Below are 105,000 nucleotides of genomic sequence, written 5' to 3' on the forward strand. Positions count from 1 at the left end.
CGCTGCGGCAAGCTGATCCGGCACAGTCCGGAAGGCACGGCGATCGCATAAGCTACACCACCTCTCGGGACATCATCTAACGCGATCCGCCGCTTTGGAAACCACGCGGCGCACCATGAGCCTATCTTCGCATGCTGAAATCGTAGAAGCCATCGGGTGGATGTGCGCTGATACCGCCGCCTGGACTGTTGCAATGAGCCGTTTCCCGATCGTCTTTGGTGAAACTGATTTGGACCGGAATGCTACTGCCAAGACGTTAAGCTTGACCCGGAAAGGAAAAATCTCTATGGCAGGCGGCAATTTCCACGAGGCCGCCGAAACGCCCGCGCGCCCGTCCGGGTGCGGCGAGTGGGTGCGGCCCGAAAGATAAAGGTAATAAAAATGTCCCGCGCTTGCGAACTGACCGGCAAGGCCGTGATGAGCGGCAACAATGTGAGCCACGCCAACAACAAGACGAGGCGCCGCTTTCTGCCCAATCTGTGCGAAGTTACGCTGATGTCGGAGGTGCTCGGCCAGAGCTTCCGGCTGCGGATTTCGGCAAACGCCCTGCGCACGGTGGAACATCGCGGCGGGCTTGACGCCTTTCTGCTGAAGGCCAAATCGAACGATCTTTCCCAGCGCGCGCGGCTTCTGAAGAAGCAGATACAGAAGAAGCTGGCTGAGCAGCAGGCTGGGGACTGATTTGCTTTTCGGGGCGGGGCTTTCCCCGCCCACTGGTTCCATCACCCAGGATAAAAAAATGACCCATCCTCTTTCAGCGTGGCCGCACGTGGCCGCCATGGCGGCTACGGTCCTTGCGTCCAATTTTCTCGTCCAGTTTCCCTTCGAGCATTTCGGCCTGGGCGAGATTCTCACCTGGGGCGCTTTTACCTACCCTGTGGCTTTCCTCGTCACCGACCTGACCAACCGCCGCTTCGGCGCGCGGACTGCGCGGCTGGTGGTTCTGGTCGGCTTTGTTGTCGCCGTCGCTCTTTCCATATGGCTTGCGACCCCGCGCATCGCCATTGCGTCGGGCACGGCCTTTCTGGTGGCCCAGCTGCTGGACGTGGTGGTATTCGACCGTCTGCGCCGGCAGGCGTGGTGGCGGCCGCCGCTCTTTTCCACCCTCATCAGCTCGGCCCTGGACACCGTGCTGTTTTTCTCGATCGCTTTCTCGGCGGCCTTCTCTTATCTCGACACGGCGCTGGGGCTCGAGGACGGTTCGCTCGCCTTCCCGGTTCCCTTCTTCGGTTTCGGTGCCGAGATGCCGCTGTGGGTTTCGCTCGCCGTAGGCGATTTCTGCGTGAAGCTTGTCATGGGCTTTGCGATGCTGGCGCCCTATGGCGCGATAAATTCGCTGCTGCGGCCCGCCGAAGCGCGGCCATAGCCGTCGTAAAACGGCGCTACTCTTCGGCCAGCCGGAACTCCAGATAGAGATTCCGTTGCAGGAGCGAATGGTTGTCGTCCGACATGATGGAGACCATCGTTGCTCCATCGGCGCGCTCCCACACGTCCAGCGCCTCCATATTGTCGATCTGGTAGCCCATGTCCGCGTGAAGCAGCACGGGCCCGTCGGCAATCATGCCGGGCCGGATCGTGTCCGCGGGCAGCCGGCGCAGTCGCATGGCCACGCCCGTTGACATGGAGAAGCGGCGTTCGAGGAGGAAAAGGTCTCCATTCGGGAGGAAAGCGCCGTCCGTGATGTCGAAATCATCGCGGCGCGGAATGGTGAAAATGCCCCTGTGCGGCCCTTCGAGGATGACGGCAAAGATGTTTCCTTGTCCGTCCATGCTGCGCTCGGTCACGGCGACCAGCGCGCCCGCCAATGCGCTGTCTTGCGGCGCGCGGGTCAGCGTCTCGAAGCCGCGGTTGGAGCGCAGTTCGTAAGTCGGCACGATGAAATCCATGACGGCCGTCGCGGCCCCCATGCCCCCGGGTTCGATCCGGAAACGCGCAATACGGTGATTGCGCTCGAATCCCACCACCGCCTCGTCTCCGTCGAGCGCGATCGACTCTGCATCCGTGAACCATTTTTCGCGGATCGGGGTTCCGCTCGCATCCACCATCGGCATCATTGAGAAATCGGAGATCGAAGCGGGACGGCCCTTCTCGTCGTGCAGGAGCCTGCCGAAGAACCAGAAGCCGGTGTCTGCCACGCCCATGAACCGGCCATCGGAATCAAGAAAGCGAAAGGAGGAGATCGCGCCGAAATCGCGCTGGCGCGACGTCATTTCCAGACCACCGACAAATTCCAGCGGCCCGAAGCGCGTCTCCTTCGAGCCGATGCGGAAATAGGCGATCGGACGGGCATCGACGGCGAAGGATTGCTCCGACCCGCGCGCGTTTTGCTGGGAAAGGAAGCCAAAGGCCGCGAGAAGTAGAACGGGAAAGAGGCGGGCCGCCCCGCGCGTGCCCGTCACGGCCTCAGCCAGCACGCCGCAAGCGCCCGCCCGGGCGGTTGCGCCGTGCACCCGCTTCGTCGAAAAGGGCGGCAAGCTGCTCGGTCATGGCGCCGGCCAGCTCCTCCGCGTCCACGATGGTGACGGCGCGCCGGTAATAGCGCGTCACGTCGTGGCCGATGCCGATCGCCAGCAGCTCCACCGGCGAGCGGCCTTCGATGAGCTCGATAACGGCGCGAAGATGCCGCTCAAGATAGTTGCCCGGGTTGACCGAAAGGGTGGAGTCGTCCACCGGCGCGCCGTCGGAGATCATCATCAGGATCTTGCGCTGCTCGGGCCGAGCGATGAGGCGCTGATGCGCCCAAAGGAGCGCCTCGCCGTCGATATTCTCTTTCAGCAGGCCCTCGCGCATCATCAGGCCCAAATTGCGCCGCGCGCGCCGCCAGGGGGCGTCGGCCGATTTGTAGATGATATGGCGCAGATCGTTGAGGCGTCCGGGATTGGCGGGCTTGCCCTCCTTGAGCCACTTCTCGCGTGCCTGCCCGCCTTTCCAGGCCCGCGTTGTGAAGCCCAGGATCTCCACCCTGACGCCGCAGCGCTCCAGCGTGCGCGCGAGAATGTCGGCGCACGTCGCGGCCACGGAGATCGGCCTGCCGCGCATGGAGCCGGAATTGTCGATGAGCAGCGTGACCACCGTGTCCCGGAAATTGGTGTCGCGCTCTTGCTTGAAGGAGAGCGGCTGCATGGGATCGATGATAAGCCGGGGCAGTCGCGCCGTATCCAGCACGCCCTCTTCCAGATCGAATTCCCAGGAGCGGTTCTGCTGTGCCATCAGGCGGCGCTGGAGGCGGTTCGCAAGCCGGCCGACGACACCCTGAAGATTGACGAGCTGCTTGTCGAGGAAAGCGCGGAGCCGGTCGAGCTCCTCCTCATCGCACAGATCCTCGGCGTGCACCACCTCGTCGAACAGGGTCGTGAAGACGTGATAGTCGATCGCGTGTGCTGCCTGATCGAAGGGGTTCTCCGGCTGGCGCGCCTCGCCGGGCGTTTCGGCGTCCAGATCGTCCTGATCGGCGACTTCCTCTGCCGTGGCCGCTGCAGCCTCGCTCTCGCCCGTGTCGTTCTCCTCGCTTGTGGTGTCCGCCTCGTCGGCTTCGCTGCGCTCGCCCTCTGCTTGGTCCTCGCCGCCTTCCTCCGAGGAGTCCTCGCCCTGCGGCTGGTCGTCATCCTCCTCGCTCTCTTCCAGCTCCTCCTCCAGCTCCTCGCCCATGTCCATGGCGCCCAGGAGATTGCGCACCGCGCGGCCAAAAGCATCCTGATCGTGAATGTTGGGCAGCAGGGCATCGAGGTTGGGGCCTGCCTTTTCCTCGATCCAGTCACGCCATAGCTCGACCACGCGCTGCCCGCTCTTGGGCGCGGCGCGTCCGGTCAGCTTCTCGCGCACCATCAGCGCCACCGCGTCCTCCAGCGGCGCATCAGCGCGGTCGCTTATTTCGGCGAGATTGGCCCGGGCATATCTGTCCTCCAGCATCGCTGCGATGTTGTCGGACACGCCCCGCATGGAGCGCGAGCCGATGGCTTCGACGCGCGCCTGCTCCACGGCATCGAAGATCGCCCGAGCCTGGCGGCCCTGCGGCGCAAGCCTCCCATGCAGGCGGGAGTCGTGGCAGGCGCGCCGCAGTGCCATGGCGTCGCCAAGCCCGCGTGTCACCTGCAGCATCTCCAGCGTGGGCTTCTTGGGCAGATCCGGCAGGCGGACGTGTTCACCGGCAAGCGCCGGCCTGTCCTTCGAGAATGAAACGTCCAGATCGCGGTCCCCGGCGATGGCGCGCACGCACGCCGTCACCGCTCGCTTGAACGGGTCAAGCGGCGCTTCTGCTGGCTGTCCTGGCCTGCGGTTTGTAGATCTTGAGCTCACTCAAGCCTCGCTCAGCGGGAGCGGCCGTCCACTTTGGTGACCTGAAGGTTGTCCGGATCGACATCTTCTAGGCAGCGAACGTTGATCGCAGCCATACGTGCGCCGTCAGGTCGCTGTCCGAGGGCGAAGGACTCCATGCCGCAGGTCTTGCAGAAGAGATGCCGGATTTGCCGCGTGTTGAAACGGTATTCGGTAAGGTTCTCCTCACCCTGTTCCAGCTCGAAATTCTCGACCGGCGTGAAGGCCAGCATGCTGCCGCGCCGCTGGCAGTAGGAGCAGTTGCAGACGATGGGATTCGACAGATCGACGTCGGCCCGGAACCGCACCGCTCCGCAGTGACAACTGCCCTTGTATTGCATGGCCATATCTCAGCTCAGAACGACGTTGGCTGCTGATTCCGGCAGCTCCTCGCCAAATGCGCGCTGGTAGAACTCGGCCACGATGGGCCGCTCCAGCTCGTCACATTTGTTGAGGAAGGTAAGACGGAACGCAAAGCCCACATCGCGGAAGATCTCAGCGTTCTCCGCCCACATGATAACCGTGCGCGGGCTCATGACGGTGGAAAGATCTCCATTCATGAAGGCCGAGCGCGTCATGTCGGCCACCCGCACCATGCGGCTTACGATCTCGCGGCCTTCCTCGTTCTGGTAGTGCTTGGCCTTGGCCTGAACGATGGCGACCTCATCGTCATGCGGCAGATAGTTAAGCGTCGTCACGATGGACCAGCGGTCCATCTGTGCCTGGTTGATCTGCTGCGTGCCGTGATACAGCCCCGTCGTGTCGCCAAGACCCACGGTGTTTGCCGTGGCAAACAGGCGGAAGGCCGGATGCGGCCGGATGACCCGGCTCTGGTCGAGCAGTGTCAGCCGGCCCGAGGATTCCAGCACGCGCTGTATGACGAACATCACGTCCGGACGGCCGGCATCGTACTCGTCGAAGACGAGGGCGACATTGTGCTGGTAGGCCCAGGGAAGAATGCCGTCGCGAAATTCCGTGATCTGCTTGCCTTCCTTGACCACGATCGCGTCCTTGCCCACGAGGTCGATGCGGCTCACATGGCTGTCGAGGTTGATGCGCACGCAGGGCCAGTTGAGCCGTGCCGCCACCTGCTCGATATGGGTGGACTTGCCCGTGCCGTGATAGCCCGAGATCATGACGCGGCGGTTGTAGGTGAAGCCGGCGAGGATGGCGAGCGTGGTCGGCTTGTCGAACAGATAATCCGGATCGATGTCCGGCACGTGGGGATCCGGAGCGGAATAGGCAGGCACGACCATGTCGGCGTCAAAGCCGAAGGTCTCGCGGACCGACACTGTGGTGTCGGGCAGGTTGGCGATATCGCGGTCTATCTTGTTCATCACACCTCCAGCGCGCGCGGGACGAAGCCCTCGCCGCTTTTATACAACAACGGCCTCTTAGCAGAGACCGGGGTTAACAGAAACCCGCCTGCTTCAAGAGCCGGTAGGCCTGGAGTACGTCGCGCAGGCGCGCCTCGGATGCCCTGTCGCCGCCATTCGCGTCGGGATGGTGGCGTTTCACAAGCGCTTTATAGCGCGCCTTTATATCCGCGCCAGTCGCCTGTGCGGAAAGGCCGAGTGTTTCGAAGGCCTTGGCCTCGAGCGGCTTCAGCCGGCGCATCGCTTGTGGACGCACCTGAGCATCCCGTTCGCCAAAGAGATTGAACGGGTCGCCGAGGCGCCTGTAGTAGGCTGCGTGCCCGGAGCGGAAAGGCGCGAAGTCCGCTGCGGCCTGGCCAGTCGCGTTGGAGCCCATCCGCCATGTAGGGCGGTGGCCGGTCATTGCCTCTTTCTGGAAGCGGGCGATTTCGCTGTCCTTGAGCCCGGCGAAGTAATTGTAATTCTTATTGTACTGCCGCACATGCTCGAAACAGAAGCGGAAATATTCACCCTCCCGCTGGCGGCCCACAGGCGCCCGGTGCAGGCCGGCTTCCGTGCAGCCGTCCCATTGGCAGCGGGGCGCGTCGGTGTGCGCCTTAGGGTCCGGGCGGATACGGATCTTCTCGAAATATTTCGAGTTCAGTTTCATGCCTGACCTGAAGAAACCAAATCAGTCCTGATTATGGCGGCTGTCCGCCACGAAACAAGAATTGACATTCCGCGAGGGATCGACCTAGGCCACAGATTCATGCCGGGGGACAAGCCCCATATGGTGTCAGGAGACGACCTTGTCCATAAAATCCTCGATGGAAGCCAAACTGAGAGAGGCTTTTTCGCCCGAGCGCCTCGACGTGATCAATGAGAGCCATCTTCACGCCGGTCACCATCATACGGAAGGCGGGCGGGAAGAGGTTTTCGACGGCACGGGTGAAACGCATTTCCGCGTGCGCATTGTTTCGAAGGCGTTCACCGATATGAGCCGTCTGGAGCGTCACCGGGCCGTCAACGCCGTGCTGGCCGAGGAGCTGAAAGCCGGCATTCACGCGCTCGCCATTGAGCCGGCGGCGCCCGGCGAGCCGGTGAGGTGGTGAGCGTCTACCAGATCGTCCGCACGCCCCCGAAACGAGCGTATCTTTGTGTCCGGCTTGCCAGCCAGGCCAAAGCGGCCTTCGCGATCCCCGGCCTATTTGCCCTTCCCCTTCTGCGGCTTCTCTTCCACCGCCGGCCGGATTCTGAGCCGCGTGATGCGGTTTTTCTCCCGTTTCATGACGATGAAGCGCTTGCCGAAGAAGGTGAAGGCCTGCTTCTCCTCAGGGATGGTCTGGGTCTCGTGGATGACGAGGCCCGCTATGGTTGTGGCATTGTCGTCCGGCAGGTCCCAGTCGAGCGCACGGTTGAGGTCGCGGATCGGCACCGAACCCTCCACCACCACTGAGCCGTCCGCCTCCTGCTTGACGCCCTGTACGTCCACGTCGTGCTCGTCGGAAATATCTCCGACGATCTCTTCGATAATGTCCTCCAGCGTTACCAGCCCTTCCACCTCGCCATATTCGTCCACGACGATGGCGATATGCGCCTTGCGGCGAAGGAAGGCGTTGAGCTGATCCTGCAGGGAGGTGGTGTCGGGCACGAACCAGGGCTTTGCCGCGATCTTCATGATGTCGATGCGGCTGACATCGTTGTCCACTTCATGCAGCGCCCGCAGGAGGTCGCGGACATGGACGACACCGACGATGTTCTCGGTCTTGCCGCGCCAGACGGGAATACGGGTGTAAGGGCTGTTCAGGATCTCGCGCACGACCGTTTCAGGCGGATCGTCGGCATTGACCGACCACATGTTCGTGCGGTGGATCATGATGTCGGACACTTCCAGTTCGTGCAGGTCGAGCAGGCCGCCGACGCGGTCCCGGTCCTGCTTCACCACCGCACCTTCGCGGTGCAGCACCTCGACCGTGCCGCGCAGCTCGTCATGCGCGGAAAGCAGGGGCGCGTCGCCGGACAGATTGACGCCGAAAACGGAAAGGATGAAACGAACGATGGCGTTGGCCGCCGTCGAGAACGGGCCGAACAGGAGGATCGTGAGACGCGCGAAGGGCGAGGCGAACAGGGCAAACTGCTCCGGCCGGGCGAGCGCCCAGGATTTCGGCAGGATTTCCGAAAAGACGACGAGCAGGACGGTCATCACGATCGTGGCGTAGGCCACGCCCGCCTCGCCGAACAGCGTGAGAAAGAGGGTGGTGGCGAGGGCGGAAGCGAGAATGTTGACCAGATTGTTGCCGATGAGCAGGGCCCCTACCAGCCGGTCGCGCCGGGCGATAAGCCTGTTGACTAAGGCGGCGCGCTTGTTGCCGCCGCGCTCCAGCGTGTGGAGCCTTGCCCGCGACGCGGCGGTCATTCCGGTCTCGGTACCGGAGAACAGGAAGGAAAGAATGATCAGACACAGGATGACGCCGCCGGTAACCAGGATTTGCGCCGTCATGGCCGTTCAAACTCCTTCAGGAAGGCGTGGACTTCAGAGGCTGGAACGTCTTTGGCGATAAAGGCCTGGCCGATGCCGCGCGTCAGGATGAAGGTGAGCGCGCCACGCGAGACCTTCTTGTCCTGAGCGATGTAGGAAAGCAGTGCATCGGCTCCGGGAAGGTCGCCGGCAATGTCCTTTGGGCTCGTTGGCAGGCCAACGGCCCTGAGATGGGATTCGACGCGCGCCGCATCATCTGGGCTTGCAAGGTTCATGCGCGCGGAGAAGCGGTGCGCCAGCGCCATGCCGATTGCCACACCTTCCCCATGGACGAGGCGTGCGCCGTCATAGCCCGTGGCGGCCTCCAGCGCGTGGCCGAACGTATGGCCGAGATTGAGCAGCGCGCGCTCGCCGGTCTCGCGCTCGTCGCGCTCCACCGTCTCCGCCTTGGCGCGGCACGAACGCGCGATAGCCTCGATGCGGGCCGATCCGCCGGAGAAGACCTCGCGCCAGTTCTGTTCGAGCCAGGCGAAGAAGTCGGGTTGGTTGATGAGCCCGTATTTCACCACCTCCGCATAACCAGCGCGGAACTCGCGTTCCGGCAGCGTATCGAGGGCGGCCGTGTCGGCCAGCACCAGCCTCGGCTGATGGAAGGCACCGACGAGATTCTTGCCGTGGGCCGTGTTGATGCCCGTCTTGCCGCCTACGGACGAATCCACCTGGGCAAGCAGGGAGGTTGGCACCTGCACGAAATTCATGCCGCGGCGGACGATGCTCGCCACAAAGCCGGCCAGATCGCCGACCACGCCGCCGCCGAGCGCGATGATCGTATCCCGGCGCTCAAGCCGTGCGGCAAGGATGGCATCCACCGCCTCCTGCAGAGTCTCGAAGCTCTTGCTGCGCTCGCCGGGCCGAACCTGGACGGTGACGCTGTCGATTCCGACAGCACCCAAACTTTCCTGGAGTACGGGCAGGTGCGCGGACGCGACGTTATCATCCGTGATCACGGCAGCGCGCGTGCCCGGCAGGCGGGCCGCGATCTCCGCTCCTGCCCGCACAATCAGCCCCGGACCGATCAGAATATCATAGGCACGCGCACCAAGGCCGACGGATACGGTCGCCGTATCCGCCTTGCGGTTCATTGAGCGGCTTTCGTGCATTCCATGCCTTTCTTGAGGAAAAGTGCGAGGCTTTCGACCACTTCCGTCGCGATGACCTCCTTCGGTTCATCGCGTGTCTGCACTGTCACATCCGCCTGCTCGTATATGGGGTAGCGTATCTCCATGAGCCGCTGCATGACGGCGCGAGGGTCCTCGGTGTTCAGGAGCGGCCGGTTCTTGCGCTTCGTCACCCGGTGCATGAGCGTGTTGAGGTCGGCCTTCAGCCAGATGGAAACGCCATGTTGCGCGATGGCGCAGCGCGTTTCCTCGTTCATGAAAGCCCCGCCGCCGGTGGAAAGCACCTGCGGCCCATCTTCTAGCAGCCGGGCGATGACGCGGCGCTCCAGCGCCCGAAACTCGTCCTCGCCGTAGGTTGCGAAGAGTTCCGGGATCGTCATGCGTGAGACGCTTTCGATCTCCTGGTCGCTGTCGGCAAAAGGCAGTTCCAGCATGTCGGCCACCTTGCGGCCGATCACCGTCTTGCCCGCTCCCATTAGGCCGACGAAGACAAGATTGCGCCGGCCGAGCCGCTCCAGAAGAGCGGGAATGTCGGGCAGGGTTTCGGTTATGTCTGCTTTGTCGGATGACGTCATGCGACAGGTTTCGACACGAATCCGGCACCGCGTCAAGCCGGGGAGCCGGTCACCTGCACACAACAGCGCCTTGAGTTGAGGCTGCGCCTATTTCATAAGGGCTGCTCCCAAATGCGGACAGAAGGACATGCCGACCCTCTTCCGGCTTCTCACGACGATCGTCATTCTGGTCGCACTGGTTTATGCGGCCATGTTCGCGCTTGCCACTTTGGTCGAGCCGAAGCGGACGGAGATAATTGTCGAGATTCCGCCCGAGCGGTTGTTCCAGCGTTAATCGCTGCTTCACCACGACAGGTCATAGTGGCCTGACGAAAACGCGGGACAGGCATGGCAAGCGGCGCGAAGATCGAGGCCTTTCTGGAGATGATGGCTGCCGAGCGCGGAGCCGGCGACAACACGCTTTCCTCCTACCGGCGCGATCTGGAGGACGCGGATCATTATCTGGCCGGTGGGCTCGCGGCCGCCAAAGCCGACGATATCCGCAACTATCTTTCCGATCTCGCCGACCGCGGATTTGCCCCGACGACGCAGGCGCGCAAACTTTCCGCCCTGAGGCAGTTCTTCAAATTCCTCTATGCCGAGGGCCTGCGCGGCGATGATCCGACGGGCGTGCTCGACAGCCCGAAGAAGGGGCGGCCTCTGCCCAAGGTGCTGAGCGAGGCGGAGATGAACACGCTTCTGGATCGTGCCGCCCTGGAAGCCCGGGAGGCGCCGGAGGGGACGCCGCAGCGCCTCGCCGCGCAACGCCTCTCCACGCTACTTGAAGTTCTCTATGCCTCGGGCCTGCGCGTATCGGAGCTCGTCAGCCTGCCGCTGCGTGTGGCATTGCGCGACGAGCGCTTCTTCACCGTGCGGGGAAAGGGCGCGAAAGAGCGGATCGTCCCGCTTTCGCAGAAGGCGCGCGAGGCCGTGCGGCTCTGGCTCGCCGAGCGGGCAAGGCATCCGGCTTTTGCGGAAAGCCCGTGGCTTTTCCCGGCTGCCTCCGAGAGCGGGTATCTGCCGCGCCAGGTTTTCGCGCGTGAACTCAAGGGGCTTGCCGCGCGCGCGGGTCTTGCGGCGGCGAAGGTGTCCCCGCATGTCCTGCGGCATGCCTTCGCAAGCCATCTTCTGCAGAATGGCGCCGATCTGCGGGCCGTGCAGCAGCTTCTCGGCCATGCCGATATCTCCACCACACAGATCTACACCCATGTCCTGGAGAAGCGGCTGAAGGAGCTGGTAGAGAATCACCATCCGCTTGCCCGCTAGGCGCATGAAGGTTATGTGAGGCCACCACTCCGGGTATGGACACAATGTGCAGGCATACCCGATCCGCGTGAGTTCCGTGTCTGATTTTGGCGATTGAATGTACAACTATCTCGATTTCGAAAAGCCGGTCGCCGACCTTGAAGGTAAGATTCTCGAACTGAAAAAGCTGTCGGAAAGCGGCGAAGCCGTTGACGTTGCCGAGGAAGTCGCGCGGCTGGAGAAGCGCTCCAAGGAAGCGTTGCGGGATCTCTACAAGGCCCTCACGCCCTGGCAGAAGGCGCAAGTCGCGCGCCATCCGGATCGTCCGCACTGCCTGGATTACGTGCGCACGCTGTTTACGGACTTCACGCCGCTTGCCGGCGACCGGGCCTTTGGCGAGGACCAGGCGATCGTGGCCGGCTTCGCACGCTTCAAGGGCGAGCCGATCGCCATCATCGGCCAGGAAAAGGGCAACGACACGCAGACGCGGCTCAAGCACAATTTCGGCATGGCCCGGCCCGAAGGCTATCGCAAGGCCGTCCGCGTGATGGACCTGGCCGACCGTTTCGGCATCCCGGTCCTGAGCCTAGTCGATACTGCAGGCGCCTATCCGGGTATCGGCGCGGAGGAGCGCGGACAGGCCGAGGCCATTGCGCGCTCCACCTCGAAGTGCCTGAGTCTGCGCGTGCCCAACATCTCCGTCATCATCGGCGAGGGCGGTTCGGGCGGCGCGATCGCCATCGCCACGGCCAACCTCGTTTATATGCTGGAGCACTCCATCTATTCCGTGATCTCGCCGGAGGGTGCCGCCTCGATCCTCTGGCGCGATCCCTCCCGCGCCAAGGACGCGGCCACGAACATGAAGATCACGGCGCAGGACCTCCTGCAGCTCAAGATCATCGATGGCATTGTGCCGGAGCCGGTGGGCGGCGCGCACCGGGCGCCTGAAGCGGTGATTCAGGCCACGGGCGAGACCATCGAGAAGGGCTTTAGGGAGCTCGCCCAGATCAGCAATGACTACCGCGAACACCGACGTGAGAAGTTCCTGGCCATCGGCCGCAATCTCTGAAGCCGTCATTGGGCGGCTGCCGGTTGCGGCTGCCGGATTTGCACTGCCATAATCCGCCTCATTCTTGCCTTGGCTGCGGCGGCGGTGGTATCCGTCAGTCGACACCTCGCGCGGTAATGATTTGTCAAGCCTAACGTGTGTTAAGTTGCGAGGAGTACCTCCCGCGCGGAGGAGAGGGGAATGGCGAACCTTATAGAGACCGCTGCATGACGAGCCGCCTCGCACGCGCTTTGCTGCTGACCTCCGCACTTGCCCTTTCGGCGTGCGGGTCGCTGGACGATATTGCGCCCAAGGCGGAGAAGCCGCTGCCTGCCGAGGTCGTCAGCCTCATGGAGGCGAAGGGGATGAAAAAGGACGCCCCCATCCTCCTGCGCATCTTCAAGGAGGAGGGCGTTCTGGAAGTCTGGAAGCAGACGACCAGCGGGCGCTATGGCTTCCTCAAGAGCTACGAAATCTGCAAATGGTCGGGCAAGCTTGGGCCGAAATACACTGAGGGCGACAGGCAGGCCCCCGAGGGCTTCTACACGGTTCGCCCGCAGCAGATGAACCCGTACTCCAACTACCATCTGGCCTTCAACATCGGCTTCCCCAACGCCTACGACCGCGCCAACGGGCGCACGGGCTCGCATCTGATGGTGCATGGCGCTTGTTCTTCCGCCGGCTGTTATTCCATGACGGACGAGCAGGTGGAGGAAATCTACGCCTTCGCGCGCGATGCGTTTCGGGGCGGCCAGCAGGAGTTCCAGATCCAGGCATTCCCCTTCCGCATGACGCCTCAGAACATGGCGCGCTATCGCGACGATCCGAATTTCCCGTTCTGGCAAATGCTGAAGGAGGGCTACGACCACTTCGAGATCACCAGAATGCCGCCGAAAGTGGATGTGTGCGAGCGGCGCTATGTCTTCAACCGCATACCGGCCGAGGGCTACACCTTTGATCCGGCCGGACCTTGCCCGCCCTCGACCCAGCCGCAGTCGCTGATGCTAGCCTACCAGGCTCACAAGAAGAAAGAGGAACTGGCTTTCAAGCAGGCGGTGAGCCTGTGGAAGACGCCCGCGCCGAAGGCATCCATCCAGGGCATCGAGGAGGCGATGCTGGTGGCCGACTGGAGCCGCCGCCGCGCCAGAGGCGAGAAGGTCACGCCGGAACCGCCGACGCTGGTTGCCTCTGCGCCCGCAAAGCCTGAATCCGCACCCGTTTCCGCCTATGCGGCGCCCGTGCCCGACACCACCAATCCGGACATTGCGACCGGAGCGGTGCCGCCGGCGGCTCGGGAAGTCGGCGCGCCCGCCCTGACCTCCGGCGCGCTGCCTTCACCCGCTCCGCGCGCCGAACGGGCGGAAGGCGAGGCGCCGTCGGCCGCCGAATCCTCGACCTCTTCCCGTCTCCTCAGCCGGCTCGGCAAGCTTTTCGGTGACTGAAGGATCTTGGAACCGGCAGACGTCTACGACCTTAGGGGCCTCAACTGTCCGCTTCCGGTGCTGAGGACGCGCAAGCGCCTGCAGGGCATGAGGCCGGGGGAACGCCTCTGGATCGAAACCACCGACCCGCTCGCAGCAATCGACATACCCGCCTTCTGCAATCAGGAGGGCCATGCACTCATCGAGACGCAAACGGTGGCGGGCGGACACCGTTTCCTGATCGAGCGCGGGAAAGGCTGAAGCCCGTCATTTTCCAATCTGATTTTTCGGCTTGACCTCAACTTTACTTGAGGTCTTATCAACTCCGCTCCGTGCCGCGATGCCGGGAGCAGGGTGCGTGCCTCTTTCATGTCTGTCGAAGGCGGGCCGCCGGCTGGCTCCCGAACAGCAAAGGGCCCATGTTTTTGCGCAGAAGGAGCAGCAGCCGCGATGAGAACCCCTGTCGATGATTTTCAGCCCGGCTTTGCCGGCCGCCGTAGCAGCGTGGCCGGACGTAACGTCACCATCTTGTTCCTGAGCGCGCTCACCATCATGGCGGGTGCGACTATTTCGCCGGCTTTGCCGGCCATCGAAGCGTATTTTGCCGATACCCCGGAAGCGGCCATCCTCACGCGCCTGGTGCTCACCGTCCCGGCATTGTTCATCGCCTTCTGCGCGCCTTTTGCCGGGCTGCTTGCAGACCGTTATGGCCGGCGGAAGGTGGCGATCGTGGCCATCCTGCTTTACGGCGTTGCGGGCGTGTCCGGCGTCTTCGCCGATTCTCTGTTCACGCTGCTTGCAGGCCGGGCGCTTCTGGGAGTTGCCGTGGCCGGCGTGATGACGGTGGCCACAGCGCTGGTCGGCGACTACTTCTCGGGTCCCGCGCGAGACCGCTTCATGGGGCAACAGGCGGCTTTCATCGGCATCGGCGGCATTTTCTTCCTCACCGGAGGCGGCCTCCTCGCCGAGTTCAACTGGCGCGCGCCCTTTCTCGTCTATGCCGTGGCATTCGCCCTCGTGCCGGCGATCCTCGCTTTCATCACCGATGTGCACCGTCCGGAGGCCTTGCCCAAGCAGGAGGACAGGGGCCTGATCTCGGGCTTCTTCCTCACCATTCCCCTTGCCGCAGTCCTGCTGGCGTCGGTGTTGAACAGCTTGACCTTCTATCTCATGCCGACACAACTTCCGTTCCACCTGAAGGCGCTCGGCACGAATTCCCCGGTCCTGGTCGGAGTCGCGATAGGCGCATGCACGCTCGCCTCGGCGTTGTTCTCCTTCTTCTATGGGCATGTGCGCCGGCGGCTGGATGTGTCCGCGGTATTTGCCCTCGGCTTCGGCTTTCTGGCTGGCGGGCTGGCGCTTGTGGCGGCGGCGGGCAGCTTCGCGGCCATATTGCCGGCGTCCTTCCTGGTGGGTAGCGGGCTCGGCCTGATCATGCCCAATCTCGGCTCGGCCGCCATGGCCATCGCCGGCGAGGACAACCGTGGCCGGGTGGCCGGATTGTTGACGGCCAGCATCTTTCTCGGCCAGTTCGTCTCCCCGCTGGTGAGCCAGCCGATAGCGGAACGGACCGGCTACGCCGCTGTTTTCGGCCTTGGCGCCGCGACCCTTCTGATGGCTGCACTCGTTGCGCTTGGCCTTGCCGGGCTGCGCTCCCGGCGGCAGCCTGCTTAAGGCAGCGGGCGGAAAGCCGCGATCGCGAGCGGGTTTTCCTCCAGCGCCTTGCGGTCGGGCGTGTCGACCGCCGCCTGCCCGGCAAAGGCGGCGAAGATGCGCCTTATGTATTCCACGTCGAGATGCTGCCCGATGACCACGAGGCGGGTGCCCCTGGGGGCGTTGTCGGGCCAGCGGGAGAGCCGTTCCGGCGCGTGGAGCAGCCGCTGCGCCCCCTGAATGAGGACCGGGTGGTCAGGATCGTCATCCGTCTCCACAAGGCCCTTGATGCGCAGGATCTGCTCACCCTGCTGTGTCGTGACAAGGTCGAGAAAGTTTTCCACCGCCAGAAGCGGCAGCGCGCCGTCATGCACGAGACACACGCTGCTGAAATGACTGGCATGGTGATGATGGTGGGCCTCGCTGAAGGAAGGTGTCAGCGGGGTCCGTGAACCGGCGGCAAAACCGGGCCGCAGCAGCTTGGCCGCCGTAAGCGGTGCCGAATCGCGGCTGTCCAGAATTTCCGCCTCGCCGTTAAGCTCCGCAAGACGCGCGCGCAAGGGCTCCGGCCCGTCCGGCGCAAGCTCCGCCTTGGTGATCACGATGCGGTCGGCCAGAGCAGCCTGGCGGCGTGCCTCCTCATAGGTATCGAGCGTGGAGGCGCCGTTGACGGCATCGACCGCTGCGATGATCGCCTCCGGGCGGTAGAGGACTGACAGCACCGGATGCGCGGCCAGCGCCTGCAGGACGGGTGCCGGATCGGCAAGCCCTGTCGTCTCCAGCACCACGCGCCGCGGCCTTTGCGGCCGTTCCGTGACGGCCATCAGCGTGTCTGCAAGTTCGCCGCGCACCGTGCAGCACAGGCAGCCGCCGCCCAGCTCGATCACCCCGTCGCCCGCCGTCTCCACTAGGAAATGGTCTATGGCGATCTCGCCAAACTCGTTGACGATCACGGCGGTGTCGGTGAGCGCCGGGTCCTTCAGAAGCCGGTTGAGCAGGGTCGTTTTGCCGGCGCCGAGGAAACCGGTCACGATGGAAAGGGCGATGGATTCGCGCTCAGCCATGGGCTCAGCCGCCTTCGCCCGCGGAAACAGTCTGCGGCGGATATTCCGGCCGGGGCGTGGGGATCGGAATATTGGCATAGACGGGCTTGCCGGGTATCGGCCCGGAAGCGCCGCCGAGGCCAACTGCAACCAGGCGCGGCTCGCGCGTTCTCGGCCGCACATGGGGCGAATTGAGCACGAAGCGTCCCTCGTCGTCGCGCATTTCAGCCCTTTTGGCCACCGCCTCCTGGGAGCAGACCTGGCTGCGTATGTCGATAGCGGTTGGCGATACGGGCCGGGAGGGCCTGAGGCTGGTGAGCGTGGGCCCGCCAAGACCGAAGCCGAAGCCTTTGAAGCCGCGCGCCAGCAGGTCGGCCGCCAACTCCGCGCGCTCCACCTGTGAATGAGCGCCCAGAACAATGACGGCCAGCGTGCGCCGGCCCCGCGTGGCCGTAGCGATGAGATTGAATCCGCCCGCGCAGATATAGCCCGTCTTCATGCCGTCGGCGCCTTCGAAACGGCCGATCAGGAAATTGTGGTTCTCCACCACGGACTTGCCGTACCGGATGCCCTCCAGGGCAAAGTAGTTCGCGAATTGCGGGAACTCCGTACGCAGCGCCCGTACGAGCAGGGCGAGGTCGCGCGCGGTGCTGTAGTGGTCCGGGGAATGCAGCCCGTGGGCATTGACGAAATGCGTGTCCGTCATGCCGAGGCGGCGCGCTTCCGCATTCATGCGTGCGGCAAAACCCGCCTCCGATCCGCCGATGCTCTCCGCGATCGCGGTCGCCACGTCATTTGCCGATTTGACCAGGATGATCTTCAGCGCATTGTCGAGCGTGAGCACGGAACCGGGCGGAAACCCCATCTTGCTCGGCGGCTCCTTGGCCGCATTCTGGGTCATGAGAATGGGCGAGTCGAGCTGCATCTCACCCGATTCAACCGCGCGGAACGCCACATAGGCGGTCATCAGCTTCGTCAGCGAAGCGGGATACCAGCGCTGGAAAGCGTCGTCCTCGGCCAGCACCCGCCCGCTGCCGACATCGAACAGGAGATAAGGACCGGCAAGGGCCGGCGCGCCGAGGAGTGCCAGAAGAAGCGCTGCAACTAGCACGATAGGTTTGCGAGTTTGCCAGGGCTGCATCTGCCGCTCCGATTCCGTATTGCCTGCCCGCTGCCGATCTTCCTATGATGCCCGCGCGTTCGAGCCTCGGCGGGCGAGGGGTCTTGACCGCGGTCACCACTTGGCTGGCGCATATGTCGCCATTGTGGCGGGTTCCGGACGCGCATTGTTCCGGAACTTGTCTCCGATCGCAAGCAAGGAAAGGCTTTTTATGCCGATCATTAATCGCGCAGCGGAACTCCAGGGCGAGGTAACGGCTTGGCGCCGCCATCTCCATCGCAGACCCGAAATCCAGTTTGACGTGCATGAAACCGCAGCCTTCGTTCGCGCCAAGCTCGAGGAATTCGGCTGTGACGAGGTGGTGACTGGCATCGGGCGTACTGGCGTGGTGGGCGTCATTCGCGGCCGCCGCGGCTCCGGGCCGTCCGTTGGGCTGCGCGCGGACATGGACGCGCTGCCGCTGACCGAACAGACCGGCAAAGATTACGCGTCTGCCGTTCCGGGCCGCATGCACGCCTGTGGTCATGATGGCCATGTTGCCATGCTTCTGGGTGCGGCGAAATATCTGGCCGAGACGCGCAACTTTGCCGGAAGTGTGGTGCTCATCTTCCAGCCGGCGGAAGAGGGCGGCGGCGGTGGTCGGGAAATGGTACGCGACGGATTGATGGAGCGCTTCGGGATCGAGCGCGTGTTTGGCATGCACAACCTGCCCGGCCTGCCGGTCGGCCATTTCGCCACCCGGCCGGGGCCGATCATGGCCGCGACCGCCGAGTTCGTTATCACTGTCACCGGCAAGGGCGGGCACGCCGCCATGCCCCACAACACCACGGACCCGATCGTGATCGGCGCCCAGATCGTCACTGCGCTTCAAACCATCGCCTCGCGCGTGGCCGATCCTCTGGAAGCGGTCGTCGTGTCTGTGACCAAGTTCAATGGCGGCCACTCGCACAACATCATTCCCGACCGCGTCACCCTGGAAGGCACGGTGCGCACCTTAAGGAAGGAGATGAACGCGCTCGCCGAGGAGCGCCTGCGCGCTATTGCCGAAGGCGTGGCCCGGGCCCATGGGGCGCGCGCGACGGTGAGCTACCAGGCGAACTATCCCGTCACCGTCAACGACGCCGCTCAAGCGGAATTCGCGGCCGGCGTTGCGCGGGAGATCGTCGGCCCGTCGCAGGTGACCGCCGACGTCGCTCCCTTAATGGGCGGGGAGGATTTCTCCTATATGCTCGAGGCCCGACCCGGCGCCTTCGTCTTCATCGGCAACGGCGACAGCGCCTTCCTCCACAATCCCGCCTATGATTTCAATGACGAGGCGATTCCCTACGGCATCAGCTATTGGGTGCGGCTCGCCGAGGCGGCACTCGCGGCCTGATGGCCTCTTGCGGCGGCGCGCGTAAAGCGCCATTTCGGCTTGGCGATGCGGCCGTTCCGCGTTATGAGTGCCGGGCATCCATGGTCCCGTAGCTCAGTAGGATAGAGCATCAGATTCCTAATCTGAGGGTCGCAGGTTCGAATCCTGCCGGGATCACCATCTAACCCTCTGGAAATTGAAGCAAAAAATTTGAAGATGGGCCGCCTTGCCAGAGACGGTTTTCATTGAGATCGAAATTCTACCGACTTTCTACCGACTCTGATGCAAACTCTTTCGCCTTCCCGGTACGTCATCTCAATTTGAGTTTGACACCTTTCGGTGGCATCTGCCGTTTCCAGCCTGCGGCCTGCGAATTTGGCGCAGGGGACCGCTGCCGCTCCTGCGGGACCGCTTGACCGACAGTGAACGTTTCTGATTCGTCAGTTTTGGCCCGAAGCCGGATTCCGTTGCCGCCTTCCAGGCAACTGCGATCGCTGATGAAACCGGGACACTCCCGCCGCAACGGCGGTCAACGATTTTCACCCGCCTCGGGTTTTGTGCCCGCCGCGCTCAGATGGCTTTCCCACATGCCTCGCCGAAACCAGCGGAGCCTGCCGTTCGCAACGTGCTGCCTCCTTGCCATTTGCCTCCTTCCCGCCGCCTCCGCGCCGTTCCTCCTGCCTTCCTACGTCGGCTTGGCGCGTCCGCTTATGGACAAGCGCGCAGCGTTCCCTTCGGTCATCCAGCTAGACCCGCTCAAGCCCGCCGTCAGCGGCTTCCGGAACGGTCGCATGAGACGGCCGATACAGGAGGCCAAAATGGCAAAGAAGCAAACAGCACCCGCGAAAAACCATCCCTCGCACGGCATCTATGTCGTGGAGGGCGAAGGCGATCGGGCTTTCTGGACCCGCATCGGCTGCGCCTGGCTGCACCAGGACGGCGAGGGCTTCAATGTCAGCCTGTCCGCGCTGCCGCTCTCCGGCCGGCTCGTCATCCGCGCGAAGAAGGAGGGGCAGTGATGCTCCTCACCCCCGCAATACGCTCCCAGCTCCGGCGCAATGCAGACCTGTCCGTGCGTCGTGATCGAGACCACTGTCCCGTGGTGAAGCTCTTCACGCCCGATGCCCAGGCGACATGGCTCTTCACCGAGCTCGCTGCCGACGGGGATACCCTGTTCGGCCTCTGCGACCTTGGCCTCGGCTGCCCAGAGCTCGGGTATGCCAGCCTCGCTGAAATCCAGTCCCTGCGCGTCCCACTCGGGCTCTTGGTCGAGCGCGACCGCCATTTCCGGGCCGACAAGCGCCTGTCGGCCTACGCCGAGGAGGCGCGCCGTCACGGCAGGATCGTCGCCTAGTGCGGCGTTCCTGCGTCTGACGAGCCGCGCTAGATAGAGCCTGTCACCACTGGCGCAGCCACGGCAGCACGTTGTGAATAACACCTGCCGGAACGGAACATATGAAGAACATTTTAATTGTCCCTTAGGACACTTTCTGACATGGTGTCAAAAATTGACCCAGCAAGTGATTCGGGGGTAGAGGGCATGCGTATACGGAAACAGACAGAATTCTCCACGCTTCGGCAGCAGGCTGGCCTGACGATTGAGCAGGCGGCGGAGCTTCTGGCGGTTTCCTGTCGGACCGCATATCGATATGAGGAAGGAGGGCGCGTCCCGAGGCTGGCTCTCCGGACGCTTCGGGAACATGCGATCAGGACGGCTGCGTCGTCTCAGGTATCGGATTCATCCTGGTTTCGATTCATTGACCTCTTCGCTGGGATCGGTGGGCTTCGTCTTGGCTTTGAAGCGATCGGGGGGCGATGTGTGTTCACCTCCGAATGGGATCCAAGTGCCCGCAAGACCTACGCCCTGAATTTTAAGGAGGCTGAACACGACATCGGCGGCGACATACGGGAGTATTCTGAAAATCCCGACAAGGTGCCCGAACATGACGTGCTGCTGGCAGGCTTTCCATGCCAGGCATTTTCCATAGCTGGCGTTTCCAAGAAAAACTCCCTCAACAGACCGCATGGCTTCCTGTGCGACACCCAAGGCACGCTTTTCTTCGATGCGGCCAAGATCATCGCCCATCATCGGCCGGCCGTGTTCATGCTTGAGAACGTCAAGAACTTAGAGCGTCACAATGGCGGCCAGACGTTCGGAACAATCATGAACGTCCTCCGGAACGAACTCGGCTACCACGTGCAGCATCGCATCATCAGCTCCGAGCCGTGGGTGCCGCAGAAGCGTGAACGCATCTTCATCGTCGGCTTCCGCGAACCGACTAAATTCGATTTCAGGTCCCTTGAACTGCCTGATGCCGCGAGCGGACCGAAATTGAAGGACATCCTTCAGCCTCATGACGAGGTTGATCCGAAATACACGCTGACGCCGCGCCTGTGGCAGTACCTTCAGGATTACAAAGCCAAGCACCAGGCGAAGGGGAACGGTTTCGGCTACAGCGTATTCGGGCCGGATGACGTGGCGCGCACGCTGTCGGCCAGGTATTACAAGGACGGGTCGGAAGTCCTCATCGAGCAGCCGGGAAAGCGGCCGCGGCGCCTTACGCCGCTCGAATGCGCGCGCCTCATGGGATTTGACCGGGGAGAACGTCGCTGGCGGATCGAGGTCTCTGACACCCAGGCGTACCGCCAGTTTGGCAATGCCGTGGTGGTTCCCGTGGTTGAGTTCGTAGCCAAGGCCCTTGAGCCCCATATCCGTGCGGCGGTGGGGAATGGCAGCCGTGTGTCCGTGAAAGACCGGATCGTGCCGGTCATCACCAGGCCTGTTCCAGAATCGAAGACGGCGGCATATGCCTGATATCGTTTCCCCCGAGGTCCGCAGCCAGATCATGGCTCGGATTCGGGGAGCCAACACGAAACCTGAGATGATCCTGCGCAGGGGTCTTCATGCGCTCGGTTTCCGTTTCAGGCTCCATAGCCGTCATCTGCCGGGCAGGCCGGACATCGTCTTCCCCCGCTTCCGGGCCGTGCTTTTCGTGCACGGCTGTTTCTGGCACGGACACGACTGCCATCTCCACAGGCTGCCCACCACCCGACAGGATTTCTGGGCTGCTAAGATCGAGGCCAACCGATGCCGAGATGCGCGCGTTTCGGAAGCGATCGGGGCATTGGGTTGGCGGCAGGGCATCGTGTGGGAATGCAGCATGAGGGGCAGGAGTCGCCTTGACCTTGAGGATATCATCGTGCGGTGTGCCGCATGGCTGCGTTCCGACATCCCGCACTTGGAGATACGGGGGAGGGAATGACCATAAGGAGGGGGCTGCTTTCGAATCATTTCAGGGGCGTGGCCGTGAAGCGCCTCGCCGCTGTTGATGCCAATCCTGAATCCTCCAACCAGCACGAGGTTACGGGGTCCGAGCCTCTTGTCAGGATTCTCGGCAGGGACGATCGGAAGTTCCCTCGCGGCGGCGAGGACAACCGCTTCCCTGCTACGTACATCTGGATCGCCGGGGAGCAGGAAGCCCTGTCGGAAGAGGGGTGGCTGTCCTGGTACGACGCGCGTCGGAACGACCCCAAGCGGAGCGCGGAATGGCGTCTCTATTATCAGGGGAATGCGGTGACCTCCATGATGAAGGCGGGGGACGTGCTATTTCTCGCGCGAAAGCCCGACGATCATCTCCTGTTCATCGTCACCCCTGATGACGGAACGATCCGCAACCAGCTCATATGGCTCTTTGGACTGGACGGGCAGATCGGCTTCAGGTTCGAGTCGCAGGAGATCGGCAGTGACAACGACGCGGAACTCGACTTCGCGGCCAGGTACATCCTGGACGAACTCGGGATCGAGCCTGAGGAGCCGGAGGCCGATAGGCTCGACAGCCTCATCGAGAAATTCGGACTGACGTTTCCTTCGACAAGCGTACTGTCGGGTCTGGCCCGCATGTCCCTTCCGGACGTGAACGCGAGGGACGACCCGGACGAGGCCCTGGTGCTCTGGATGGAGCGCGAGGAGCAGCTTTTTCGCCGCCTGGAACGCCGCATCGTGGCGGAGAGGATCAGGGAAGGATTCGCCACTGCGGAAGAGGTGGATGTTGATGGTTTTCTCTCGTTCTCCCTCAGTGTGCAGAACCGCCGGAAATCGCGAGCGGGGGCGGCGCTGGAGAACCACCTGGCCGCCGTTTTTGACACCTTTGGAATCAGGTACGCGCGGGGTGCCGAGACGGAGAACCGCAACAGGCCGGATTTCCTGTTCCCCGGCCAGGCCGAATACCGCGATATCACGTTCCCCGCCGCCCGGCTGACCATGCTAGGGGCGAAATCGACCCTGAAGGACCGCTGGCGGCAGGTGCTGTCGGAGGCTGCACGGATCGAGCATAAGCACCTGCTTACCCTTGAGCCAGGCATCTCCGAGAACCAGACCGACGAGATGCGCGCGAAACTGCTACAGCTTGTCGTGCCGAGAAGGCTGCATCAGACCTACAGGCTGTCCCAGCAGGCATGGCTGATGGACGTCTCCGGATTTCTAGCTCTAGTTGCCGATCGACAGGCCTGACGAATCATTTCAAGCTTCCCTTTGGGAAAGGGGGAAGCCATGCACGAGTTCGATCGGCCATTCTTCAAGATGCTTTCACACAACGACACTGCCGCTGCCAAGGGGCATCAGGGCGGGATCGTGATTCCGAAGCGGCTCGGAGAGTTCTTCCCGTCGCTTCCGATACCGTCAGCGGCGAACCCCGCGCCTGACATCCGCCTGAAAGCCGTTCTGTTCTTGGAAAACGAGCAGGTCGGTCTCGTCAGCACACGTTACCAGTATCAGTCATGGGGAGGCACACGGCTTGAGCGGCGTCTCACCGACGGGCTCTCGGCGATCCGGAAGAACGCGAAAAAGGATGACTTCCTTGTGATGGAGCGCAGCCTGTCGGACCCGTTCCTTTACAGGCTGAGGCTGCACCGTGCCGGATCAGCCGATTTTGCCCGGTTGGTCGCCGCTGCGGGAACGCGAAGATGGGGGCCAGTAGATGAGAACGATCCGCCCGTGTCGGAAAAGACCGTTAATGCGTTTGCGGAAGCGCAGGAAGCCCGACAGAACGCTCCATTTCAGCTTTTTGAAGACGATCCCGAGTTCCACGAGGCTCGCATGAGGCGGATTGCACGTGCGAAAGCATTCAGCAGCAAGGTGCTGCCGCTGTATGGGTTCAGGTGCGCCATTTGCGGAAACGGACTCGTGGGGGATGGCACATGGGAAGTAGAAGCGGCCCACATCGTCCCTCGAGGGTATAAGGGCGTGGATGACGCGCGCAACGGGCTTGCCTTATGCCGGTCCCATCATTGGGCATTCGACCGAGGCCTGTTTGGCATTGGGGCAGATGGAAAGGTCGTCGTCAGTCCGGATGCCGCCGCCAAGAGTCAGAACGGGCATTTGGTTCCGTTCAGCGGCAAGCCCATTCGTGACCCCTCAAATCCAGCCATGCGGCCGCACCCGGACGCTCTTGCCTGGCATCTCAAGCATGTTGTGGGCTTGGATTAGCGTTGGGGCACAGCGAGGAAGAACAATTGCCCGCCTGCCGTTTTCAATGGTCCGCTCACCGGGCACGCACGGTACCGACCTCTGCCGTGCCGGCGGCGCTATGCTAGGTCTCCTGCGGGCGCGCGGACGGTCGGAACTGCCGCCTCCCTGTGGCCTTCGGCCAGCCGCCCTTGCGGGCCGTTAACCGGGTTCGCGGTTGCGAATTTGCTCCGCCGCCCGTCTGGCATTTTGTTCCTTCACGGACATCCGGGCGGCTCTGCCTTATGCGCTGCAATCTTCACTGTGGCGGCGGGCAGGCAGGGCTCTGCAGCGACGTGAATCCAGGGCAGGGGTTGACACTCCAGCGGGCCGCGTATGCTCGGGACAAGGCAGGCCAACAGGCCTGCCCGCAGCCGCGCAGCGGCGACCCGAGCGGCCCGGCTGGCTGTCACCGAGCCCCGGGGCCCCATGTCTATGCGGGAGGAGCGGTGCGCGCAGCGCGCGAGGGCGGGGCGCGTGACCCGCCCGAGAGCTCCGGAGCATCGACATGGGGAAGGGTGAGGGGAACCCCTGCCGGATCAGCCTTGCGGAATCTATGCCGCGAGTGTCGCGGCAGCCCCCGCCGGTGACTTCCCGCTCCGTCGCCCCTTCGGTTCATCCTTCCATTCCCGGTAAAGCCGCAGCGCGGCCCGCAGGTCGGAACGGGTCCCTGGCGGAAGGCTGGCGAATCCATCGGCGGCCTCCAGTGCGGCGAGCTCCGCCACCGGGTCGGCGAAGGTCCTGCCGCCGAGCAGACGTCTCGCGCGGTTCACCCGGCTCTTGGCATTCCGCGCTGCCGCGCTTGAGAAGCCTCGCCGCTGTCGCAGCCACTGTCCGAAGCGGCCCTGGATTTCCGGGATCGTCTCCCCGGCCTCGCGCGCGAGGATGACCCGGCCGATCGTCTCCGCCAGCGGTGCCGGAACGGCATTCGCTATCATCTGGTCGATGTCCCGGGATGTTGAGCCTTCCCACCGCCAGCCGACGGGAAACCCCTGAATTCTTGCAACCTGATCCTGCGTCAGCACTGCGGCCTGTTGTGCGGGCATGGGGTCTTCCGGATGCGGGCTCGCCAGATACTTCGGCCGTGGCCGCTCCCGCGTCGTGCGGATGACCGCAGGCGCGGGCTCGTCGAGCGTCCGGACACCGCGGCCCTCGTAATATGGCCGCGTGAAGAACGCGCCGGCCTCGATAAGCGCCGCATCTGCCGGGTGCGGCTGGTAGGCCGCGGGCATTGGCCGTCGCGAGCTTCCTCGCATCGTCGGGGCGGGTTCATCCGTGCTCCACACCCCGCGCTTTCCCGGGTGCCGAGGATGCACATAGAAGGCGTCACCGAGGGCATCGCCGAGCATGTCCCGCACCGTCATCGGCCTATCCGACCTTGCAGCGACGAGAACGGACTCAAGGAACCCGTCCTGCTCCCCGAGCCGGCCGATGACGAACAGCCGCTTGCGTGCCTGCGGAACGCCGTAGAAAGCGGCATTCAGCTTGCTCTCCGTCAGCCCGTAGCCTGCCTTCACAAGCATCGCGCGGGCATCCGCCCATGCCGTCGATTTCGCTGCCTGCGGCACGTTTTCCATAAGGAACCAGCGGGGGCGGGCGATGCAGACGAGCATGGCGAAAGCACGGGTCAGCGCCGCCCGCTCGCCTTCCACCCGCCGGCCGGCCGCGGAAAAGTCCTGGCATGGAGGGCCGCCGCAGATGATGTCTGGAGCAAGCGCGGCGATCATCGGGCCGACGCGGAAGATGTCCTTGAGGTCGTGCTGCCAGACGTGCGGACCGACATTGCGGCGGTAGATCTCCACCGCCGGCTCCCACGAATCATATGCCTGAACGATTTCGAATCCCGCCCGCTTCAGGCCGAGCGACATGCCGCCCGCACCCGCAAAAAGATCAACCGCCCGCACCCTGAAACCCCTAAATTAAATGCCCTTTCTTGAATCCGCCTGCGTAACTGAAGAGTCAGTTACGGAATCGTTCCTCCAGGAAGGGCAAAAAATCAAGTTCACGCCGGGAGCGGCGAGGGGTCGCAACGGAAGCGGCCAGGCGGGGAATGCCTCGATTTTCCCGCGGTCTTATACCCGCGGCGACCTGAGAATCGCGCTGTATGGCCGTTTATGTGCGAAATTTTATTACGCGAACCCCGAAATCGGCCCGATTCCACCCACTTGGTGGCAGGCAAGCCTTTCCCGTTCTCTCCTTCGGAGAGCGGCATTTCGGCTCGATCTTGAGGGTCAACGGGAGGTTCCCGTCGTCATCCCGGCGGCCCCTCATCCCCATGGAGCGGGCCGGCAGGCCCGTTCCTTGGGTCGGATGGACTATCTGAAAGGTAGTCCATCCGGTCGTTATCCATTGTCCTCGGAGTGCAGCGGGCATCATTCGCCTGCAGGCGCTTCTTCGCCCATTCCAGAGACTCGGACTCCTTCACCATCGCCTTGGCGGTTTCCGTGTCCACGATGAGCCATGAGTAGTCCGTCTTCGGGAGGATTCCCCCAGAGTAGTCGAATCCGGCTATCGTCCCGTCAGGGCGTTTCGAGAACCCGAACCCTGCCGCCTTCATTGCCTGTTTCACATGCCTCGCCCGCAGCCGCCCGGACTTCGGAGCCTCCACTGTCACACCCAGCTTTTCGGCGAGGGGCAGGAGGTCCCCAACCGTCTCGCGCCCGGTGAGCCTGAAACGCTCCACCGCGCCCACGGTGCCGATGAAGGCGCTGCGCGTTTCTCCGTAGACGGTCTCGCGCGGTTCCCGTAGCGGCATTGGGGGGAGCGGGTCTTTCACATCCCACTCCTGAATCTCTCCGTGCAGCCACTCCAACTCGACCGGGTCGAGGTCGGCATCTGGCCACATGCCGAGCGCGATCGCGGCATGCCAGGCCTCGCACGCAGCCGCTTCCGATGCCTCCCGCGCGGCATCCAGTTCGGCTTGCCTGTCGTCGTCGCCCTCCGGGGATCTCCCCGCCGCCTCGCGTGCCGCAACGGCTGCGTCGGCATACTCCCTGACGAGCCGCATGTGCCGCATCGCGAGGGCCATGCGCGCGTCGTCAGGCTCGTAGTCGCTACGCTGGGCATTCGCCCACAGCGTCCGCCATATCTCGACGGGGGACCGGTGCGTGTCCAGCCCGAGCCAGGTGTGCCCTCGGACGCGGCGCAGCCGCTTCCAGGCTTCGAAACGCTCCTGTTCGTTGCAGCTGGCCGCCGTGCGGCCGCTGTCCGACGCTCCGCTTTCGGTATCCGTTTCCTGCCGCGTGGAGTAGCGTGCCGCATAGCGCGCCACGGTTTCGGCTGTCTCCGCCTGTCCGTTTCTCCCATGGCGCGGCGCATATTCCGGGTTCTCGTCCCCGATCACATATGCCGCACAGCCCCGGTCAGGGCCATCTTCGTCGCCTTTCCTCGTTCCGAACTCCCGTCGGAAGGCGTCGCAGATCGCTCGCGCGTCCGCAATGTCCGGCACGGCGATGAGGATGTGCCTGTGCGGCGTGCCGCTCTGCTGCGGCTGCGCGTTCCAGAAGCCGGACGGCCGGATTCCGCGCTCGCGCAGCATGCACATCACGCGGTGGAAGTCCGCCTGTATCGCGGCCAGCGCTTCGAGCGGCCCGAGATCAGGGTCCCACTCTGTCGCCCGGCTTCCTTCGTTCGTGGAGTGGGGGACGTACTCGCCGGGCAGGGTGATCGTGATCCAGCACACGTGCCAGTTGAGCATACGCCAGCGGTAGAGCATCATGTCAATCAGCGTCCGGCGCTCCGCCGCCTTTGCCGCCCGCGCCCGCCTGTCCACTTCCAGCATTGGAATCCGGATGCCTGGATCATCCTCGCGGACCAGCCACAGGTCGCCCAGGATTTGCTCCGTCCGCTGCCTGTGCTGCCGATGCAGTAGCAGGCTGTAGTCCGACACGTACAGCGGCCGTCTTGGCGCCTTCCACCCGCCGACGGCACCAAGCGCGGCCTCGACATAGAGCAGCGCGTCCGACTGCGCCCGCCGCGCCCGCTTCCGCTGGATTTTCTCATCCCGGCCGCGCCTGTGCTCTGGCTCCTGATTAATGGGATTTCCGTCCATGTCTTTCGACGGGAACCGCTTAGCATACTCCCGGGCTCTCTCCTCCGCCCATGCCGCAAGCCCTTCGGGCGAAAGCCCCAGGATCGCCAGCCCCTCCCAGCCGGCCTTCTTCAGAATCCACTCCTCCCGCTCCCGCCGGCGGGGCGCGGGCATCCGCTCCAGGTACGGCCGCAATTCCGGCGGCAGGAAATCCGCGACCCGCGACGGATCGCGCTCTTCCTCTGGGATCGCCGGAGGAACGAACTCCTGCGGCCCGATCGCCAGGCCGCGCTTCGGTTTATGCCGCTCCCACTCCTGCCAGCCCTGTTCCTCTCGGTCGAGGTCCGCCATGTCGGCGGCAAGGATCGCCTCCGGGTCCAGCGTCTCGCCGCTCCTGCCCGGCGTCGAATCCCTCCCGCTGCCGATCCTGCCGGCGGCGACGCACTCCAGGAAGACCTCGCGCGCCAAGCCGTGGCCGAGGTAGCCGCCGCTTGTGAGGGCGGCCGGGGAGATGCGCAAGGTATCCGAAAGCCGTCGCGAATACCGGGCTCTGTCAACAAATTTGGTTCGAGGGGTGAGGCGGTGCTGCTGGTTGGCTGGGGCGTGTCCCAGCCGGGGGGTCACCCGCTACGGCCGGGCGTCTTTACAGATGCTGAAAGGTGGTCGATCATCATCTTGCCTCTGAAACGCCGCCGAGGGTGCCAGCCCGCTGACGCGGCGTTTTCTTCTGCTCACGCATCGATGCTGACGCCGCCGGCGGCTTCAGACAAGTGTCCCTTCCCGCCGGATTCGGCGCCGTGCGGCCGCGAGCGGGACCGGGGCCTTATCCCGGATGCCGCGCTGCGCGCGGTTCTCTCACCCCTCCTCACTTCGGGCCTCCGGCCCTTCGTCGGGGCTCGGCATCGCGGGACCCTTTGGCCCCTTTGACATGCCTCCTCCGCCTGTCGCGCTCCCGCGCTCCAAGGCCCGCGGGCTGCGCCCCCTGACCTTGGGCCAGGATCGCGGCGGATCGGCCTGTCAATCCGCGCTCCGCACCCCCCGCCCGGCGGCCCGGTCGCGTCCGGTCAACGCCACCGCTTCCTGCCGTTCCCGCTCCCTGTCATCACAATAGCATTCGCAATTTTTCAGATCACTAAGTAAAAATTTCTAAGAGGCCTTGTGATCATCACATTGTTGTCAGTTTAAGAGTAGGTTAATAAATCACTTGTCGCAGTAGTTATATCGTTTTTTCTTCCATTTTATGCTTGACACCAGCAACGCCGCGACTCAACATGATTATAGAAGGCTGCGGAATTGGCCGACGCCTTTGAAGGACAGGAGGTTTTCTATGAGTGAGGTCAGTCAGGTCGTCCTGATCAACGCGAACGATGCCCGCATTTGGGCTGTCGGCCACACCGTCGAGGAGGCGCAGGCCGATCTCGACGGAGCTGTGAACCAGGCTCATGCGTGGGAGGCCATCTCGAGATGGCTCTACGACGAGTGCGACGATCGCGGCGGCTGGACGCGCTTCAAAGCCGTCCTCGTGCCGGCGGGCGAGTGGGAGGCAGACGATGCCGAGCGCGCGCTCGGGATCGGCGAGATCGTCGGCTACTACCGCTGCCGCGAGTCGCTCGACATCAGGAACCTGCGTGTCGAGTGGCAGGACGGCAGTTATGCCATCCTCGCCGACGTGAGCGGCGAGACGGAGCTGGAGTGGCTCGATGCCGACGGCGATGTCGAGACCGGTCCAGACAGTCATCTTATCACGAACCGCCGCATCGACTACCGCGGCGACGAGATCGACGAGATTCACGCGGCGATGCAGGCCCACATCGACGCGCTGCCGGAGGCCGAGCGCGAGCGGCTGCGTGCCGATTGCGCCGAGGCCGCGGCCAGGTGGGAGGCAGAGAGCCGGGCGCTAGCCTGACACGGACGGCCGGGGCTACGGCCCCGGCTGGCCTCCTCCCGAGGACTCGCCGACGAGTCCTCCGGCGGCGGCAGCACCGCCGGGAACAGCAACGAGAACAAGGGGGAACGCGTCATGCTCACACTAGGCCAGATCATTGAGCGTGAGGGTCGCATCAGACAGGCCCGCAGGCTCATCGCGGAGGCGCAGCAGTCGCTGCGCCAGGCGCCGTTGGCGAGCCGCTACGACGGCATGCGTATCGGCAGCGTGCAGCGCCAGCTCGATGCGGCACTCGACACGCTTGAGGACATCACCGTGCTCGACGACGGCGACGACGAGATCGACGATATCCACGAGGTGATGCAGCGCTACATCGACGCGCTGCCGGAAGCGGAGTGCGAGCGACTCGAGAGAGCCGAGCGTGAGTGGCTCGAGCACGTCGAGAGCGGAGCCTACGAGAAATGGGTTCAGGCTGTGCTCCAAGAAGATGACGAGCTCGATGAAGCGGCATGAAGCAGCGCCGGCCCTCGCGCCCCGGCTGCCCCCGCCAGAGTCCTGGGCAGCCAGGGTTCCGGCGGCGGCAGCGCCGCCGGGAACGCGTCATCAAGAAGGGAGACACCGATGAGCGGACAGGAACAGGAAGACGACATCATCAGAGCAGGCGTGGACTACCCGGCCGAGCATCACTTCAGGATCAAGGGCCAGACCCTGGTCGCGGTCGGGCCCGGGGAGCACAGGGCGGGATATATGGGCGAGTGGTCTGTCTACCGGAAGCGCCGGGGCGGCAAGCGCGAGTATCTCGGCGATGCCGTGGTGGCCAGCGACGGCTTCGCTTCGACGGCGGCCGTGAGGGCATTCACCAAGGTCGACCTCTTCGGGGCGATGGACAATCCCTATCTCGCCTACTGACGGCCGGGGCCTCGCGCCCCGGCTGCCCCCTCCCGAGGGCTCGCCGACGAGTCCTCCGGTGGCGGCAGCACCGCCGGGAACAGCAACGAGAGCACAGGGGGACGCGTCATGACTAGCAGGATCATCATCCCAGCGCCGGAGGGCATCGTCGAGACCACGGTCGTCGAGACTGTCGAGCAGCGCGACGAGGCGACGATCTACATAGTCGAGTACGAGGGCGAGAGAGAATGCCGTTTTGCCGTCATCGTCTATGCCGACGGCGGCATCATTACTTCTAGCGACTGGCAGGGGGACTGCATTGATGCCGAGGCGGCTCGACGGTACCTCGCTCCGGAGTGGGCGCATAGGTGGATGACGATGCCGGACTGCGGACCGTGCGTCATCATCGGCGGCCTGCCGCGCGGCTTGCTGTATTAGCTCAGATCAGGGAGGCCGCCTGAGGCCAGCACCGGGGCGAGGCCCCGCCCTCCCCCGGAGACGCTTCCGCAGCGCCTCCGGGGAGGGCCGGAGAAGTCCGAGACCGAAACCTGAGGAGGGGCGGTGATGAAGAAAGTGTGCTGGTGGGAGGACATGCCAGAGTGGCGGCGTTTGGCTGAGGCCTGCAACGAACTTGAGGCTGCGGAGAAGGCGGAGCGCGAAGCGGGCAGTCGGCTGCTCGCCAGTGTGCAGATCGGTGGCGACACTCCCGAAAATCCGTCCTGGTGGGAGGCTAGGCAGTCATATCTCGAAGCTGTCGAAACCCGGGAAGCGGCATTTGCAGCGTGGGAGAGGGCCGACGGTGCCTTTCGCGCGTCTCCCGTAGGGCAGGCGCGATCCCGCTGGCTTGCCCGCCTCGCCGCTGATCCTGTCGCGCGGCAGTCCGCAGTCACTACCAAAGAGGAGATTGTGTCATGAACCCGCACCCCGAACCCCGCCGCCGCCCCGGTCGTCCGCCGCGTGGCGGCAGTCCAGAGGCCGCGGCTGCAGACCGCCAGCGCCGCCGGGAGGAGTATGCCCGCCTCCGGGCCTCGCTGGACCTCTCCCCGGCGGAGCTCGCCGCGCTTCTTGGGCTGTCCGTCAACACCATCCGCCGCCTCCCGGGGTGGAGCGACCCGGCCCTAGCGCCGACCGATAAGGCCCTCGCGACCATGCGCCGCGAACTTGCCCGCCGCACCCGCGAGCGGCTGGAGGAGACCCGCATCCGACGCGAGATCGAGCGGGATCTCTTGGAGGCCGAATGCCGTCTGCACATGCTGGAGTGCGGCGCGCTCTACGGCGAAGACGAGCAGAACGAACAGGAGGCAGCATGACTGGAGAGGATGACATCAGGGAAATCGCCGTCGTCGGTCTGTCGCGGGGGTGCGTCGGGTGTCCGGTCCCGCAGCGGGTGCTGGATGCCGCCGGTGACCTCGCCGCGCTCGGCATCCGGCACGAGGACCTGCCAGAGGAGATCGAGGACATGGCGGAGATCGCCTGCGGCCCCTGCGGCGACTCCGTTCTGTGCGAGCGCGTCGGCGACCGCCTTGAGATCAGTCTCGCGAAGCGGGAGCAGGTGGCATGATCACGGGAATCTCGGTCCTCGCAGGCATCTTGGCCGTCATCGTTGGCCGCTGCCTGTTGTCGCGCCCCGCGCTGTTTGACACGCCGCGCCTTCCGGTGGGGATGCGGTTCACCGAGACCGAGATGCAGGCGATCGGTGCCGTGCTGCGCTTCGGCGGGTATGCGGCGCTGATCGGGGTGATCGCGTCCGCCATCGTCCGCGCCGTGGCGTGATCTCCGCAAAGCATAACTGACTTTTCAGTTACGCTTTGCGGAGATCACAACGGGAAGTCCCACCACCGCTGAACTTTTCCTGGGCTCTTGCCCCCTCGCTGCGTAAAATCCTGCCGGAAGATGCCCGTCTGGCGCGTCTCCGCCGGCAAGGGGCCCGTGGTTCGGCCGATGGCCTGCACCCGCGCCAGCCCCTTGCGTACGGCTTGCCGGACAGGCTGGGAGTGGGCAGGTTTTAGCGCGTGAAGGAGGCGAAGATGACCGGATTTGCTCGCGCAGCTCTTTGGAGCGGAATTCTGAACGTCGTCGGCTGGGCGGCCGCGCTCGCATACGTTGGCGGCCGGGAGGCGATGCGGGCCCTCGGCTTCTAGCGGCCTGGCGATTTCGCAGGTCACGAAAAAGGGGGCTTTGGACCCCCCTTCTTCATTTCCTGCGGTCTGTCACGCCCCCGACAGGTGTCTTCCCTTTGCCGCCAGACTCGCCTCCCTTGTCCTTGCCTTTCGGCAGGCCGGGCAGGCCGTGAATGCCCCGGTTCATGACCGCCGCCAGCCCGCCGGCCGTCGCGATGAAAAGCGATTTGTCGCCGAACTGGTGCCCTGGCGCGCCGAACCACGTCATGATGCGGTCGGGGATGGCGAAGATCTGTCCGAAAAGATGCGTCACGAGGTAGAGCGTCAGGAAGGTGATCAGGATGTACCCGACGATGAGGGCTGAAGGTCCGATCAGATAGCCTCCCGTCTGGCCGAAGAAGGCGGTCGCCCACAGCACCTCCACCCCGCCGACGATGAGCGGCAGCAGAATGTAGGAGGCCTCGAAAGCCAGCAGGCCGAGCACGGGCATCAGGAAAACCTGAAACAGGAGCATCGCGCCGATCTTGCTTTGCTGCGCGAGCAGGTCCTCGCCGTCCATCCGGAGGAAGCCGAAAGCCCACACGATCAGCGAGATCGCGGCTTCGAGCACCGCCAGCAGCCACAGAGACATGAACACCCACACATAAATAAAAGGTAGGACGGGCAGCACGTATGCCCGCACCGCTCCGATGATCCAGAGGGTCCCGAGGGCGGGTGCCGCCCACGCGATCCCCCACAGCGCCGCGCCGTCCGTTCCGGCAGCATCGCCGGCGATCGTGTTCGCAAGCGTGATCGGAACGAACGCGGCAGCGATGCCCGCCTCTGCGATCGTCATGAACACGTGCCCGCTGGAAATCTGGTCGCCGATCGGATCGCTTTTCAGCATCTTCTCGACCGTTGAGTCGGCATCATCTCCCTTCGCCATCGCCCATTCGCCGAGGTCACGCCAGATCGGCGACAGGATGCGTGTCAGCATGCCCGCCTCCTCGTCGCCTCCGGCGGCGAAATCATTCGCCGCAAGCTGGATCTCCGCTTCCTCGCCTGCCACCAGATGCCGGAGGGTCGCGAGCGCGGCCCCCAGGTGCTTCTTGCCCGCGCTTCCGGATTCACCGAGCCGGATTTCTGTCCGCTCGTGCTTCGCTCCCGACAGCGCGGACACCGCCTGCGACCGCTGGCTTATGTGCATCCACCACATGCCTGCCGTCGCCACACCTTGCTGTCGCGCGGCATCCGCCAGCCGCTGTTGCCGCGCGGCGGCATCTTCATCCAGCGCCATCTCCTTCGCCACGGCGGAGGCGATATCCGCGTCATACTGGCGGCCGAGCGCACGGACCACCCTCGCGACCTGTGGCAGGCGGCGGTCGCGGACTGCCATCAGCGCTGCATCCGCTGACAGCGGCGCGTCCTGTGACCGGAAGAGCTCGCCGAACGGCTGCGCGAGCTCTTCCCGCACGGCCTTGACGACGTTCGCAACCGCCGCCTCCCGGTCGGCGGTGAACCCTGGTCTGTCTGGCACGACGGGCAGCGCGATCCGGCCGCAGTCTGGCCCATAGTCCCATTCCGTCCGGACATTCGCCGTGACGGGATTCCACCATCCCGTCGTGTCGCTCCTGCGTTCCCCCTTCACGGGCGGCACCCGTGCGGGGGGCAGTCCCCATGGCCCTGCCATCCTGTTGTGCACGGCCGCGCAGATTTCCGACTCCAGCACGTCCATGACCAGCCGGGAGCCGCCCGAGGACATCGGGGCGATCCGCACTTCCCTGCCCGCCGCATAGTCTACGTACGCTACCCACGCTGCGTCCGCCAGGTTGATCGCACCGCGCGCGATCACGTCGCGCAGCAGGTAATGCGCGCTGGAGAAATTCGCCGCGATCGGGACAAGGAGGCCGAACCCCAGCACGAGCCGCAGCGGCGCCCAGATTTGATGGTACCGGTCGCCGAGCACCTTGCCGGAATATGCCGACGAGATGATGGCCGTGACGACATGCCAGCCGATGAAGAGCGCGCCCGCATACGTCAGCGCGGATGAGAAAACGGCCATCGCGAAGCCCCATGGCGAGGACGTGTCATCGGGCAGCAGAGCATTGATCCATGCCCAGGCGACGTTATGCGGCGAGGGCTCCGCGAGCAGGTCGAGGGCCATGATTATCACTCCTGCATCGCTGTTTCCGGCGCATCAGGAGGTGCCGATTCCGTCGCCCCGTCGGCGACGGCGAACGGGGTTCCGACGAACAGCTTTTTGTCCCTTTCGGCGGCATGCTTCCGTACGAGCCGCCTGACGGAATCGGCGGGCACGTCGCCCGCCTCGACCGCCGCCAGGACGACCGCGCCGAGGACGATCTTCCGTCGCGTGTCGTCTTTCCGCGCCGCCGCTTTTTCGCGCGCCCGCAGCCGTGCCAGATCAGTTTCAAGTTTGGCCTTGCGCTGAAGCAGGCTGCGCTCCCGAGCCCGCAGCTTTCCCAAGTCCAGCATCCTGTTTCCTCCTTCTCGTATCCGCCGGCGGATGCCTCTGCGACCGCCCCCTCCTGCCGGAATCGCTCCCTCAAAAATGTTGAAGACGCGAGCCATTCCTTGCGAAACGCCGCCCATCGAAAAGCGACGCCGTTTCGATGATTTGGCGAGACCTTGCGCCCGTCAAACCGCCGACAAAACATGAGTGGGTAGGCCCCAGGGGTCAGGCCTCCCTGGCCTGAAGGGCGCGATTAAGCGTTGCAAGCAACGCAATCGCGCCTGTCGGCCTGAAGCCGCGACGGAGGAGGACGAGACGATGGAAGCAGGAGTCAGGCGGTTGAGCCGGGAGGATTCAGTGGCGACCGAAGCGCCGATTTTCGCCGTTCATCTACGCTGGCGCCGCTTCCGGGATTCGCCGCTTTTGGCTGTCCGCGCGGACGGACTGACTGAGGCTCGGATGGAGCATTACGGCCGTCGCGTCGGACTTCACCGCATCGCGATCGATGGCCGTGCCGCGATGATCGGCATGAACGAGCAACGCGATGCGCTTCTCTGCGAACTCGAATTGGCCGGGTACGTCGTCGAGGAGTCTTTCGCGTGACGACGTCGCTCCCGCCCGACAGCGCGATCTTCAATGTCCGCGTGAGCGTTTTCCAGCGGAGCGCGGGTCGCTCCGCCGTAGCCGCCGCTGCCTACCGCAGCGCCTCTCGCCTCACCGACGAGCGCATAGGCGAGAGGTTCGACTACCGTAAGAAGCCCTGCCGGGACGCGTTCATAATCGCGCCTCCGGGCGCGCCCACGTGGGCTTACGACCGCGAGGAATTGTGGAACCGCGTCGAGCGGGCCGAGCGTCGGAGGGATGCCGTTGTCGCGCGCGAGGTTTTAATCACCATTCCCCGCGACATTCCCGAGGAGGATCGCCGCGCTTTTATCGAGCAGGCCGTTGCACCGTACGTTGCCGCCGGTGCCATTGCTGACATTGCCTATCACTGCCCGCGCGCGGCGGACGGGGAGGAGCAGCCCCACTTTCATGTCATGCTGTCCACGCGCGCTCTGGACCCGTCACCCGAGTCTGGATTCGCGAGGACCCGCAATGCGGCATTGACTGCGATGTTCGAATCCGGCGGCCGCCATGGCGGTGGCGAACGCGGCGAAGCCCTGAAAGCTGAGCGCGAGCGCATCGCTGCCTTAATGAATGATTTTCTCGCCCGGGCAGGCAGCGTCCGCCGGGCAGACCACCGCAGCAACGCAGCGCGCGGCCTCCACGATCGTGAACCTGAACCCCGCATCGGCGAGGGCCGCAAGCGGGCCGTTCTCAGACGCAGGCGGCACGATCGCCGCACTGCCGCCGTGTCCGCCATGCGGCAGGCACGGATCGTGGCAAACGCACTCACAGCTACCGAGGAGGAGATCATGCAGACCAACCCCGCGCGCCAGGCGAAAGGAGGCATCCGCCCTCGCACGAAAATGGACTTCAAAGCGCGCCTGCTGCGCAAGCGGTTCCCCGACCTCCTGAGCGTCGAAGGCTGGGCTGGCAGCCTGCATTTCGTCGACACGAGCGACCCGAGTTTCACGCGCATCGCGACGAAGGACGGCGGGCATGTCGAAGTCCGCAACCGTATCGCAAGGGTCTACGGCCAGCGCGGGCAGGCCGACGCGCTCGCCGCCGCGATCGAGGCGGCTGGCGACGTGGATGCCGTCGAACGCCTGGAGCAGCTCCGCACCCTCCAGCGCAGGGGTTCTGGCATCCGCCAGCGCCGGAAGCCGGACGGGATTCCCGCGCTCCCGGCCGCCGAGGTCGAATCCCTCGCGGACCGCTGGCGCAGCCGCGGCTACCACCGCATTACCGAGGCCCCGGACGGCGTGTGGATCGAGATCGGCCGCTGCCGCCTGCAGGATCTCGGCGACGAGCTCCGCGTGCACGGCCCCGTGGCCAGCGATGCAGCCGTCAGGGCGATGGTCGAGAAAGCAGCCGCCGAGTGGGCTGGCGAGGTCGAGGTTTGGGGCGACCAGGCGTTCGCAGACCAAATCTGGCTTGAGGCGCAGCGGCAGGGGATCACTGTCTACGACCAGGCGACTGGCGAGCTCTATCACCCCTCCGAGGAGGTCCGCGCGCGCTATGATCGCGACCGCAGCCGTCTGAAGGCCGAAGGCGAGGAGATCGAGGAGATCAAGCGGCGCAAGGCCATAGCCTCGCTCCTCCTTGAGGCCGCCTCTGGCAATGCCGAGGCCCTAACCCGCCTCCGCACCAACGACAGGGACCTCGCCGATTTCGTGACACTCCACCTCGACGACGAGCAGCGCGGCAGGCTTGTCGGCAAGCCGGAAGCCGATGTCGTCGCGGCCCTCGCCGATTTCCGTTCCTATGGCCGGGCCGCCCGTGCCGCCGAGGACGAGCGCCGCAAGGCCGGGCCGCGGGTCGTCGGCTACGTGGTCAGCAACGAGCACGGGGCTGTGGAGCTCGAAACCGAGGACCTGTCGGAGGCTTACGAATACAAGGACGTGCTGGATGCCGAGGGGCGCAGCGCGGCCATCGGCACGGCGTACTCCGATGGCAGCACGTCCTTCGAGGCCGCTCCCCGCCGGCCGGTGCCGCATCCTGACGCGGAGACTCACGAGCGGAGGCCGACATGATGCCCGACGGCGAGGCCCACGCGCTCCGCCGATATGTCCATCGGCGGGCGCATGGCTTGGCATTCCCCGAATACTACCGCTATGACGGGGCGCTTGGGTGCTGGGTGGCGTCCGACGCGGCGGAGGCCATTGGCCGCTGCGATGGCAGGGCCTTCCGGCAGGCCCGCCGCCCCGGCCTGCCCTGGTGCCCGTGGCTGGGTCCGGACACCCGCATCGCCAGCGACCACGCGCTGCAGGTGTTTTTCGAGCTCCGCGCCGCCGAGCCTCAGGACTGGCACCGCCTCCTCCGGGAGGTCAGCCGCAGCCCCCGTCGCGCCCTCCGCGACTGGCGCCGGCAGGGCCGCGAAGCCATTGCCCGCGTCCGCATGCAGGGCGCGGCGGAATCCGGCATCCGCCTCCCCAGCGCGCTCGCCGAGGAGTTCCGGATTCCGGGGAGGGGCATGCGGAGCCTGAAGGAGGCGTAACTGGAAATTCCGTTACGCCTTCGCACGGTTCAGGGCGGGCAACGGCAGCAGGCCGCGTGCCTTCCTCCCCGCGTTGCGGCCGTTGCTTCGGAATTAAAGCCTGAGTTCTGGCCCGCGTGCGCGGCAGAGCATGACACTCGCACGCACGGCATCGCCAAACGGACGGACATGCCCTTCGGCGTGAAGAACTGTTCCCCTCGGGAGCACGACCTCTCGCTCGTAGCGCACGACCATCAGGGTGCGCTCGTCATCTCCCTCGCGCCACACGAAGGCGGGAACCGTAACGGGCATTCCTGCCGGGACAAGGATCGCAGCCACGCCGGCACCGCCCCGGCTCCTGAACTTTCGTGCCTGGCGTTCGACCAGGGAAGCGGAGACGAAGCATGGAGACGGTTCCCCGGGAACGAACGGTGTCGAGAATCCTCTCCAGAGGATCACATCCCTTGTGAATGTCCACGCGAAAGTCCTGTCCATGGCTTCTGCCCATTCCCCGTGGAGGCCGTTTCCCGCGGCGAGAGCGGCATTGAGAGCTTTGCCATCCTCCTGTCCTGGATATGCGCTCACGGAATAGCGGCGCAGGGCAGCAAGCGCCTCGTCATCCAGCGGCTTTTCCTGGCGAAGGAACCTTGCCGCACGGCTGCCGGAAGCAACGTGGTCTCCGAAGTGGCCGATGACGGCTGGAAGGTAGCTGGCGTTTGCCCGACCCATCAGTTTTCTCCTTTCGTCACCGCGACCATTCCTCGCCGATCCAATGCCATACGACCCGCAGGAGGGTTCCTGATGCCAGTGCAATGCATGGGATTGCAAGCCGCATTGCCTTGGAGGATCTGTCCCTACCGGAAGGCCTCAGGGTCAGGAGCCTGGCTGAAATCCTCGAAATTGTCTTTCAGGGCGGACAACGGCGGCAGCGGTTTCCGGGCCGCAGCCTGTTCCCGTTCCGCGATCACGTACCACGGGTACCAGGCCGAGAAGGGGATCCCTCTCGGCTTTGCGGTCTCCTGCGCCTCCCGTCGTACCGGTGGCGGGACACGAGCGAGCAGGGGGGGCATCGGCCGATGCTTCGCCCATTCCTTCTCGACCGCCTCAAAAACGGCATCGCACCACGTTTTCATGGCTTCCGCCTTCACGGCCAGCCGTTGACTGTAGTCATAGGCGAGCCGTGTCACGTCTGCGCTCCGGAGCGTCTTTTGCCCCGTCTCCAGCCCCGCATGATCGAGCACCGCAGATATGGCATCGGGTCTCACTTTGCGGTCGCTGCATATGGTTGCAAATGTCCTGCGCAGGTCGTGTGCCGAAAAGTGCGGCACATCCTCCAGATGGTTGCTGAGCCGCCCCTTGATTTCCTGCGCTTTTCGCTTGGGGTCCTTTCGCTGCCGCCCCTTCGGCGTCTTCGGCGGCATGCCGCGCAGCCGCGCGATGTAATCCCGCGTTGCTGTCGTGGATATCGGCTTGTCCGCCTCGCCTTCCTTCTGTGTCAGCCGGGGGAAGACAAACCTCGACTCCCTTGGCGAGGCAGAAATTGCCCGATCCACAAGCAGCACGAGACGGGGCGGAATCGGCAAGGCGTGGAACCGCTTGGATTTCATTTGCGATTCCTGCCATGCTGCCACCTTCCAGCCTTTCGGGCCTTCCGGCCATGGCAGTATGCAGGCGCGTTCCACCGCCATCGCGGCGCTGGACCGCTGGGCTGTCAGGAACAGCCACCACAGGGCACACACGACAACCTCGGATGTCTCCCGCGCTGCCTTGCGCCCCTCCACCTTCCGATGTTTTTCAGCGACATAGAGCACCTTCGCTATGTCACTCAAGGACGGCATCCGGGTGCGCGGCTGGACCGCTGTTTCATCGAGTGGCTGGACCTCCAGCCACCATCGCGGAATCCCGTGCAGGCCCGATTTGCCCGCGTGTTTGCGCTTTGCAAAGCTAAGCGCCGCCTTCGCGTTGGCGACAAAAGAGCGGGAAGGGGTCTTCCCCCGCATGGCTGCCGCGTCCCGGACTGCTTCGAGGTCAGGAATGTCCAGTTCCGCTAGCATCTTGCCCCTGAGGCCATCCGCTTCCGGGATCGTAAGGGCATAACGGGCAATCTTGACGCTCCGCTCGGACGGCGGGCGAAGTGTCCCCCTCACGACACGCGGCTTGCCGAGGTAGCTTTCCGTATATTCCTCAACCAGCTTTTCCCATGTCCACGTGCCGGCCGCGATCTTCGTTGCCTTCTCGGCCGCCGCTTTCGCCTCGCCTTCGTCTTTTCCGGCTGCGAGCCCCGTCAGGTACCGTTCAGGATCTACGCCGTCGCGCAGCAGGTCCCGCACCTTCCGCGCAGTTTCCCTGGCCGCCTTGGCATTTTTGATCTTGTCGAGACCGCCCAGCCTTTTCGTCTTGCTTCCCCAGTTTAGTTGCCATCGGACCGAATGCCCTTCCACGACGAGCCGGAGGCCTTTTTCAACCACGTCAGAAAAGATGAATGATTTGGCCTGACCCTGGGCCGCCAGCCGCTTCGCCTCCGCGATCTCTGAAGGTCCGATTTCCTTGCGGATCGTCGGCATTTTTCCGTCTCGTCCTGATTGTGTGGGGGCGGCTTCTACCGACTTTCTACCGACTTGTAAACGGATATGCGGGAGTTTCGAGATGCCAATCCAAGTGAAATCAATACTTTATAATGATGAAAATTGTTGACAATAGATTCCTAATCTGAGGGTCGCAGGTTCGAATCCTGCCGGGATCACCATCTGAATCTTTGAAAAATGAATTAAATGCCTCGTAGCGTCGCGGCCCCGGGAGGCAAGTCATTCATTCTTTGGATAAATTTGCGTTCCGATAATTTGCGCCATTCGCTCCATATGCGGCGGCACCTTCGCTTGCGAATACCCCTCCTGAAAGTCCGCGGCCATCCACAAAGAAACGACCAAAGCGCAAATAACCACTGCCTTTTCCCGCGCCTCGTAATAAAGGAATGGCGCCAGTTCGAGCTGATGCTGACCTCTTTGGAAAACTTGCGTCCGAACGTCGCATCCGCCGGGCCTGGCACTGTCCCCCTGAGACGCAACGTGCGCGAAATGCAGATGCGATTGAAAATTTCGCATGCCGTACAATATCTAAATTCGCGGCCCGGGCATCCGCCATGGCGGATATGCGGCATGCTCCATATCGCCCCGTTGCGAACGGCTCTGTACCTCTGCCGGCCAGCAGCTGTAAGCGCGAGGCACATAGGCGCGGAAGCCTTCCGGCCGCTTCAGATGGGCGGAGTCGCGGCATGGCTGATCGCATCATCTTCTGTAACGTTTCGTCGCGGAATTTGAGGGATCGCGCCTCAACCTTTTCCAACTCAGCGGATTGTTTGCCCGGGTTCTTCAAAAGGGGAACGGCGCAGCGTTCCGCGCATCTCCATATCTGAGCAGGAATCACATGCACCGACGTACTTTCCTTGTTTGCGGGGGCAAGGCGCTGTTGGGGGCTGCTGCCCTCATGAGCACCGCGGCCATCGCCCAGCAGCCAGGCGGCGACCCCGCCGCCGGCGCGGAAGAGGGCACACCTTTCTCGTTTGATCAGCTGACCGCAATGATGAAGGAGCGGGCCGGCCAGCCATTCGAGCCTTCGCAGGAGGAACTGCCGGAGGTGATCGCCCGCCTCACCTATGACGAGCACCGGGCGATCCGCTACAGGCCGGATCAGGCCGTCTGGAAGGGCGAGGCGCCGTTCGAGCTGCAGGCTTTTCACCCCGGCTGGCTGTTCAAGCAGCCGGTGCATCTGTACGTGGTGGAAAACGGCCGCGCATCACCCCTTGAGTTCAACAGCGGCGTGTTCGAATACCGCAAGCCGCTGGACGCGCAGGCTTTCTCGGGCGTGGAGCTGCCCGGCGTGGCGGGTTTCCGCCTGCATTATCCGCTCAACAGGCCGGACGTCATGGACGAGCTGGTCGCCTTCCTGGGCGCCAGCTATTTCCGCGCGCTCGGGCGCGGCAATCTCTACGGCCTGTCGGCTCGCGGGCTCGCGGTCAACACGGCCACATCCGTGGGCGAGGAGTTTCCGGTCTTCACCAACTTCTGGATCGAAAAGCCTGGCCCGCAGGACGAGTCCATCCGCCTTTACGCCGCGCTCGACAGCGCCAGCGTGGCGGGCGCCTATGCCTTTACCATCACCCCCGGCCAGAACACGGTAATGGAGGTGACCGCGCGGCTGTTCATCCGCCGCGATATCGAACGTCTTGGCATTGCGCCCATGACCTCCATGTTCCTGTTTGCCGAAAACAACAGAAGCGCCTTCGACGACTATCGCGGCCAGGTGCATGACAGCGACGGGCTGAAGATCATCCGCGCCAATGGCGAGGAGGTCTGGCGCAACCTCAACAATCCGAGCGAACTCGCCAACTCGTTCTACATCGAGACCAGCCCCAAGGCTTTCGGCCTCTTCCAGCGCGACCGCGACTTCGACCACTATCAGGATGCCGGTGCGGGCTATCAGCGTCGGCCGTCGCTCCTGGTCGAGCCGCTCGGAGATTGGGGCAAGGGGGCGATCAACCTTGTCGAACTGCCGACGGAGCTCGAGATCAACGACAACATCGTCGCCTTCTGGATTCCGGAAGGCGAGATCAAGGCCGGCCAGGAGCTGGAATACAGCTACCGCCTCACCTGGGGCTCGATCGAGGAGCCCACGGGTGAATATGCGCGCGTGACGGCGCTGCGCACCGGCATCGGCGGCACCTCCGGCGTGGAGGAGAAGGCCGAGCACCTGCGCAAGTTCGTCGTCGATTTCGAGGGCGACATCCTCAAGAACGTTTCCTCGGAACAGAAGATCGAAGCGGTCGTTTCGGCAAGTCGCGCCGAGATCGTGCACACCACCGTGTCGCCGATCCAGGCCAATGGCGCCTGGCGCCTCGTGATCGATCTTGTTCCCGAAAGCGATGCGCCGGTGGAACTGAGCGGCTACCTCAGTCTGAACGGACTGCGGCTCTCTGAAATCTGGACCTATCAGTGGAGAAGGACAGATGGACAATCCTGAGAACGTATCCGCGATGCGCCGCGTTCTTCGTGAGAGCGAGTTGCCTGCTGCACCCATGGCGATGCCGGAGCAGGTGCTGGCACGCCCGCGGGTGATACGGGTGTTGCTTCTCAGGCCTCTCCTTGACTGGCTGACACCAAGATAGGCCGGACCGCCCAAAGGGCGGTCCCTAACGGAGTCTGGTCCATGCTGAGTGTGCGGCGCGTTCTGTCGCTGTCCTTTGCCCTCGTGACCGCGGCAGCTGCCAGTCTGCTGGCTGTGGGCTATTTCCAGTCCGACGGGCTGCAATGGCTTGATCTCGTGCGCGTCGTGTTGCTGGCGATCAGCACCGCGTGGCTTGCCTGGGGGGCGGTTCTCGCCCTCAATGGGCTTGCGACTTTGCGCGGCCGCAGGGCGTACCGGCTCGATGAGCCGGTTACTGCAACAACGGCGGTGCTGGTGCCGATCTACAATGAAGATCCGGCGAAGACCTTCTCGCATGTGGCAGCCATGGCCCGGAGCCTGGAGCGCGCGGGTGCCGCGTCGCGTTTCGACTTCGCCATCCTGTCGGATACCAATGACGAGCGCATCGCGGCCAAGGAGGAATTCTGGCTCGTGCGGCTGAAGGAGGAGGTGGGCGATGCCTGCCGGATCTTCTATCGCCGCCGCACGGCCAATATCGGCAAGAAGGCCGGTAATATCGCCGATTTCATCAAAACTTCCGGCGCCCTCTACGATTATCTCATCATCCTCGATGCCGATAGCCTGATGGAAGGCGAGACGATGATGGAGATGGTACGGCGCATGGAGGCGGACCCGAAGCTCGGCCTACTGCAGAGCTTGCCCAAGGTGATCCGCGCGCGCTCCTTCTTCGGTCGCGCGATCCAGTTCTCCGCTTCCTATTACTCGCCGGTCTACGCGCGCGGCCTTGCCATGCTGCAGGGGCGGGAAGGTCCGTTCTGGGGGCACAACGCCATCGTGCGCACGCGCGCCTTTGCTGGAAGCTGCGGCCTGCCGCAGCTTTCCGGGAAACCGCCCTTCGGCGGCCACATCCTTTCCCACGACTATGTCGAGGCTGCTCTTCTCGCGCGCAACGGCTGGGAGGTGCGGATCGACCCTGATCTGGACGGCTCGTTCGAGGAAGGGCCCGACAATGTCATCGATTATGCCAAGCGCGACCGGCGCTGGTGTCAGGGCAATCTGCAGCATGCGCGCATTCTGTCCGCGCCTGGGCTGAAGGGCTGGAACCGATTTGTTTTCGTGCAGGGCATCATGGCCTATGTGGCCGCGCCTCTTTGGGCGCTGTTCCTTGCGGCCAGCATCGTCGCTCCGGCCATGAAGGTGATCCCGGACTATTTCCCGGTGCCGGGGCTGCCCGTGTTTCCGCGCGTCGAACAGGCGAATGCGCTTGCGCTGCTGACGGGCGTGCTCGGCCTTCTCATCGGGCCGAAGCTCCTCATCCTGATCGACGGCATGCTTACCGGCCGGAACCGCCGCTTTGGCGGAACGCTGCGCTGCCTCGTAAGTGTAGCGGCGGAGATTGCCTGCACGAGCATCCTCGCGCCGGTGATGATGCTGTTCCAGACGAAGGCCGTGGGCGAAGTGCTGGCCGGGCTGGATGCGGGCTGGCCGGCCGCCGATCGCGAGGCAGGGCGTGTCGGCATAGCGGAAGCCTGGGCGGCGAGCTGGTGGATCGTGGTGGCTGGACTCCTGACGGCCGGTGCAGCCTACCGGCTTGCGCCGGACTACCTGCCGTGGGTGATGCTCATCGCGGCACCCCAGTTGGCAGCGCCGCTCATCATCAGCTTGACCTCCTATGCCGCGACGGCGCTTGGAAGACGTACGGGGCTGTTCATGACGGCCGAGGAGCTTGCGCCTTCCACCGTTATGGATTTGCAGCAGGAGGTGCTAGCGCGCTGGCGCGCCGGTGTTGCGGACGCGGGAGCTGGTCTTGCCCGGGCCGGCGCGCCGGCCGAAACCGAGAGCAGCCGGTAAGCACCACCCTTCCTTTCCCCGCACGCCGCGACCATCGGCCGGATGATCTTCCGCGGTCCCGCCCGTTGGAAGGGCTCGCGCGCTTCTGATTATGGGCCTTACAGCCAATCGGGGAGGGAATCGAGGCCGATGAGGTCCTCGTAGCTGAGGCGCGGCCGCACGACGTGGAACCTGTCGTCCTTGACCAGCACCTCGGGAACGAGCAGACGGGAATTATAGGTGCTCGACAGCACCGCCCCGTAGGCGCCCGCCGTGGCGACGGCGATCAGGTCGCCCGACTTCATTGCAGGCAAGGTGCGGTCCTGCGCCAGAAAATCGCCGGTTTCGCAGACGGGCCCCACGACATCGACGGTGAGGCGTGGCGTCTCCGGTGCCGGTTCGCGAACGGGACGGATGGCGTGATAAGCGTCGTAAAGCGTGGGACGGATGAGGTCGTTCATCGCCGCGTCGACGATGAGGAAGTTCTTGGCCTCGCCCTCCTTCAGATAAAGGACCTCCGACACCAGAATGCCGGCATTGGCCGCAATCAGCCGCCCCGGCTCCAGGATGGCCTTTACGCCAAGCCGCTCCACATGCCTGCGGACGACCGCGGCATAGGCTTCCGGATGCGGCGGCTCCTCGGCGTCGTCGCGGTAGGGCACGCCGAGGCCGCCGCCAAGATCCACATGGTCGATCGCGTGGCCGTCGGTGCGAAGCGTCTCCGTCAGCTCCGTCAGAAGCGCGAAAGCCTGATCGAAGGGCGCCAGATCGGTGATCTGGCTGCCGATATGCATGTCGATTCCGGTGACGCGAAGCCCGGGCAGGACGGCCGCGCGGGCATAGGCCGCTCGCGCGTCCTTCCAGCTGATGCCAAACTTGTTCTCCGCCTTGCCGGTGGAGATCTTCCGGTGCGTCTTTGCGTCCACGTCAGGATTGATGCGTAGGGAAACCGGCGCTTCCAGCCCGAGGGCGGTGGCGCGGGCGGAAAGCAGCTCCAGTTCCGGAAGGGACTCCACGTTGAAGCAGAGGATTCCGGCTGAAAGCGCAAAGTCCATTTCGCGCGCCGTCTTGCCGACGCCGGAAAACAGGATTTTCCCGGCAGGAATACCGGCGGCGAGCGCGCGTCGCAACTCGCCTTCCGAAACCACATCGGCGCCCGCGCCCAGATTGGCCAGCGTCTTGATGACGGCCTGATTGGAGTTGGCCTTCATCGCGTAGCAGACGAGCGAATCGATGCCGGCTAGCGCTTCGGAGAAAACACGGTAGTGCCGTGTGAGCGTGGCTGTCGAATAGCAGTAGAAGGGCGTGCCGACCTTTGCCGCGATCTGCGGTATCGGCACGTCCTCGGCATGAAGTATGCCGTCGCGATACTTGAAATGGTTCACCGGCAGGACCTTCCCGAATGTCGCCTGATTGTTATGGCCTGGGCGAAGCGCTATTCCCTGGATTGACGATGAGGGGTGTGGCCAACAGGGTTTGGCCGCACAATCAGATTAGACGGTCGAGAATGAACGGGCGGTCGCGGACCGGCGGTTCGGGCGCGGGCGGCAGCGGCTCGTCATTCCGCTCGGCCTCCTCCCTCGCTTCAACCGCGGCCTGATAGGGCGTGTCAAGCGGGCCCTTGCGGCCGCAGGCGGCAAGCCCGACGGAAAGGCCGAGCAGGAGAAATGTGAGCGTTCTGCGGACCGTCATCGCGAAATCCATTCTCGAAGGTCTGTCGTCGCGTTCTAGCGGTTTTTGTGCGGGCGTGCATCCCGTTTCAGGCGCTTTCGCCACGCACGGATCTGTTTGCGCACCTCCGAGGGCGCGGTGCCCCCATAGGACGTGCGGCTCTTCACCGAATTGGCAACCGACAGAACGGAATAGACACCCTCGGTGATGGCGGGATGAATGGCCTGCAGGTCGGCCAGCGGAAGCTTTTCCAGCCCGCATTTTTTCTCTTCCGCAAGCGCTACGGCGCGACCCGTGACGTGGTGCGCCTCGCGGAAGGGCAGGCCAGCCTCGCGCACCAGCCAGTCGGCAAGGTCGGTCGCGGTGGAAAAGCCCGCGCCCGCCGCCTTGCGCATGGCGGCCGCGTTCACCTCCATGTCGCCTACCATGCCGGTCATGGCCGCCAGCATCAGGTCGAGCGTTTCGGCGGCATCGAATACCGCCTCCTTGTCCTCCTGCATGTCCTTGGAATAGGCGAGCGGCAGGCCCTTCATAACCGTCAGCAGCCCGATCAGGTGGCCGTTGACGCGCCCCGTCTTGGCGCGGATTAGCTCCGCTGCATCCGGGTTCTTCTTCTGCGGCATGATGGAGGAGCCGGTAGAGAACGCGTCGGAAAGGCGGATGAAGCCGAATTGCGGCGTCGACCAGATGACGATCTCCTCCGCGAGCCGCGACAGATGCGTGGCGCAGATGGCGGCAACAGCGAGAAATTCCAGCGCGAAGTCGCGGTCGGACACCGAATCGATGGAATTTCGAGTGGGCTCGCGGAAGCCCAGCGCTTCCGCCGTCATGTGCCGATCGATGGGAAAGCTTGTGCCGGCAAGCGCGGCAGCTCCCAGCGGGCATTCGTCGAGCCGCGCGATTGCGTCACGTACCCGCGAGCGGTCGCGGCCGAACATCTCCACGTAGGCCATCAGATGGTGCCCGAAGGTGACCGGCTGGGCCGCCTGCAGGTGCGTGAAGCCGGGCATGACGGTTGCCGCGTGCTCCTCCGCGCGGGAAAGGAGGGCCTCGATCAGCCGCCCAAGCGCGGCATCGATGCGCTGCAGTTCCTCCTTCACCCAAAGCCGGAAATCGACCGCCACCTGATCGTTGCGCGAGCGCGCCGTGTGCAGCCGTCCGGCCGCCGGCCCGATCAGCTCGGCAAGCCTCGCCTCCACATTCATGTGGATGTCCTCGAGCTTTGTCGAGAACGCGAACTTGCCTTCCTCGATCTCTGCCAGGATCGCGTTCAGACCCTCGGCGATCTTCTTTTCGTCTTCCGCCGAAATTATGCCGGTTTTCGCCAGCATGGCCGCGTGCGCCAGGCTGCCGCGGATATCCTGCGCGTAGAGCTTGCGGTCGAAGCCGATGGATGCGTTGATTGCCTCCATCACGGCGTCGGGGCCTGAGGCAAAACGTCCGCCCCACATACGGTTGCTGGCTTTCTCTTGGCTCATTTGTGATAACCGGGCGCTGGAAATGGTGTCAGAAATGCCGAAGTGGAATTTGCCAGCGTTTCGCCTGATCGCGCTCGCTGCGGTCGCAGGCGTTCTCGCCGGGGTAACCGCCCTATACGTGATGGGCGGGCCGGCTGGCAACCTGGGTGCGGAAATGGGCGGCGAGACCGCCTGTGCGGCCAAGGCTGAAAAGGTGACGGCTCTCGAGCCCGCCATTGGCGGAGAGGTGGCGGCTATGCTGCCGGCTGATCCGCCGCGCTCCATGAGCGGCCTGAGCTTTACCGGGCCGGATGGCAAGGCCATGACGCTTGCGGACTTTGCCGGCAAGACGCTGCTGCTTAATCTCTGGGCGACCTGGTGTGCGCCCTGCCGCCATGAAATGCCGGCGCTCGATGCGCTGCAGAGCGAGATGGGTCCGGACCGCTTTGAGGTCGTCGCCGTCAACATCGACCGTGGCGGCGATGAAAAACCCAAGGCCTTCCTGCAGGAGATCGGCATTCAATCGCTCGCCTACTATCGCGACGCGTCGACCGGTATCTTCAACGAGCTGAAGAAAGGCGGGCTTGCGCTCGGCCTGCCGGTCACGCTTCTGGTGGACGCGGATGGCTGTCTTCTTGCGCACATGAACGGCCCGGCCGAATGGGCGAGCGAGGATGCCAAGCGCCTGATTAAGGCTGCTCTGCCTGCCGGAGAGAGCTGACCCATTTGTGCTGGCCCGTCTTGCGTTTATGCTTGCCGGCAAAGGAGGTCTTTCATGCGCTCATTCGTTCTCGTCCTCATAGCCGGATCGGGCTTTACCGCCTTTGCCGGCAGCGCCGCTGCCAAAATCACGATCCAGCTTCCGGTGGATGCGCCCGCCGATCATTTCCAGGTCTCTTATGATTGCGGCGGACAGAGCATGACGGTGGAATACGTCAATGCGGGGCCGGTTTCGCTCGCGGTTTTCTCCCATGAAGGCGAACCGGTGGTGGCGGCCAATGTGATCGCCGCTTCCGGCGCGCGTTATGCGGGCGGGCGCTTCGTGTGGTGGACGAAGGGGCAGGCAGGCTCTCTCTACGACGTCACGCAAGGCGAGGACGCCGCGCCCATTGCCGAATGCCAGGAGAAATCCTGACCGTCAGAAGCTCAGCTTGAAGCGGGCGGACACTTTCTGCTGCGGGTGAAAATCGGCCATCACGGAGGAAAGCGAATATTCCGCGCGCATGTTGGCGCGGTCGCTGATCGCCCAGTCGAGGCCCGTGCGCGCGGCAACCTTGCCTGAGCGGCTGCGCGAGAAGGTCATGGCACGTTCCGCTGATCCTTCAGCCACAGCGGATGTCCGTTGCGTGGTGCGCGACACCTCTACCGTCACATGCTGCGTCATGGTGCCCTTCCGCATGCGCGCGGAGGTCTCGCCGCGAATGCCGAGGGCAAAATTGAGCTGCTCTGAGGAAGCCGAACCGCTGGTGGGTTCGCCGGTGCCGGCCCGCCGAGAGGTATCGAGCTTCATTTTCTGGAAGTCAGCCTGTCCATATGAGCGGAACCGGAAGCGGCCGCGTTCGAGCTTCCTGCTGTAGCGCGCCTGTCCGAAGAACTGGTTGGCGGAGCCGTTACCGGAAAATGGGGACGCTGCACCGGATTGGCCGTCCAGATATGAGCCGTGCGAAGCCCCGATGGCGAGGTCAAGATAGGTATCGCGCGAAGTCGTCAAACTGCCATAGAGCGTGTTGGAGAGACTTTGCGCCGATAGCGTGCCTTCCGCGCCGAAGCCCGTTCTGCCGAAGGCCGCGCCGGTGGCATTTCCGATGAGCAGGCGAGGATTCAGCCTCAGATCGCCGCCAAAAGCCACTCCATTGCTGTAAACGCCCGAGCGGCGCGGGTCCTCGGCTCTGGCGCTGTCCAGCGTGACGTCGCCCGCGAACCAGACACCGCCGCGCCGTGTGCGCCGTTCCTTCTCGGGCGCAAGCAGATGCTGTGTTTCGAAGGCCGCGCTCTTTTCCTTCGAGCGGCCGGTGAACCGAATCGTGAGCGAGCTTGAATGAATGTTGCGGCCTTCCGCGCGCAGCCCGCGTGTGCCGTCCAACCGGCCTTGGACCAGCCCGAGCTGCCGTGAGGCGGCACTGGCAGTCTTGTCCCGCTGTGCCGAAAGTGCAGCGAGATTGACGGCGGGATCGATCACCATCCCGTTATCGGCCGCGATGCTTTGCCCGCCAGCCGCGATTAAAAGGATTGCCGCCGCCATAGGTAACGAATGTCTGAAACCCCACAGAACCATGGCTCCGCCTCGCCACGAAATGATTCGATGACCGTCCCCACGCTCGGCTTTCGGTCGTGCTTTCCGGCTAACTCCCCTCGCGTTTTCTTACAATACGTAACATTGCGATATTGAAGCTTTGCGACTCCCGTGTGACCGATCCGCCATAGTGGCGGATGGAACCGGGCGCGAAGCGGTTCATTCGGGGTCTGGCAATTTCAGGAAAAGTGGCTACCGGCTTCCGCCCCGGAATTGCGGGAAATCAAAAACTTAGATCGTTCGTTGTTTCCATGAAACGCCGAAATGATCTAATCTCCCGCGGAGGGGACAGAGAGGAAAGAGCGCCATGGGATTTCGCCGCGACCATGTCACCCGACCGATCTTCCGATGGGCCAGAGGCGTCATGCCGCTGATTTCGGAGACGGAGCGCGAGGCGATCGATGCCGGCACGGTCTGGTGGGACGGGGCGCTGTTTACTGGGAATCCGGACTGGAACGAGCTTCTTTCCCTGCCGCCCGCGAAGCTCTCGCCGGAAGAGCAGGCCTTCATGGACGGCCCTGTGCGGACTTTGTGCTCGCTGGTCGATGACTGGACGCTCAACTGGCGCGACCGCGATCTGGCCCAGTCTGTCTGGGACTACATGCGGCGCGAGAAATTCTTCGGCATGATCATTCCGAAGAAATATGGCGGGCTCGGCTTTTCAAACTATGCCCATTCCGAGGTGGTGCGTACTGTTTCCTCCGCCAGCGTCGTGGCGGGCGTGACCGTCATGGTGCCCAACTCGCTCGGGCCCGGCGAACTCCTGATGCATTTCGGCACGGAGGGACAGCGCGAATACTGGCTGCCCCGGCTTGCCGACGGACGTGAAATCCCGTGCTTCGCGCTCACCTCGCCACATGCGGGCTCCGACGCCGCCGCCATGACCGATACCGGCGTGGTGGAATACGGCACCTGGGAGGGGAAGAAGACGCTAGGCGTCCGGCTCAACTTCCACAAGCGCTACATCACCTTGGCGCCTGTCGCCACGGTGATGGGCCTCGCCTTCAAGATGTACGATCCGAACAACCATCTGGGCCGCGGCAAGGAGCTGGGAATCACCGTCGCGCTGCTTCCCACCGACACGCCTGGCATCTCCCGTGGCGAGCGGCACGTTCCGCTCTTCACCTTCTTCCAGAACGGCCCGCTCCGTGGCAAGGACGTGTTCGTGCCGCTCGACCACATCCTGGGCGGGGAAGCGCAGATCGGCCAGGGCTGGACCATGCTCATGACCGCGCTTGCGGCGGGTCGCAGCATCTCGTTACCCTCCCAGTCGGCGGCGTCAGCCGCCATGGCCGCGCGCGTCAGCGGCGCCTATGCGCGGGTGCGTACCCAATTCAATCTTCCCATAGGGCTGTTCGAGGGGGTACAGGAGCCGCTCGCCGAGATCGCGGGGAACGCCTATCTGATCGATGCCGCGCGGCGGCTCACGCTGGCCGCCCTAGACCAGGGCCATCGGCCTTCGGTTCTTTCTGCGATCATGAAATATCACGCCACGGAACGCATGCGCCGCTCGCTCACGCATGCCATGGACATCCATGGTGGAAAAGGAATCATCGACGGACCGCGCAATTATCTGGCGAGCAGCTACCGAGCGCTTCCGATCGGAATCACGGTGGAAGGCGCCAATATTCTTACCCGCAATCTGATGATTTTCGGCCAGGGCGCCATCCGCTCGCATCCCTTCATGCTGAAGGAGATGCTGGCGCTTTCCGACGAGGACCCCGAGCGCGGGCTTTCAAGCTTCGACGAGGTTTTCTGGAAGCACGTCGCCCACGCTTTCAAGACGGCTGGACGGGCCTTCTTGCGCGGCTGGACGGGCGGTCTGCTCGGCACGGCTCCGGACGGAGCGGCCATGCCGCGCTACTGGAAAAAGCTGTCGCGGCACGCTGCGGCCTTCGCCCTGACGGCGGATCTTGCGCTTCTCACTCTGGGCGGCTCGCTCAAGCGCAAGGAACTTATATCGGCGCGGCTGGGCGATATTCTGGCGGAGCTCTATTTTCTGGGAGCGGTGCTGAAGCGCTTCGAGGATGAAGGCCGGCAGCCGGAGGATAGCGTTATCGTCGATTATCTGATGCAGCAGGGCGAAAGCCGCATCGGCGCGGCCTTCCGCGGCGTGTTCGACAATCTACCCGCGCGGTGGGCCGCATGGCTTGCCCGGATCATCGCCTATCCGCTGGGGGTACCCGAACCTGTCCCCTCCGACCGACAGATCGGTCGGCTTGCGGAAATCCTCATGCGGCCTTCCGCCCAGCGCGAACGCCTGACGCCGGGCCTCTATCTGGGCGAAGGTCACGCCGAGCACCCCCTGAAGGATCTGGAAGAAGCCTTCGAGCTGGCGAGCGGATGCGCGCATATCGAGAAGAAGATGCGCGCGGCCGGCGTGCGGGACGCGGACGAGGCGCTGCAGAACGGGATCATTTCACAGGCGGAGCGCGAATCGCTCAGGTGCGCGGCCGAAGCGGTGGAAAAGGTTCTGGCCGTGGATGCCTTCCCGATGGAGGAGATTTCTCCCATCGCCGCCCAGCACCGGAAAGAGAGAGCTGCACCGCCGCGCGGAACGCGGAAAAGCCAACTCGTCCAGCCCGAGACTTGACCGACAGCTTTGCCCTACAGGCAGAGAGGCAGAATGGCGCTGAATGCTGTGGCGGGGAGCCGGATATTTTGCTGCTTCGGGCAGCCGACAAACGCCATCAGCCCTGCGCAGGTCCCCTTTGTGCAAGCTCGGCAAGGCGGCGCCGGGCCGTCTCCGGCAGGGGAGGGGGATTGGGGCCCTTGGCCGCTTCCACCAGAAGGGCGTCGCACGCCGCCTCCGTCTCGCGGATGAGACGTTCCTGGAACTCCTGGCGAGACAGGCCGGGCTCGATCGGTGGCAGGAAGCGGGCGCGGATAGTGCCGGGATAACGCATGAACTTCCGGCGCGGCCAGTAAAGGCCGGCCACATGAGCGATCGGAACCACCGGAACCTGTAGTTGCGTGTAGAGCTCCACGATGCCGTATTTGTAGGCGGGCTCGGCGCCCGGCGGGCGGCGTGTGCCCTCGGGATAGATTATGAGCTGGCGCCCCTCCTTCATGCGCTCGCGCCCGATCGTCACGGCCTGCCGCAGCGCCTTGGACCGGCTTCCGCGATCGATGGGGATCATGCGCATCTTCGCCACATACCAGCCGAAGAGCGGGATCCACATCAGCTCGCGCTTGAGGATGTAAACCGCGTCAGGAATCCAGGGCAGGAATGCGATCGTATCCCAGAGCGACTGATGCTTCGGCGCGATGATGCACGGTCCGTCGGGCAGATTCTCCTGTCCGGTGATTTCCACACGCGTGCCGGCCAGCACCTTATGCAGCCACAGGCTGGAGGCGGCCCAAGCCTTTGGAATGAACCAGGCGCGCTTGCGCGGCAGCAGGAAATAGATCGGCATCCAGAAAATCATCTGGACGATCAGGTTCGCATAAAACGCGAGATTGAAGGCTAGAGAGCGCAGGAAGAGCATGCACGAACCCGGGACGAGAAGGCGAGCCCGTTCGTTACCTCAAAGCGTGGCGTTCGGCAAAGCCCGGAATTGAGGGCGGGCGCTAGTTGCTCACGACGGTTGCCTGAATCTTCCCGAAAGCAGGGGCGGTTTGGCTTGGCAGCAGGCCTCGCGCCAGCGCGGCCACATATTTGGTGTATTCGGTTATGAGGACGCGCAGCGCGTCCGGATCGGTCACCCAGCTGCCGTCGGTCAGCGGCGAATTCACCACGGGATAGGGCTGGAGGTCCGTGTCAGGCAGGATGCGCCGCATCTCCAGCAGGCTGCGCGGCATATGGTAGTTGTTGGTGACGACAATGATGCTGCCATAGGTGTTGGCGCTTGCCCACTTGGCGCTTTCCTCGGCATTGCCGACCGTGTTCAGGGCGACTCGGTCGATGTCCACGCAGCAGTTGAAAAGGGATCGTTCGCTGCCCGTCGCCAGCCGCAGATCGTCCACGCGGGCCGCCGGATTGACCCCGCTGATGAGCAGCCGCTTCCCCTTTCCCGCCTTGAGAAGATCAAGCCCCGTATCGATGCGCGACTGGCCGCCCGTCAGCACCACGATGCCATCGGCAGGGGCCAGCGCGGCTGGAGGCTGAAGCTGCGCCACATGGATGGCGAAGACGGCAAATCCCACAACAAAGGCGATGACGCAGAGACCGGAAAGGGCAAGCACCACGCGCGCCAGACGCTTTGCGACATGGTATCGGCTACGGGGTATACCCTCTCCTGTGCAGGTGGTTTCAGTCATCCGCCTAGCGATACTCCGCAAATACGGCGAGGGCCAGATGAGGCCGGGCACCCGTACGCACAAAAGATTGCGGCGGGTAGCCGTGCGTGAGCTCGGACCTCATGTCTCTATTCGCCTCAAATAGGCGATCACCGTGACGTGCGTCGTCGTCGCGGTCAAGGCTGCAATGAGCAGCACCACCAGACCCACCCCAAGATAGCCCGACAGGCCGATGGCGAAATTGCCGAACAGCGCGGCGGCCTGGTCGCCTTCCGGCGTGCCGATGTTGCGGGACGACCACCAGGAAAACACCACGAACACGATGATGGCCGCGATGCCGCCGACGGCCGCGCCGCGCGAGCCGGCAAGAAGGAAGTGCCGGCGGAACTGCCGGGCGATGAAGGACGCTTCCGCGCCCACGAAATGCAGCACCTCGATGACGTGGCCGTTGCCGGCCATGGCGCCGCGCGTGGCGAAGATGACTGTCAGCGCGGTTGCCGAGAGCATGAGCGCCAGCACCGCCATCCCGATGGTCACCGTTGTGCGGGCCATGGCCACCAGCCGGTCCACCCAGGTGCGGTGATCGTCGAGCACGGCATTCGGCACGGCCTGCGCCAGCTCTGCCCGCATGGCCTCGAAGTCGGGCCGGTTTACCGGGTCAATGGTGACAATGATGAGCCGGGGCACGGGCAGCTCATCCATGTTCAGTGCCGGTCCCAGCCACGGTTCGAGCAGGCGCTGGGTAGCCTCGCGGCCGACGATCTCCACGCTGCGCACCCCGCTATAGCCGGCGGCCACGGCGCGGGCCCTGGCCAGCGCCTCCTCCATGTCGAGACCCTCCGCGGGTTTGATCTGGATGGTCGCCTCACGCGCGATCTGTGTTTGCCATGTGGCGGCGGTGTCGCGTACCAGCGTCACGGCGCCGAGCGTCAGGCAGGAGAGGAAGGTCATGATGGCGATGACGAGCACCATCGCGCGCCCGGCGACATTGTCGGGGGGCACGATGGGCGTCTGTTTGCGGGCGAGCCTGTTGTTCGCCTGCCGTTTCACCCCGGCCTCGATCCTTTCCCTGAGGCGTGCCAGCTTGCTTCTGGCGATCGCTCCTGTGCCGGCCTTAATCATAGATTTCCAGCCTCCCGCCGGAAAGCACCATGCGCCGCGCCTCCACCTGGTCCATTAGCCCGATATCGTGGGTGGCTATGACGACGGCGGTTCCCATGCGGTTGAGCTCGATCAAAAGCCTGAGAAGCCGCCGCGCAAGCTGCGGGTCCACATTGCCCGTGGGCTCGTCCGCAAGCAGGATGCGCGGCTGCTCGATGAGGGCGCGGGCGATCGCGGCGCGCTGCTTCTCGCCGCCCGAAAGCACGGGCGGCAGCACATGCATGCGGTCGCCCAGCCCAACCCACTTCAAAAGCTCCACCACATCGCTGCGATAGGAAGCTTCCTCGCGCCCCCGCACCCGCAGCGGCAGAGCGACATTCTCATAGGTGGTGAGATGATCGAGCAGGCGAAAATCCTGGAACACGACGCCGATCTTCCGCCGGATCATCGGCAGTTCGTCGCGGGTGATCCGCGACCGGTCCTTGCCGAAGATGGTGATCAGCCCCCGCGTCGGTTTCAGCGACAGGAAGAGCAGGCGCAGGAGGGTTGTCTTTCCCGATCCAGAGGGGCCGCTCAGGAACTGGAACGAGCGTTCGGGAAGAAAGAAGGAGACGTCGCGGAGCACCTCCGGACCCATCCCGTATCTCAGGCCTACATTCTCGAAGCGGATCACCTGATCGACCTGCCTTGCCTTAGATGCCTGGGACTAACGCCGCCGCGGGGCGGCCCAATCGCGAAGCATTAACCATTTTCGTCTAGCCCGGAATACCCGGGATCGGAAGGACGGTTCGCCCGAAATGCGGAAATGAGAAGTGGACAGCCCGTTTCAGGCGAAATTCTGGCTGCGTCTCGCGCGGGCGGTGGATATGAGGTCAACGCCGCGCGCGAGGACGTGGTGGACGCTGAGTACGAAACACTGCGGGGGCCGGATGCGGCGGGCGCGAAGAGATATTCGGCGCTTAGCAGCGCGCCGTCCGCAATCACGGGCCTCGACATCCTGCGCGGGGACGGCTGCCATGCCGGTTCCCGTCTCTGGAGGCGTGGAGCCTTCGGTGCGCTCGGGCTTGCCGGAGTATTGGTAATCTGGATTGTCGGTGGTCAGACGATGTTTGGCCTGCCGGCCAAGAGCGGCACAGAAGCTGCGGCGCTCGACATTTCAACGGTAAGAAGCAGGCTGGAGACGATCGGCGGCCGCACGGTGCTGGTGGTGGACGGCGCGGCGGTCAACAGAAGCGGGCGGGAGACACCGCTTCCCGACCTTTTCATCAACATTGTGAACGGCAAAGGGGAGCCCATGCACTATTTATTGGGGACAAACGGTGTGCTGCTTTCTGCCGGCGAGCGCTTTGCCTTCTTCAGCCGCCTTGCTGCGCCTAAGGAAGGCGTGCATTCCGTTTCGGTAACATTCAGGCCTGGAAAGTGACAGACAATGCCCGTGGTCCGCGGCAAGCAAATAGAAGTCCTTTATTCCGCCTCCGCGATCGCGCGGCGCAACTTGGAACTGGCAAAGGAGGTCGCCGCGCGCGACTACCACGACCTGCTGGTGGTCTCGATCCTCAAAGGTTCGTTTATCTTCGCCGCCGATCTCATCCGGGCCATGTATGACGCGGGGATATCGCCCGAGGTGGAGTTCATGATGATCTCCAGCTATGGCGCCGGCACCACCAGCGGAGAGATCAAGGTGCTGCGCGACATCGAAGGCAATGTGAACGGCCGGGACGTCCTGCTCATCGATGACATTCTGGAATCGGGCAAGACGCTGAAATTCACCCGCGACCTGATGCTGTCGCGCGGTGCAAGGTCCGTCTCGATAGCCGTCCTTCTCGACAAGCGTTCCCGCCGGCAGGCAAGCGTTGAGGCGGATTTCGTGGGCTTTGAGTGCCCAGATTACTTCGTCGTGGGTTACGGCATGGATGTGGCGCATGCCTTCCGCGAATTGCCGTTCGTGGGTGTGGTGAGAGGCGATGCCTGAAACGCGTCGCGCGTTCAGCGAACCGTAAGATTTGGTCGCGATAGTTCCGCGCATGGCCAGACTCCTCATTGTTGAAGATGACGATTCCGTCCGTTCATTCACCGCCCGCGCGCTTGCGGCCGCGGGCTATGAGATTGAGACCGCCGAAGACGGGCTCGACGGGCTCGAGAAGATCAAGAAGGCTCAAGGGGCCTTCGATCTCGTGCTGTCCGATATCCGCATGCCGGCAATGGACGGCATCGAGATGGCGCGCACGGCGGCGAAGGTCTATCCTGGCCTTCGGCTCCTGCTGATGACCGGATTCGCCGATCAACGCGAACGGGCCGTGGAGCTCGACGGCACCGTGGCGGGCGTCGTCAACAAGCCTTTCAGCCTCGCGGAAATCCGCGAACGGGTGGGCAAGGTGCTGGCGGAGTAAAGCGGACCTGCTAAAGGCCTCTGCGTTTATGCCCAGAGCGACTTGAGGCCAGAACCGTTTCAATCCCTGTTCTCAGGCAACAAAAAGCGCGGCCGGGAAACCGGCCGCGCTGCTTTTGGATGGGATTGGGCTTTTTTAGAAGTCCATCCCGGCGCTCGAAGGCATGCCGGGCTGGGACTCCTTCTTCGGCTTCTCCGCCACCATGGCCTCCGTGGTGATCAGGAGGCCGGCAACGGACGCCGCGTCCTGAAGGGCCGTCCGCACCACCTTCAGCGGGTCGATCACGCCCATGGAGAAGAGATCGCCATACTCGCCGGTCTGCGCGTTCCAGCCATAGCCGAAATCGCTCTTCTCGCGGACCTTGCCCACGACGATGGAACCTTCCTCGCCCGCATTCTCGGCGATCTGGCGGATCGGGGCTTCGATGGCGCGGCGGACGATATTGACACCAACCCGCTGGTCATCGTTCTCAACCGAGATGTTGTCGAGCACCTTGCCGGCGCGCAGAAGCGCCACACCGCCACCCGGCAGCAGGCCTTCCTCGACCGCCGCCCGCGTCGCGTGCATGGCATCGTCCACGCGGTCCTTGCGCTCCTTCACTTCGACCTCGGTGGCGCCGCCGACGCGGATCACCGCAACGCCGCCGGCGAGCTTGGCCAGCCGCTCCTGCAGCTTCTCGCGGTCATAGTCGGAGGTGGTCTCCTCGATCTGGGCCTTGATCTGGTTGATGCGGCCCTTGATCTCGTCCTTGGAGCCGGCACCGTCCACGATGGTGGTGTTCTCCTTGTCGATCACCACCTTTTTGGCGCGGCCGAGCATCTCAAGCGTGACATTCTCGAGCTTGATGCCGAGATCCTCGGAGATGGCCGTGCCGCCGGTCAGGATCGCGATGTCCTGCAGCATGGCCTTGCGGCGGTCGCCGAAGCCCGGCGCCTTCACGGCAGCAACCTTGAGGCCGCCGCGCAGCTTGTTGACCACGAGGGTGGCCAGCGCCTCGCCCTCGACATCCTCGGCGATGATGAGCAGCGGCTTGCCGGACTGCACCACCGCCTCGAGGACAGGCAGCATGGACTGCAGGTTGGAGAGCTTCTTCTCGTGGATCAGCACGTAGGGCTCTTCGAGCTCGACGCGCATCTTCTCCTGATCGGTGATGAAGTAGGGCGAGAGATAGCCGCGGTCGAACTGCATGCCCTCGACCACCTCGAGCTCCGTCTCGGCGGTCTTGGCCTCCTCGACCGTGATCACGCCCTCATTGCCGACCTTTTCCATCGCCTGGGCGAGAAAGCGGCCGATCTCCTGGTCGCCGTTGGCCGAGATGGTGCCGACCTGGGCGATCTCGTCATTCTTGGTGACCTTGCGGGCGTTCTTCTTCAGCTCCTCCACCACGGCGTCGACCGCCTTGTCGATGCCGCGCTTCAGGTCCATCGGGTTCATGCCCGAGGCGACAGCCTTGGCGCCTTCCTTGACGATGGCCTGGGCAAGAACGGTCGCAGTGGTGGTGCCGTCACCGGCGAGGTCATTGGTCTTGGAAGCGACCTCGCGCACCATCTGGGCGCCCATGTTCTCGAACTTGTCCTCAAGCTCGATTTCCTTGGCGACCGTCACGCCGTCCTTGGTGATGCGCGGTGCGCCGAAGCTCTTGTCGAGCACGACATTGCGGCCCTTGGGGCCAAGCGTGACCTTCACCGCATTGGCGAGAATGTCCACGCCACGCAACATTCGCTCACGCGCGTCTGTGTTGAATTTTACGTCCTTGGCAGCCATTTCAGTACTCCACGAAAAGCAAAATCAACGTCCATCAAGCCCGTATTACGCGGCCTTCTTGGCGTCGTCCGACTCCCTGGCAAGGATGCCGAGCACGTCGCTTTCCTTCATAATCAGGAGGTCTTCGCCGTTGATCCGCACCTCGGTGCCGGACCACTTGCCGAAAAGGATCCGGTCGCCGACCTTGACTTCGAGAGGTACGAGGGCGCCTTTTTCATCGCGGCTGCCGGGGCCGACGGCCAACACCTCACCTTCCTGCGGCTTTTCCTTCGCTGTGTCGGGAATGATCACCCCTCCCGCCGTTTTCTCCTCCGCTTCGATGCGGCGGACGACCAGGCGGTCGTGCAAAGGTCGGAACTTCATGTCTTCCTCCTGGGACAAACAATCTTGAACCACCTTGCCGGCCGGTTTTCGGCACGGCGCGCGGCCCGTTGCGGCACCGCGCGCAGAAAATTTGGGCGCGCAGATTCTGGTGTTCAAGAGGTCCGAGAAGAAAATTTAGCACTCTCCTCTATAGAGTGCTAACAGCGGGCCGGTTGGCCGCTAAACCGCGATGCGCTTAGGGTTTGGGCGTCGGGGACTCGTGCCACGATACGCCGAATTTGCCCCTTTCAGGAAGGATGAAGAAGAACCGTCCCGCAGTGTCTCAGCGGACATGCGCATACGATCTTCAGCGAGCGAGGCAAGGCAGGGACGGACCTAACCCCGCCGGCCGTTAGCGCATATCGAGTAGGCGCTCCAGATACTCCCGCTCAAGCTGCGGGCTCAGGGCGTCTCCGAGACGGCGGCGGATCGCCTCAAGGATCTGCCGCGCCCGTTGGGAGTCGATCTCGTCGGGCACCTCGACCGAATCGCCGAAATCCGGCCCTGTGGTCGCCCTCGGCCTGCCGAGCGGATCGCGGCCGAACGTATTCTGCCGCGCGCCGGACATGCCTTCGCCCTGATCGCCCTGCATGGCCTGCTGCATCTGGTTCATCATGTCCTGGGCGCCGCGGCGCAGCGCCTCCAGCGCGCGTCCCTGTTCGCCTACGGCCCGCTCGCCCTGGCCCTCGCCCAGCGCGCCCTCGGCCTCGCCCATGGCCTCGCCAGCCTCGCCAAAGCCTTCGCCGGGGCGGATGCCCATCCCTTCAAGCCCCTGCATCAGGCTTTCAAGCTCACCGCGCAGCTCGCCCTGGCCCTGCTGCAGCCCGCGGAGCGCCTCCGCCAGTTCCTCGGGCGACATGCCCTGGCCCTGGCCTTGCTGACCCTGTTGGCCTTGGCCTTGTTGACCTTGGCCCTGTTGCCCTTGCTGTCCCCGTTGCTGCTGGTCGAGGCGAAACGTCTCGTTCATCAGTTCCTGCTGCCGGCGCATGATTTCACCAAGCCGGTCCATCTGCTGCCGCATTTCGGACTGCTGCCCGCTCTGGCCCGGCTGCCGGCGCATCGCCTGAAGGTTGTTCATCATGTTCTCAAGCTGGGAAAGCAGCTCTTGGGCTTGATCGCGCGCGCCCGATCTGGCCAGGTCCTCGATCTGATCGAGCATGCGCTCCAGATCGTTCTGGCTCATCATTTGCCCGTTCTGGCCTTCGGCGAAGTCCTGGTTCTGCATGGCGCGTTCGGCAAATTCGCGGAGGAATTCCTGCATTGCCGCGCGCAACTCGTCCATCAGCCGGGCGATCTCCTCCTCGCTCGCGCCATCTTCGAGCGCGTTTCTGAGCGCCTCCTGGGCTTGCCTCAGGCGCCGCTCCGCAGCGGTAAGATCGCCGTCCTCAATGAGAAGGGCGACCTCCCACATTTCGTCGACCACCCCGCGCAGGGCGTCGTCGGTCCGGGCCAGAGCCAGGCGGGAGCGCAATGCGGAAAGAAGCAGGAAGTGCGAAGCCTGCTCGAACGTCTCCTCGGGCCAGAGCATCACTGCATCCAGCAGCGCCAGCACGCGGCGCTGCTGTTCGGCATCGAGCGCAAGGAGGCGCCGCTGCTCGATCAGCGCCTTGGCGAGCGGATTGGTGAAAGGCCGTTCCGGCAGGACGAATGTGCGGGCCTCGCTTTTGCCGGTCTGATCCGCGGCATCTGTGGCCGAAAGCACAAGCTCGACCGGCAGGCCGGCCCAGGGATGCTTGGTAAGGTCCTGCGAGGTCTTGGCGGCTTTGTTTCGGCCGCGCGGCACGCTGAGCGGCAGCTCCGGCGGCCCGTAGAGCGGGCGGGCATCGGCGTTTTCCTCCGCCAGCGTGAATTGCGCTTCCGCGCTCACCGCGCCGTAGTCGTCCTCGATCTCGTAGGCAAGCTCAAGCGTGCCGTTCACCGCGCGCTTCGGCTCCTCGGTCAAGCGTATTTCGGGTGGCCGGTCCGGAATGATAACGAAGCGCCAGTCATGGGTGGTGCCGCCGCTTTTGAGGGAGATGGTACCGTCCGCTTCAAGCAGGTGCGAGAAGCGTACGGCCCCCGTAGAATCGGAGGTGTTTCCCGTGGGCGCCTGATCGGGTTCGATGGTCTGCTGCCCGCCGCCATCCTCAAGGAATGCGAGGGTCTCCTCGCCCGAGCCGCCGCTTACTTGGACCATCACCGCGCTGCCCTGCGGCACGGTAAACGCCTGGGTATCGCGATTGACGTCTGCGGTAAGGAAAATCGGCGCGCGAGCCGTATAGGGCGGCGGCGTCACCCAGGCATCGATTCGGGCTGGCGTCGTCTGTGCCATGGCCGGCGGCCGGAAGGCATCCGTCACCCGCCCGCCGTAAGGGCCGGTAGAAAAGGCGAGTGCGGTTATGAAAAGGAGCGCGGCCAGCGCGCGCAGGCCCAGCGGGTCGCGTTCGGGAATCGTCGTGCGCGGCAGGTCGCCCGTCAGCCGGTTCAGCCGTTCGGCCATACGCCGCTGATGCTCCCGCCAGAGCGCAGCGGCGAAGGGATCGTCTTCCTGCCGTGCCAGCCGGTCCGTCTGCGCGCCTAAGGGCGCATGCTCCAGGCGATTCGCCCGCTCGATGCGTCGGTCGATCTCGGCTGCGCTCGGCAGGCGGAAGGTCCTCACCGGCCAGAGCGAGGCGAGGACCACCAGGGCAAATAGGGCAACGAGGCCAATCCGTGCCCAGTCGGGCAGGATGCGAAAGACGCCGAACCACGCAAGACTGAGAAACAGGCTCAGAAGAACAAGGAGCGGCAGGACGAGAGGCCAGAGCCGCTCGACAATAAGGGCAGCCCGCACGACGGCGCGCGTGCGCTTCAGGCGTGCGAGAGGCCGGAAATTCATTGCGCCTTGGGTGCTATGTTCGGCCATGGCCTTTCCAGACTGCGCAACCGGGCGCGAGTAGCCGCGCGGTTGCATCAATCAAGATAACAGTAAACGCGGCAAAGGCGAGGCAGGTTTCGCAGAAGATGCCGCGGATAGCTTCACAAATGCGTTTGCGCACCACCCGGATGGGCGGCGAAGAAGGTCCGTGCCGCCTCGATTTCGCTCGGCCGCATTTCGTGGCCTCCATCGTGCCATGCGATCGTGACAGCCGCGCCCGCGGCTTCCAGATGCGCCTTCAGCCGTTCTGTAAGCGCCGAAGGGCAGATCGGATCGCGCCGTCCGGCTGTCAGCAGCAGCCGCGTCCTGAATGGCCTGGCGGCGATCTCGGGTGCGAAAGGGATGAGCGGATGCATGAGCACCGCCGCGTCGAACAGGCCGGGAACGGCAAAAATCGTGGAAGCCAGGATGTTGGCGCCGTTGGAATAGCCAAGCCCGAAAACGGCGCCCGGTTGTTGCGCCTTCACATGGGCGCGCACGAAGCCCGTCATCTTTTCGGTCGCCCGGGCAAGATCGTCCATGTCGTAGACGCCTTCTCCCGTACGGCGGAAAAAGCGCGCCGCGCCTGCCTCGCTGACGTCGCCGCGCGGGGCGACAATGCCAGCGTGCGGCAGGATTTCTTCGGCCACCGAAAGAAGCTGCCGCTCATCGCCACCCGTTCCGTGAAAAAGGAAGAGAAGGGGCAGGCCGGCTTGTGCCGCTGGTGCCGAATAGTGCAGGTAGGCGTCGATGCTCATGAGCTCAATCCAGCGAAGGCAGATGCGTTTCCAGATAAGGCCTCAGATGCGCGTGCTGGCTGGGCAGCTTCAGGTCCTCGCCCAGATGTGCGGCATCTTCGTCATGGGCGAAACCGGGTTCGTTGGTGGCGATCTCGAACAGCACTCCGCCCGGTGTGCGGAAATAGACGGAGAAGAAATAGTTGCGGTCGATGATGGGCGTCACCGGAATCCTTTCGCGCACCAGCATCTCGCGCACCCTTTTCTGCGTCTCGGTATTGGCGACCGCGAAGGCGATGTGATGCACCGAGCCGCCGCCCTGGCGGGCGGGTGGTACGGAATGGTCCGTCACAAGTTCGACCGCCTGGGCGCCGTTGCCGTCTGGACGCTCCAGACGCTGGCTGTTGCCCTCCTCGCCGGCGGGCCGGTAGCCCATGAAGTGCAGGAGCTCCAGCATAGGGGCCGGGTCTGAAAGCACCATGACGGCGGAGCGGAAGCCGCGTATGGCGCAATCGGCGGGGATTCCGCCTTCCGTCCAAGGCTCGCGTTCGTCCGCCGGCCGTTCGGCAAGGGCGAAGCTGTCGCCGTCGGCTCCTTCAAACAGGAGCCGGCGCTCGCCGAAGATCTCAGTCCGCCGAATTGCGCTTACGTTATGGGAGGTGAGGTGCCTTTCCCAGAAATCGAGACTGCCCTCGGGCACGGAAAAGACCGTCGTGCCCACTTCCCCCGTGCCGCGTGTGCCGCGGACGATATTCGGGAAGGGAAAGTAGGTCAGCACGGTCCCGGGTTGGCCCGTGCCGTTTGCGTAATAGAGATGGTAGACATCCGGTGCGTCGAAGTTCACCGTTTTCTTCACGCGCCTAAGACCAAGGACGCCTTTGGCGAAAGCGTCCGTTTTCACAGCATCCTTCGCCATGGTTGTGATGTGGTGTATGCCTTCTATGGCTTCGAGCATTGTTCGTCTCCTCCCGAGCGGGATGACAGGCTGCGCCTGATTCACACGGTTTCCCGGCGCCAAGGTGCTTGTGGGAACGCACGTCAGAACAACACTGGCAGCTTTTTCGCGCCGTGCAAACGAAAAGCCCCGCCGCGGCGGACCGGGGCGGGGCTCCAATGTCGTTAGTGCGGGCTTTTACTCCGCCTGAAGGCGCATCTCGTCCCGCTGTTCGGCATAAGCGGCCTCGTCATATTCCGGAGCCGCCTCAAGCTGCTCCTGCGAAAAATGGGTGAAGAGATAGAGATCGCCGTCCTCGTCGGTCATGAAGGCTAGATCGTCCGTGCCGATGGCAACTTCCTTCTCGCCGATACCGAGGAAACCGCCGACATCAACAATTACCGCATCCACGTCGCCTTCCGGCGTCAGGATCACGTCACCGATCTCGCCAACGTGCTCGTCGTTAGCGCCGTAAACGGCCGTACCCGTCAGGTTTTCGGCGCGGATCTGGTCCGGCTCGGCTTCCTGAAGCTGGCTCGGATCGACGGCGCCGGTCAGCGTCTGATCGGTGTCGGCGGCTGCGCCGTCTTCGCTCTGCTGATCGGCTTGCGCCTGCTGCTGATCACCTGCAGCATCCTGCTGCTCTGTCTGGGCGGCCGACTGCTGATCGTCGGGCTGCTCATCCGGCAGGCCCGATTGCGCCGTCTGGTCAGCGCTTTCGGTGTCGGGGGTGGCTGCCGTTTCCTGGCCGGCTTCATTCTCGATGGAGCCGTCGTCCGTGGGTATTGCAGCCATACCCCCTGCATCAGCGGCTCCATCGTCCGCTGCCGGGGCTCCCGTTTCGTCCGCGGGGGCCATGGCGGTTTCACCGCCCGCATCCGCACCTTCCTGATCGGCCGGCGCGTTCGCAAGGTCCTCTTTAGTGACCGGCTGTGTCGCCGTCACCTGGGCGTCGGCGGGCATCGGGCGATAGGCGGAGCGGTCGAACTCCTCCTGCGCCTCGAGCGCTTCTTTGGTCGTCTCCACGACGAGCCAGCGCTCGCCGTCCTGCTGCTCGGACCATTCAGCGAGATCGTATTCGAGCGCGACTTCCTTCTGGCCAATGCCGAGAAAGCCGCCCACGCCGACGACAATCGCTTCGACATTGCCGTCGGGCGAGATGACGAGGTCGGTTACCTTGCCAATATTCTCGGCTTCCTCGCCGGTTCCATTGTAGACGGATTCGCCAATGACATCCGAGGCGAGATGCCCTTCGGCGTGGATGGTCATTTCAGTCTGCTCAGCGCCAGGCGTTGCCGCCGGGTCGGTGGGCGTCATCGATTGGGCGAGAGCGCCGCTTGCTACAAGAGTGGCAATCGCGGTGGTCGCCAAAAGTGTGCGGATCATGTTAGAGTCTCCATGTGCAGTTTTTCTGTACATGGCCGCGCATCCGACCCGAACTGGCAGTGACGATCGGGTGTGCGGCCACCACGTGAGTGAAACGCGGCGCTGTAAGAACGGTTCCCCGGCTTTCGACCGGGCAGTCTCTTCTATTCTTCGGCGGCCTCGCTCTCCACGGTTCCGGGCGCTCCGCCGTCTTCAAGAGGCACGTCGCTGGACTGACGCGTTTCAACGGGCTGACTTTCGTCGATGGACATGCCGTAGATCTCAACGGCTACCCACCCGATCGCGAGCAGGGCCAGTGCGGTGATGAGGATCACCAGAACGGGAAATCCCTCGCGGCCTTGGCGCGCCCGTTGAGGGGACGTGCTTTTGGGCGGTGTCTTGTCGTTCTCGTTCATGCGCAGCAACTCCTGATTCTGCATTCTGCGGAAAACTCATTCGGTCGCGCGCGAACCCTTCCCGGTAGAACGGGTAACCTCCCGGTAGGCGGCAAACCCTGCAATGCCTGCAAGCACCAGCAACAGGCCGATTCTTCCAGTCTTCTTGCCGAGAACCGTAGGAAGAAGGGTAATGGCGGACGCGCCCGCCACCAGGCCCGTGTCCACCCGCTGGCGGCGTCTGGCGCGCCGTTGTGCGTTGGCAATGAGCCTGTAAATGGCGAAGGCGATGGCAGCCAGCACCAGAAAGCCGGTACCGAACCACAGTGCCGCAGCAATGGCGCCCCAGCGGGTGGCGGCAGCCAAGTAGGCCGCCAGTAGTAGAAAGGCCAACGCGAGAAACGTTGCGACCGCTATGATGCCATACGCGATCGCGGCGGATTTCACGCGCTGCTTTAACCCCGCCGCCTCGCCAGTGGCGAGCAGCGCTATCAGCCGGCCGAGCATGTCTGCACCGTCAGCGGCGCATGATCATGGCAAGCAGCCAGCCTACGCCTGCGGCCAGAGCGAGGGCGGTAAACGGTTTTTCACGGACCGCCTGCGCCATGTCGCTCTGCCATTCCTCGGCGCTGTCGCGCAGTTGGTCGGCGCCTTCCATGGCCGCCCGACGAGCGCGCGACATGGACCGGTTGCCGGTCTCCATGAGGTGTTCCGTGAGCCTGCTTATATCCTCGCGAAGCTGCCGGATATCGGCCGCCAGATCGGGCTCGTCCCTCTGGGCGTTCGTTTCCCTGTTCGTCGACTTCCCGCCGGTCGTCGCCATTGTCCTCTCCTTCGGTTGCGGATTGCGCAACGCGCAACCGGGCATCCGGGTTCCAGAGCGCTCAGGGAGCCGAGAGGGAACCAGTTCGGGCTACTTCCGTTGATTGGCGTTCAGCCGGATTGCACCGATGCGCTTCAGAAACATGAAAAAGATGAGCGTTCCAACGCCCACCTCCAAATCCGATCTGGACATTGCGCTGATGCGGGGTGCGCAGGTCGCCGTCCTGTTTCTCGGCGTTCTGGGGTTCATCGCTGCACTGCAGGCCGGGCGCTTCCTGTTCGCGCCGGTGGCGCTCGCCGTGGTCGTGGGGCTGATGCTTGGGCCCATTGCCCTACGGCTTGAAAATCGCGGCGTGCCGCCGGCTTTTTCCGCGGCTGCGGCCGTGCTGATCTTCCTTCTGGTCGTATGCGCCGTCGGCGGGGCGATCGCAGCACCGCTGACTACGTGGGCGGGCCGGCTTCCGCAGATATGGAGCGAGCTGCAGCTGCAACTGACAAGTCTTGCCGAACCGCTTGCCACGGTAAAGAGCGTGCGTGAGGAGATCCGGTCCGTTACCGGCGGATCGGAAGTCACCGTTTCGGTGGACGATGGCTCCACAGTGCAGAGCATGGCGGTGCTGGCGCCGACGCTGCTTGCGCAAATCCTGGTCTTCTTCGCCAGCCTTTATTTCTTCCTTGCCACGCGCCACGACACGCGGCTCATCGTGCTGAAGCTGTGCTCGGGACGGAAGCTGCGCCGGCGCGTTGCGCACATTTTTCACGACGTGGAAGAGCTCGTTGCAAATTACCTGCTGGCGATCACCCTCATCAACGCGGGCCTTGGGCTCGCCGTTGCCGTGGCGCTGTGGCTATTGGGTGTGCCCTCCGCAGCGCTCTGGGGCGCGCTGGCGGGCGTTCTGAATTTCGTGGTTTATCTCGGCCCCGCGGCGATGGCGCTGATCCTTTTCGGTGTGGGGCTTGCAAGTTTCGACACCTTCACGGGGAGTCTCCTGCCCCCGCTCGCCTATCTGGCCGTCAACGCCGTGGAAGCCCAGTTCGTAACGCCGCTGGTGATCGGCCGGCGCATGACGCTCAATCCTTTCCTCGTCTTCCTCGCGGTCTCTTTCTGGATCTGGATATGGGGCCCGATTGGAGGCTTCATAGCCATACCCGCGCTGGTTATTCTCTTCGCCATCGCTCGCAACATCGTGCCCGGCTTCGAATGGGGCCTTACAGAGGAGCGCAAGCGTCAGTATTCCCGACTGCCGTAGAGCCGTCCCGCGCGTCGCTCGTTCACGAAAACAAACCCCTGCGCAATCATTTTTTAATGACAGCACGCCGGTTTAATGGGATGAGAAGACCGGTGCGGTGGGCCGCCAGGGGCAATCATTTTGTCAGACCAGTTGTTGCGAGGGCGAAGAGTGCTCCTCGTTGAAGAGGAAGTTCTCATCGCCATGGACGTGGAGCAGATTTGCCAGGGGCATGGCGCGGCGAGCGTGCGCACCGTGAGCACTGCTGCTGCGGTGGAGGCGTTGTGCGCGGATGAGAACGCCGTTGCGGATGTGGATGCCGCCATACTTGACGTGAAGATTGGCAGCCTGCTCACCATGGAATTGGCCCGGAAACTGGAAGAGCGGAATGTGCCGTTCGTTTTCGCGACCGGCTACGCGCGTTCGGACCCCTTTTTCACCGCGTTCCCGGATGTTGCGGTGGTCACGAAACCCTACGCGGCTGTTGAGCTGATGGGGGCATTGGCGGCTGCGATCCGCCTGAGAGGGTCAAGCCACGAGGGCTGAATTCGTCACCTGCGTGGAAATGGCGTCGGGGCCGAAATCACTTTGCCCGTCCACCGACAGGATTTCCTGCAGCCGGGCGCGCGCGCGGCTCACCCGGCTCTTGATGGTTCCCACGGCGCAGCCGCAGATTTCCGCCGCCTCTTCGTAGGAGAAGCCGGAGGCGCCGATAAGGATGATCGCCTCGCGCTGATCCTCCGGCAGAAGCGCGAGCGCCTTGCGAAAATCGGTCAGATCCGACGAGCCATCCTGGCTCGGATGCACTGACAGCCGCGCGGTGATGCTTCCGTCGCTGTCCTCAACCTCGCGTCTTCGCTTGCGCATCTGGGAGTAGAATTCGTTGCGCAGGATAGTGAAGAGCCAAGCTTTCAGGTTCGTTCCCGGCTGGAAACTGTCCTGCTTGTCCCACGCCTTTACCAGCGTTTCCTGGACAAGGTCGTCCGCCCGATCGGTATTTTTCGCAAGCGACACCGCAAATGCCCGCAAGGTGGGCACGGCGGCCAGAAGACCGTCGCGAAAATTCTCAGTTGCCGGCATTTTTCTAATCCTCTTGCGCCGTTCCAGGCTTTTCCTTGCGCTCAAGCTCCTTTAGCAGCTGATTGAAACGCGGTGGAATTTCCTCTGAAACAAGCTCGTCGTAATATTGACGCAGTTTGCGGCCGATTTCGGAATTGGGGCCCAACGGATCGGAATTGGAATTCCTGCCGGGATTCCGCTCCTTCTCAATTTTTTGATAGATCATGCCCGTCTTTTCACCTGCATCGTCGCGCCCCGTATTCCTATACATTTTCGTCATTTCGCATTGTCGCCCACAATGTAGTCCCAAAATCCGACGATAACGCCTCCGCAGCGAAAATGTTCCCTTCCGAGGGGAACTTTTTTCGCAGTGATGCGTTCCGTGTGTTCTTTATCTATGCCCTATCTAGGAGCCTTCGAGGGAGAATAAACCAGCATGAGCTTGTCCGAACGAATTGCCCCACACCTTCCTTATCTGCGGCGGTTTTCACGGGCGGTCTCGGGATCGCAGACCAGCGGGGACGCGCTTGTGGCGGCAACCCTGGAGGCACTGATCGCCGACACGTCGATCTTTCCCCAGGCGTCGGACGACCGCATTGCATTGTTTAAACTGTTCGTGAAGCTGTTCGGCACGTTCGAGGTTCGCGTGCCTGAGGTGCGCCCGACATCGGCGTGGGAACAGCGGGCCGTGACCAATCTTTCCGCCATATCGCCGCAACCCCGGCAGGCTTTCTTGCTGGTGGCGGTCGAAGGCTTCGATGCGGCGGAAGCAGCCGAAATCATGGATGTGGATGAGAGCCGGCTCAATGCCTTGCTGCGCGAGGCGAGCGACGAGATTTCGCGTCAGGTGGCCACCGACATCATGATCATCGAGGATGAGCCGCTGATCGCCATGGACATCGAGGAGTTGGTGGAAAGCCTTGGCCATCGTGTAGTGGGCACCGCCCGCACGCATCGCGAGGCGACGGAGCTGTTCAAGAAAACCCAGCCGCGCATGGTCCTCGCCGACATACAGCTTGCCGACGGGAGCTCTGGGATCGATGCGGTCAACGAGATTCTTGCCGCCACGCCGGTGCCCGTCATCTTCATTACCGCCTTCCCGGAGCGGCTGCTTACCGGCGAACGGCCGGAGCCCGCCTTCCTGGTCACGAAGCCCTTCAATCCGGATATGGTCAAGGCGCTGATCAGCCAGGCGCTTTTCTTCGACCATCAGGCCCGGGCGGCAGCGGCCTGAGGGCCGCCCAACGGGCGAATTACCCTGCTGACAGAACGGTTTTCCAGCCCGGAACCTTTCTTCCGGGCCGGCGTTTGTCGGGCGCTAGAGCCTTTCATGGTTAGAAGATTGAAACCATTCTGTTTCTCGTCCGGCGAGCCGATCCACATGGAGGGCGGCGCCGCGCGATGCGGGACATCGGGCAGGCCGTCCGACGGCCGCCGGACGGAAACCGGAGGAGCCGGGTCGGTTTTGCCCAATTTCAGGGGGCTTTGGCTCGACCGTATCCCGGTGCGACCTTCGCCAAACTCCCTTGATCTTGAACCAAACCGGCTCCGGCAGAATGCTTCAATCTAACCATGAAAAACTGTAGGGCGACCGGAGTGTTCAAGTGAGCAGGCAAATGCATCTGTCGCAGAATGTGGAGGAGGCCGCTCGTCTGGCCATGGTGAATGTGGAGGAACGCGCTCCTCTGCCACCGGCGCCGAATTACGGGCCATTCGGCTATTTCCGCCTTGCGCTTCTCGTCTTTGCTGCCGTGGCCGCCGCTCTGGCGGCGATCAATCTGCTTGGTTTCCTTTGATTCGGACACGCAGGACGTGGACAGCGCGCCTCAGGCTGCCACCTGAAGCGCGCCGGGGCCTGCTACAGCGCCCGGCGGGCACTTGCCGAGTATGATCATGCCCAGCACTTCATCCTCCGTGACGTCCTTCGTTGCGGCGGTGCCAACGACCTGACCGTTCTTCATCACCACAACCCGGTCCGCCAGATCGAATACGTCGTGAATGTCGTGGCTGATCAGGAAAATGCCGATGCCTTCGGATTTCAACTGCCGCACGAGTTCGGCCACCTGCGCCGTTTCCTGCGGCCCAAGAGCGGCGGTCGGTTCGTCCATGATCAGAATCCGGGCGTTGAAGTAGATGGCGCGCGCGATCGCTACTGTCTGGCGCTGGCCGCCGGAAAGATTGCTGACCGGTTCCTTGAAGCGCTGGAAGCGCGGGTTCAGCCGCCCCATGACTTTGCGGGTCTCCGACTCCATGGCCACGTCGTCGAGCGTGCCCCACGGCGTCATCAATTCGCGGCCAAGGAAGAGATTGGCGGCCGCGTCCACATTCTCCGCGAGCGCGAGCGTCTGATAGATCGTCTCAATGCCGTATTTCTTCGCGTCGCGTGGATTGCTGATCTGCGCCTCTTCGCCATTGACGAAGATCGTGCCGCTGTCGCGCTGATAGGCGCCTGAAAGGATCTTGATGAGCGTCGACTTGCCGGCGCCGTTGTGCCCCACCAGCGCCACCACCTCGCCCGCGTAGAGGTCGACGGAAACATCTTCCACCGCGTGGATGCCGCCGAAGGCGATGGAGATGTTGCGCATCTCCACAAGCGGCGTTCTTGCGCCCGTCATCATGGTCCTCCTACTTGACCCGCCTGCGGTAGACCGTATCGAGCCATACGGCGATGACCAGCACGATACCGACAACGATGTTCTGCAGCGGCGTATCCACGCCAAGCAGGATCATGCCCGTGGCGAGCGACTGCATCAGTACGGCGCCGATCATCGCCCCGGCGACGGTGCCCACGCCGCCGGCCAGCGACGTCCCGCCGATCACGGCTGCGGCGATCACCAGCAGCTCGTCGAGCGTGCCCATCGCGTTGGTCGCCGCGTTGAGACGGGCGGAAGAGATGGCACCCGCCACCGCAGTCAGAATGCCCATGAGGATGAAAACCTTCATGACGATCCAGCGCGTGTTGATGCCGGCCAGCACCGCAGCTTCCGGATTGCCGCCTATGGCGAAGACGTAGCGGCCGAAGCGCGTCCTGTTGGCGAGGAAGGTCATGACAATGCCGACCCCGACCGCAATCAGGACAGGGATGGCAATGCCATGGGCGATGAACAGCCCGCCCTCAGGTATGGTGATATTGTTCGCTTCCGCATAGTTGCGGACGATGCCGGCGGGCCAGGGATAGGAATTAGCCACCGCGACCGCGCCGAGAATGAGCATGCAGCCCACCGCGGCCAGGAACGTCTCCGCCCACAGCGGCCGCAGCGGGAAATGGAACTTGCGCCTCTGGCGGCGCGCCTGCGCGAGCAGGAGCACGAGAGCGATGCATCCGGCAACGCCGGCGACCCAGCTCCAGAACGCGCCGATGGCGCCGTAGGGGCCGCCGCCCATGAGGCGGAAGGTGGTGTCGAGAGGCGCCACGGTGCGCCCGCTCGTCACCCACCATGCGGCTCCGCGCCATACGAGAAGGCCGCCGAGCGTCACGATGAAGGAGGGAACGCCCATATAGGCGATGATGTAGCCGTGCAGTCCGCCGATCGCGGCACCGAGCACAATGCCGAGCGCAAGCGTCAAGATCCAGATCGCCGGATGGCCGAAGCCCAGCCAGTCCGGCAGGATCTCCGCCTGCGTCACGCCCATAATCATGCCGACGAAGCCGAGAAGCGAGCCGACGGAAAGGTCGATATTGCGGGTGACGATGACGAGCACCATGCCCGTGGACATGATGGCCACCGACGCCGACTGGACGGAAAGGTTCCACAGATTGCGCGGCGTGAGGAACAATCCGCCCGAAGCGATGTGGAAGCCCAGCCAGATGAGGGCCAGAGCCGCCAGCATGCCGAGCATTCTCGTGTCGAGTTCTGTCGCTCTGAGAAACCGGACAGGCAGGCTTCCGCCCGTCGTGGAAACCCCTTGCGACGGTGCGCTTGACGTCACGTCAGCCATGCAAATCTCCCGCAGGTCGCGCGGTTGCGAGGATGCCGCGGTCGCGCGGGCCGCGGCATCCTCGTGAATATACCGCGCTTCAGCCGCAGACGTCGACCGTGCCGGGCTGCACGCCCTGGCAGACCACATCCTTGGAGACCCAACCCGCATCGATCACGACATCGAGATTGTCCCGCGTGATCGGCAGCGGCGCGAGGAATACGGAGTTCATCTCCACGCCGTTCGGCCCATCGGACCACTTCACGACGCCCTCGATCTGGTCCATCGGCGTGCCCTCGGCAAGCGCGTTGGCGATGCGCGCCGCCGCCTTTCCGAGCTCGCGCGCGTCCTTCCAGACGGAAACGGTCTGCGTGCCGAGCGCGATCCGGTTGAGCGCGGCATGGTCGCCGTCCTGGCCGGAAACCGGGACTGATCCGGCAAGTCCCTGCGCCTCGAGCGCGGCCACGACGCCGCCTGCCGTGCCGTCATTGGAGGCCACGACCGCATCGACCTCGTTGTTGTTGGCAGTCAGGAACTGCTCCATGTTGCGCTGGGCGTTCGCCGGCAGCCATCCATCCGTATAGGCTTCACCCACATTCTTGATCTTGCCGGCATCGATCGCCTCTTTCAGGACTTCCATCTGGCCCTCGAACAGAAAGTCGGCGTTCGGATCGGCCGAGGAGCCCTTGATGAAGACATAGTTGCCTTCGGGCTGGACCTCGTAGACCGCGCGCGCCTGCATGCGCCCCACTTCCTTGTTGTCGAAGGTGAGGTAGAACGCCTCCGGATGCTCGATCAGGCGGTCGTAGCCGATCACCGGGATGCCTTCGGCCGCGGCCTTTTCGACCGCCGGTACGATGGCCGATGCGTCCTGTGCCAGGATGATGAGCACGTCCGCCCCCTGGGCGATCAGCGCCTCGACATCGGTGAGCTGCTTCGACGCGGAAGACTGGGCGTCGGCGGAGATGTAGGTGTTTCCATCGGCTTCGATCTGCGCCTTCATGGCCGCTTCATCGGTTTTCCAGCGCTCCTCCTGGAAATTCGACCACGAAACGCCGATCACCTTGTCGGCGGCCAATGCGGCCGTCGAGAGAGACAGGGACAGGCTGAGACCCGCCAAAACAGCAAATGCTTTCCTCATGATTTCCTCCCGGCGCGGAACGCGCGCAACGTCTTCGGTTCTGCTTGCGCCGGTGCGACGGATTTGCGACTTTCGCGCAGTCTTCCGTCTCTGCGCGAAAAGCCGGCCCGTACCGCACCGGAGGCATGCTCTCCCCGGCATCCCGCTCCCCGGAGGCGCCCGCTTGAACTCGCGCTGGCCACGGGAGGCGTGATGCCGAAGGCTCATTTTTTCGAGCCTCGAAAAAAAGAATGACGTAGCTCGCCGTCCGTGTCAATATGACTTTTGGGCGGTGCGACGGAGCAGGAGAGTGAAGACAGCCGGCATCCGACACGACGAGATGCGCAAGCGCAACCGCGCCCTGGTGATCGATGCGGTGCGGCGGGCGGGCCAGCCTTCGCGCACCGAAATCGCCGGGATGACCGGGCTCAGCCATTCGACCATTTCGGCGATCGCCGCCGTTCTGATCGAGGAAGGCACGATGCGTGAGGCAGGGACGGGCGAGCCGGGCGCGGCCAGGCGCGGCCGGCCGCAGGTGGCGATCGCGCTCAATTCCAAGGCGGCTTCGGTGGTCTGCCTCTATCTCTCCTTCAACAACCTGTCCGCCGCGCTGGTCGACTATTGCGGACAGGTGATCGACACCAGGACGACGCGCATTTCGACGCTGACGGTGGATCGCGATGCGCTGGTTCAGGCGGCGATCACGGCGGTGCGTGAGATCGCTCGCGATCATCCCGCCTTCATGCGCATCGTCTTTGCCGTGCAGGGCATTACCGATTCGGCAGGCAGGGAGCTTCAGTGGTCGCCCATCACGCCGCACCGGAACCTGCCGCTGGGCCCGGCGCTGGAGAAGGCATTCGGCGTGCCGGTGACGGTGCAGAACGACTGCAACATGATCGCCGTGGCGCTGCGCTGGCTCAATCCGGAGCGGTATGGCGACAATTTCGTCGCCATTCTCCTCTCCCAGGGCATTGGCATGGGGCTGATGGTGGATGGCCGCCTGTTCACCGGTACGCGCTCTTCGGGCGGAGAGTTTGGACACATGGTCTACCGGCCCGGCGGAGCCCTGTGCCGCTGCGGAAACCGCGGCTGCATCGAAGCCTATGCCGGCAACTATGCCATCTGGCGGCGCGCGCATGGCCGCAGCGCGCAGGAAAGGCCGGTGGACGACATCGAGGCCGAGGAAATGCGCAAGCTGGCGGAGCAGGCGCGGCGGGAGGAAGGACTGGCCAGGCAGGCCTTCCGCGAAGCCGGCGAGGCGCTCGGCTTCGGGATTGGCAATCTTTTCGCGCTGATCGATCCCGCTCCGGTGGCCATTGTCGGCCAGGGCACGGCGGCCTTCGACATACTGGAGCCCGAACTGCGCCGGGCGCTCTCGGAGACCGCGGGCGGGCGGCAGGCCGGAGAGGTCACATTCGAGACGCAGCCTAATGCCCGGCCTTTCATCCAGCACGGCAGCGCGATGACGGCCCTTACCGCATTAGACCGGGACATCTTCGGCCCCGGACTGCCGGCAAGCACCGCAGCGCGGAACGCTTCCCGTAGCGCGGCCGGCAAGAGCGCCAGGCCAAAGCAGGCGGAGCCTGAGACAAGCTCATAAGGCGCGCCGACGGGTTTGTGTGGCCCTGCCGCAGGCGCCAGCCCGGTGTGTCGTCAAGTGCTACCGTATGGCGCCTGCTGTTCTCCGCAACACGGTAACAGGCTCAGGCTCGACGGTTCCGATCCTCGCCAGATCATACGGCGTGGTCTGGTAAACCTGGTTGATCCAGTTGCCGAAAAGCAGATGGGCGTGGGAGCGCCAGCGGTTGAGCGGCGGTCGGCTCGGATCGTTCTCCGGGAAGTAGTCGTGCGGCACGTGGATCGGCACGCCGGCGGCCACGTCACGCTCGTACTCTTCCTTGAGTGAGGTGGAATCGTACTCGATGTGATTGAACATGTAGAGCCGGTTGCCGGTGGGTTCGGTGAGCAGACACGGACCGGTCGCATCCGATTCCATGAGGATTTCTAGACCGGAATCCGCGGGAATGTCGGATGCGCGCACTTCCGTCCAGCGCGAAACCGGAATCGCGAAATCGTCCGAAAAACCTGCAAGATACGGCGACGCCGGCTGGTTGTTGCGGTGCCGGAACACGCCGAACGCCTTCTTCTCCAGCGTGTGCTTGGGGATGCGGTGGAAATGCCATGCGGCCGCCATCGCGCCCCAGCAGATGAAGAAGGAGGAGTGAACGTGCGTCGTCGTCCAGTCGAAGATGCGCGTCAGTTCGTCCCAGTAGGTGACCTCTTCGAACGGCAGAAGCTCCACTGGCGCGCCCGTCACGATGAAGCCGTCGAACTTCCGGTCCGCCACCTCCTCCCAGGTCTGGTAGAAGGTGATGAGGTGCTCCTCGGGCGTGTTCTTCGCCTTGTGCGTGCCGATGCGCACCAGCGTCAGCTCGACCTGAAGCGGCGTGGCGCCGATCAGGCGGGCAAGCTGCGTCTCCGTGCGGATCTTGTTGGGCATGAGGTTCAGGAGCCCGATCTGCATGGGTCGGATGTCCTGACGCAGCGCCGTCCCCTCGTCCATGACGGACACGCCCTCGCGCACGAGCACATCGCGGGCGGGGAGCTGATCGGGAATCTTGATCGGCATGACACAGACTCCAAAAACAAAAGACCGGCGGCGAGGTCGCGGCCGGTCTCCAACGGATTGTCCATCGGCCTTTTAGCGACTTATTTTACGTGGCTGCAAGCCGACCGGCCAAATCACCACGGATGAGCGTCACATTTACGCTTGGCGCCCCTTTGCGTCAATGGACCTGATGCGATAAAGCAGGCCGCCTGATCTAGTGGAACCATCCGATGACCTTGCCCGAACGTCCGGAGCCGAAACCCGGAATCATGGAAATCGCCGCCTATGTGCCGGGCCGCGAAAGCGCGCCGGGCGTGGCGAAAGTCTGGAAACTTTCCTCCAATGAGACGCCTCTCGGCCCCTCTCCGGCGGCGCTGGAGGCGATCGAGGCGGCGCGCCGCCATCTGGAGCTTTACCCGGATGGTTCCGCCACCAGCCTGCGCGAGGCGATTGCCGAGGTCCACGGGCTCAACCCGGCCAACATCCTGTGTTCGAACGGTTCGGACGAGCTTCTGGGCCTGCTCGCGCAGACCTATCTTGGGCCTGGCGACGAGGGCATTTATTCTGAGCACGGCTTTCTCGTCTATCGCATCCAGATCCTGGCGGCAGGCGCCACGCCGGTCGTGGCGAAGGAGAAGGACGAGCGCGCCGATGTCGATGCCATACTGGCCGCCGTCACCGGGCGCACGAAGATCGTCTTCCTTGCGAACCCGAACAACCCGACCGGCACCTACCTGCCAGTCGATGAGGTGCGCCGCCTTCAGGCGGGTCTGCCCCGGCATGTGCTGCTCGTGCTCGATGCGGCCTATGCGGAATATGTGCGGCGCAACGACTATGAGGCGGGCATCGAGCTCGTTTCTTCGTCCAACAATGTCGTCATGACCCGCACATTCTCGAAGATCTACGGGCTCGCGGGCCTGCGTATCGGCTGGATGTACGCTCCGGCGCATGTGATCGATGCCGTGAACCGTGTGCGCGGGCCATTCAACGTCAACGCACTGGCGATCGCGGCGGGGGCTACGGCCATTCGCGACCGCGCGCATGTGGAGCGCGCCGTGGCCCATAACGAAACCTGGCGGGAATGGCTGACCAGGGAACTGGGCAAGCTTGGTCTCCGCGTGACGCCGAGCATCGGCAATTTCCTCCTCATTCACTTTCCCCCGGAGGGCGGCAAGACGGCCGAGGCCGCCGATTCCTTCCTCACTGCGCGCGGCTATATCCTGCGCCGGGTCTCCTCCTACGGCTTTCCCAATGCGCTCCGCATGACGGTCGGCCTTGAGGAGGCCAATCGCGGTGTTGTCGCCGCTCTCAGCGAATTCATGGGCGCTTGAGCCGTGGCTGAACCGCTTTTTGAGAGAATCGCCCTTGTCGGCATCGGCCTCATCGGTTCGTCCATCGCCCGCGTGGTGCGGCGCGAGGGGCTGGCTGGCACCATCGCCATTTCGACGCGCCGCGCGGAGACGCTGGCGCGCGCGAAGGAGCTCGGCCTGGGGGATGAATATCACGCGAGGGCAACGGATGCGGTGGCTGACGCCGATCTGGTCATCGTGTCGGTTCCGGTCGGCGCGTCCGGGCAGGTTGCCGCCGATATCGCCCCGAGCCTCAAGCCCGGAGCGATCGTCACCGATGTGGGTTCCACGAAGCGGTCTGTCATCGAGCAGATGGCGCCCGTGTTGCCCGAGCACGTGCATTTCATACCGGGGCATCCCATTGCCGGTACCGAGCATTCAGGCCCCGACGCCGGGTTCGCGGAGCTTTTCGAGGGACGTTGGTGCATCCTGACGCCGCTTCCGGGTACGGACCCGCAGGCTCAGGAGAAGCTCGCGCAATTCTGGCAGCGCTGCGGGTCGAAGGTAGATACGATGGACCCGGAGCACCACGACATGGTGCTCGCCATCGTCTCGCATCTGCCGCACATCATCGCCTACAACATCGTGGGCACGGCCGATGATCTGGAGACGGTGACGAAGTCGGAGGTCATCAAGTATTCGGCCTCGGGCTTCCGCGATTTCACCCGTCTCGCCGCCTCGGACCCGACCATGTGGCGGGACGTGTGCCTGCACAACCGCGATGCGATCTTGGAAATGCTCGCCCGGTTCATGGAAGATCTGTCCGCCTTGCAGCGGGCGATCCGCTGGGGCGACGGGGACAAGCTCTTCGATCTCTTCACCCGTACCCGTGCCATTCGCCGCTCCATCATCGAGGCGGGGCAGGAGGTGGACCTGCCCGACTTCGGCCGGCAGGTGGTGATCCATCCGCCGAAACGGGAAGAGGACTAGCGCCGGGCGCTATCCTGAAAAGGCAGGCATTTGCCGCTGCTATACCGGCGGGATCGTTCCCAGCGGAATGAAGCCGAGAAACAAGCGGCCCTTTCTTATGTTCAGGGTGACGGGCGTGTCGCTCAGGCTGCTCAGTGCCGAGGCCGCCGTCATGATCTCCTCGCGCGCGTCGGGAAAAATCCGCGCCAGATAGTCCATGACGATCTGCGGATCGCTGAAGCTCACTCTAAGCTGGGCATCGATCCACCCGTTCTCATCGATGGAGATGGGGCCGGAGACGGAAATTTCCGCGTTCTGGCCCGCAAGACCGACGACAAGCTCGCGGATTTCCGCCGACCGGCCATAGGGGTCGAGCCGCCCTTCAACGGCCATGGTCACGCCATCTTTGATAAGCACGAGGGCACGGCCGTCGAGCGGCGCAAGATCGGGCGCGATTTGCGCGCCTGGCTGAAGACCGCGAAAGCTTATCGCCGCTTCCACGGCATCGCCCTGCTGGCGCGCATGGACTTCCATCGCGGTCAGTGTGGCAAGCGGTGCGGTGTCGCCTTCCTGCGCGGAGATCGCAAGCTGCTCACCCCTGACCGAAATGCGCTCTGGCAGGGGGTCGGCAAGCCGCGCGCCGGCACGCAGACTCTCCCAGCGGATCTCCATGGGCACGAGAAGCGGCAGCACGACGGCCGCGGGCGAATCGATTTCGCCCACTACGCGGGACGGCCTGTAGACATGAGCGGCGGAGCGCATGGCGCCCGCACGAACGGAGATGCCCTTTTTCACGTTCTCGTAGAAGACGCTGCGGCAGAACAGCCCGATCCGGAACGGATAGCCTCCGGCTTCCGGCTCCTCGCAATAGGCGCGAACGCCATTGCCGTTCATTCCCCTGATCGTGGCGGCCACTTCGCTTTCAAGCGCCCGGGCAGCGGCGAACCATGCACCGGTATAGCCCAGCGCGAAGACGAGAATCGCCGCGCCCAGAAGCAGAATGCGGCGGGTGAAGCGAGAGCCTTTTTGTCTTCCGGATGGCATTTGTTCCTTCCGCTATGGTTTCCCGGTCTTGGCGGGCGGCCATCAATTCCATTAGCGTGCAGAACGCCTTCCGCCGAATCAACGCCCGCCCGTCGCAACAGATCGAGAAGTCAGGGGAAATGGACGATTTTTGGGTCTTTGGTTATGGCTCTCTTATGTGGAGGCCCGGCTTCGCTCACGTCGAGACGCGCAAGGCGAGGCTTCACGGCTATCGGCGCTCCCTATGTGTCCATTCCCATGTGCATCGCGGCACGCCGAACCGGCCGGGCCTAGTGCTCGGCCTCGACCGGGGCGGCTCATGCCTGGGGCTTGCCTTCCGCGTGCCTGGTGCACTCTATGACGAGGTGATCGCCTATCTGCGCGAGCGCGAGCTGGTAACGAGAGTATACCTCGAAAAGCGGCTGAGGGTCCGGTTTCTTGACGGAGGCGAGGCCGTGGCCGTGGCTTACGTGGTGGACCGCACGCATGTGCAGTATGCGGGCCGGCTGAATGTGGAGGATGCCGCCCGGAGGGTTGCGGGCGCCATCGGGCAATCCGGGCGCAACGAGGAATACGTGCTCAACACCGTGGAGCACCTGAAGGCGCTCGGCATCCGCGATCACTGGCTGGAGGCTGTGGCGGCGCGGCTTTCCAGGCAGGCGGCCGCCGAATGACGGGATCTGACGGGTCCGTCTACCGCGTCGGCACCGGCGGGTCCTCGCGGTAATCGTAGAAGCCGCGGCCCGTCTTGCGGCCGAGCCATCCCGCCTCGACATACTTCACCAGAAGCGGGCAGGGCCGGTATTTCGAATCCGCCAGCCCTTCATAGAGCACCTGCATGATGGAAAGGCAGGTGTCCAGCCCGATGAAGTCGGCAAGCTGCAGCGGTCCCATCGGGTGGTTGGCGCCGAGCTTCATTGCCGTATCGATCGCCTCGACCGACCCCACACCCTCGTAAAGGGTGTAAATGGCCTCGTTGATCATCGGCATGAGAATCCGGTTGACGATGAAGGCGGGGAAATCCTCGGCCACCGTGATGGTCTTGTCGAGGCTTTCCACAAAGGCGCGGGCGGCTTCGAAGGTGGCGTCCTCCGTGGCGATGCCGCGGATGATCTCCACCAGTTTCATCACCGGCACCGGGTTCATGAAATGTATGCCGATGAACCGTTCCGGACGATCGGTCTGTGCGGCGAGCCGCGTGATCGAGATCGAGGAGGTGTTGGTGGCGATCAGGGCTTCCGGATTCAGCACCGGGCAAAGCTTGGCGAAAATCTTGCGCTTGATTGCCTCGTCCTCGGTTGCCGCCTCGATGACCAGATCGGAGTCCGCAAGGTCTTCCAGCGTATCGGCCGGCGTAATCCGTGCGAGGGCCTCCCGCCGGGTCTTTTCGTCAAGCTTGCCGGAGGCGATCTGGCGCGCCATGTTGCCGCTCACAGTCGCGATGCCCGCCTCGATGCGTTCCCTGGAAATGTCGTAGAGCTTTACCTGGTATCCGGCCACCGCCGTCACATGGGCGATGCCACTGCCCATCTGACCGGCACCGACGATGCCCACCGTCCTGATAGTGCTCGTCATTTTCCCGATCCTGCCGCAGGCGACCTACTCATTGCGTCGCAACGTATATGGACGGCGATGTGCCGTCCACTGGTCTTGCCGACTCTGCACGCGCTTCGGTGTTTGTCAAAGCGCCTTTTCGAGTTCTGGGAGGATCTGGAAGAGGTCGCCGACAAGGCCGTAGTCGGCGACCTGGAAGATCGGCGCTTCCTCGTCCTTGTTAATGGCCACGATCACCTTGGAGTCCTTCATGCCAGCGAGGTGCTGGATGGCGCCGGAGATGCCCACCGCGATGTAGAGATCGGGTGCGACCACCTTGCCCGTCTGACCAACCTGCCAGTCGTTCGGCGCATAGCCAGCGTCCACTGCCGCCCGGCTTGCGCCCACCGCCGCCCCCAGCTTGTCCGCCACGGGCAGGATCACCTCCTGGAACTTCTCCGCCGAGCCCAGCGCGCGGCCGCCCGAGATGACGATGCGCGCCGACGTCAGCTCCGGACGCTCGTTCGCCGCAATCCGGTTCTCCACGAAGCGGGAAAGACCGGGATCGACCGCCGCCTCGACCATCTCGATGCTGGCCGATCCGCCCTCGCTCGCTGCCTGAAAGGCCGAGGTGCGCACGGTGATCACCCGCTTGGGATCGGTCGATTCCACTGTCTGGATGGCGTTGCCCGCATAGGTCGGCCGCTTGAAGGTGATGGCGTTCACCACCTCGATCACATCGGAGACCTGCATCACGTCGAGCAGTGCAGCCACGCGCGGCATCACATTCTTGCCCATCGTCGTGGAAGGGGCGACCAGCGTGTCATAGCCGCCTGCGAGCGCGAGGATGGTATCGGCCAGAGGCTCGGCAAGCTGCTCGGCCAGCGCGTCGCTTTCGGCCAGAAGCACCTTGCGCACGCCCGAGAGCTTTGCCGCCTCTTCGGCGGCCGGCCGGGCACCGGCTCCCGCGACAAGAACGTCGATGTCGCCGCCGATCTGAGCCGCCGCCGACAGCGCCTTCGCCGTCTGGTCCGAAAGCGATCGGTTGTCATGCTCCGCAATGAGAAGGATTGCCATGAGTATCCGTCCTTTCCAAGCGCCTGATCAAAGTACGCCGGCTTCGTTCTTCAGCTTGTCCACCAGCTCGGCCACGGAGGCGACCTTGACGCCCGCCTTGCGGCTTGCCGGCTCCTCCGTTTTCAGCACCTTGAGCCGCGTCTTCACCGTGACGCCGTAGTCCGCCGGGCTCTTCTCATCGAGCGGCTTCTTCTTGGCCTTCATGATGTTTGGCAGAGAGGCATAGCGCGGCTGGTTGAGCCGCAGATCCGTGGTCACGATCGCAGGCAGCTTCAGCTCCACCACCTGGAGCCCGCCATCCACCTCGCGCGTCACCGTGAGTGTCTCGCCGCCCACCTCCACCTTGGAGGCGAAGGTGCCCTGCGCCCAGCCGAGAAGAGCAGCCAGCATCTGCCCCGTCTGGTTGGCATCGTCGTCGATCGCCTGCTTACCTAGAATGACGAGGCCGGGCTTTTCCTCCTCGGCGATGCCCTTCAGGATCTTGGCCACGTCGAGCGGCTCGACCGTCTCGTCAGTCTTGACCAAAATGGCGCGGTCCGCGCCCATGGCAAGCGCCGTACGCAGCGTTTCCTGCGCCTTCTCGGGGCCGACCGAAACGGCAACGATCTCGTCCGCCTTGCCCGCTTCCTTGAGCCTTATCGCTTCCTCAACCGCGATCTCGTCGAACGGGTTCATCGCCATCTTCACATTGGCAAGCTCGACGCCTGAACCGTCCGCCTTCACGCGCGGCTTCACATTCGCGTCGATCACCCGTTTCACAGCAACAAGGACTTTCATCAACCTACCTCTTTTGCCTCGCCGTACCCGACTAGCACTCCGGCGCTTCTATCCGATTGTCGATTTCCGCCATAATTCAAAAGAAAACGGACACAGCATGGTGCTGGAGGAACGTCTCGCCGCAGGCCGCCGGACCGTAGTGAGACCTGACGCATACGTCAACACGCGCGGAACGCCGGGCCTATTCGAGCTCCACGGCGTCCGGCGTGGCGACATGGCGGTCGAACAGCGGCACGCCGCGCCGGCGCAGAAGCACGACCAGCACGCTGCCGGCCAGGATGCCTCCTATATGCGTCGCCCAGGAAATCTGGTTCCCAGGATCGGTGAAGAACATCAGAAACTGCGAACCGATCCAGAGCGCCAGCGCCACGAAGGCCGGAACGCGCAGTGGAATGCGACCAAGCGCCAGCACCCACAGCTTCACGCGGGGATGCAGGATCAGGTAGGCCGCGACCACGCCGGCCACTGCACCCGACGCGCCGATGAGCGGTGCCTGGGATTCGGGTGCGATCATGCCGTGGAAGGCCGCTCCCGCGGCCGCGCAGGCGATGTAGAAGACAAGATAGCGAAAGTGGCCAAGGGCGTCCTCGACATTGTCTCCGAAGACCCAGAGGAAAAGCATGTTGCCGCCGAGGTGCAGCAGGCCGTCGTGCAGGAATGAATAGGTGACGTAGGTGAAGGGAGGTGGCACCAGCTCCAGTTCCGGAGGCAGCACCGCCATATCGTAGGCGACGGAGGGGATGTAGCCGAGCCCGATTGCGGCAAGCTGCATCGTGCCGATGCCGCCCAGAGAGGTGACAAGCCATATGACGATGTTGAGCCCGATGATCGCCAGCGTCACGTATTGACGTTTGATGTGGCGCAGGCGGTTGGAATCGTGGAGCGGTATGAACATCGGCCGGCGCCGGTAACGTCCGGCTCTTCAGCGATTCTCTCCGGGCACCCATAGCACGTCATAGGCACCCTTGCCATTGACGCTCCGGGCGGCGACGAAGAGAAAGTCGGAAAGGCGGTTGATGTAGCGCAGTGCCTCCTCGCCCAGCTGTTCCCCGGGCGTGCGGTCGAGCTCCACCATCAGCCGTTCTGCACGCCGCGTAATGGTACGGGCCAGATGCAGCGCGGCCGCGGCGGGCGTGCCGCCCGGCAGTATGAAGGACGTGAGCGGTGCGAGCTCCGCATTGAGTGCGTCGATTTCCCGTTCGAGCCGCTCGACCTGGGCAGCGACGATGCGCAGCGCGCCCGCACCGCCCTTCCGGCTTCCGTCAGGTGTGGCGAGATCCGCGCCTAGATCGAAGAGGTCGTTCTGGATCCGTCTGAGCATCGCATCGATGGTAGGGTGATCCTTCTGCGTGTGGACGCGCGCCATGCCTATCGCCGCGCTGGCCTCGTCCACGGTTCCGCATGCGGCCACGCGCAAGTCGCATTTCAATCGTCTTTCGCCGCTGTTCAGGCCGGTCGTTCCGTCGTCGCCGGTTCTGGTATAAATCTTGTTGAGCTTCACCATGCGGCGCGATCCCCGATCAATTTCCGGCCTGGCTGAACCACAGGGCCAGCATGATAAGCACCACCGCGACGAATTGCAGCGCCACGCGAGCCTGCATCAGCTTGTTGGACGTGTTGCCCGAGCCGCCGCGCATCATGTTGATCAAGCCGCGGATCAGCACGAAGACGACCGCGACCATGACGGCGACGGCGAGGATGTTGAATATGGTGGATGACATGTTTCGGCTTTCCTGGGTGAGAGAGCAGCTTATCCAGATCGGTCGCAGGTGGCGAGCCGTCTATGAAACACCGAGGCGGGCATGCCAAGGTTCCTGTTCATGAAATGAAGAGGTGCACGTGGCAGGTTGCCTTTACGGCCTGCGGTTTTCACATATCGGGTCGGGCAAGAAAAATCTCCGTCCCTGACGGAAAACAGAGGAAACGGTGTTGCGCAAGCTGGTCGCCCTCAGGCGCATAGCGGCCGATGCGTTCGGTCATTTCAATGCTGACGACGGTTGGGCAATGGCGAGCCACGTGGCCGTGAGCGCGATCATGGCCCTGTTTCCGTTTCTCATTTTCGCTACGGCGCTTGCAAGCTTTCTGGGTGCGGACGCCTTTGCCGAGACGGCCGTGCATCTCGTATTCGACACTTGGCCGGAGGAGGTGGCCGAGCCGATTGCAGCGGAGGTCGTCAATGTGCTCGGGGTGAGGCGAGGGGGCGTTCTGACCTTTGGCGTGCTCGCCGCGGCCTTCTTTTCCTCCAACGGAGTGGAAGCGATTCGCGTATCGCTCAACCGTGCCTATCGCGTGGTCGAGCCCCGCTCTTTCATCTATCTGCGGGTGCAAAGCCTCGCCTTCGTGCTGATCGCCACCTTAGGCTTCATGGCCATCAGCCTGCTTCTCGTGATCGCTCCCCTGGCCGCCAGGATCGCCGTCTCGCGGCTGGAATGGCTGGAGCCTTACATGGGCACGATCACCCTGTGGCGTTACATCATCGCGGTGACTGTGCTGGTTTCCGCCCTCATGGCGGTGCATCTCTGGCTGCCGGCGGGCAAGCGCAGCCTCAGCGACATCCTGCCCGGCATCGTCTTCACCCTCCTCGGCTGGCTCGCCGGCTCCAGCATCTTTGCCGCCTATCTCTCCCGTTTCAGCAGTTACGCCAACACCTATGCGGGGCTGGCCTCGATCATGGCGGCGGTGTTCTTCCTCTACATCATTTCGGTAATCTTCATCCTTGGCGGCGAGGTCAACGCCGCCATCATGCGGTATCGCGAAGCAAGGCGCGCCGTGAGGCCCTGAGCCCCGGCAATAAAGGCGAAAGCTTTGCGGGCTATTCTCAGCAGGGCTTGTGAGTGCTGGTCCGGCAGGATGCGGAGGGGCACTGTGCTGTCGAAGCTCGACACAACCTGGCTTGTCTTTGCCGTCGCCGCCGTGGCGATGCTGTCCTATCTGTTTTCGACGGGACTCAACGCTTTGCTGCGCGAGGCCGGTTTCGGGACGGTCCCCAATGCGATCATCATGATGTTCGGCTTTTTCGGGGCGATCTACGCCGGAAATTTCGTCGGCATGCGTTTCAGCCTGATCGAAGGCGTCTTTGTCGGCCTGGCGGGCGCTTTTGTCCTCCTGCTTGCACTGGTGCTCCTGAAGGCGGCGCTCGACCGGATGGCTTAACGGACCGGCTCCAGCCCCACCATCCGCGCGACGTCGGCCGGCGTGGCGCCTGCCGCGCGCAGCGCCGCAATCCCGGTGTCGCCGCGGCTTTTGGACAGCTTGCGGCCGCTTTCATCGAGGATGAGCGCATGGTGATGGTAGCGCGGGACGGGAAGCCCCAGAAGCTCCTGCAAAAGCCGGTGCACTGCCGTTGCATGAAACAGATCGCGCCCGCGCACCACATGCGTGACTCCCTGCAGCGAATCGTCCACCACGACGGCGAGGTGGTAGCTTGTCGGTACTTCCTTGCGGGCGATCACCACGTCTCCCCAGGCTTCAGGCCGGGCGGCGATCCGTCCCGTCTCGCCTTTGGGGCCGCTGCCGCTTTCTTCCCAGAAGAAGCGTGACGCCACGTGTCTGTGTGCCGCTTCCATATCCAGGCGCCACGCGAAAGGCTCGCCAGCCTCCATGCGCTGAAGGCGCTCGGCTTGGGACCGCTCACGGTCGAGCGGCGGGAAGATGGGAACGCCGTCGGGATCCCGCGGCCAAGGCGTGCCGTCCGCCTCCGCCTCGGCGACGAAGTCGCGCACCTCGCCCCGGCTCATGAAGGAGGGATAGACGATTTCCGCGTCGACCAGGCGCTCCAATGCCTGCGCGTAGTCGTCGATGTGCTCCGACTGGCGGCGGACCGGCTCTTCCCATTCGATGCCGAGCCAGGCGAGATCGCGGTAGATTTGCTCTTCCAGTTCCGGTGTGCAGCGGGTCGTGTCGATGTCCTCGATGCGCAGCAGGAAACGCCCTCCCGTGGCGCGCGCCATGGAGAAGTTGAGGAGTGCCGAATAGGCATGCCCCAGATGCAGAAGCCCGTTGGGGCTCGGCGCGAAGCGGAAGACAGGAACCGTCATGAAGGGCGCATGAAACGGATTGTCGCGGTCATTACGGCATTGCTAGGCTTGGCGCGATGAGAGCGCAAGGGGCGGCAATGCAGCGGATCGAAACGGCAGACGACATAACGCGCGCTCTGGACGCGCTTGTGGTTTGCGACCCGAGACTTGGGTCGGTGCGGGAGGCGGCGGGGACGGTGCCGCTCCGGCGCAGCCCGGCGGGATTTGCCAGCCTTGCCTCCGTGATCGTCTCGCAGCAGGTTTCGCGGGCGAGTGCCGACGCCATCTTTGGCCGGCTCCGCCGGCTCGTGGACCCGCTGACGCCCGAGACGCTTCTGGCCTGCGGCGAAGCGGCGATGGTCGTGGCCGGTCTGTCTCGTGCCAAGCAGCGGGCGCTGACGGCTCTTGCCGCGGCGATCATGAGCGGCTCACTCGATCTTGCCTCTCTGGACTGTCTGCCACCGGATGAAGCCACGGCGGCGCTGCTTGCCGTGCCTGGCATCGGACCCTGGACTGCTCAGGTCTACCTGCTCGTCGCTGCGGGACATGCGGACATCTTCCCCTCCGGCGATATCGCCCTGCAGGCCGCGGTGGCGCAGGGGCTGGGGTTCAAGGTCCGCCCCGACGCGCGAACGCTCATGCGCATTGCCGAATCATGGAGCCCTTGGCGCTCGGTCGCCGCACGGCTTTTCTGGGCTTACTACCGCGAGATGAAAGGTGTCGAAGCTGCTCCGGCAGCCTGAAACACAGAATAATCAGCAAGAATTTACGCTCTACTGGCGCGGAACTATCGATATCTGCTTCACATTCCTGTCATCACCGGATTACATTATCCGCGCCGATCGATCTGCCTACCAGGAGCTTCAAGGACGTGACGATCGCTCAATCGCCGGACGGTATGCCCGCTCTGGTGCTCAACGCGGACTATCGACCGCTCAGCTATTATCCCCTGTCACTTTGGTCGTGGCAGGACGCGATCAAGGCCGTGTTTCTGGACCGAGTGAACATCGTAGCCGAATACGACTACGCGATCTCCTCACCCTCCTTCACGATGCAGCTGCCCAGCGTCGTCAGCCTCAAGACCTATGTGAAGCCGTCGCGCTATCCCGCCTTCACGCGGTTCAACGTTTTCCTGCGTGACCGCTTTCAATGCCAGTATTGCGGCGGGAAGAACGAGCTGACCTTCGATCATGTCATCCCGCGCCGTCATGGCGGGCTGACCACCTGGGAAAATGTCGTGGCGGCATGCTCGCCCTGCAATCTGAAGAAAGGCGGCCTGATGCCGGACGAGGCCAGGATGTGGCCGCGGCAGAAGCCCTACCGGCCCACCGTCTATGACCTGCACAACAACGGACGGCTTTTCCCGCCCAATTATCTGCATGAAAGCTGGATGGACTATCTCTACTGGGATGTCGAGCTGGAGCCCTGATCCGTCCGCAGCTTGCCGCGTGTGAGACTACTTCTTGAAAGCGCCGCGAAGGGCGATCGCTGCGAGGATCGCGCTTGCCACCACGTTCCAGCCCGCGAAAGACAGACCGAGGAACCGGCCGGCTGCCTCGTTGCACGAAGGCGGGACGACCGCATTGAGCTGGTCGAGAAGGCTGCCGGAGCCTGACGAGGGGGCGACTGCGCCGCAATCGGCGGGGCCTTCCCACCAGCCCCATTCCACCCCCGCGTGGTAGGAGCCGAGCCCGAGCCCCCAAAGCATCAGGATACCGCCTGCCAGAAGCAGCCCGCGCGTGAGGATCGCCGGACCGCGCAGCGCAGCGGAAATGGCGGCGAGGATCATGACGGGAACGCCGATATAGTAAGGCACCCTCTGCTCTAGGCACAGCTTGCAGGGGATGAACCCGCCCAGATGCTGAAAGCCGAGCGCCGTGCCCACCGTGGCAGCCATGGCAAAGGCCAGGAAGGCGCCGGTGAGCGTGTGGAACCTGTCGGTAGGGGCTGTGAGGACTCTCGACATGTGTCAAACGATATAGCGGATGTCAAACGATATAGCGGATGGCTGCGAAACCGCCAATTAACAGGATCATGAAAAGGGTGAAAAGAAGGCCGAGATTCTTCTCGATGAAAGTGCGGATGGGCGGGCCGAACCAGTAGAGCAGTCCCGCGACCAGGAAGAAGCGCAAACCACGCCCGATGATCGAAATGAGGATGAAGATCGGCACATTCAGGCCTGTCGCGCCGGAGAAGATGGCCAGCACCTTGTAGGGGAAGGGCGTGACCGCCCCGAAGAGGACGGCCCACGCTCCCCAGTCGTTATTGTACCATTGGGCAAGCTCCTGGAACTTGCGTTCCGCGCCATAGAGCCGCAGGATCGGCACGCCGATGGCCTCATAGAGAAAGGCGCCGATTGCATAGCCGAGCAGCGCTCCGGCCACCGAGGCCAGAGTGCAGACGAACGCATAGCGCAGCCACTTCGCCCGCTCCGCAAGCACCATCGGGATGAGCAGCACGTCGGGCGGGATCGGAAAGAAGGAGCTCTCTACGAAGGACACGCCCGCAAGCCCCTTTTCTGCGTGGCGCGTCGCCGCCAGCGACATGGTATAATCGTAGAGTTTGCGAAGCATCGGCGCCCCTCGAATGGAGGCATCTATCTACCTGCCGCGCTGGTGATGCGCAACGGCAGGCGGCCGGAGCGGCGCTTTGATGCGGTATTCTCGTGTTGCTTGCAGGTTCGCAGGCTTTTCGATATGGAAGCCGCGGTTGCGCGGCCGCCAAGGCTGCGCGCTCTCCGATCCTGTCCGTCAGATCCGTTTCAAAAGAAGGCACTTCCCGGGACCATGCCGCGCCTCGTGATGAAATTCGGCGGAACCTCCGTCGCAGACATCGCCCGCATTCACAATGTGGCGCGCCATGTCAAACGCGAGGTTGACGCCGGCCACGAAGTGGCGGTGGTGGTTTCGGCCATGGCTGGCAAGACCAACGAGCTTGTTGCCCTGGCGCGCGAAATGCCGCGCGCAACGGGCGCGAGTTCGCCGTTTTTCGACGCGCGCGAATATGATGCGATCGTCGCTTCAGGCGAGCAGGTGGCAAGCGGGCTTCTAGCCATCGCGCTGCAGTCGATCGGCATCGACGCGCGCTCATGGCAGGGATGGCAGATCCCCATCCGCACCGACAATGCCCACGGCGCCGCTCGGATTCTTGAGATCGACGGCAGCGAAATCATACGCCGCATGGGGCTGGGGCAGGTCGCGGTGGTGACCGGCTTCCAGGGGCTTGCGCCCGACAACCGCATCGCTACGCTGGGTCGCGGCGGTTCCGATACCAGCGCGGTCGCCCTGGCGGCGGCCCTCAAGGCCGACCGATGCGACATCTATACCGACGTGGACGGTGTCTATACGACGGACCCGCGGATCGAGCCGAAGGCGCGGCGTCTTTCTAAGATTTCATTCGAGGAAATGCTCGAAATGGCCTCGCAGGGGGCCAAGGTGCTGCAGGTGCGCTCCGTCGAGCTTGCCATGGTGCATAAGGTCAGGACCTTTGTAAGATCGTCATTCGAGGACCCGGACGCGCCGGGAATGGGCGATTTCGACAATCCGCCCGGCACGCTCATTTGCGACGAGGAAGAGATCGTGGAACAGCAAGTCGTCACCGGCATCGCCTACGCCAAGGACGAGGCGCAGATCTCGCTGCGCCGGGTGGCCGACCGGCCAGGGGTCTCGGCTGGTATTTTCGGGCCGCTCGCCGAGGCGAACATCAATGTCGACATGATCGTGCAGAACGTGTCGGAGGACGGGTCGAAGACCGACATCACCTTCACCGTGCCGACCGGGGATGTGGAAAAGGCTGTCAGCATCCTCGAAAAGGTGCGAGAGTCTGTGGGTTTTGACGCGATCCAGTCCGAATCCGGGCTTGTGAAGGTGTCGGTGATCGGCATCGGGATGCGCAGCCATGCCGGCGTGGCCGCCACGGCTTTCAAGGCCCTGGCGGAAAAGGGCATCAATATCCGCGCGATCACCACCTCCGAAATCAAGATTTCGATCTTGATCGACGGTCCGTATGCGGAATTGGCGGTGCGCACTTTGCATTCCGTCTACGGTCTCGATAAGCATTAATAGAGAATCTTGAAGCCTGCCTTCCTGGGCCGCCTGTAGCGGCCGTGAGGCATTGGAGAAGCGCGATGCGAGAGGCCGGCCCGCGCGTATTGCTGAAGCGCCTCCGGGAGATGATGGCGGAGGCCCTTGAGCCGCAGGAGCGGCTCGACCGGATCGTGCGCGAAATCGCCCAGAACATGGTGGCCGAGGTCTGCTCGCTCTACATTCTGCGCGCCGATTCAGTCCTCGAACTCTACGCCACCGAAGGTCTGAACCCGAAGGCGGTGCATCTGGCGCAGCTGCGCCTGGGGCAGGGCCTTGTGGGCACGATCGCCGCCAGCGCCCGGCCGCTCAACCTGACGGACGCACAGAAGCATCCCGCCTTTACTTATCTGCCGGAGACGGGCGAGGAGGTCTACCACTCCTTCCTTGGCGTGCCGGTTCTGCGGGCCGGCCGCACGCTTGGCGTGCTGGTGGTGCAGAACCGGACCATGCGCCACTATCGCGAGGACGAGGTGGAGGCCCTCGAGACGGTCGCCATGGTGGTGGCCGAGATGATCGCCACCGGAGACCTGGCGCGACTCAACCGGCCTGGCATCGAGCTCGATCTGCGCCGCTCCGTCAGCCTCAAGGGAATTGTTTTCAACGAGGGAATCGGCCTTGGCCATGTGATCCTGCATGAGCCGCGCATCGTCGTCACCAACCTCTTCAACGAGGACAGTGAGCGGGAACTGGAGCGGTTGGAAGAAGCCCTGAGCTCGCTTCGGCTGTCGATTGACGACATGCTCTCGCGCCGCGACGTGGCCTTCGAGGGCGAGCATCGGGCGGTCCTCGAGGCCTACCGCATGTTTGCCAATGATCGCGGCTGGGTGCGTCGTCTGGAAGAGGCCGTGCGCAATGGCCTCACCGCGGAAGCTGCGGTGGAGAAGGTCCAGAGCGACATGCGCGCGCGCATGCTGCATATGACGGACCCATATCTGCGCGAACGCATGAGCGATTTCGACGATCTGGCCAACCGGCTTCTGCGCCAGCTCATGGGCCGGGGGCCTGATGCCATCGCCGAGATCATGCCCAAGGACGCCATTCTCGTGGCCCGCTCCATGGGCGCGGCGGAATTGCTGGACTATCCGCGTGAGCGGCTGCGCGGGCTGGTGCTGGAGGAGGGCGCGCCCACCAGCCACATCGTGATCGTGGCCCGCGCCATCGGCGTTCCGACGGTGGGCCAGGTCAAGGGTGTTGTCTCGCTTGCGGAAAACGGTGACGCCATCATTGTCGATGGCGAGGACGGTCAGGTTCATCTGCGGCCGCAGGCCGACATTGAGGCGGCCTATGCGGAGAAGGTCCGCTTCCGCGCAAGACGGCAGCAGCTTTACCGCGAATTGCGCCACGAACCGGCGGTCACGAAGGATGGCGTGCCGATCGAGCTTCTCATGAATGCCGGGCTTGCTGTGGACCTGCCGCAACTCGCCCAGTCGGGCGCAGCAGGGATCGGCCTCTTCCGCACCGAGCTGCAATTCATGGTGGCATTGACTTTCCCGCGGGTGGAGGCGCAGGAGCGCTTGTACCGCGAGGTGCTCGACGCGGCCGATGGCAAGCCGGTCACCTTCCGCACGATCGACATCGGCGGAGACAAGGTGCTGCCATACTTCAAGAGTGCGCAGCATGAGGAGAACCCGGCACTCGGATGGCGCGCCATCCGGCTGACCCTTGACCGTCCGGCTCTCCTGCGCACCCAGATCCGTGCGCTTCTGAAGGCCGCGGGCGGGCGCGAGCTGAAGGTGATGCTTCCCATGGTCACGCTTGTGGACGAGATCCGGCAGGCCCGCGCCATCATCGACCGAGAGGTGCGGCACCTCTCGCGCTTCGCCTATCTGCTGCCCACCAGCCTCAAGCTCGGTGCCATGATCGAGGTGCCGGCGCTTCTGTGGCAGCTCGACGAGCTGATGCAGGCGGTGGACTTCGTTTCGGTAGGTTCGAACGACCTGTTCCAGTTTGTCACGGCGACCGATCGCGGCAACACGATCGTCGCGGACCGTTTCGATCCGCTGTGCGTGCCGTTCCTGCGGCTTCTGCGGCAGATCGTTCAGGCGGGACAGGCGGGCCACACTCCCGTTACCCTGTGCGGCGAGCTCGCCGGGCGGCCAATCTCGGCCATGGCGCTCCTCGGTGTCGGCTTCCGCTCCATATCCATGGCGGCCGCCTCGATCGGCCCCGTCAAGGCCATGCTGCGGGAACTGCCGCTGCAGGAATTGACGGAACTGATGGATCGCCTTCTTGCCAATCACGCCGCAAAGCACGATATCCGCGCGGAACTGACACAATTCGCCGCTCGGCACGACATCCCGCTTTAAGAATATAAGACTGCCTATGACAGAGCTTCCGCGCGAACGCATGGATCAGGTGCTGAAGCGTTTCGAGCTGATCGAGACGCAGATGGCGGCTGGCCCGTCGCCGGAGGCTTACGTGAAGCTCGCTTCCGAATATGCTGAGCTTCAGGAAATTGCGACCCACATCCGTGAGCTCAAGAAAGTCGAGAGCGAGCTTGCCGACCTCGATGCCATGTTGGCGGACAAGTCCATCGAAAGCGAGATGCGGGAGCTTGCAGAGGCGGACCGGGAGGCGGTCGAGGAGCGGCTGGAAAAGCTGAGCCAGGAACTGCGGGTGCTGCTTCTTCCCAAGGACGAGGCCGACGAGAAGAACGCGATCCTGGAAATCCGCGCCGGCACGGGCGGCAACGAGGCTGCACTGTTTGCCGGCGATCTGTTCCGTATGTACGAGCGTTATGCGGCCTCGCGCGGCTGGCGCATGGAGGTGGTTTCGGCAAGTGAGGGCGAGGCCGGCGGATACAAGGAGATCATCGCCTCGGTCTCCGGAAGGGGCGTGTTCTCGCGCCTCAAATTCGAATCAGGCGTGCATCGCGTGCAGCGCGTGCCGGTGACGGAGGCGCAGGGGCGCATCCACACCTCTGCCGCGACCGTCGCGGTGCTGCCGGAGGCGGAGGAGGTGGATGTCGAAATCCGGCCGGAGGACATTCGTATCGACACCATGCGCGCTTCTGGCGCGGGGGGCCAGCACGTCAACACGACCGATTCGGCCGTGCGCATCACTCACATCCCCACGGGGATCGTCGTGGTTCAGTCCGAAAAATCGCAGCACCAGAACAGGGCACGCGCCATGCAGATTCTGCGCGCGCGCCTGTTCGACCAGCAGCGCACCAAGGCGGCGGAAGAGCGATCCGAGGCGCGGCGCCTGCAGGTGGGCACGGGCGACCGGTCCGAGCGCATCCGCACATACAATTTTCCGCAGGGCCGCGTGACGGACCACCGCATCAACCTCACGCTCTACAAGCTCGACCGCGTGATGGAGGGTGAGCTGGACGAGGTGATTGACGCGCTCATTGCCGATCACCAATCTAAGCTGCTCGCCGCGGAGGGGGCCGAAGGCTGATTCTGACGCTTCCGTTGCATGCCTCGGAATCAGGATCCTAACCGTTCATAGTCTCCATGACGCAGAACAGGGGCGATATGAATTTCCCGCCGGCCGGTACTCTGGGCGCACTGCTCCGGCTTGCGAAGCAACGGCTGGGCGAGGCCGGTGTCGAGGATCCCGGTCTGGAGGCCCGGCTTCTTGTGGAGCACTTCACGGCGACGACTCGGACCGATGCGATCGCCTCGCCTGAGCGCCCGGTGGATGCCGAAGCGGTGCGCAAGGTGGAAGCGGCGATCGGGCGCCGAATCGCCGGCGAGCCTGTTCACCGCATTCTCGGCTGGCGCGAGTTCTATGGCCTGAAGCTCACTCTCTCCCCTGCCACGCTGGAGCCGCGCCCCGACACCGAAACCTTGGTGGACCTGGTTCTGCCAGATGCGCGGCGGATTGCCGCAATACGCGGCCGGTGCCGGATTCTTGATCTTGGAACGGGAACGGGCGCGATTGCGTTGGCGCTTCTCTCCCTCGTGCCGGAAGCGGAAGCCGTGGGCACCGATATTTCACAGGAAGCACTTGAAACGGCGAGGCGCAATGCCGAGATCAACGGATGTGCCGCAAGATTCGATGTGCTGAAGTCCAGCTGGCTGGATTCCGTGGATGGCCTGTTCGATCTTGTTCTTTCCAACCCGCCCTACATAGCGACGGAGGAGATCAAGACGCTTGAGCCCTCGGTGCGTGAGCACGATCCGGTCGCGAGCCTGGATGGAGGACCGGACGGTCTCGAAGCATATCGGGCAATCGCTGCAGGGGCGCATTGCCACCTTACAGCAGGCGGGCTTGTCGGCGTTGAAACAGGCCACGACCAGAAAGCCGCAGTTGCGGCCATCTTTGCCAGCCACGGCTATCGCACGGTCAAAACGGCCCGCGATCTTGGCGGACGTGACAGGGCAATGGTTTTCGCGCTGGCACAGGGAGGATGATCCTTAAGGAAAAAAGACTTGGCAAAGTGCCGGAATGCCGCTAGGTTCCGCGTGCCGGATGAGACGAAGCAGGCAGCGCCGTTATTCATTTCGGTTCCCGCGGATAGACTGCCTCCATGCGATTTTCGACGCAGGTGCTTCGTGCGGGGATCATCCGGCCTGTAAACATGAAGCGGGTCGGACATGGCATTCGCGACCGCCTGAGCGGTACACCGCCAAAGGGGAAATGCGAGAGAGCACGTACGCGTACTCTCCGTCAACCAACACGCGATTGATCACCAATAGTCGTCTCGAACGAAGAGAATAGTATGAGGCCACAACAGCAGAACAGGCGCATGCGCGGCCGCGGCAACAACCGCAAGGGCCCTAATCCGCTTACCCGCAGCTACGAGAGCAACGGTCCGGATGTGAAGATCCGCGGGACCGCACAGCAGATCGCGGATAAATACGCCGCCCTCGCCCGTGATGCGCAGAGTTCCGGCGACCGCGTGATGGCTGAAAATTACCTGCAGCACGCGGAGCACTACAATCGCCTGATCGCCGCCGCCATGGCCCAGATGCAGCCTCAGCAGCGTGAGCGCGTTGACGATCTCGACGATATTATGGATCGCGAGGATGACGAGCTGGCGGTCGCGCCCGTGAGCGCTCAGCCCCAGAAGGTGGAAGACGGCTCCGGTCCTCAGCCGGTGATCGAAGGCACGCCCGCCGAAGTGGCCTACCAGGAACAGCCAGTGGCCGAGCGGCAGGTAAATGGCTCCGGCCGTGCCAAGGCGAACGGCCATAAGGCCGCAAACGGCCAGGCTGAGTCTGAGACGCCTGAAAGCGAGAAGGCCGAAGCCCCTGCCACCACGGAGGCACCCGCTGCAGAGGTGGCGGCTGAGGAGTCTGCACCAAAGCCCAAGCGCACCCGGCGCACACGGACGCGCAAGACGGAGAGCGCAGCACCTGCGCCCGAGGCAGGCGAAGTCCCCGTGGCGGCAGCCGAGGAAGCAGCAGCCCAGAGTTAAGGGCATGTCCGAGACATCCCTGCATATCGGCGGCCCGGCGCGTGCGCCGGGGCTGGCTGGTTTTTTGCGACGGTATTTTGGCCGGTAATCGAGGCCGAATGTCGTTTATGATGTGAGTGGCATGCGCGCACAGCAATGCCCGGCGCGCGGCGCAGCGCTCTGTGAAAGCGTACCACCATCGGTTTCCTGTAGTTTTTTCAGTCTCGGTCCCGGGCGCGAAGAACCGGTGAGGCTGGCGGCCGCGATGAATCGCTGTCAGCGAAAGCCATCTTGCGCGTAGGACGCCATGTGCCCATATCCTGCAATGGTTGGACCTGCCGCATGCGGTCGTGATTTCATCATGGCCCTGGGGGTCCGTCACATTGGCCTGTCTGACGCCGCTGAGCGGGTCGGCAAGGAGATGGAGACGCGAGAATGGATGTCGAAAAATTTTCAGAGCGGGTTCGCGGCTTTATCCAGTCCGCGCAGATGCTCGCCCTTTCCAGAAATCACCAGCAGTTCACGCCCGAGCACATTCTGAAAGTGCTTGTCGATGACGAGGAAGGTCTGGCCGCCTCGCTCATCGAGCGCGCCGGCGGGCGCCTGCGCGACGTGAAGCTCGGCGTCGAAGCCGCGCTCGATGCCATGCCCAGGGTGGAGGGCGGCAGTGGACAGCTCTATCTGGCGCAGCCGCTGGCAAAGGTTTTTTCCACCGCGGAGGAGATCGCCAGGAAGGCCGGCGACAGCTTCGTCACGGTCGAGCGTCTTCTTCAGGCTCTCGTTGTCGAAAAGTCCGCTAAGACCGCCGACATCCTTTCCAAGGCCGGTGTCACGCCGACGGCGCTCAACCAGGTCATCAACGATATCCGCAAGGGCCGCACTGCCGATACGGCGAGCGCCGAGCAGGGCTATGACGCGTTGAAAAAGTACACGCGGGACCTGACCGCCGACGCGCGCGCGGGTAAGCTCGATCCCGTCATCGGCCGTGACGACGAGATCCGCCGTACCATCCAGGTTCTGTCGCGGCGCACCAAGAACAACCCTGTGCTGATCGGCGAGCCCGGCGTCGGCAAGACGGCCATCGCTGAGGGCCTCGCGCTCCGCATCGTCAATGGCGACGTGCCCGAATCGCTGAAGGACAAGCGGCTGCTTGCGCTCGACATGGGCGCGCTGATCGCCGGCGCCAAATACCGCGGCGAGTTCGAGGAGCGGCTGAAGGCCGTCCTTTCCGAGATCCAGGCGGCGGCCGGCGGCGTCGTCCTCTTCATCGACGAGATGCACACGCTGGTGGGGGCCGGCAAGGCCGACGGCGCGATGGACGCCTCCAACCTGTTGAAGCCGGCGCTGGCACGCGGCGAACTGCACTGCGTGGGCGCCACCACGCTCGATGAATACCGCAAGCACGTGGAGAAGGATGCGGCACTCGCCCGCCGGTTCCAGCCCGTCTATATCAGCGAGCCCACCGTGGAGGATACGATTTCGATCCTGCGCGGGCTTAAGGAGAAATACGAGCAGCACCACAAGGTGCGCGTCTCCGACTCCGCGCTGGTGGCGGCTGCCAACCTCTCCAACCGCTATATCACCGACCGTTTCCTCCCCGACAAGGCGATCGACCTCGTGGACGAGGCCGCCTCGCGGCTCAGGATGCAGGTCGACTCCAAGCCGGAAGAGCTGGACGAGATCGACCGGCGCATCATGCAGCTCAAGATCGAGCGCGAGGCGCTGCGCGTCGAAAAGGACGAAGCTTCGAAGGACCGGCTGGAGAAGCTGGAGCGGGAGTTGGCCGATTTGGAAGAAGAGTCGGCCCGGCTTACTGCCACGTGGAAGGCCGAGAAGGACAAGCTCGGACTTGCCGCAGATCTCAAGCGGCAGCTTGACGAGGCGCGCAACGAGCTCGCGATCGCCCAGCGCAAGGGCGAGTTCCAGCGTGCCGGCGAGCTTGCCTATGGCGTGATCCCGGAGCTTGAGAAGAAGCTCAAGGAGGCCGAGACCACCACGGAGGGCGCCCGCAGCATGGTCGAGGAGACCGTGACGCCGGACCACGTGGCGCATATCGTGTCGCGCTGGACCGGAATTCCGGTCGACAAGATGCTGGAAGGAGAGCGTGAGAAGCTCCTGCGCATGGAGGACGAGCTTGCCAAGCGCGTCGTCGGCCAAGGCGAGGCGGTGCAGGCCGTTTCCAAGGCGGTCCGGCGTGCCCGCGCCGGCCTGCAGGATCCGAATCGGCCGATCGGCTCCTTCATGTTCCTGGGGCCCACGGGCGTCGGCAAGACGGAGCTTTCCAAGGCGCTCGCCGCTTTCCTGTTCGATGACGAGCAGGCGATGGTGCGCATCGACATGTCGGAATTCATGGAGAAGCACTCCGTTGCCCGGCTGATCGGGGCGCCTCCCGGCTATGTCGGCTACGAGGAAGGCGGCGTGCTGACCGAGGCCGTGCGCCGCAGGCCCTATCAGGTGATCCTGTTCGACGAGATCGAGAAGGCGCACCACGACGTCTTCAATGTGCTCCTGCAGGTGCTCGATGATGGCAGGCTCACCGACGGTCAGGGCCGCACGGTGGACTTCCGCAACACGCTGATCATCATGACCTCGAACCTGGGCGCGGAATATCTCGTCAACCTTGCCGAGGGCGAGCAGGTGGATAAGGTGCGCGACGAGGTGATGGCGGTCGTGCAGGCCTCCTTCCGGCCGGAGTTCCTGAACCGCGTGGACGAGATCATCCTGTTCCACCGTCTGCAGCGGAAGGATATGGGTGAGATCGTGAAGATCCAGCTTGGGCGGATCGAGCGGCTTCTGGAGGATCGCAAGATCACGCTCGATCTCGATCAGGAGGCGATCGACTGGCTCGCCAGCAAGGGCTACGATCCCGCCTATGGCGCGCGGCCCCTGAAGCGCGTCATGCAGAAGGAGCTGCAGGACCCGCTGGCCGAAAAGATCCTCATGGGCGAGATTTTCGACAACTCGACCGTGAAGATCACCGCCGGCTCCGACCGGCTCATCTTCCGGCCGAAGCGGAATGCCGAGGTGACGGCGACCGAAGAGGCCGCGTAAGAGACCGGGGAGGCGCGGATGCGGCTCAAGGATTACAACCGCTTCTGCGCCTCCCTTCCCCACACCACTCATGTGGTGCAGTGGGGTGGGGCACATGTCTGGAAGGTGGGCGGCAAGGTCTTCGCCCTGGGCAGAGAGGCCGATGGCGGGATGCTCACCGTCACCTTCAAATGCTCTGACCTTGCCTACGACATTTTAAGGGAGCAACCTGGGCTCAGGCCCGCACCCTATCTTGCCTCACGCGGCCTGAAGTGGATTCAGCGCTACAGCGCCGAAAGCATGGATGACGCGGCTCTTGAGGATTACCTTCGCGAAAGCTACCGGCAGGTGCTGACCGGCCTGCCGAAAAGGCTTCAGAAGGAACTGGAGCGGAATTGACTTTCCGCGGGCGGCTTTATCTTATTTGCCGGGACGGAACGAGGGTCATCAACGAGATCGATCCTGCAATGGGCGGCGACCTCAATGCGGTCATTTTCATGCCGGGTTCATCTTGTAGGCGGCATCTAAGGGGATGGAGGCGCGATCCAATCGCGCCCGCCTGTGGGTTAGCGGGAGCCTAGCGTTGAAAACCTGTTCTCTGGCGTTTCTGTCGGGCCTGTTGATCGTGCCGCAGGCATTGGCTGCAGCCGCGCTCGAGGATAGCGGGCAGCGGCATGCCCCTGCGGAACAGCAGGGCGTGCAGCTTGCCCAGGCCTACGACTTCGACGTCTATATCGACCAGTATGGCCGGGAAATCATCATCAACCCCCGCACGGGCGAGGTGGTGGAAATCCGCGCCCCTTACTACGAGCCGGCACCGCCGCCACGAACCGATTCGTGGGGCGCGCGGCGCGGCTATTACGATTTTTCCGATCCCCGCGACGTGGAGCGTTTCCACCGCGACCGTGAGGCGGCGATTCGCGGCGGGTGGGGTGACTATGCGTTGCCCGAACCGCAGCCGCTTCCCCCGCCTCCTTCCTATGAACCTTATGAAGATCCCTACGACGCTCCGGATTACGGTTACGAGCCCGACCGCGGCTACGAACCCGATCCGCTGTTCCAGGAAAGGCGCAGCGTGGAGCGGGTGCCGCTTGAGCCGCCTTCGCCGGGCGGCAGCGATACCTTCGCCGCAATACCGGACCTGGGGCCGGCCCAGCCCGGGCAAGGCGAGCAATTGCGGCAGGGCCTTCCGCGCAGCCCGGATTTCACCATACCGGGCGTTCGCGGCGCCAGCGAGGAGGTGGCTGCTTTCCAGGTGCTGCTCGACCGGGCAGGGGCCTCGCCCGGCGTGATCGACGGCCGGATTGGCGACAACGTCAACAAGGCCATCGACGCTTATCACAAGATTACCGGCCAGAGGCTCAGGACCTACGACAAGGCCTGGATCGAGGCGGAGCTGGAGGCGACCGGCGGCCCGGCCTTCATGTCCTATACGATCACCCCGGCAGATGTAGCCGGACCTTACATCGCCTCGGTGCCAGAGGATTATGGTGAGAAGGCCCGGCTCGAACGGTTGAGTTTCACCCGGGTGAGTGAAATGCTGGCCGAGCGCTTCCACATGGATGAGAACTATCTCCTCCAGCTCAATCCCGGCGCCAATTTCGATCGGCCCGGCACCATCATCAAGGTTGCCAATCCAGGCACGCCCGCCACCACTCCGGTGGCGCGGATCGTCGCCGACAAGAGCGCGAAGCAGGTGCGGGCCTATGACGAGAGGGGGCGGCTTGTGGCCGCCTATCCGGCCACGATCGGCTCGACGGATACGCCTTCGCCCTCCGGCAAGCATGAGGTGGTGCGCATCGCTTTCGAGCCGAACTATACCTATGACCCGAAGAAGAACTTCAAGCAGGGCAACAACGATCGCATTCTCACCATCCCTCCGGGGCCGAACGGACCCGTGGGCTCCGTCTGGATCGCTCTGTCAAAGCCGACCTACGGCATTCATGGCACGCCGGAACCCTCCAAAATTGGCAAGACCTATTCGCATGGCTGCATCCGGCTGACGAATTGGGACGCGGAGGAGCTGGCCAAGCGCGTCAAGCCGGGCGTTCCGGTTGAGTTCGTGGAGTAGAGAGCCGCCGATCGGGCTGCTCGGTAACTCATCGGGCAGCGGCGCTCCACGCGTCGCCCGCCGAATCGTCGCCGTTTCGCAGGCATTCGAATCGAATCAGAGGCCCGCGACGGATGTCGGGGTAGTGAAGGAATCCTCCAGAAGCTCGTCGATGCGGTCGCGCTCGCGCATGAAGGCTTCCAGAACCTTGCCCTCGAGCACCCGGCCGTCCGGCAGGCGGACGCGCATCGGGTCGACCTTCCGGTTGTTGACGATCACCTCGTAATGCAGGTGGTTGCCGGTGGCCTGGCCGGTCGCGCCCACATAGCCGATCACCTGGCCCTGGCGGATTCTCGCGCCCGGCACGACGCCTTTCGCAATGGCGCTCTGGTGGTTGTAGGACGTGCGGTAGCCATTGGCATGGCGGATGATGGTCTGCCGCCCATAGCCCGACGCCCAGCCTGCACTTTCGACTATGCCGTCTCCTGAAGCGATGATGGGTGTTCCGCGCGGCGCCGCCCAGTCGACACCCGTATGCATGCGCGAGTAGCCGAGAATGGGATGCCGCCGCATACCGAAACCCGAGGTAAAGCGGCCATGGGGCACCGGGTTGCGCAGGAGAAAGGGGCGTGCGCTGCGCCCCTCGCTGTCGAAATAGTCCACCGTGCCATCCGGCAGCTCGAAACGGTAGTAGGCCCGCGTCTTGTCGCCGAACACGGCGGAGACATAGAGAATCTCCGAATTTTCGGAGGCGCTGCCATCCTCTTTCGGCTGGGAGAAGAAGACCTCCAGCCGGTCCGACGGTGACAGGCGGGACTGAAAATCGACATCCGCCGCAAGCAGGCGGATGAGCTTCTGCGTCATGGATGGGGTGAGGCCGTAGGAATAGGCCGCGTTGTAGATGCCGTCATAGACGCGCGGAAGTTCCGAGCGCGAGGAAGGCGGCAGCGGCTCGTTGTCGAGCGTTGCGATCAGTTCCGCGCTCATCTCTGGCTCTTCAGACGGCACGTACCGGCCGCTATCGTTGAGCGCGACGGTCACGATATGGCGCGTGCCGTGATAGACGCTGGTGCGCACGACGCGGCTCGTTTCGCCGGCCGCCTCTATGCCAACGCGAAGCAGCGTGCCGGCCTTGAGCGCGGTTGCATTGAGGAGCCTTGCGATCACCGCCGACACGGCGGTCGCATCTTCCCTATCATAGCCGGCCTTCCGGAACGCTTCGAGAATGGGCTCGTTCTGGGAGAAAACGATGATGTCTTCGGCAAAGCCGATGGAAGGCCCTTGCGGAACGTTGCGGGGGGCAACCGAAACATTTTCCTGGACGATGCGCGCGCCAAAACCGGCGAGCGCCTGGGTGGCCAGGGTTTCGCCAAAGCGCCGCGGATCGACATAGTGGAGGGCGGCCACCTGCACGTCGCCGTCGGTGAGGATGGCGCTGGTGTTGCGCACGACCTCCTCCACCTCCTCGGTCGAGAGGCCGCCCGTCTCCTGGAATGAGACCGATTCTAGCGGAAAGGGTGCCGTCTTGAGCTGCACCTCGCTGTCCACCTTGGCACCGTAGATGAACCCCATGCTGGCGGAGGCAGCCGCCCCGTCTTCCGCGAAGACGGTAAGCGGATCGAAGGGTGGGTATTCCCTGTCCGTGCTGTGGCCGCCCGCAAGAGCCATCTTCACATGGACGAAGGGCAGAGTGCGGACCACTTCGCGGTCGCCCTCCTTCAGGATCGTCGAGACCTCCATGCGCCGACGGTCGTTCGGTCGTGTGAGAATGCGCGGA

104 protein-coding genes, 1 tRNA gene, 1 pseudogene and 1 riboswitch (1 of these 107 only partly in view) are annotated in these 105,000 nt (G+C 63.8%); of the genes and pseudogenes, 56 read left to right on the top strand and 50 right to left on the bottom strand.

Annotated features, from left to right (window positions below; all coding sequences use genetic code 11):
* The first annotated feature begins 381 nt into the window (after window positions 1-381).
* Window positions 382-681 carry a 50S ribosomal protein L28 gene (gene rpmB, locus NYR54_RS04765; protein WP_261514469.1) on the top strand — a complete coding sequence of 100 codons (300 nt, stop codon included), beginning with the start codon at window positions 382-384 and terminating at the stop codon, window positions 679-681.
* 58 nt (window positions 682-739) lie between these two features.
* The gene (locus tag NYR54_RS04770) at window positions 740-1,366 is read left to right on the top strand and encodes a queuosine precursor transporter (RefSeq protein WP_261514470.1); all 627 of its coding nucleotides are present in this window, start codon (window positions 740-742) and stop codon (window positions 1,364-1,366) included.
* A gap of 16 nt (window positions 1,367-1,382) precedes the next feature.
* On the opposite strand, the gene NYR54_RS04775 is transcribed toward NYR54_RS04770, so the two are convergent.
* From NYR54_RS04775 to NYR54_RS04795, 5 genes are all read right to left on the bottom strand, one after another.
* Complete coding sequence (locus tag NYR54_RS04775; RefSeq protein ID WP_279327417.1) at window positions 1,383-2,411, bottom strand: esterase-like activity of phytase family protein; 1,029 nt, start codon at window positions 2,409-2,411, stop codon at window positions 1,383-1,385.
* The gene (cobT, locus tag NYR54_RS04780) at window positions 2,404-4,296 is read right to left on the bottom strand and encodes a cobaltochelatase subunit CobT (RefSeq protein ID WP_261514471.1); all 1,893 of its coding nucleotides are present in this window, start codon (window positions 4,294-4,296) and stop codon (window positions 2,404-2,406) included. The genes NYR54_RS04775 and cobT overlap by 8 nt, the downstream gene beginning before the upstream one ends.
* Window positions 4,297-4,307: 11 nt before the next feature.
* Window positions 4,308-4,661: a GFA family protein gene (locus tag NYR54_RS04785; protein ID WP_261514472.1), complete on the bottom strand. Its 354-nt coding sequence runs from the start codon at window positions 4,659-4,661 to the stop codon at window positions 4,308-4,310.
* Between the two features lie 3 nt (window positions 4,662-4,664).
* Entirely contained in the window at window positions 4,665-5,651 is a 987-nt protein-coding gene (cobS, locus tag NYR54_RS04790) for a cobaltochelatase subunit CobS (protein ID WP_261514473.1), read from the bottom strand.
* 73 nt (window positions 5,652-5,724) lie between these two features.
* Window positions 5,725-6,339, bottom strand: a complete 615-nt coding sequence (locus tag NYR54_RS04795) for a J domain-containing protein (protein WP_261514474.1) — start codon at window positions 6,337-6,339, stop codon at window positions 5,725-5,727.
* 139 nt (window positions 6,340-6,478) lie between these two features.
* Here NYR54_RS04795 and NYR54_RS04800 point away from each other — a divergent pair, with 139 nt between their 5' ends.
* Window positions 6,479-6,781 carry a BolA family protein gene (locus tag NYR54_RS04800; protein WP_261514475.1) on the top strand — a complete coding sequence of 101 codons (303 nt, stop codon included), beginning with the start codon at window positions 6,479-6,481 and terminating at the stop codon, window positions 6,779-6,781.
* A gap of 92 nt (window positions 6,782-6,873) precedes the next feature.
* Here the strand turns inward: NYR54_RS04800 and NYR54_RS04805 are convergent, their stop codons facing one another.
* Genes NYR54_RS04805 through NYR54_RS04815 form a run of 3 tightly spaced genes read right to left on the bottom strand, consistent with a single transcriptional unit; the run spans window position 6,874 to window position 9,901 of the window.
* A complete protein-coding gene (locus NYR54_RS04805) occupies window positions 6,874-8,169 on the bottom strand; it encodes an HlyC/CorC family transporter (protein WP_261514476.1) in 1,296 nt (431 codons plus the stop codon).
* On the bottom strand, window positions 8,166-9,290 hold the full coding sequence (gene aroB, locus NYR54_RS04810) for a 3-dehydroquinate synthase (protein ID WP_261514477.1): 1,125 nt from the start codon (window positions 9,288-9,290) through the stop codon (window positions 8,166-8,168). Before aroB ends, NYR54_RS04805 begins: the two co-directional genes overlap by 4 nt.
* Window positions 9,287-9,901, bottom strand: coding sequence for a shikimate kinase (locus tag NYR54_RS04815; RefSeq protein ID WP_261514478.1), 615 nt, complete (start codon window positions 9,899-9,901; stop codon window positions 9,287-9,289). The genes aroB and NYR54_RS04815 overlap by 4 nt, the downstream gene beginning before the upstream one ends.
* Before the next feature lie 127 nt (window positions 9,902-10,028).
* Here NYR54_RS04815 and NYR54_RS04820 point away from each other — a divergent pair, with 127 nt between their 5' ends.
* The 6 genes from NYR54_RS04820 (at window position 10,029) to NYR54_RS04845 (ending at window position 15,268) form a co-directional block, all read left to right on the top strand.
* Complete coding sequence (locus NYR54_RS04820; protein WP_261514479.1) at window positions 10,029-10,175, top strand: histidine kinase; 147 nt, start codon at window positions 10,029-10,031, stop codon at window positions 10,173-10,175.
* 53 nt (window positions 10,176-10,228) lie between these two features.
* Window positions 10,229-11,146 (top strand): site-specific tyrosine recombinase XerD, encoded by a 918-nt coding sequence (locus tag NYR54_RS04825; protein WP_261514480.1) that lies wholly within the window; start codon window positions 10,229-10,231, stop codon window positions 11,144-11,146.
* A gap of 97 nt (window positions 11,147-11,243) precedes the next feature.
* Window positions 11,244-12,194: an acetyl-CoA carboxylase carboxyltransferase subunit alpha gene (locus NYR54_RS04830; RefSeq protein WP_261514481.1), complete on the top strand. Its 951-nt coding sequence runs from the start codon at window positions 11,244-11,246 to the stop codon at window positions 12,192-12,194.
* A 206-nt stretch (window positions 12,195-12,400) separates the two neighbouring features.
* Window positions 12,401-13,615: a L,D-transpeptidase family protein gene (locus NYR54_RS04835; RefSeq protein WP_261514482.1), complete on the top strand. Its 1,215-nt coding sequence runs from the start codon at window positions 12,401-12,403 to the stop codon at window positions 13,613-13,615.
* A gap of 6 nt (window positions 13,616-13,621) precedes the next feature.
* Entirely contained in the window at window positions 13,622-13,855 is a 234-nt protein-coding gene (locus NYR54_RS04840) for a sulfurtransferase TusA family protein (RefSeq protein ID WP_279327407.1), read from the top strand.
* A gap of 189 nt (window positions 13,856-14,044) precedes the next feature.
* Window positions 14,045-15,268, top strand: coding sequence for an MFS transporter (locus NYR54_RS04845; protein ID WP_261514483.1), 1,224 nt, complete (start codon window positions 14,045-14,047; stop codon window positions 15,266-15,268).
* Here NYR54_RS04845 and NYR54_RS04850 read toward each other — a convergent pair.
* Window positions 15,265-16,311, bottom strand: coding sequence for a CobW family GTP-binding protein (locus NYR54_RS04850; protein ID WP_261514484.1), 1,047 nt, complete (start codon window positions 16,309-16,311; stop codon window positions 15,265-15,267). The two genes, NYR54_RS04845 and NYR54_RS04850, sit on opposite strands and share 4 nt — an antisense overlap.
* A 4-nt stretch (window positions 16,312-16,315) precedes the next feature.
* Window positions 16,316-17,431: a D-alanyl-D-alanine carboxypeptidase family protein gene (locus tag NYR54_RS04855; RefSeq protein ID WP_261514485.1), complete on the bottom strand. Its 1,116-nt coding sequence runs from the start codon at window positions 17,429-17,431 to the stop codon at window positions 16,316-16,318.
* Window positions 17,432-17,621: 190 nt separating this feature from the next.
* On the opposite strand from NYR54_RS04855, the gene NYR54_RS04860 reads away from it, so the two are divergent.
* From NYR54_RS04860 to NYR54_RS04895, 8 genes are all read left to right on the top strand, one after another.
* On the top strand, window positions 17,622-18,785 hold the full coding sequence (locus NYR54_RS04860) for a M20 aminoacylase family protein (protein ID WP_261514486.1): 1,164 nt from the start codon (window positions 17,622-17,624) through the stop codon (window positions 18,783-18,785).
* A gap of 82 nt (window positions 18,786-18,867) precedes the next feature.
* Window positions 18,868-18,944, top strand: a tRNA-Arg gene (locus NYR54_RS04865).
* Between the two features lie 638 nt (window positions 18,945-19,582).
* Window positions 19,583-19,783, top strand: coding sequence for a hypothetical protein (locus NYR54_RS04870; RefSeq protein WP_261514487.1), 201 nt, complete (start codon window positions 19,583-19,585; stop codon window positions 19,781-19,783).
* Window positions 19,783-20,118, top strand: coding sequence for a DUF2958 domain-containing protein (locus NYR54_RS04875; RefSeq protein ID WP_279327408.1), 336 nt, complete (start codon window positions 19,783-19,785; stop codon window positions 20,116-20,118). The genes NYR54_RS04870 and NYR54_RS04875 overlap by 1 nt, the downstream gene beginning before the upstream one ends.
* 141 nt (window positions 20,119-20,259) lie before the next feature.
* Window positions 20,260-21,579, top strand: coding sequence for a DNA (cytosine-5-)-methyltransferase (dcm, locus tag NYR54_RS04880; protein WP_279327410.1), 1,320 nt, complete (start codon window positions 20,260-20,262; stop codon window positions 21,577-21,579).
* Entirely contained in the window at window positions 21,572-22,027 is a 456-nt protein-coding gene (locus NYR54_RS04885; protein ID WP_261514489.1) for a very short patch repair endonuclease, read from the top strand. The genes dcm and NYR54_RS04885 overlap by 8 nt, the downstream gene beginning before the upstream one ends.
* Window positions 22,024-23,274: a type II restriction endonuclease gene (locus NYR54_RS04890; RefSeq protein WP_261514490.1), complete on the top strand. Its 1,251-nt coding sequence runs from the start codon at window positions 22,024-22,026 to the stop codon at window positions 23,272-23,274. The genes NYR54_RS04885 and NYR54_RS04890 overlap by 4 nt, the downstream gene beginning before the upstream one ends.
* A 39-nt stretch (window positions 23,275-23,313) precedes the next feature.
* Window positions 23,314-24,249: an HNH endonuclease gene (locus NYR54_RS04895; RefSeq protein ID WP_261514491.1), complete on the top strand. Its 936-nt coding sequence runs from the start codon at window positions 23,314-23,316 to the stop codon at window positions 24,247-24,249.
* A gap of 572 nt (window positions 24,250-24,821) precedes the next feature.
* Here the strand turns inward: NYR54_RS04895 and NYR54_RS04900 are convergent.
* Together NYR54_RS04900 and NYR54_RS04905 are read right to left on the bottom strand one after the other, a co-directional pair.
* On the bottom strand, window positions 24,822-26,171 hold the full coding sequence (locus NYR54_RS04900) for a DNA cytosine methyltransferase (RefSeq protein ID WP_261514492.1): 1,350 nt from the start codon (window positions 26,169-26,171) through the stop codon (window positions 24,822-24,824).
* A gap of 782 nt (window positions 26,172-26,953) precedes the next feature.
* Window positions 26,954-27,295, bottom strand: a pseudogene (locus tag NYR54_RS04905) (hypothetical protein); the annotation flags it as partial.
* A gap of 2,329 nt (window positions 27,296-29,624) precedes the next feature.
* On the opposite strand from NYR54_RS04905, the gene NYR54_RS04910 reads away from it, so the two are divergent.
* The 8 genes from NYR54_RS04910 (at window position 29,625) to NYR54_RS04945 (ending at window position 32,843) form a co-directional block, all read left to right on the top strand.
* On the top strand, window positions 29,625-30,203 hold the full coding sequence (locus NYR54_RS04910) for a hypothetical protein (protein WP_261514493.1): 579 nt from the start codon (window positions 29,625-29,627) through the stop codon (window positions 30,201-30,203).
* A gap of 114 nt (window positions 30,204-30,317) precedes the next feature.
* On the top strand, window positions 30,318-30,695 hold the full coding sequence (locus NYR54_RS04915; RefSeq protein ID WP_261514494.1) for a hypothetical protein: 378 nt from the start codon (window positions 30,318-30,320) through the stop codon (window positions 30,693-30,695).
* 108 nt (window positions 30,696-30,803) lie between these two features.
* Window positions 30,804-31,091 carry a hypothetical protein gene (locus tag NYR54_RS04920; RefSeq protein ID WP_261514495.1) on the top strand — a complete coding sequence of 96 codons (288 nt, stop codon included), beginning with the start codon at window positions 30,804-30,806 and terminating at the stop codon, window positions 31,089-31,091.
* Between the two features lie 108 nt (window positions 31,092-31,199).
* Window positions 31,200-31,508, top strand: coding sequence for a hypothetical protein (locus NYR54_RS04925; RefSeq protein ID WP_261514496.1), 309 nt, complete (start codon window positions 31,200-31,202; stop codon window positions 31,506-31,508).
* A gap of 126 nt (window positions 31,509-31,634) precedes the next feature.
* Entirely contained in the window at window positions 31,635-31,985 is a 351-nt protein-coding gene (locus tag NYR54_RS04930) for a hypothetical protein (protein WP_261514497.1), read from the top strand.
* Entirely contained in the window at window positions 31,982-32,380 is a 399-nt protein-coding gene (locus tag NYR54_RS04935) for a helix-turn-helix domain-containing protein (protein WP_261514498.1), read from the top strand. Before NYR54_RS04930 ends, NYR54_RS04935 begins: the two co-directional genes overlap by 4 nt.
* Window positions 32,377-32,631, top strand: a complete 255-nt coding sequence (locus NYR54_RS04940) for a hypothetical protein (protein WP_261514499.1) — start codon at window positions 32,377-32,379, stop codon at window positions 32,629-32,631. The genes NYR54_RS04935 and NYR54_RS04940 overlap by 4 nt, the downstream gene beginning before the upstream one ends.
* Window positions 32,628-32,843 carry a hypothetical protein gene (locus tag NYR54_RS04945; RefSeq protein WP_261514500.1) on the top strand — a complete coding sequence of 72 codons (216 nt, stop codon included), beginning with the start codon at window positions 32,628-32,630 and terminating at the stop codon, window positions 32,841-32,843. The genes NYR54_RS04940 and NYR54_RS04945 overlap by 4 nt, the downstream gene beginning before the upstream one ends.
* 420 nt (window positions 32,844-33,263) lie before the next feature.
* Here NYR54_RS04945 and NYR54_RS04950 read toward each other — a convergent pair whose 3' ends face one another.
* Window positions 33,264-35,333 (bottom strand): DotA/TraY family protein, encoded by a 2,070-nt coding sequence (locus NYR54_RS04950; protein WP_261514501.1) that lies wholly within the window; start codon window positions 35,331-35,333, stop codon window positions 33,264-33,266.
* A gap of 5 nt (window positions 35,334-35,338) precedes the next feature.
* Window positions 35,339-35,662 (bottom strand): hypothetical protein, encoded by a 324-nt coding sequence (locus NYR54_RS04955; RefSeq protein ID WP_261514502.1) that lies wholly within the window; start codon window positions 35,660-35,662, stop codon window positions 35,339-35,341.
* Between the two features lie 334 nt (window positions 35,663-35,996).
* On the opposite strand from NYR54_RS04955, the gene NYR54_RS04960 reads away from it, so the two are divergent.
* Genes NYR54_RS04960 through NYR54_RS04970 form a run of 3 tightly spaced genes read left to right on the top strand, consistent with a single transcriptional unit; the run spans window position 35,997 to window position 38,739 of the window.
* A complete protein-coding gene (locus NYR54_RS04960) occupies window positions 35,997-36,242 on the top strand; it encodes a hypothetical protein (protein ID WP_261514503.1) in 246 nt (81 codons plus the stop codon).
* Complete coding sequence (locus NYR54_RS04965; protein WP_261514504.1) at window positions 36,239-38,275, top strand: MobA/MobL family protein; 2,037 nt, start codon at window positions 36,239-36,241, stop codon at window positions 38,273-38,275. Before NYR54_RS04960 ends, NYR54_RS04965 begins: the two co-directional genes overlap by 4 nt.
* Window positions 38,272-38,739, top strand: a complete 468-nt coding sequence (locus NYR54_RS04970) for a hypothetical protein (protein ID WP_261514505.1) — start codon at window positions 38,272-38,274, stop codon at window positions 38,737-38,739. The genes NYR54_RS04965 and NYR54_RS04970 overlap by 4 nt, the downstream gene beginning before the upstream one ends.
* 93 nt (window positions 38,740-38,832) lie before the next feature.
* Here NYR54_RS04970 and NYR54_RS04975 read toward each other — a convergent pair whose 3' ends face one another.
* Together NYR54_RS04975 and NYR54_RS04980 are read right to left on the bottom strand one after the other, a co-directional pair.
* Complete coding sequence (locus NYR54_RS04975; RefSeq protein WP_261514506.1) at window positions 38,833-39,447, bottom strand: hypothetical protein; 615 nt, start codon at window positions 39,445-39,447, stop codon at window positions 38,833-38,835.
* 125 nt (window positions 39,448-39,572) lie between these two features.
* Window positions 39,573-41,282, bottom strand: a complete 1,710-nt coding sequence (locus NYR54_RS04980; RefSeq protein WP_261514507.1) for a site-specific integrase — start codon at window positions 41,280-41,282, stop codon at window positions 39,573-39,575.
* Window positions 41,283-42,141: 859 nt separating this feature from the next.
* On the opposite strand from NYR54_RS04980, the gene NYR54_RS04985 reads away from it, so the two are divergent.
* Window positions 42,142-43,734 carry an OpgD/OpgG family glucan biosynthesis protein gene (locus NYR54_RS04985; RefSeq protein ID WP_261514508.1) on the top strand — a complete coding sequence of 531 codons (1,593 nt, stop codon included), beginning with the start codon at window positions 42,142-42,144 and terminating at the stop codon, window positions 43,732-43,734.
* Window positions 43,735-43,920: 186 nt separating this feature from the next.
* A complete protein-coding gene (gene mdoH, locus NYR54_RS04990) occupies window positions 43,921-45,708 on the top strand; it encodes a glucans biosynthesis glucosyltransferase MdoH (RefSeq protein WP_261514509.1) in 1,788 nt (595 codons plus the stop codon).
* A gap of 98 nt (window positions 45,709-45,806) precedes the next feature.
* Here the strand turns inward: mdoH and lysA are convergent, their stop codons facing one another.
* The 3 genes from lysA to argH form a co-directional block, all read right to left on the bottom strand.
* Window positions 45,807-47,072 carry a diaminopimelate decarboxylase gene (gene lysA / locus NYR54_RS04995; RefSeq protein WP_261514510.1) on the bottom strand — a complete coding sequence of 422 codons (1,266 nt, stop codon included), beginning with the start codon at window positions 47,070-47,072 and terminating at the stop codon, window positions 45,807-45,809.
* 103 nt (window positions 47,073-47,175) lie between these two features.
* Window positions 47,176-47,379 carry an LPS translocon maturation chaperone LptM gene (gene lptM, locus NYR54_RS05000; RefSeq protein ID WP_261514511.1) on the bottom strand — a complete coding sequence of 68 codons (204 nt, stop codon included), beginning with the start codon at window positions 47,377-47,379 and terminating at the stop codon, window positions 47,176-47,178.
* A 35-nt stretch (window positions 47,380-47,414) separates the two neighbouring features.
* On the bottom strand, window positions 47,415-48,836 hold the full coding sequence (gene argH, locus NYR54_RS05005) for an argininosuccinate lyase (protein WP_261514512.1): 1,422 nt from the start codon (window positions 48,834-48,836) through the stop codon (window positions 47,415-47,417).
* A gap of 34 nt (window positions 48,837-48,870) precedes the next feature.
* Here argH and tlpA point away from each other — a divergent pair, with 34 nt between their 5' ends.
* The gene (gene tlpA / locus NYR54_RS05010) at window positions 48,871-49,536 is read left to right on the top strand and encodes a thiol:disulfide interchange protein TlpA (RefSeq protein WP_261514513.1); all 666 of its coding nucleotides are present in this window, start codon (window positions 48,871-48,873) and stop codon (window positions 49,534-49,536) included.
* A 54-nt stretch (window positions 49,537-49,590) separates the two neighbouring features.
* Entirely contained in the window at window positions 49,591-49,950 is a 360-nt protein-coding gene (locus tag NYR54_RS05015) for an MliC family protein (protein WP_261514514.1), read from the top strand.
* Between the two features lie 3 nt (window positions 49,951-49,953).
* Here NYR54_RS05015 and NYR54_RS05020 read toward each other — a convergent pair whose 3' ends face one another.
* Entirely contained in the window at window positions 49,954-51,057 is a 1,104-nt protein-coding gene (locus NYR54_RS05020; RefSeq protein ID WP_261514515.1) for an autotransporter outer membrane beta-barrel domain-containing protein, read from the bottom strand.
* Between the two features lie 358 nt (window positions 51,058-51,415).
* On the opposite strand from NYR54_RS05020, the gene NYR54_RS05025 reads away from it, so the two are divergent.
* Window positions 51,416-53,701 carry an acyl-CoA dehydrogenase gene (locus NYR54_RS05025; protein WP_261514516.1) on the top strand — a complete coding sequence of 762 codons (2,286 nt, stop codon included), beginning with the start codon at window positions 51,416-51,418 and terminating at the stop codon, window positions 53,699-53,701.
* A gap of 97 nt (window positions 53,702-53,798) precedes the next feature.
* Here the strand turns inward: NYR54_RS05025 and NYR54_RS05030 are convergent, their stop codons facing one another.
* The 4 genes from NYR54_RS05030 to ftsE all read right to left on the bottom strand — a co-directional run bounded on the left by NYR54_RS05030 (window position 53,799) and on the right by ftsE (window position 57,121).
* Window positions 53,799-54,596 carry a lysophospholipid acyltransferase family protein gene (locus NYR54_RS05030; protein WP_261514517.1) on the bottom strand — a complete coding sequence of 266 codons (798 nt, stop codon included), beginning with the start codon at window positions 54,594-54,596 and terminating at the stop codon, window positions 53,799-53,801.
* A gap of 82 nt (window positions 54,597-54,678) precedes the next feature.
* Window positions 54,679-55,368: a YdcF family protein gene (locus tag NYR54_RS05035; protein WP_261514518.1), complete on the bottom strand. Its 690-nt coding sequence runs from the start codon at window positions 55,366-55,368 to the stop codon at window positions 54,679-54,681.
* Between the two features lie 99 nt (window positions 55,369-55,467).
* On the bottom strand, window positions 55,468-56,469 hold the full coding sequence (locus tag NYR54_RS05040; protein WP_261514519.1) for a cell division protein FtsX: 1,002 nt from the start codon (window positions 56,467-56,469) through the stop codon (window positions 55,468-55,470).
* Window positions 56,462-57,121 (bottom strand): cell division ATP-binding protein FtsE, encoded by a 660-nt coding sequence (gene ftsE, locus NYR54_RS05045; RefSeq protein ID WP_261514520.1) that lies wholly within the window; start codon window positions 57,119-57,121, stop codon window positions 56,462-56,464. Before ftsE ends, NYR54_RS05040 begins: the two co-directional genes overlap by 8 nt.
* A gap of 132 nt (window positions 57,122-57,253) precedes the next feature.
* Between ftsE and NYR54_RS05050 the strand changes: the two genes are divergently transcribed.
* The 3 genes from NYR54_RS05050 to NYR54_RS05060 are packed head-to-tail and all read left to right on the top strand — an operon-like array spanning window position 57,254 to window position 58,838.
* Window positions 57,254-57,871 carry a hypothetical protein gene (locus NYR54_RS05050; RefSeq protein WP_261514521.1) on the top strand — a complete coding sequence of 206 codons (618 nt, stop codon included), beginning with the start codon at window positions 57,254-57,256 and terminating at the stop codon, window positions 57,869-57,871.
* A 6-nt stretch (window positions 57,872-57,877) separates the two neighbouring features.
* On the top strand, window positions 57,878-58,420 hold the full coding sequence (gene hpt / locus NYR54_RS05055) for a hypoxanthine phosphoribosyltransferase (protein ID WP_261514522.1): 543 nt from the start codon (window positions 57,878-57,880) through the stop codon (window positions 58,418-58,420).
* A gap of 52 nt (window positions 58,421-58,472) precedes the next feature.
* Window positions 58,473-58,838 (top strand): response regulator, encoded by a 366-nt coding sequence (locus NYR54_RS05060; RefSeq protein ID WP_261514523.1) that lies wholly within the window; start codon window positions 58,473-58,475, stop codon window positions 58,836-58,838.
* A gap of 135 nt (window positions 58,839-58,973) precedes the next feature.
* On the opposite strand, the gene groL is transcribed toward NYR54_RS05060, so the two are convergent.
* From groL to NYR54_RS05105, 9 genes are all read right to left on the bottom strand, one after another.
* Window positions 58,974-60,602: a chaperonin GroEL gene (gene groL, locus NYR54_RS05065; protein ID WP_261514524.1), complete on the bottom strand. Its 1,629-nt coding sequence runs from the start codon at window positions 60,600-60,602 to the stop codon at window positions 58,974-58,976.
* A gap of 45 nt (window positions 60,603-60,647) precedes the next feature.
* Window positions 60,648-60,965: a co-chaperone GroES gene (locus NYR54_RS05070; RefSeq protein WP_261514714.1), complete on the bottom strand. Its 318-nt coding sequence runs from the start codon at window positions 60,963-60,965 to the stop codon at window positions 60,648-60,650.
* Window positions 60,966-61,317: 352 nt separating this feature from the next.
* Entirely contained in the window at window positions 61,318-63,849 is a 2,532-nt protein-coding gene (locus tag NYR54_RS05075) for a TIGR02302 family protein (protein ID WP_261514525.1), read from the bottom strand.
* A 113-nt stretch (window positions 63,850-63,962) separates the two neighbouring features.
* Window positions 63,963-64,598: an alpha/beta hydrolase gene (locus NYR54_RS05080; protein WP_261514526.1), complete on the bottom strand. Its 636-nt coding sequence runs from the start codon at window positions 64,596-64,598 to the stop codon at window positions 63,963-63,965.
* A 4-nt stretch (window positions 64,599-64,602) separates the two neighbouring features.
* Window positions 64,603-65,532, bottom strand: a complete 930-nt coding sequence (locus NYR54_RS05085) for a VOC family protein (RefSeq protein WP_261514527.1) — start codon at window positions 65,530-65,532, stop codon at window positions 64,603-64,605.
* Window positions 65,533-65,709: 177 nt separating this feature from the next.
* Window positions 65,710-66,897: a PRC-barrel domain-containing protein gene (locus tag NYR54_RS05090; RefSeq protein ID WP_261514528.1), complete on the bottom strand. Its 1,188-nt coding sequence runs from the start codon at window positions 66,895-66,897 to the stop codon at window positions 65,710-65,712.
* Window positions 66,898-67,040: 143 nt separating this feature from the next.
* Window positions 67,041-67,292, bottom strand: a complete 252-nt coding sequence (locus tag NYR54_RS05095; RefSeq protein ID WP_261514529.1) for a hypothetical protein — start codon at window positions 67,290-67,292, stop codon at window positions 67,041-67,043.
* 36 nt (window positions 67,293-67,328) lie between these two features.
* Entirely contained in the window at window positions 67,329-67,778 is a 450-nt protein-coding gene (locus NYR54_RS05100; RefSeq protein WP_261514530.1) for a hypothetical protein, read from the bottom strand.
* A gap of 10 nt (window positions 67,779-67,788) precedes the next feature.
* Window positions 67,789-68,094 carry an ElaB/YgaM/YqjD family protein gene (locus NYR54_RS05105; RefSeq protein WP_261514531.1) on the bottom strand — a complete coding sequence of 102 codons (306 nt, stop codon included), beginning with the start codon at window positions 68,092-68,094 and terminating at the stop codon, window positions 67,789-67,791.
* A 151-nt stretch (window positions 68,095-68,245) separates the two neighbouring features.
* On the opposite strand from NYR54_RS05105, the gene NYR54_RS05110 reads away from it, so the two are divergent.
* Both NYR54_RS05110 and NYR54_RS05115 read left to right on the top strand, forming a co-directional pair.
* Complete coding sequence (locus tag NYR54_RS05110; protein ID WP_261514532.1) at window positions 68,246-69,343, top strand: AI-2E family transporter; 1,098 nt, start codon at window positions 68,246-68,248, stop codon at window positions 69,341-69,343.
* Between the two features lie 150 nt (window positions 69,344-69,493).
* Entirely contained in the window at window positions 69,494-69,868 is a 375-nt protein-coding gene (locus NYR54_RS05115; protein ID WP_261514533.1) for a response regulator, read from the top strand.
* Here the strand turns inward: NYR54_RS05115 and NYR54_RS05120 are convergent.
* Together NYR54_RS05120 and NYR54_RS05125 are read right to left on the bottom strand one after the other, a co-directional pair.
* On the bottom strand, window positions 69,851-70,402 hold the full coding sequence (locus tag NYR54_RS05120) for a sigma-70 family RNA polymerase sigma factor (RefSeq protein ID WP_261514534.1): 552 nt from the start codon (window positions 70,400-70,402) through the stop codon (window positions 69,851-69,853). The two genes, NYR54_RS05115 and NYR54_RS05120, sit on opposite strands and share 18 nt — an antisense overlap.
* Before the next feature lie 4 nt (window positions 70,403-70,406).
* Window positions 70,407-70,607 carry a NepR family anti-sigma factor gene (locus tag NYR54_RS05125; RefSeq protein WP_261514715.1) on the bottom strand — a complete coding sequence of 67 codons (201 nt, stop codon included), beginning with the start codon at window positions 70,605-70,607 and terminating at the stop codon, window positions 70,407-70,409.
* 210 nt (window positions 70,608-70,817) lie between these two features.
* Here NYR54_RS05125 and NYR54_RS05130 point away from each other — a divergent pair, with 210 nt between their 5' ends.
* Window positions 70,818-71,615, top strand: a complete 798-nt coding sequence (locus tag NYR54_RS05130; RefSeq protein WP_261514535.1) for a response regulator — start codon at window positions 70,818-70,820, stop codon at window positions 71,613-71,615.
* 370 nt (window positions 71,616-71,985) lie between these two features.
* Window positions 71,986-72,177, top strand: a complete 192-nt coding sequence (locus NYR54_RS05135; RefSeq protein WP_261514536.1) for a hypothetical protein — start codon at window positions 71,986-71,988, stop codon at window positions 72,175-72,177.
* A gap of 30 nt (window positions 72,178-72,207) precedes the next feature.
* Here the strand turns inward: NYR54_RS05135 and NYR54_RS05140 are convergent, their stop codons facing one another.
* The 3 genes from NYR54_RS05140 to xylF all read right to left on the bottom strand — a co-directional run bounded on the left by NYR54_RS05140 (window position 72,208) and on the right by xylF (window position 75,440).
* Window positions 72,208-72,996: an ATP-binding cassette domain-containing protein gene (locus NYR54_RS05140; protein ID WP_423738568.1), complete on the bottom strand. Its 789-nt coding sequence runs from the start codon at window positions 72,994-72,996 to the stop codon at window positions 72,208-72,210.
* Between the two features lie 10 nt (window positions 72,997-73,006).
* Window positions 73,007-74,320 carry a sugar ABC transporter permease gene (locus NYR54_RS05145; protein WP_261514538.1) on the bottom strand — a complete coding sequence of 438 codons (1,314 nt, stop codon included), beginning with the start codon at window positions 74,318-74,320 and terminating at the stop codon, window positions 73,007-73,009.
* Window positions 74,321-74,399: 79 nt separating this feature from the next.
* Window positions 74,400-75,440, bottom strand: coding sequence for a D-xylose ABC transporter substrate-binding protein (xylF, locus tag NYR54_RS05150; protein WP_261514539.1), 1,041 nt, complete (start codon window positions 75,438-75,440; stop codon window positions 74,400-74,402).
* A gap of 319 nt (window positions 75,441-75,759) precedes the next feature.
* On the opposite strand from xylF, the gene NYR54_RS05155 reads away from it, so the two are divergent.
* Window positions 75,760-77,019: an ROK family protein gene (locus NYR54_RS05155; protein WP_261514716.1), complete on the top strand. Its 1,260-nt coding sequence runs from the start codon at window positions 75,760-75,762 to the stop codon at window positions 77,017-77,019.
* Between the two features lie 60 nt (window positions 77,020-77,079).
* Here NYR54_RS05155 and metA read toward each other — a convergent pair whose 3' ends face one another.
* On the bottom strand, window positions 77,080-78,048 hold the full coding sequence (gene metA / locus NYR54_RS05160; RefSeq protein ID WP_261514540.1) for a homoserine O-acetyltransferase MetA: 969 nt from the start codon (window positions 78,046-78,048) through the stop codon (window positions 77,080-77,082).
* Between the two features lie 52 nt (window positions 78,049-78,100).
* Window positions 78,101-78,178: riboswitch (SAM riboswitch) on the bottom strand.
* Between the two features lie 79 nt (window positions 78,179-78,257).
* On the opposite strand from metA, the gene hisC reads away from it, so the two are divergent.
* Window positions 78,258-79,358: a histidinol-phosphate transaminase gene (hisC, locus tag NYR54_RS05165; RefSeq protein ID WP_261514541.1), complete on the top strand. Its 1,101-nt coding sequence runs from the start codon at window positions 78,258-78,260 to the stop codon at window positions 79,356-79,358.
* A gap of 3 nt (window positions 79,359-79,361) precedes the next feature.
* Window positions 79,362-80,306 (top strand): prephenate/arogenate dehydrogenase family protein, encoded by a 945-nt coding sequence (locus NYR54_RS05170; RefSeq protein WP_261514542.1) that lies wholly within the window; start codon window positions 79,362-79,364, stop codon window positions 80,304-80,306.
* A gap of 39 nt (window positions 80,307-80,345) precedes the next feature.
* On the opposite strand, the gene NYR54_RS05175 is transcribed toward NYR54_RS05170, so the two are convergent.
* Window positions 80,346-81,329 carry a DUF2125 domain-containing protein gene (locus NYR54_RS05175; protein WP_261514543.1) on the bottom strand — a complete coding sequence of 328 codons (984 nt, stop codon included), beginning with the start codon at window positions 81,327-81,329 and terminating at the stop codon, window positions 80,346-80,348.
* A gap of 119 nt (window positions 81,330-81,448) precedes the next feature.
* On the opposite strand from NYR54_RS05175, the gene NYR54_RS05180 reads away from it, so the two are divergent.
* Entirely contained in the window at window positions 81,449-81,982 is a 534-nt protein-coding gene (locus NYR54_RS05180) for a gamma-glutamylcyclotransferase (protein WP_261514544.1), read from the top strand.
* A 19-nt stretch (window positions 81,983-82,001) separates the two neighbouring features.
* Here NYR54_RS05180 and NYR54_RS05185 read toward each other — a convergent pair whose 3' ends face one another.
* The 6 genes from NYR54_RS05185 to NYR54_RS05210 form a co-directional block, all read right to left on the bottom strand.
* Window positions 82,002-82,883: a 3-hydroxybutyryl-CoA dehydrogenase gene (locus tag NYR54_RS05185; RefSeq protein WP_261514545.1), complete on the bottom strand. Its 882-nt coding sequence runs from the start codon at window positions 82,881-82,883 to the stop codon at window positions 82,002-82,004.
* Window positions 82,884-82,988: 105 nt separating this feature from the next.
* Window positions 82,989-83,918, bottom strand: a complete 930-nt coding sequence (locus tag NYR54_RS05190) for an electron transfer flavoprotein subunit alpha/FixB family protein (protein ID WP_261514546.1) — start codon at window positions 83,916-83,918, stop codon at window positions 82,989-82,991.
* A gap of 27 nt (window positions 83,919-83,945) precedes the next feature.
* Window positions 83,946-84,695: an electron transfer flavoprotein subunit beta/FixA family protein gene (locus tag NYR54_RS05195; protein WP_261514547.1), complete on the bottom strand. Its 750-nt coding sequence runs from the start codon at window positions 84,693-84,695 to the stop codon at window positions 83,946-83,948.
* A gap of 181 nt (window positions 84,696-84,876) precedes the next feature.
* The gene (locus NYR54_RS05200) at window positions 84,877-85,590 is read right to left on the bottom strand and encodes a rhomboid family intramembrane serine protease (protein WP_261514548.1); all 714 of its coding nucleotides are present in this window, start codon (window positions 85,588-85,590) and stop codon (window positions 84,877-84,879) included.
* Between the two features lie 27 nt (window positions 85,591-85,617).
* Window positions 85,618-86,199, bottom strand: coding sequence for a cob(I)yrinic acid a,c-diamide adenosyltransferase (locus tag NYR54_RS05205; protein ID WP_261514549.1), 582 nt, complete (start codon window positions 86,197-86,199; stop codon window positions 85,618-85,620).
* A gap of 16 nt (window positions 86,200-86,215) precedes the next feature.
* On the bottom strand, window positions 86,216-86,416 hold the full coding sequence (locus NYR54_RS05210; RefSeq protein ID WP_261514550.1) for a twin transmembrane helix small protein: 201 nt from the start codon (window positions 86,414-86,416) through the stop codon (window positions 86,216-86,218).
* Between the two features lie 205 nt (window positions 86,417-86,621).
* On the opposite strand from NYR54_RS05210, the gene NYR54_RS05215 reads away from it, so the two are divergent.
* Complete coding sequence (locus NYR54_RS05215; protein ID WP_261514551.1) at window positions 86,622-87,476, top strand: YihY/virulence factor BrkB family protein; 855 nt, start codon at window positions 86,622-86,624, stop codon at window positions 87,474-87,476.
* Between the two features lie 84 nt (window positions 87,477-87,560).
* On the top strand, window positions 87,561-87,848 hold the full coding sequence (locus NYR54_RS05220) for a hypothetical protein (protein WP_261514552.1): 288 nt from the start codon (window positions 87,561-87,563) through the stop codon (window positions 87,846-87,848).
* Here NYR54_RS05220 and gluQRS read toward each other — a convergent pair.
* Window positions 87,845-88,732, bottom strand: coding sequence for a tRNA glutamyl-Q(34) synthetase GluQRS (gene gluQRS / locus NYR54_RS05225; RefSeq protein ID WP_261514553.1), 888 nt, complete (start codon window positions 88,730-88,732; stop codon window positions 87,845-87,847). The two genes, NYR54_RS05220 and gluQRS, sit on opposite strands and share 4 nt — an antisense overlap.
* A gap of 77 nt (window positions 88,733-88,809) precedes the next feature.
* On the opposite strand from gluQRS, the gene NYR54_RS05230 reads away from it, so the two are divergent.
* Both NYR54_RS05230 and NYR54_RS05235 read left to right on the top strand, forming a co-directional pair.
* Window positions 88,810-89,454 (top strand): DNA-3-methyladenine glycosylase family protein, encoded by a 645-nt coding sequence (locus NYR54_RS05230; RefSeq protein ID WP_261514554.1) that lies wholly within the window; start codon window positions 88,810-88,812, stop codon window positions 89,452-89,454.
* 128 nt (window positions 89,455-89,582) lie between these two features.
* Entirely contained in the window at window positions 89,583-90,140 is a 558-nt protein-coding gene (locus tag NYR54_RS05235; protein WP_261514555.1) for an HNH endonuclease, read from the top strand.
* Between the two features lie 27 nt (window positions 90,141-90,167).
* Here NYR54_RS05235 and NYR54_RS05240 read toward each other — a convergent pair whose 3' ends face one another.
* Complete coding sequence (locus NYR54_RS05240) at window positions 90,168-90,677, bottom strand: disulfide bond formation protein B (RefSeq protein WP_261514556.1); 510 nt, start codon at window positions 90,675-90,677, stop codon at window positions 90,168-90,170.
* A 22-nt stretch (window positions 90,678-90,699) separates the two neighbouring features.
* Complete coding sequence (locus tag NYR54_RS05245) at window positions 90,700-91,284, bottom strand: YqaA family protein (protein WP_261514557.1); 585 nt, start codon at window positions 91,282-91,284, stop codon at window positions 90,700-90,702.
* 213 nt (window positions 91,285-91,497) lie between these two features.
* Between NYR54_RS05245 and NYR54_RS05250 the strand changes: the two genes are divergently transcribed.
* The 8 genes from NYR54_RS05250 to NYR54_RS05285 all read left to right on the top strand — a co-directional run bounded on the left by NYR54_RS05250 (window position 91,498) and on the right by NYR54_RS05285 (window position 103,244).
* Window positions 91,498-92,772 (top strand): aspartate kinase, encoded by a 1,275-nt coding sequence (locus tag NYR54_RS05250; RefSeq protein WP_261514558.1) that lies wholly within the window; start codon window positions 91,498-91,500, stop codon window positions 92,770-92,772.
* Window positions 92,773-92,837: 65 nt separating this feature from the next.
* Window positions 92,838-95,102 (top strand): phosphoenolpyruvate--protein phosphotransferase, encoded by a 2,265-nt coding sequence (gene ptsP, locus NYR54_RS05255; protein ID WP_261514559.1) that lies wholly within the window; start codon window positions 92,838-92,840, stop codon window positions 95,100-95,102.
* A gap of 16 nt (window positions 95,103-95,118) precedes the next feature.
* Window positions 95,119-96,198, top strand: coding sequence for a peptide chain release factor 1 (gene prfA / locus NYR54_RS05260; protein ID WP_261514560.1), 1,080 nt, complete (start codon window positions 95,119-95,121; stop codon window positions 96,196-96,198).
* A 56-nt stretch (window positions 96,199-96,254) separates the two neighbouring features.
* On the top strand, window positions 96,255-97,157 hold the full coding sequence (gene prmC, locus NYR54_RS05265) for a peptide chain release factor N(5)-glutamine methyltransferase (RefSeq protein ID WP_261514561.1): 903 nt from the start codon (window positions 96,255-96,257) through the stop codon (window positions 97,155-97,157).
* Between the two features lie 308 nt (window positions 97,158-97,465).
* Window positions 97,466-98,164 carry a DUF4167 domain-containing protein gene (locus tag NYR54_RS05270; protein ID WP_261514562.1) on the top strand — a complete coding sequence of 233 codons (699 nt, stop codon included), beginning with the start codon at window positions 97,466-97,468 and terminating at the stop codon, window positions 98,162-98,164.
* A gap of 414 nt (window positions 98,165-98,578) precedes the next feature.
* Window positions 98,579-101,194, top strand: coding sequence for an ATP-dependent chaperone ClpB (clpB, locus tag NYR54_RS05275; RefSeq protein ID WP_261514563.1), 2,616 nt, complete (start codon window positions 98,579-98,581; stop codon window positions 101,192-101,194).
* An 18-nt stretch (window positions 101,195-101,212) separates the two neighbouring features.
* Window positions 101,213-101,572 carry an MmcQ/YjbR family DNA-binding protein gene (locus NYR54_RS05280; protein WP_261514564.1) on the top strand — a complete coding sequence of 120 codons (360 nt, stop codon included), beginning with the start codon at window positions 101,213-101,215 and terminating at the stop codon, window positions 101,570-101,572.
* 184 nt (window positions 101,573-101,756) lie between these two features.
* The gene (locus tag NYR54_RS05285; RefSeq protein ID WP_261514565.1) at window positions 101,757-103,244 is read left to right on the top strand and encodes a L,D-transpeptidase; all 1,488 of its coding nucleotides are present in this window, start codon (window positions 101,757-101,759) and stop codon (window positions 103,242-103,244) included.
* A gap of 96 nt (window positions 103,245-103,340) precedes the next feature.
* Here the strand turns inward: NYR54_RS05285 and NYR54_RS05290 are convergent, their stop codons facing one another.
* Window positions 103,341-105,000: the 3' portion of a M23 family metallopeptidase gene (locus NYR54_RS05290; RefSeq protein ID WP_261514566.1), read on the bottom strand. It continues 272 nt past the right edge of the window; 1,660 of the gene's 1,932 nt are visible here — the last part of the coding sequence; its start codon lies off the right edge, out of view; the stop codon is at window positions 103,341-103,343.

Origin of the sequence: Chelativorans petroleitrophicus (assembly GCF_025398195.1) — a bacterium.
Classification (GTDB): Bacteria; Pseudomonadota; Alphaproteobacteria; order Rhizobiales; family Rhizobiaceae; genus Chelativorans; species Chelativorans petroleitrophicus.

Excerpts from the sequence above, each read along its gene's own strand:
- rpmB (WP_261514469.1), top strand. The coding sequence starts at position 382 with ATGTCCCGCGCTTGCGAACTGACCGGCAAGGCCGTGATGAGCGGCAAC.
- NYR54_RS04770 (WP_261514470.1), top strand. The coding sequence starts at position 740 with ATGACCCATCCTCTTTCAGCGTGGCCGCACGTGGCCGCCATGGCGGCT.
- NYR54_RS04785 (WP_261514472.1), bottom strand. The coding sequence starts at position 4,661 with ATGGCCATGCAATACAAGGGCAGTTGTCACTGCGGAGCGGTGCGGTTC.
- cobS (WP_261514473.1), bottom strand. The coding sequence starts at position 5,651 with ATGAACAAGATAGACCGCGATATCGCCAACCTGCCCGACACCACAGTG.
- NYR54_RS04795 (WP_261514474.1), bottom strand. The coding sequence starts at position 6,339 with ATGAAACTGAACTCGAAATATTTCGAGAAGATCCGTATCCGCCCGGAC.
- NYR54_RS04805 (WP_261514476.1), bottom strand. The coding sequence starts at position 8,169 with ATGACGGCGCAAATCCTGGTTACCGGCGGCGTCATCCTGTGTCTGATC.
- aroB (WP_261514477.1), bottom strand. The coding sequence starts at position 9,290 with ATGAACCGCAAGGCGGATACGGCGACCGTATCCGTCGGCCTTGGTGCG.
- NYR54_RS04815 (WP_261514478.1), bottom strand. The coding sequence starts at position 9,901 with ATGACGTCATCCGACAAAGCAGACATAACCGAAACCCTGCCCGACATT.
- NYR54_RS04820 (WP_261514479.1), top strand. The coding sequence starts at position 10,029 with ATGCCGACCCTCTTCCGGCTTCTCACGACGATCGTCATTCTGGTCGCA.
- NYR54_RS04825 (WP_261514480.1), top strand. The coding sequence starts at position 10,229 with ATGGCAAGCGGCGCGAAGATCGAGGCCTTTCTGGAGATGATGGCTGCC.
- NYR54_RS04830 (WP_261514481.1), top strand. The coding sequence starts at position 11,244 with ATGTACAACTATCTCGATTTCGAAAAGCCGGTCGCCGACCTTGAAGGT.
- NYR54_RS04835 (WP_261514482.1), top strand. The coding sequence starts at position 12,401 with ATGACGAGCCGCCTCGCACGCGCTTTGCTGCTGACCTCCGCACTTGCC.
- NYR54_RS04845 (WP_261514483.1), top strand. The coding sequence starts at position 14,045 with ATGAGAACCCCTGTCGATGATTTTCAGCCCGGCTTTGCCGGCCGCCGT.
- NYR54_RS04850 (WP_261514484.1), bottom strand. The coding sequence starts at position 16,311 with ATGGCTGAGCGCGAATCCATCGCCCTTTCCATCGTGACCGGTTTCCTC.
- NYR54_RS04855 (WP_261514485.1), bottom strand. The coding sequence starts at position 17,431 with ATGCAGCCCTGGCAAACTCGCAAACCTATCGTGCTAGTTGCAGCGCTT.
- NYR54_RS04860 (WP_261514486.1), top strand. The coding sequence starts at position 17,622 with ATGCCGATCATTAATCGCGCAGCGGAACTCCAGGGCGAGGTAACGGCT.
- NYR54_RS04870 (WP_261514487.1), top strand. The coding sequence starts at position 19,583 with ATGGCAAAGAAGCAAACAGCACCCGCGAAAAACCATCCCTCGCACGGC.
- NYR54_RS04875 (WP_279327408.1), top strand. The coding sequence starts at position 19,783 with ATGCTCCTCACCCCCGCAATACGCTCCCAGCTCCGGCGCAATGCAGAC.
- dcm (WP_279327410.1), top strand. The coding sequence starts at position 20,260 with ATGGTGTCAAAAATTGACCCAGCAAGTGATTCGGGGGTAGAGGGCATG.
- NYR54_RS04885 (WP_261514489.1), top strand. The coding sequence starts at position 21,572 with ATGCCTGATATCGTTTCCCCCGAGGTCCGCAGCCAGATCATGGCTCGG.
- NYR54_RS04890 (WP_261514490.1), top strand. The coding sequence starts at position 22,024 with ATGACCATAAGGAGGGGGCTGCTTTCGAATCATTTCAGGGGCGTGGCC.
- NYR54_RS04895 (WP_261514491.1), top strand. The coding sequence starts at position 23,314 with ATGCACGAGTTCGATCGGCCATTCTTCAAGATGCTTTCACACAACGAC.
- NYR54_RS04910 (WP_261514493.1), top strand. The coding sequence starts at position 29,625 with ATGAGTGAGGTCAGTCAGGTCGTCCTGATCAACGCGAACGATGCCCGC.
- NYR54_RS04915 (WP_261514494.1), top strand. The coding sequence starts at position 30,318 with ATGCTCACACTAGGCCAGATCATTGAGCGTGAGGGTCGCATCAGACAG.
- NYR54_RS04920 (WP_261514495.1), top strand. The coding sequence starts at position 30,804 with ATGAGCGGACAGGAACAGGAAGACGACATCATCAGAGCAGGCGTGGAC.
- NYR54_RS04925 (WP_261514496.1), top strand. The coding sequence starts at position 31,200 with ATGACTAGCAGGATCATCATCCCAGCGCCGGAGGGCATCGTCGAGACC.
- NYR54_RS04930 (WP_261514497.1), top strand. The coding sequence starts at position 31,635 with ATGAAGAAAGTGTGCTGGTGGGAGGACATGCCAGAGTGGCGGCGTTTG.
- NYR54_RS04935 (WP_261514498.1), top strand. The coding sequence starts at position 31,982 with ATGAACCCGCACCCCGAACCCCGCCGCCGCCCCGGTCGTCCGCCGCGT.
- NYR54_RS04940 (WP_261514499.1), top strand. The coding sequence starts at position 32,377 with ATGACTGGAGAGGATGACATCAGGGAAATCGCCGTCGTCGGTCTGTCG.
- NYR54_RS04945 (WP_261514500.1), top strand. The coding sequence starts at position 32,628 with ATGATCACGGGAATCTCGGTCCTCGCAGGCATCTTGGCCGTCATCGTT.
- NYR54_RS04950 (WP_261514501.1), bottom strand. The coding sequence starts at position 35,333 with ATGGCCCTCGACCTGCTCGCGGAGCCCTCGCCGCATAACGTCGCCTGG.
- NYR54_RS04955 (WP_261514502.1), bottom strand. The coding sequence starts at position 35,662 with ATGCTGGACTTGGGAAAGCTGCGGGCTCGGGAGCGCAGCCTGCTTCAG.
- NYR54_RS04970 (WP_261514505.1), top strand. The coding sequence starts at position 38,272 with ATGATGCCCGACGGCGAGGCCCACGCGCTCCGCCGATATGTCCATCGG.
- NYR54_RS04975 (WP_261514506.1), bottom strand. The coding sequence starts at position 39,447 with ATGGGTCGGGCAAACGCCAGCTACCTTCCAGCCGTCATCGGCCACTTC.
- NYR54_RS04980 (WP_261514507.1), bottom strand. The coding sequence starts at position 41,282 with ATGCCGACGATCCGCAAGGAAATCGGACCTTCAGAGATCGCGGAGGCG.
- NYR54_RS04985 (WP_261514508.1), top strand. The coding sequence starts at position 42,142 with ATGCACCGACGTACTTTCCTTGTTTGCGGGGGCAAGGCGCTGTTGGGG.
- mdoH (WP_261514509.1), top strand. The coding sequence starts at position 43,921 with ATGCTGAGTGTGCGGCGCGTTCTGTCGCTGTCCTTTGCCCTCGTGACC.
- lptM (WP_261514511.1), bottom strand. The coding sequence starts at position 47,379 with ATGACGGTCCGCAGAACGCTCACATTTCTCCTGCTCGGCCTTTCCGTC.
- argH (WP_261514512.1), bottom strand. The coding sequence starts at position 48,836 with ATGAGCCAAGAGAAAGCCAGCAACCGTATGTGGGGCGGACGTTTTGCC.
- tlpA (WP_261514513.1), top strand. The coding sequence starts at position 48,871 with ATGCCGAAGTGGAATTTGCCAGCGTTTCGCCTGATCGCGCTCGCTGCG.
- NYR54_RS05015 (WP_261514514.1), top strand. The coding sequence starts at position 49,591 with ATGCGCTCATTCGTTCTCGTCCTCATAGCCGGATCGGGCTTTACCGCC.
- NYR54_RS05020 (WP_261514515.1), bottom strand. The coding sequence starts at position 51,057 with ATGGCGGCGGCAATCCTTTTAATCGCGGCTGGCGGGCAAAGCATCGCG.
- NYR54_RS05025 (WP_261514516.1), top strand. The coding sequence starts at position 51,416 with ATGGGATTTCGCCGCGACCATGTCACCCGACCGATCTTCCGATGGGCC.
- NYR54_RS05030 (WP_261514517.1), bottom strand. The coding sequence starts at position 54,596 with ATGCTCTTCCTGCGCTCTCTAGCCTTCAATCTCGCGTTTTATGCGAAC.
- NYR54_RS05035 (WP_261514518.1), bottom strand. The coding sequence starts at position 55,368 with ATGACTGAAACCACCTGCACAGGAGAGGGTATACCCCGTAGCCGATAC.
- NYR54_RS05040 (WP_261514519.1), bottom strand. The coding sequence starts at position 56,469 with ATGATTAAGGCCGGCACAGGAGCGATCGCCAGAAGCAAGCTGGCACGC.
- NYR54_RS05050 (WP_261514521.1), top strand. The coding sequence starts at position 57,254 with ATGAGAAGTGGACAGCCCGTTTCAGGCGAAATTCTGGCTGCGTCTCGC.
- hpt (WP_261514522.1), top strand. The coding sequence starts at position 57,878 with ATGCCCGTGGTCCGCGGCAAGCAAATAGAAGTCCTTTATTCCGCCTCC.
- NYR54_RS05060 (WP_261514523.1), top strand. The coding sequence starts at position 58,473 with ATGGCCAGACTCCTCATTGTTGAAGATGACGATTCCGTCCGTTCATTC.
- groL (WP_261514524.1), bottom strand. The coding sequence starts at position 60,602 with ATGGCTGCCAAGGACGTAAAATTCAACACAGACGCGCGTGAGCGAATG.
- NYR54_RS05070 (WP_261514714.1), bottom strand. The coding sequence starts at position 60,965 with ATGAAGTTCCGACCTTTGCACGACCGCCTGGTCGTCCGCCGCATCGAA.
- NYR54_RS05075 (WP_261514525.1), bottom strand. The coding sequence starts at position 63,849 with ATGGCCGAACATAGCACCCAAGGCGCAATGAATTTCCGGCCTCTCGCA.
- NYR54_RS05080 (WP_261514526.1), bottom strand. The coding sequence starts at position 64,598 with ATGAGCATCGACGCCTACCTGCACTATTCGGCACCAGCGGCACAAGCC.
- NYR54_RS05085 (WP_261514527.1), bottom strand. The coding sequence starts at position 65,532 with ATGCTCGAAGCCATAGAAGGCATACACCACATCACAACCATGGCGAAG.
- NYR54_RS05090 (WP_261514528.1), bottom strand. The coding sequence starts at position 66,897 with ATGATCCGCACACTTTTGGCGACCACCGCGATTGCCACTCTTGTAGCA.
- NYR54_RS05095 (WP_261514529.1), bottom strand. The coding sequence starts at position 67,292 with ATGAACGAGAACGACAAGACACCGCCCAAAAGCACGTCCCCTCAACGG.
- NYR54_RS05100 (WP_261514530.1), bottom strand. The coding sequence starts at position 67,778 with ATGCTCGGCCGGCTGATAGCGCTGCTCGCCACTGGCGAGGCGGCGGGG.
- NYR54_RS05105 (WP_261514531.1), bottom strand. The coding sequence starts at position 68,094 with ATGGCGACGACCGGCGGGAAGTCGACGAACAGGGAAACGAACGCCCAG.
- NYR54_RS05110 (WP_261514532.1), top strand. The coding sequence starts at position 68,246 with ATGAGCGTTCCAACGCCCACCTCCAAATCCGATCTGGACATTGCGCTG.
- NYR54_RS05120 (WP_261514534.1), bottom strand. The coding sequence starts at position 70,402 with ATGCCGGCAACTGAGAATTTTCGCGACGGTCTTCTGGCCGCCGTGCCC.
- NYR54_RS05125 (WP_261514715.1), bottom strand. The coding sequence starts at position 70,607 with ATGATCTATCAAAAAATTGAGAAGGAGCGGAATCCCGGCAGGAATTCC.
- NYR54_RS05130 (WP_261514535.1), top strand. The coding sequence starts at position 70,818 with ATGAGCTTGTCCGAACGAATTGCCCCACACCTTCCTTATCTGCGGCGG.
- NYR54_RS05140 (WP_423738568.1), bottom strand. The coding sequence starts at position 72,996 with ATGACGGGCGCAAGAACGCCGCTTGTGGAGATGCGCAACATCTCCATC.
- NYR54_RS05145 (WP_261514538.1), bottom strand. The coding sequence starts at position 74,320 with ATGGCTGACGTGACGTCAAGCGCACCGTCGCAAGGGGTTTCCACGACG.
- xylF (WP_261514539.1), bottom strand. The coding sequence starts at position 75,440 with ATGAGGAAAGCATTTGCTGTTTTGGCGGGTCTCAGCCTGTCCCTGTCT.
- NYR54_RS05155 (WP_261514716.1), top strand. The coding sequence starts at position 75,760 with ATGCGCAAGCGCAACCGCGCCCTGGTGATCGATGCGGTGCGGCGGGCG.
- metA (WP_261514540.1), bottom strand. The coding sequence starts at position 78,048 with ATGCCGATCAAGATTCCCGATCAGCTCCCCGCCCGCGATGTGCTCGTG.
- hisC (WP_261514541.1), top strand. The coding sequence starts at position 78,258 with ATGACCTTGCCCGAACGTCCGGAGCCGAAACCCGGAATCATGGAAATC.
- NYR54_RS05175 (WP_261514543.1), bottom strand. The coding sequence starts at position 81,329 with ATGCCATCCGGAAGACAAAAAGGCTCTCGCTTCACCCGCCGCATTCTG.
- NYR54_RS05180 (WP_261514544.1), top strand. The coding sequence starts at position 81,449 with ATGGACGATTTTTGGGTCTTTGGTTATGGCTCTCTTATGTGGAGGCCC.
- NYR54_RS05185 (WP_261514545.1), bottom strand. The coding sequence starts at position 82,883 with ATGACGAGCACTATCAGGACGGTGGGCATCGTCGGTGCCGGTCAGATG.
- NYR54_RS05190 (WP_261514546.1), bottom strand. The coding sequence starts at position 83,918 with ATGGCAATCCTTCTCATTGCGGAGCATGACAACCGATCGCTTTCGGAC.
- NYR54_RS05195 (WP_261514547.1), bottom strand. The coding sequence starts at position 84,695 with ATGAAAGTCCTTGTTGCTGTGAAACGGGTGATCGACGCGAATGTGAAG.
- NYR54_RS05200 (WP_261514548.1), bottom strand. The coding sequence starts at position 85,590 with ATGTTCATACCGCTCCACGATTCCAACCGCCTGCGCCACATCAAACGT.
- NYR54_RS05205 (WP_261514549.1), bottom strand. The coding sequence starts at position 86,199 with ATGGTGAAGCTCAACAAGATTTATACCAGAACCGGCGACGACGGAACG.
- NYR54_RS05210 (WP_261514550.1), bottom strand. The coding sequence starts at position 86,416 with ATGTCATCCACCATATTCAACATCCTCGCCGTCGCCGTCATGGTCGCG.
- gluQRS (WP_261514553.1), bottom strand. The coding sequence starts at position 88,732 with ATGACGGTTCCTGTCTTCCGCTTCGCGCCGAGCCCCAACGGGCTTCTG.
- NYR54_RS05230 (WP_261514554.1), top strand. The coding sequence starts at position 88,810 with ATGCAGCGGATCGAAACGGCAGACGACATAACGCGCGCTCTGGACGCG.
- NYR54_RS05240 (WP_261514556.1), bottom strand. The coding sequence starts at position 90,677 with ATGTCGAGAGTCCTCACAGCCCCTACCGACAGGTTCCACACGCTCACC.
- NYR54_RS05245 (WP_261514557.1), bottom strand. The coding sequence starts at position 91,284 with ATGCTTCGCAAACTCTACGATTATACCATGTCGCTGGCGGCGACGCGC.
- NYR54_RS05250 (WP_261514558.1), top strand. The coding sequence starts at position 91,498 with ATGCCGCGCCTCGTGATGAAATTCGGCGGAACCTCCGTCGCAGACATC.
- ptsP (WP_261514559.1), top strand. The coding sequence starts at position 92,838 with ATGCGAGAGGCCGGCCCGCGCGTATTGCTGAAGCGCCTCCGGGAGATG.
- prfA (WP_261514560.1), top strand. The coding sequence starts at position 95,119 with ATGACAGAGCTTCCGCGCGAACGCATGGATCAGGTGCTGAAGCGTTTC.
- prmC (WP_261514561.1), top strand. The coding sequence starts at position 96,255 with ATGACGCAGAACAGGGGCGATATGAATTTCCCGCCGGCCGGTACTCTG.
- NYR54_RS05270 (WP_261514562.1), top strand. The coding sequence starts at position 97,466 with ATGAGGCCACAACAGCAGAACAGGCGCATGCGCGGCCGCGGCAACAAC.
- clpB (WP_261514563.1), top strand. The coding sequence starts at position 98,579 with ATGGATGTCGAAAAATTTTCAGAGCGGGTTCGCGGCTTTATCCAGTCC.
- NYR54_RS05280 (WP_261514564.1), top strand. The coding sequence starts at position 101,213 with ATGCGGCTCAAGGATTACAACCGCTTCTGCGCCTCCCTTCCCCACACC.